General features: G+C 63.2%; 111 protein-coding genes, 1 tRNA gene and 6 pseudogenes (2 of these 118 running past the window's edge). 64 read left to right on the top strand and 54 right to left on the bottom strand.

Going from position 1 to position 111,943, the window contains the following annotated elements:
- The 5 genes from IHE30_RS01645 to argS form a co-directional block, all read right to left on the bottom strand.
- On the bottom strand, positions 1–531 hold the start of the coding sequence (locus IHE30_RS01645; protein ID WP_337688399.1) for an ABC transporter substrate-binding protein. Its footprint begins 1,029 nt before the window's first position; the window shows 531 of its 1,560 coding nt (coding positions 1–531); it begins with the start codon at positions 529–531; its stop codon lies beyond the left edge, outside the window.
- Positions 532–721: 190 nt separating this feature from the next.
- Positions 722–1,510 (bottom strand): SDR family oxidoreductase, encoded by a 789-nt coding sequence (locus tag IHE30_RS01640; protein ID WP_337688283.1) that lies wholly within the window; start codon positions 1,508–1,510, stop codon positions 722–724.
- Positions 1,511–1,545: 35 nt separating this feature from the next.
- Entirely contained in the window at positions 1,546–2,193 is a 648-nt protein-coding gene (locus IHE30_RS01635; protein WP_337688282.1) for a thiol:disulfide interchange protein DsbA/DsbL, read from the bottom strand.
- A gap of 122 nt (positions 2,194–2,315) precedes the next feature.
- Positions 2,316–3,068, bottom strand: coding sequence for an SPOR domain-containing protein (locus tag IHE30_RS01630; protein WP_337688280.1), 753 nt, complete (start codon positions 3,066–3,068; stop codon positions 2,316–2,318).
- A 128-nt stretch (positions 3,069–3,196) separates the two neighbouring features.
- On the bottom strand, positions 3,197–5,005 hold the full coding sequence (argS, locus tag IHE30_RS01625) for an arginine--tRNA ligase (RefSeq protein WP_337688278.1): 1,809 nt from the start codon (positions 5,003–5,005) through the stop codon (positions 3,197–3,199).
- A gap of 194 nt (positions 5,006–5,199) precedes the next feature.
- Between argS and IHE30_RS01620 the strand changes: the two genes are divergently transcribed.
- Entirely contained in the window at positions 5,200–5,520 is a 321-nt protein-coding gene (locus tag IHE30_RS01620; RefSeq protein ID WP_337688277.1) for a DUF1840 domain-containing protein, read from the top strand.
- Between the two features lie 97 nt (positions 5,521–5,617).
- On the opposite strand, the gene metH is transcribed toward IHE30_RS01620, so the two are convergent.
- From metH to IHE30_RS01595, 5 genes and pseudogenes are all read right to left on the bottom strand, one after another.
- Positions 5,618–8,335: a methionine synthase gene (metH, locus tag IHE30_RS01615; RefSeq protein WP_337688275.1), complete on the bottom strand. Its 2,718-nt coding sequence runs from the start codon at positions 8,333–8,335 to the stop codon at positions 5,618–5,620.
- The gene (locus IHE30_RS01610) at positions 8,332–9,381 is read right to left on the bottom strand and encodes a homocysteine S-methyltransferase family protein (RefSeq protein WP_337688273.1); all 1,050 of its coding nucleotides are present in this window, start codon (positions 9,379–9,381) and stop codon (positions 8,332–8,334) included. The genes metH and IHE30_RS01610 overlap by 4 nt, the downstream gene beginning before the upstream one ends.
- A gap of 165 nt (positions 9,382–9,546) precedes the next feature.
- Positions 9,547–9,804, bottom strand: coding sequence for a BTH_I0359 family protein (locus IHE30_RS01605; protein WP_076785985.1), 258 nt, complete (start codon positions 9,802–9,804; stop codon positions 9,547–9,549).
- Between the two features lie 221 nt (positions 9,805–10,025).
- Positions 10,026–11,441 carry a DUF3108 domain-containing protein gene (locus tag IHE30_RS01600; RefSeq protein ID WP_337688268.1) on the bottom strand — a complete coding sequence of 472 codons (1,416 nt, stop codon included), beginning with the start codon at positions 11,439–11,441 and terminating at the stop codon, positions 10,026–10,028.
- A gap of 65 nt (positions 11,442–11,506) precedes the next feature.
- Positions 11,507–11,706 (bottom strand): annotated as a pseudogene (locus IHE30_RS01595) (IclR family transcriptional regulator); the annotation flags it as partial.
- Between the two features lie 55 nt (positions 11,707–11,761).
- Between IHE30_RS01595 and IHE30_RS01590 the strand changes: the two are divergent.
- The 6 genes from IHE30_RS01590 (at position 11,762) to rfaE2 (ending at position 18,694) form a co-directional block, all read left to right on the top strand.
- On the top strand, positions 11,762–12,751 hold the full coding sequence (locus IHE30_RS01590; RefSeq protein WP_337688398.1) for a fumarylacetoacetate hydrolase family protein: 990 nt from the start codon (positions 11,762–11,764) through the stop codon (positions 12,749–12,751).
- A 183-nt stretch (positions 12,752–12,934) separates the two neighbouring features.
- Positions 12,935–13,771, top strand: a complete 837-nt coding sequence (locus tag IHE30_RS01585) for an enoyl-CoA hydratase/isomerase family protein (protein WP_337688266.1) — start codon at positions 12,935–12,937, stop codon at positions 13,769–13,771.
- Positions 13,772–13,820: 49 nt separating this feature from the next.
- Entirely contained in the window at positions 13,821–15,101 is a 1,281-nt protein-coding gene (locus tag IHE30_RS01580) for a PhaM family polyhydroxyalkanoate granule multifunctional regulatory protein (RefSeq protein WP_337688264.1), read from the top strand.
- A gap of 953 nt (positions 15,102–16,054) precedes the next feature.
- Positions 16,055–17,074, top strand: coding sequence for a MerR family transcriptional regulator (locus IHE30_RS01575; protein ID WP_337688263.1), 1,020 nt, complete (start codon positions 16,055–16,057; stop codon positions 17,072–17,074).
- A 257-nt stretch (positions 17,075–17,331) separates the two neighbouring features.
- Positions 17,332–18,210 (top strand): ferritin-like domain-containing protein, encoded by an 879-nt coding sequence (locus IHE30_RS01570; protein WP_337688262.1) that lies wholly within the window; start codon positions 17,332–17,334, stop codon positions 18,208–18,210.
- A gap of 4 nt (positions 18,211–18,214) precedes the next feature.
- On the top strand, positions 18,215–18,694 hold the full coding sequence (gene rfaE2, locus IHE30_RS01565; protein ID WP_337688260.1) for a D-glycero-beta-D-manno-heptose 1-phosphate adenylyltransferase: 480 nt from the start codon (positions 18,215–18,217) through the stop codon (positions 18,692–18,694).
- 332 nt (positions 18,695–19,026) lie between these two features.
- On the opposite strand, the gene IHE30_RS01560 is transcribed toward rfaE2, so the two are convergent.
- Together IHE30_RS01560 and IHE30_RS01555 are read right to left on the bottom strand one after the other, a co-directional pair.
- Positions 19,027–19,884 (bottom strand): type III pantothenate kinase, encoded by an 858-nt coding sequence (locus IHE30_RS01560; RefSeq protein WP_337688258.1) that lies wholly within the window; start codon positions 19,882–19,884, stop codon positions 19,027–19,029.
- Positions 19,885–20,145: 261 nt separating this feature from the next.
- A pseudogene (locus tag IHE30_RS01555) lies at positions 20,146–21,063 on the bottom strand (biotin--[acetyl-CoA-carboxylase] ligase); the annotation flags it as partial.
- A gap of 73 nt (positions 21,064–21,136) precedes the next feature.
- Here IHE30_RS01555 and IHE30_RS01550 point away from each other — a divergent pair.
- From IHE30_RS01550 to IHE30_RS01515, 8 genes are all read left to right on the top strand, one after another.
- Positions 21,137–22,300, top strand: a complete 1,164-nt coding sequence (locus tag IHE30_RS01550) for an MlaE family ABC transporter permease (RefSeq protein ID WP_337688396.1) — start codon at positions 21,137–21,139, stop codon at positions 22,298–22,300.
- Positions 22,301–22,307: 7 nt separating this feature from the next.
- Complete coding sequence (locus IHE30_RS01545) at positions 22,308–23,264, top strand: ABC transporter ATP-binding protein (RefSeq protein ID WP_443193568.1); 957 nt, start codon at positions 22,308–22,310, stop codon at positions 23,262–23,264.
- Between the two features lies 1 nt (position 23,265).
- On the top strand, positions 23,266–24,225 hold the full coding sequence (locus IHE30_RS01540; protein ID WP_337688254.1) for an MlaD family protein: 960 nt from the start codon (positions 23,266–23,268) through the stop codon (positions 24,223–24,225).
- Positions 24,226–24,278: 53 nt separating this feature from the next.
- Positions 24,279–24,974, top strand: a complete 696-nt coding sequence (locus IHE30_RS01535; RefSeq protein ID WP_337688253.1) for an ABC-type transport auxiliary lipoprotein family protein — start codon at positions 24,279–24,281, stop codon at positions 24,972–24,974.
- A 33-nt stretch (positions 24,975–25,007) separates the two neighbouring features.
- On the top strand, positions 25,008–25,343 hold the full coding sequence (locus tag IHE30_RS01530) for a (2Fe-2S) ferredoxin domain-containing protein (protein WP_337688252.1): 336 nt from the start codon (positions 25,008–25,010) through the stop codon (positions 25,341–25,343).
- Between the two features lie 4 nt (positions 25,344–25,347).
- Positions 25,348–25,992, top strand: a complete 645-nt coding sequence (locus IHE30_RS01525) for an alpha/beta hydrolase (RefSeq protein WP_337688250.1) — start codon at positions 25,348–25,350, stop codon at positions 25,990–25,992.
- A 189-nt stretch (positions 25,993–26,181) separates the two neighbouring features.
- Positions 26,182–27,393, top strand: coding sequence for a D-alanyl-D-alanine carboxypeptidase family protein (locus IHE30_RS01520; protein WP_337688249.1), 1,212 nt, complete (start codon positions 26,182–26,184; stop codon positions 27,391–27,393).
- 105 nt (positions 27,394–27,498) lie between these two features.
- Positions 27,499–27,768: an HP0495 family protein gene (locus tag IHE30_RS01515; protein ID WP_337688247.1), complete on the top strand. Its 270-nt coding sequence runs from the start codon at positions 27,499–27,501 to the stop codon at positions 27,766–27,768.
- A 122-nt stretch (positions 27,769–27,890) separates the two neighbouring features.
- Here the strand turns inward: IHE30_RS01515 and IHE30_RS01510 are convergent, their stop codons facing one another.
- Positions 27,891–28,832 (bottom strand): transcriptional regulator GcvA, encoded by a 942-nt coding sequence (locus IHE30_RS01510; protein WP_337688245.1) that lies wholly within the window; start codon positions 28,830–28,832, stop codon positions 27,891–27,893.
- A 154-nt stretch (positions 28,833–28,986) separates the two neighbouring features.
- On the opposite strand from IHE30_RS01510, the gene IHE30_RS01505 reads away from it, so the two are divergent.
- The 3 genes from IHE30_RS01505 (at position 28,987) to lipA (ending at position 31,185) form a co-directional block, all read left to right on the top strand.
- Positions 28,987–29,313: a DUF2917 domain-containing protein gene (locus IHE30_RS01505; RefSeq protein WP_337688244.1), complete on the top strand. Its 327-nt coding sequence runs from the start codon at positions 28,987–28,989 to the stop codon at positions 29,311–29,313.
- A 122-nt stretch (positions 29,314–29,435) separates the two neighbouring features.
- Positions 29,436–30,137, top strand: a complete 702-nt coding sequence (gene lipB / locus IHE30_RS01500; protein WP_337688243.1) for a lipoyl(octanoyl) transferase LipB — start codon at positions 29,436–29,438, stop codon at positions 30,135–30,137.
- Between the two features lie 34 nt (positions 30,138–30,171).
- The gene (gene lipA, locus IHE30_RS01495; RefSeq protein ID WP_337688241.1) at positions 30,172–31,185 is read left to right on the top strand and encodes a lipoyl synthase; all 1,014 of its coding nucleotides are present in this window, start codon (positions 30,172–30,174) and stop codon (positions 31,183–31,185) included.
- 148 nt (positions 31,186–31,333) lie between these two features.
- On the opposite strand, the gene IHE30_RS01490 is transcribed toward lipA, so the two are convergent.
- Entirely contained in the window at positions 31,334–31,849 is a 516-nt protein-coding gene (locus tag IHE30_RS01490) for a TlpA disulfide reductase family protein (protein ID WP_337688393.1), read from the bottom strand.
- Positions 31,850–32,089: 240 nt separating this feature from the next.
- On the opposite strand from IHE30_RS01490, the gene IHE30_RS01485 reads away from it, so the two are divergent.
- Positions 32,090–32,593, top strand: a complete 504-nt coding sequence (locus IHE30_RS01485) for a hypothetical protein (protein WP_337688240.1) — start codon at positions 32,090–32,092, stop codon at positions 32,591–32,593.
- 432 nt (positions 32,594–33,025) lie between these two features.
- Here the strand turns inward: IHE30_RS01485 and IHE30_RS01480 are convergent, their stop codons facing one another.
- Both IHE30_RS01480 and IHE30_RS01475 read right to left on the bottom strand, forming a co-directional pair.
- Complete coding sequence (locus tag IHE30_RS01480; protein ID WP_337688238.1) at positions 33,026–34,558, bottom strand: YifB family Mg chelatase-like AAA ATPase; 1,533 nt, start codon at positions 34,556–34,558, stop codon at positions 33,026–33,028.
- Positions 34,559–34,612: 54 nt separating this feature from the next.
- Complete coding sequence (locus tag IHE30_RS01475) at positions 34,613–34,870, bottom strand: accessory factor UbiK family protein (protein ID WP_337688236.1); 258 nt, start codon at positions 34,868–34,870, stop codon at positions 34,613–34,615.
- A gap of 388 nt (positions 34,871–35,258) precedes the next feature.
- On the opposite strand from IHE30_RS01475, the gene glnK reads away from it, so the two are divergent.
- From glnK to ptsP, 7 genes are all read left to right on the top strand, one after another.
- Positions 35,259–35,597 carry a P-II family nitrogen regulator gene (glnK, locus tag IHE30_RS01470; RefSeq protein WP_337688234.1) on the top strand — a complete coding sequence of 113 codons (339 nt, stop codon included), beginning with the start codon at positions 35,259–35,261 and terminating at the stop codon, positions 35,595–35,597.
- 71 nt (positions 35,598–35,668) lie between these two features.
- On the top strand, positions 35,669–37,171 hold the full coding sequence (locus tag IHE30_RS01465; protein ID WP_337688232.1) for an ammonium transporter: 1,503 nt from the start codon (positions 35,669–35,671) through the stop codon (positions 37,169–37,171).
- A gap of 141 nt (positions 37,172–37,312) precedes the next feature.
- Positions 37,313–38,602: a glutamate--cysteine ligase gene (gene gshA / locus IHE30_RS01460; RefSeq protein ID WP_337688231.1), complete on the top strand. Its 1,290-nt coding sequence runs from the start codon at positions 37,313–37,315 to the stop codon at positions 38,600–38,602.
- A gap of 71 nt (positions 38,603–38,673) precedes the next feature.
- Positions 38,674–39,624: a glutathione synthase gene (gshB, locus tag IHE30_RS01455; protein WP_337688228.1), complete on the top strand. Its 951-nt coding sequence runs from the start codon at positions 38,674–38,676 to the stop codon at positions 39,622–39,624.
- 71 nt (positions 39,625–39,695) lie between these two features.
- On the top strand, positions 39,696–40,214 hold the full coding sequence (locus IHE30_RS01450) for a PTS sugar transporter subunit IIA (protein ID WP_337688226.1): 519 nt from the start codon (positions 39,696–39,698) through the stop codon (positions 40,212–40,214).
- A gap of 72 nt (positions 40,215–40,286) precedes the next feature.
- On the top strand, positions 40,287–40,556 hold the full coding sequence (locus tag IHE30_RS01445) for an HPr family phosphocarrier protein (protein WP_337688224.1): 270 nt from the start codon (positions 40,287–40,289) through the stop codon (positions 40,554–40,556).
- A gap of 245 nt (positions 40,557–40,801) precedes the next feature.
- Positions 40,802–42,547, top strand: coding sequence for a phosphoenolpyruvate--protein phosphotransferase (gene ptsP / locus IHE30_RS01440; protein ID WP_337688223.1), 1,746 nt, complete (start codon positions 40,802–40,804; stop codon positions 42,545–42,547).
- Between the two features lie 12 nt (positions 42,548–42,559).
- Here ptsP and IHE30_RS01435 read toward each other — a convergent pair whose 3' ends face one another.
- From IHE30_RS01435 to gpmA, 3 genes are all read right to left on the bottom strand, one after another.
- Positions 42,560–43,333 carry a HesA/MoeB/ThiF family protein gene (locus tag IHE30_RS01435; RefSeq protein ID WP_337688221.1) on the bottom strand — a complete coding sequence of 258 codons (774 nt, stop codon included), beginning with the start codon at positions 43,331–43,333 and terminating at the stop codon, positions 42,560–42,562.
- 98 nt (positions 43,334–43,431) lie between these two features.
- The gene (locus IHE30_RS01430; protein WP_337688219.1) at positions 43,432–45,006 is read right to left on the bottom strand and encodes a S41 family peptidase; all 1,575 of its coding nucleotides are present in this window, start codon (positions 45,004–45,006) and stop codon (positions 43,432–43,434) included.
- Between the two features lie 115 nt (positions 45,007–45,121).
- A complete protein-coding gene (gene gpmA, locus IHE30_RS01425) occupies positions 45,122–45,868 on the bottom strand; it encodes a 2,3-diphosphoglycerate-dependent phosphoglycerate mutase (RefSeq protein WP_337688217.1) in 747 nt (248 codons plus the stop codon).
- Between the two features lie 123 nt (positions 45,869–45,991).
- Between gpmA and IHE30_RS01420 the strand changes: the two genes are divergently transcribed.
- From IHE30_RS01420 to IHE30_RS01400, 5 genes are all read left to right on the top strand, one after another.
- On the top strand, positions 45,992–46,414 hold the full coding sequence (locus IHE30_RS01420; RefSeq protein WP_337688215.1) for a rhodanese-like domain-containing protein: 423 nt from the start codon (positions 45,992–45,994) through the stop codon (positions 46,412–46,414).
- Positions 46,411–46,671, top strand: a complete 261-nt coding sequence (gene grxC, locus IHE30_RS01415; RefSeq protein WP_337688214.1) for a glutaredoxin 3 — start codon at positions 46,411–46,413, stop codon at positions 46,669–46,671. The genes IHE30_RS01420 and grxC overlap by 4 nt, the downstream gene beginning before the upstream one ends.
- Positions 46,672–46,820: 149 nt before the next feature.
- The gene (gene secB / locus IHE30_RS01410) at positions 46,821–47,306 is read left to right on the top strand and encodes a protein-export chaperone SecB (RefSeq protein ID WP_337688213.1); all 486 of its coding nucleotides are present in this window, start codon (positions 46,821–46,823) and stop codon (positions 47,304–47,306) included.
- 90 nt (positions 47,307–47,396) lie between these two features.
- Positions 47,397–48,401, top strand: a complete 1,005-nt coding sequence (locus IHE30_RS01405; protein WP_337688211.1) for an NAD(P)H-dependent glycerol-3-phosphate dehydrogenase — start codon at positions 47,397–47,399, stop codon at positions 48,399–48,401.
- A gap of 51 nt (positions 48,402–48,452) precedes the next feature.
- Positions 48,453–48,656, top strand: coding sequence for a hypothetical protein (locus tag IHE30_RS01400; protein ID WP_337688209.1), 204 nt, complete (start codon positions 48,453–48,455; stop codon positions 48,654–48,656).
- Positions 48,657–48,874: 218 nt separating this feature from the next.
- Here the strand turns inward: IHE30_RS01400 and trmL are convergent, their stop codons facing one another.
- Both trmL and IHE30_RS01390 read right to left on the bottom strand, forming a co-directional pair.
- Positions 48,875–49,345: a tRNA (uridine(34)/cytosine(34)/5-carboxymethylaminomethyluridine(34)-2'-O)-methyltransferase TrmL gene (gene trmL, locus IHE30_RS01395; RefSeq protein ID WP_337688208.1), complete on the bottom strand. Its 471-nt coding sequence runs from the start codon at positions 49,343–49,345 to the stop codon at positions 48,875–48,877.
- Between the two features lie 76 nt (positions 49,346–49,421).
- On the bottom strand, positions 49,422–50,324 hold the full coding sequence (locus IHE30_RS01390) for a ComF family protein (protein ID WP_443193567.1): 903 nt from the start codon (positions 50,322–50,324) through the stop codon (positions 49,422–49,424).
- 73 nt (positions 50,325–50,397) lie between these two features.
- Here IHE30_RS01390 and IHE30_RS01385 point away from each other — a divergent pair, with 73 nt between their 5' ends.
- From IHE30_RS01385 to IHE30_RS01360, 6 genes and pseudogenes are all read left to right on the top strand, one after another.
- Positions 50,398–51,450: a methyltransferase domain-containing protein gene (locus IHE30_RS01385; protein ID WP_337688205.1), complete on the top strand. Its 1,053-nt coding sequence runs from the start codon at positions 50,398–50,400 to the stop codon at positions 51,448–51,450.
- A 231-nt stretch (positions 51,451–51,681) separates the two neighbouring features.
- The gene (locus tag IHE30_RS01380) at positions 51,682–52,200 is read left to right on the top strand and encodes a DUF2244 domain-containing protein (RefSeq protein WP_337688203.1); all 519 of its coding nucleotides are present in this window, start codon (positions 51,682–51,684) and stop codon (positions 52,198–52,200) included.
- Positions 52,197–53,405: pseudogene (coxB, locus tag IHE30_RS01375) on the top strand (cytochrome c oxidase subunit II); the annotation flags it as partial. The gene IHE30_RS01380 and the pseudogene coxB, both read left to right, overlap by 4 nt.
- Positions 53,406–53,465: 60 nt before the next feature.
- Positions 53,466–55,076, top strand: coding sequence for a cytochrome c oxidase subunit I (gene ctaD, locus IHE30_RS01370; RefSeq protein WP_337688201.1), 1,611 nt, complete (start codon positions 53,466–53,468; stop codon positions 55,074–55,076).
- 223 nt (positions 55,077–55,299) lie between these two features.
- Positions 55,300–55,596 carry a DUF2970 domain-containing protein gene (locus IHE30_RS01365; RefSeq protein WP_443193566.1) on the top strand — a complete coding sequence of 99 codons (297 nt, stop codon included), beginning with the start codon at positions 55,300–55,302 and terminating at the stop codon, positions 55,594–55,596.
- Positions 55,597–55,611: 15 nt separating this feature from the next.
- Positions 55,612–56,469, top strand: coding sequence for a cytochrome c oxidase subunit 3 (locus IHE30_RS01360; protein ID WP_337688200.1), 858 nt, complete (start codon positions 55,612–55,614; stop codon positions 56,467–56,469).
- Between the two features lie 68 nt (positions 56,470–56,537).
- Here IHE30_RS01360 and IHE30_RS01355 read toward each other — a convergent pair whose 3' ends face one another.
- Positions 56,538–56,747 (bottom strand): twin transmembrane helix small protein, encoded by a 210-nt coding sequence (locus tag IHE30_RS01355; protein ID WP_337688198.1) that lies wholly within the window; start codon positions 56,745–56,747, stop codon positions 56,538–56,540.
- 72 nt (positions 56,748–56,819) lie between these two features.
- Between IHE30_RS01355 and IHE30_RS01350 the strand changes: the two genes are divergently transcribed.
- The 7 genes from IHE30_RS01350 (at position 56,820) to nagA (ending at position 63,692) form a co-directional block, all read left to right on the top strand.
- The gene (locus tag IHE30_RS01350; RefSeq protein WP_337688390.1) at positions 56,820–57,536 is read left to right on the top strand and encodes an SURF1 family protein; all 717 of its coding nucleotides are present in this window, start codon (positions 56,820–56,822) and stop codon (positions 57,534–57,536) included.
- Positions 57,537–57,767: 231 nt separating this feature from the next.
- Entirely contained in the window at positions 57,768–58,385 is a 618-nt protein-coding gene (locus IHE30_RS01345) for an SCO family protein (protein ID WP_337688388.1), read from the top strand.
- A gap of 41 nt (positions 58,386–58,426) precedes the next feature.
- A complete protein-coding gene (locus tag IHE30_RS01340) occupies positions 58,427–59,536 on the top strand; it encodes a COX15/CtaA family protein (protein ID WP_337688197.1) in 1,110 nt (369 codons plus the stop codon).
- A gap of 7 nt (positions 59,537–59,543) precedes the next feature.
- The gene (cyoE, locus tag IHE30_RS01335; RefSeq protein ID WP_337688195.1) at positions 59,544–60,449 is read left to right on the top strand and encodes a heme o synthase; all 906 of its coding nucleotides are present in this window, start codon (positions 59,544–59,546) and stop codon (positions 60,447–60,449) included.
- A 68-nt stretch (positions 60,450–60,517) separates the two neighbouring features.
- Positions 60,518–61,117, top strand: coding sequence for an SCO family protein (locus IHE30_RS01330; protein ID WP_337688386.1), 600 nt, complete (start codon positions 60,518–60,520; stop codon positions 61,115–61,117).
- Between the two features lie 166 nt (positions 61,118–61,283).
- Positions 61,284–62,045: a MetQ/NlpA family ABC transporter substrate-binding protein gene (locus tag IHE30_RS01325; RefSeq protein WP_443193574.1), complete on the top strand. Its 762-nt coding sequence runs from the start codon at positions 61,284–61,286 to the stop codon at positions 62,043–62,045.
- Between the two features lie 549 nt (positions 62,046–62,594).
- On the top strand, positions 62,595–63,692 hold the full coding sequence (nagA, locus tag IHE30_RS01320; protein ID WP_337688190.1) for an N-acetylglucosamine-6-phosphate deacetylase: 1,098 nt from the start codon (positions 62,595–62,597) through the stop codon (positions 63,690–63,692).
- A 435-nt stretch (positions 63,693–64,127) separates the two neighbouring features.
- On the opposite strand, the gene cydX is transcribed toward nagA, so the two are convergent.
- The 5 genes from cydX to rpoH all read right to left on the bottom strand — a co-directional run bounded on the left by cydX (position 64,128) and on the right by rpoH (position 68,483).
- Positions 64,128–64,250, bottom strand: coding sequence for a cytochrome bd-I oxidase subunit CydX (cydX, locus tag IHE30_RS01315; RefSeq protein WP_337688189.1), 123 nt, complete (start codon positions 64,248–64,250; stop codon positions 64,128–64,130).
- 40 nt (positions 64,251–64,290) lie between these two features.
- Positions 64,291–65,430: a cytochrome d ubiquinol oxidase subunit II gene (gene cydB, locus IHE30_RS01310; protein ID WP_337688188.1), complete on the bottom strand. Its 1,140-nt coding sequence runs from the start codon at positions 65,428–65,430 to the stop codon at positions 64,291–64,293.
- 39 nt (positions 65,431–65,469) lie between these two features.
- Positions 65,470–67,086: a cytochrome ubiquinol oxidase subunit I gene (locus IHE30_RS01305; RefSeq protein WP_337688186.1), complete on the bottom strand. Its 1,617-nt coding sequence runs from the start codon at positions 67,084–67,086 to the stop codon at positions 65,470–65,472.
- Positions 67,076–67,354, bottom strand: coding sequence for a cytochrome oxidase putative small subunit CydP (gene cydP / locus IHE30_RS01300; RefSeq protein ID WP_443193565.1), 279 nt, complete (start codon positions 67,352–67,354; stop codon positions 67,076–67,078). Before cydP ends, IHE30_RS01305 begins: the two co-directional genes overlap by 11 nt.
- Before the next feature lie 202 nt (positions 67,355–67,556).
- Positions 67,557–68,483, bottom strand: a complete 927-nt coding sequence (gene rpoH, locus IHE30_RS01295; protein WP_337688183.1) for an RNA polymerase sigma factor RpoH — start codon at positions 68,481–68,483, stop codon at positions 67,557–67,559.
- A gap of 315 nt (positions 68,484–68,798) precedes the next feature.
- On the opposite strand from rpoH, the gene IHE30_RS01290 reads away from it, so the two are divergent.
- Positions 68,799–69,377 (top strand): acyloxyacyl hydrolase, encoded by a 579-nt coding sequence (locus tag IHE30_RS01290; protein WP_337688181.1) that lies wholly within the window; start codon positions 68,799–68,801, stop codon positions 69,375–69,377.
- 455 nt (positions 69,378–69,832) lie between these two features.
- Here the strand turns inward: IHE30_RS01290 and ybiB are convergent, their stop codons facing one another.
- Together ybiB and IHE30_RS15030 are read right to left on the bottom strand one after the other, a co-directional pair.
- A complete protein-coding gene (gene ybiB / locus IHE30_RS01285; RefSeq protein ID WP_337688180.1) occupies positions 69,833–70,843 on the bottom strand; it encodes a DNA-binding protein YbiB in 1,011 nt (336 codons plus the stop codon).
- A gap of 24 nt (positions 70,844–70,867) precedes the next feature.
- A pseudogene (locus IHE30_RS15030) lies at positions 70,868–70,966 on the bottom strand ((2Fe-2S)-binding protein); the annotation flags it as partial.
- Between the two features lie 171 nt (positions 70,967–71,137).
- Here IHE30_RS15030 and IHE30_RS01280 point away from each other — a divergent pair.
- Positions 71,138–71,833: a fumarylacetoacetate hydrolase family protein gene (locus tag IHE30_RS01280; RefSeq protein ID WP_337688179.1), complete on the top strand. Its 696-nt coding sequence runs from the start codon at positions 71,138–71,140 to the stop codon at positions 71,831–71,833.
- A gap of 119 nt (positions 71,834–71,952) precedes the next feature.
- On the opposite strand, the gene ftsY is transcribed toward IHE30_RS01280, so the two are convergent.
- A complete protein-coding gene (gene ftsY / locus IHE30_RS01275) occupies positions 71,953–73,218 on the bottom strand; it encodes a signal recognition particle-docking protein FtsY (RefSeq protein ID WP_337688177.1) in 1,266 nt (421 codons plus the stop codon).
- 622 nt (positions 73,219–73,840) lie between these two features.
- Here ftsY and rsmD point away from each other — a divergent pair.
- The 3 genes from rsmD to IHE30_RS01260 all read left to right on the top strand — a co-directional run bounded on the left by rsmD (position 73,841) and on the right by IHE30_RS01260 (position 75,657).
- Positions 73,841–74,554, top strand: a complete 714-nt coding sequence (gene rsmD, locus IHE30_RS01270) for a 16S rRNA (guanine(966)-N(2))-methyltransferase RsmD (RefSeq protein ID WP_337688176.1) — start codon at positions 73,841–73,843, stop codon at positions 74,552–74,554.
- A gap of 153 nt (positions 74,555–74,707) precedes the next feature.
- Positions 74,708–75,223 carry a pantetheine-phosphate adenylyltransferase gene (gene coaD / locus IHE30_RS01265; RefSeq protein ID WP_337688174.1) on the top strand — a complete coding sequence of 172 codons (516 nt, stop codon included), beginning with the start codon at positions 74,708–74,710 and terminating at the stop codon, positions 75,221–75,223.
- A gap of 161 nt (positions 75,224–75,384) precedes the next feature.
- The gene (locus tag IHE30_RS01260; RefSeq protein WP_337688172.1) at positions 75,385–75,657 is read left to right on the top strand and encodes a YfhL family 4Fe-4S dicluster ferredoxin; all 273 of its coding nucleotides are present in this window, start codon (positions 75,385–75,387) and stop codon (positions 75,655–75,657) included.
- 61 nt (positions 75,658–75,718) lie between these two features.
- On the opposite strand, the gene pth is transcribed toward IHE30_RS01260, so the two are convergent.
- From pth to IHE30_RS01225, 7 genes are all read right to left on the bottom strand, one after another.
- Complete coding sequence (pth, locus tag IHE30_RS01255) at positions 75,719–76,318, bottom strand: aminoacyl-tRNA hydrolase (protein WP_337688171.1); 600 nt, start codon at positions 76,316–76,318, stop codon at positions 75,719–75,721.
- A gap of 173 nt (positions 76,319–76,491) precedes the next feature.
- A complete protein-coding gene (locus tag IHE30_RS01250; RefSeq protein ID WP_337688170.1) occupies positions 76,492–77,109 on the bottom strand; it encodes a 50S ribosomal protein L25/general stress protein Ctc in 618 nt (205 codons plus the stop codon).
- Positions 77,110–77,295: 186 nt separating this feature from the next.
- A complete protein-coding gene (locus tag IHE30_RS01245; RefSeq protein ID WP_337688168.1) occupies positions 77,296–78,249 on the bottom strand; it encodes a ribose-phosphate pyrophosphokinase in 954 nt (317 codons plus the stop codon).
- An 81-nt stretch (positions 78,250–78,330) separates the two neighbouring features.
- Positions 78,331–78,407: transfer RNA gene (locus tag IHE30_RS01240), tRNA-Gln, on the bottom strand.
- Positions 78,408–78,459: 52 nt separating this feature from the next.
- Positions 78,460–79,362, bottom strand: a complete 903-nt coding sequence (gene ispE, locus IHE30_RS01235) for a 4-(cytidine 5'-diphospho)-2-C-methyl-D-erythritol kinase (RefSeq protein ID WP_337688167.1) — start codon at positions 79,360–79,362, stop codon at positions 78,460–78,462.
- 35 nt (positions 79,363–79,397) lie between these two features.
- Positions 79,398–79,982 (bottom strand): lipoprotein insertase outer membrane protein LolB, encoded by a 585-nt coding sequence (gene lolB / locus IHE30_RS01230; protein WP_337688382.1) that lies wholly within the window; start codon positions 79,980–79,982, stop codon positions 79,398–79,400.
- Positions 79,983–80,092: 110 nt separating this feature from the next.
- A complete protein-coding gene (locus IHE30_RS01225; protein ID WP_337688165.1) occupies positions 80,093–81,883 on the bottom strand; it encodes a tetratricopeptide repeat protein in 1,791 nt (596 codons plus the stop codon).
- A gap of 91 nt (positions 81,884–81,974) precedes the next feature.
- Here IHE30_RS01225 and mutM point away from each other — a divergent pair, with 91 nt between their 5' ends.
- Both mutM and mutY read left to right on the top strand, forming a co-directional pair.
- Entirely contained in the window at positions 81,975–82,805 is an 831-nt protein-coding gene (gene mutM, locus IHE30_RS01220; RefSeq protein ID WP_337688163.1) for a bifunctional DNA-formamidopyrimidine glycosylase/DNA-(apurinic or apyrimidinic site) lyase, read from the top strand.
- On the top strand, positions 82,806–83,933 hold the full coding sequence (mutY, locus tag IHE30_RS01215) for an A/G-specific adenine glycosylase (RefSeq protein WP_443193573.1): 1,128 nt from the start codon (positions 82,806–82,808) through the stop codon (positions 83,931–83,933).
- A 6-nt stretch (positions 83,934–83,939) separates the two neighbouring features.
- On the opposite strand, the gene IHE30_RS01210 is transcribed toward mutY, so the two are convergent.
- From IHE30_RS01210 to IHE30_RS01160, 11 genes are all read right to left on the bottom strand, one after another.
- A complete protein-coding gene (locus tag IHE30_RS01210) occupies positions 83,940–84,578 on the bottom strand; it encodes an LON peptidase substrate-binding domain-containing protein (RefSeq protein WP_337688160.1) in 639 nt (212 codons plus the stop codon).
- A 24-nt stretch (positions 84,579–84,602) separates the two neighbouring features.
- Positions 84,603–85,517 carry an RNase adapter RapZ gene (rapZ, locus tag IHE30_RS01205; RefSeq protein WP_337688380.1) on the bottom strand — a complete coding sequence of 305 codons (915 nt, stop codon included), beginning with the start codon at positions 85,515–85,517 and terminating at the stop codon, positions 84,603–84,605.
- Positions 85,518–85,571: 54 nt separating this feature from the next.
- On the bottom strand, positions 85,572–86,540 hold the full coding sequence (gene hprK, locus IHE30_RS01200; protein WP_337688379.1) for an HPr(Ser) kinase/phosphatase: 969 nt from the start codon (positions 86,538–86,540) through the stop codon (positions 85,572–85,574).
- A gap of 97 nt (positions 86,541–86,637) precedes the next feature.
- Positions 86,638–87,093 carry a PTS sugar transporter subunit IIA gene (locus IHE30_RS01195; RefSeq protein WP_323072966.1) on the bottom strand — a complete coding sequence of 152 codons (456 nt, stop codon included), beginning with the start codon at positions 87,091–87,093 and terminating at the stop codon, positions 86,638–86,640.
- Positions 87,094–87,349: 256 nt separating this feature from the next.
- On the bottom strand, positions 87,350–87,700 hold the full coding sequence (gene hpf, locus IHE30_RS01190) for a ribosome hibernation-promoting factor, HPF/YfiA family (RefSeq protein ID WP_337688154.1): 351 nt from the start codon (positions 87,698–87,700) through the stop codon (positions 87,350–87,352).
- Positions 87,701–87,885: 185 nt separating this feature from the next.
- Positions 87,886–89,409 carry an RNA polymerase factor sigma-54 gene (locus tag IHE30_RS01185; protein WP_337688152.1) on the bottom strand — a complete coding sequence of 508 codons (1,524 nt, stop codon included), beginning with the start codon at positions 89,407–89,409 and terminating at the stop codon, positions 87,886–87,888.
- 171 nt (positions 89,410–89,580) lie between these two features.
- Complete coding sequence (gene lptB, locus IHE30_RS01180; protein WP_337688151.1) at positions 89,581–90,360, bottom strand: LPS export ABC transporter ATP-binding protein; 780 nt, start codon at positions 90,358–90,360, stop codon at positions 89,581–89,583.
- On the bottom strand, positions 90,357–91,061 hold the full coding sequence (gene lptA, locus IHE30_RS01175; protein WP_337688150.1) for a lipopolysaccharide transport periplasmic protein LptA: 705 nt from the start codon (positions 91,059–91,061) through the stop codon (positions 90,357–90,359). The genes lptB and lptA overlap by 4 nt, the downstream gene beginning before the upstream one ends.
- A gap of 27 nt (positions 91,062–91,088) precedes the next feature.
- Complete coding sequence (gene lptC, locus IHE30_RS01170) at positions 91,089–91,694, bottom strand: LPS export ABC transporter periplasmic protein LptC (RefSeq protein WP_337688149.1); 606 nt, start codon at positions 91,692–91,694, stop codon at positions 91,089–91,091.
- Positions 91,695–91,697: 3 nt separating this feature from the next.
- Positions 91,698–92,228 carry a KdsC family phosphatase gene (locus IHE30_RS01165; protein WP_337688147.1) on the bottom strand — a complete coding sequence of 177 codons (531 nt, stop codon included), beginning with the start codon at positions 92,226–92,228 and terminating at the stop codon, positions 91,698–91,700.
- 7 nt (positions 92,229–92,235) lie between these two features.
- Positions 92,236–93,219, bottom strand: a complete 984-nt coding sequence (locus tag IHE30_RS01160; RefSeq protein WP_337688146.1) for a KpsF/GutQ family sugar-phosphate isomerase — start codon at positions 93,217–93,219, stop codon at positions 92,236–92,238.
- 154 nt (positions 93,220–93,373) lie between these two features.
- On the opposite strand from IHE30_RS01160, the gene IHE30_RS01155 reads away from it, so the two are divergent.
- The 4 genes from IHE30_RS01155 to purU all read left to right on the top strand — a co-directional run bounded on the left by IHE30_RS01155 (position 93,374) and on the right by purU (position 98,110).
- Positions 93,374–95,377, top strand: coding sequence for a cation:proton antiporter domain-containing protein (locus IHE30_RS01155; RefSeq protein ID WP_337688143.1), 2,004 nt, complete (start codon positions 93,374–93,376; stop codon positions 95,375–95,377).
- 79 nt (positions 95,378–95,456) lie between these two features.
- A complete protein-coding gene (locus tag IHE30_RS01150; RefSeq protein ID WP_337688142.1) occupies positions 95,457–96,023 on the top strand; it encodes an adenine phosphoribosyltransferase in 567 nt (188 codons plus the stop codon).
- Positions 96,024–96,254: 231 nt separating this feature from the next.
- Positions 96,255–97,163 (top strand): NUDIX hydrolase, encoded by a 909-nt coding sequence (locus tag IHE30_RS01145; protein WP_337688140.1) that lies wholly within the window; start codon positions 96,255–96,257, stop codon positions 97,161–97,163.
- A gap of 77 nt (positions 97,164–97,240) precedes the next feature.
- Positions 97,241–98,110 carry a formyltetrahydrofolate deformylase gene (purU, locus tag IHE30_RS01140; protein ID WP_337688138.1) on the top strand — a complete coding sequence of 290 codons (870 nt, stop codon included), beginning with the start codon at positions 97,241–97,243 and terminating at the stop codon, positions 98,108–98,110.
- 129 nt (positions 98,111–98,239) lie between these two features.
- Here the strand turns inward: purU and IHE30_RS01135 are convergent, their stop codons facing one another.
- The 3 genes from IHE30_RS01135 to IHE30_RS01125 are packed head-to-tail and all read right to left on the bottom strand — an operon-like array spanning position 98,240 to position 102,537.
- Complete coding sequence (locus IHE30_RS01135; RefSeq protein WP_443193564.1) at positions 98,240–99,364, bottom strand: AI-2E family transporter; 1,125 nt, start codon at positions 99,362–99,364, stop codon at positions 98,240–98,242.
- 59 nt (positions 99,365–99,423) lie between these two features.
- Positions 99,424–102,297, bottom strand: coding sequence for an excinuclease ABC subunit UvrA (uvrA, locus tag IHE30_RS01130; RefSeq protein WP_337688137.1), 2,874 nt, complete (start codon positions 102,295–102,297; stop codon positions 99,424–99,426).
- 45 nt (positions 102,298–102,342) lie between these two features.
- A complete protein-coding gene (locus IHE30_RS01125) occupies positions 102,343–102,537 on the bottom strand; it encodes a hypothetical protein (protein WP_337688411.1) in 195 nt (64 codons plus the stop codon).
- Here IHE30_RS01125 and IHE30_RS01120 point away from each other — a divergent pair.
- The 3 genes from IHE30_RS01120 (at position 102,464) to IHE30_RS01110 (ending at position 104,584) form a co-directional block, all read left to right on the top strand.
- A complete protein-coding gene (locus IHE30_RS01120) occupies positions 102,464–103,639 on the top strand; it encodes an MFS transporter (RefSeq protein ID WP_337688377.1) in 1,176 nt (391 codons plus the stop codon). The genes IHE30_RS01125 and IHE30_RS01120 overlap by 74 nt on opposite strands.
- Positions 103,640–103,693: 54 nt before the next feature.
- Entirely contained in the window at positions 103,694–104,230 is a 537-nt protein-coding gene (locus IHE30_RS01115) for a single-stranded DNA-binding protein (protein WP_337688135.1), read from the top strand.
- 165 nt (positions 104,231–104,395) lie between these two features.
- Positions 104,396–104,584 (top strand): hypothetical protein, encoded by a 189-nt coding sequence (locus IHE30_RS01110; RefSeq protein ID WP_337688133.1) that lies wholly within the window; start codon positions 104,396–104,398, stop codon positions 104,582–104,584.
- Positions 104,585–104,792: 208 nt separating this feature from the next.
- Here IHE30_RS01110 and IHE30_RS01105 read toward each other — a convergent pair whose 3' ends face one another.
- Entirely contained in the window at positions 104,793–105,746 is a 954-nt protein-coding gene (locus IHE30_RS01105; RefSeq protein WP_337688131.1) for a 5'-nucleotidase, read from the bottom strand.
- Positions 105,747–105,776: 30 nt separating this feature from the next.
- On the opposite strand from IHE30_RS01105, the pseudogene IHE30_RS15025 reads away from it, so the two are divergent.
- The 4 genes and pseudogenes from IHE30_RS15025 to IHE30_RS01090 form a co-directional block, all read left to right on the top strand.
- Positions 105,777–105,907, top strand: a pseudogene (locus tag IHE30_RS15025) (aldehyde dehydrogenase); the annotation flags it as partial.
- A gap of 301 nt (positions 105,908–106,208) precedes the next feature.
- The gene (locus IHE30_RS01100; protein ID WP_337688128.1) at positions 106,209–106,619 is read left to right on the top strand and encodes a surface-adhesin E family protein; all 411 of its coding nucleotides are present in this window, start codon (positions 106,209–106,211) and stop codon (positions 106,617–106,619) included.
- A gap of 100 nt (positions 106,620–106,719) precedes the next feature.
- Positions 106,720–107,149, top strand: a pseudogene (locus tag IHE30_RS01095) (CHRD domain-containing protein).
- A gap of 104 nt (positions 107,150–107,253) precedes the next feature.
- On the top strand, positions 107,254–108,168 hold the full coding sequence (locus IHE30_RS01090) for an alpha/beta hydrolase (RefSeq protein ID WP_337688127.1): 915 nt from the start codon (positions 107,254–107,256) through the stop codon (positions 108,166–108,168).
- Positions 108,169–108,193: 25 nt separating this feature from the next.
- Here IHE30_RS01090 and IHE30_RS01085 read toward each other — a convergent pair whose 3' ends face one another.
- Complete coding sequence (locus tag IHE30_RS01085; RefSeq protein WP_337688125.1) at positions 108,194–109,111, bottom strand: EcsC family protein; 918 nt, start codon at positions 109,109–109,111, stop codon at positions 108,194–108,196.
- A gap of 127 nt (positions 109,112–109,238) precedes the next feature.
- Between IHE30_RS01085 and IHE30_RS01080 the strand changes: the two genes are divergently transcribed.
- Complete coding sequence (locus IHE30_RS01080) at positions 109,239–110,837, top strand: MDR family MFS transporter (protein ID WP_337688124.1); 1,599 nt, start codon at positions 109,239–109,241, stop codon at positions 110,835–110,837.
- 3 nt (positions 110,838–110,840) lie between these two features.
- Positions 110,841–111,368 (top strand): MarR family winged helix-turn-helix transcriptional regulator, encoded by a 528-nt coding sequence (locus IHE30_RS01075; RefSeq protein ID WP_337688122.1) that lies wholly within the window; start codon positions 110,841–110,843, stop codon positions 111,366–111,368.
- Here the strand turns inward: IHE30_RS01075 and IHE30_RS01070 are convergent, their stop codons facing one another.
- Positions 111,369–111,943: the 3' end of an amino acid deaminase gene (locus tag IHE30_RS01070; protein WP_337688120.1), read on the bottom strand. It continues 709 nt past the right edge of the window; only the last 575 of its 1,284 coding nucleotides appear in the window; its start codon lies beyond the right edge, outside the window — the gene reads right to left on this strand; it ends in the stop codon at positions 111,369–111,371.

The following is a 111,943-nucleotide window of genomic DNA, read 5'->3' as shown; positions in this document are numbered from 1 at the left end:
CTGGCTCGCGTACTCTGCCGAGTAGATTGACGCGAACGGCATCGTCAAGATCGACACAAACGCCGCGTTAGGCTCGGACAGTTCAAACTTCACCGTTAAGTCGTCCACTTTAGTGACCGATTTAATCAGCTTCGGCAGGTTCATCGACTGCGCATGCGGAAAGCCGCCGCTGCCTGCAATCTTGTGCCACGGATGATTCGGATCGAGCATCCGATTAAACGTGAACAACACGTCGTCGGCGTTCAGTGCGCGGGACGGCTTGAATTCTTCCGTAGTCTGGAACGATACGTTGGGGCGCAGGTGGAACGTGACGGCGAGCCCGTCCGGACTGACCTCCCATCGGTCGGCGAGCGACGGCGCGAGCTTGCCGGCCGCCTCGTCGTAGCGCACCAATTGATTGAAGACAACGTCGCCAGATGCGTTGGAGGTGGTCAGTGAGTTGTACTGCACGATGTCGAAGCCGTCCGGACTGGCCTCGGTGCACACGGTCAACGGCTTGGCCTGCAACCAGGTGGGCGCGGTTAGCAGCATGGTCGCCACGCCAAGCCACGCAGCTGCGCCGCGCGGTCCACGGGGAGCCTTAACGGGGTGTTTCACATGCATACGATCTCCCAAAGCTTGTTCTTCACGGTTCCTGATGGTGGCCTCAACTGCCCGGTGGCGGGGCCGAATCCGGCTATTCTGATACGTTTTTCGCCACCGTGCCGTCTGTCGCGTCGCTTTATCGCGCGGCGCGGGGCTTGCGCGGCGCCCGCTCGAGGGCAAAATCGTAAAGCCAGCGCGGCAGCACGTGCAGCAGCGCGGCAGCCACGCGCATGGGTCGCGGGAAGATGGCGAAACGTTTCTTGGCGGCGATGGCCGCCGCCGCGTTAGCGGCGAACCGGTCGGGATCCATCAAAAACGGCATCGGGTAGGGATTACCGTCGGTCATCGGCGTGCGGATGTAGCCGGGTGCGATCGTGACGACTGCCACGCCGGCGGGACGCATCTCGACCCGCAGCGCTTCTAGGTACTTTAGCGCGGCCGCCTTGGATGCACTGTAGGCGCCTGCGCCGGGTAAACCGCGCACGCCCGCCACGCTGGCAATGCCCACCAGCGTCCCGCGCCGGGCGGAGACCATCGCGGCGGCGAAGGGTTCGAAGGTCGCGACCATGCCAAAGTAGTTGGTGTCCATGATCGCGCGGAACGCCGGCAGGTCACCGTGGCCGGTGACGGCGCCGGCGCTGATGCCGGCGTTCGCGATCACGATATCCGGCAGGCCGTAGCGGTCGATGAATTGCTGTGCCGCGAGCGCCAGCGCGGCGGCATCGCGTACGTCTGCTACATGGATCGACACGCTCGCCTGCGGGAAGCGGCTGCGGCATGACTCGGCAAAGTCGGTCAAGACCTCGCCACGGCGTGCGACCAGCCCCAGGCTTGCCCCCGCTCGCGCGTAGTGGCGTGCAAACGCGAGCCCGATGCCGCTCGACGCACCGGTGATAAAGACTTTTAATGGCGCGGCTTCGCTCATTGCAGCATGGCGTGGCGGGGGATTCCACATATCCGCTACATCTTCTTCGCGGCCACTTGCCCGACCAGGTAGTCAAGCACTTGAATGGTACCTTCCAGGCTGTTGGTCGCCGCCGGGCCGGTCTCGTATTTGCCTTGCACGATGACGCTCGGTACGCCGTCGATCTTGTAGTCTTGCGCCATCTGCGACACGCGCTTCAGTTCGCTCGCGACGGTGAATGAATTGTACGCATCGAGGTACTTTTTCTTGTCCACGCCTTGCTTGGCAAGGAAGTTCGCTTGTGCATCCGGCGTCAGCAGGTAGTTCCGCTTGATATGGATCTCGTCAAAGATCACTGGTGCAAGTTTCTCGCTCAGGCCGAGCACGTCCAGCGCGAGCAGCATTTTCGAATGTGGAACGAACTGGTCGCGAAACGCAACCGGCACGCGCCGAAACACGATGTTTGCCCCTTGTTTGGCCTTCCACTTTTCAAGGTACGGATCGAACTCGCTGCAATGCGGGCAGCCGTACCACATGAATTCGGTTACTTCGACCTTGCCGGCCGGAGCCTTTACCGGCTGGGCTGGCGTGAGCACCGTATAGTCCTTGCCGGCGACCGGCGCGGACGGTGACGCTTGGGCGAACGGGGCTGTGCCGAGGGCGACAGCGACGGCGAGCAGGGCAGCGCTGAGGGTTTTCTTCATGGTGGACCGTGGCAAAAGCGTGGCAAGGAAAAAGCGGCACGAAACCTATTCAGACGGGTACGGATGCCGCCGGTTCAAGAGTGTGCGCCACGTGCGGTGCGCGCGTGGCGCGGGACACAAGGCTATGGCTTCGTAAAGCGGATCACGGCGGTGTCGACGCCGGCATCGGACAGCCGCTGCCGGACGCTGTTCATGTCCTCAAAGCGCGAGAACGGGCCGATGCGCACGCGGTAGTACACGACCCCACCGGCGTCGCGCTGCGTGACCTTGGACTCGAATCCCTGCAGTGCCAGCCGTGCGCGCTGCTGCTCCGCATCCTGTTCCGTGCGGTACGCGCCGACCTGCAGGAAATAGCCGGTGTTGACCTCGCCCGCGCCCGGCCTTTGCGGGGCGGCCAGCGTGCCGGTGCCTGGCTTGGCTGATGCGGGAGTAGACGCGCTGGCGCTGCCGCCGGACGGCGCGGAATGGGGCGCCAGCGTCGCGGACGGGCTCCAGGGCGTCGCGGGCGTGGCGCTGGCCGGGGACGGGACCTCGATGATCTGCGGCTCTTCCAGCACGCCCGTGGACTGCGATTGCTGCGAGCTTTGGCCTGGTGCCGTGTTCGGCGGCGGCTGGGTGGCCGACGGCGGCACCGGCTGACCGGGCGACTTGCCGGCCAGCGCCCGGTTCGGATCAAACGTCGTGCCGTTGCCTGCCGTGTCGGACATTGTCGCAGGTGCGTTGCCCTTGGACACGAATGGCGTTGGCGCTCCCCTGATGTACAGCGCCACCACGATCGCGACCGCCAGCCCGACGATCAATCCCAATACGATACCGAGAAACGTCCCTCCACGTTGCTTTGAATTCGGCGAGGAAGATCGTCGTGCTTTTGCCATCGTGTTTGATTACCTGTATCTCTGTGAAACCGCGCGGATGAAACCGTGGATGCCATGCCGCCGTCGCGCCCACGTCATCCGTGACCGGGAAGCGCCGATTATACGGTCCCCGCGCCGCATTCCGCTTCCTACATCTTCACGGGCGCCGACACCCCGATCGTCGCGAGCCCATTGGCCAGCACCTGGCGCGTCGCGGCCAGCAGTGCCGCGCGGGCCAGGCGCTCGCGCGCATCGTCCACGAGCACTCGCTCGGCGCGGTCGTTGTAGAACGAATGGAACTCGCCCGCCAGGTCGCGCAGATAGAATGCGACCGCATGAGGGGCCAGTTCGTTTGCTGCGTGCTCCAGCATCTGCGGATATTCCGCCAGTTTTTGCAGCAGCGCCTTGGACCGCTCGGTGCCGAGCGGCGCCAAGTCGACCTGCGACCAGTCCTCGGGATCGTGCGCATAGCGTGCGCGCCACTCCGATAGCACCGAGCAGATCCGCGCATGCGCATATTGCACATAATAGACCGGATTCTCGTCGTTTTGCTTCAGCGCAAGGTCGATGTCGAATGTGAATTCGGTATCGGCCTTGCGCGAGATCAGGAAGAAGCGGACCGCATCGCGGCCCTTGCGCAGCATGTCGCTGTCCAGTTGCTGAGGGCTCAGCGAGGCGGCGGACTCGTCCGGATTGCCGCCGCCGGACCATACAATCAGGTCTCGCACCGTCACGTAGCTGCCCGCTCGCTTGGAGATCTTGATCTCGTGGCCGTCGCGCATCACGGTGACCATCTTGTGCAGCACGTATTCTGGATAGCCGCTCGGCATGCCGATGGCCAACGCCTGCAGACCAGCGCGCACGCGCGCGATCGTGCCATGGTGATCCGAGCCCTGCACGTTGATCACTTTCGTGAAGCCGCGCTCCCACTTGGTGACGTGATAGGCGATGTCCGGCACGAAGTAGGTGTAGGTGCCGTCCTGCTTGCGCATCACCCGGTCTTTGTCGTCGCCATAGTCGGTGGTGCGCAGCCACAGCGCGCCATCGTTCTCGTACGTCTTGCCGGCGGCCACCAGCGCCTGGACTGCGCGCTCGACGCGGCCTTCGTCATACAGTGACGACTCCAGGTAGTATTGGTCGAACTTGACGCCGAAGGCCTTCAAGTCGATGTCCTGCTCACGGCGCAGGTAAGTCACGGCGAAGCGCCGGATTGCATCGAGATTGTCGACGTCACCGGCTCCTGTCACGGGCGCGCCATCGCTGGCCGACACCGTTTCGCCGGCCAAGTAGTCGCGCGCGATGTCCGCGATGTAGTCGCCGTTGTAGGCCGCTTCCGGCCACTGCGCATCGCCCGGCTTGAAGCCGCGTGCCCGCGCCTGCACCGATAGCGCAAGCGTGTTGATCTGCACGCCGGCGTCGTTGTAGTAGAACTCGCGGTGCACGGCCCAACCCTGTGTTTGCATCAGTGCGCCGAGGGCGTCGCCCAACGCCGCCTGCCGGCCGTGGCCCACGTGCAGCGGCCCGGTCGGATTGGCCGACACGAACTCGATCAGCACCTGCTTGCCATGGCCGCCGCGCCCCGGCGGCGCGAAGCCGAAGCGCTCGCGCTCTGCTAGTACCGCGTGCACGGTCTGCTGTTTCGCGGCGTCGGTCAGCCGCAGGTTCACAAAACCCGGGCCGGCGACTTCCGCGCCGGCAATCAGCCCGGCCGCGCGTGGGTGCGCGAGGGTGGCCTCGGCCAGTTGTTGCGCCAGCACGCGCGGGTTCGCGCGCAGCGGCTTGGCCAGTTGCATCGCCAGATTCGACGCGACATCGCCATGTGCGGCGAGCTTAGGCCGGTCCAGCGCGATGGTCGGCTGCACGAATGCTGCATCGCTGGCTGCCGGCGACGCCTGGACGACTCCGGCGACGGCATCTGCTAGGATCGATTCGATGATGTGTTTCTGTGCGGGCAGCATGGAATGACGGCAGTTATCGGAACAGGCACGGGCGCGGCGACCCATTGGCCGCTTGCCCCGCGAACACGCACAAAGCGGGAATGATGGATTTTAGCAGGTGCTAAACTGTCGAATACAGTCCAGGTCGGTGTGGTGCGCATGCGGCGCCAGCGACGCTGGCGCGACCGGACCGACGAAGCGAACAAGGAGCCGCCATGCTGATCACGTTCAAGTCTCGGGCCACCGTGGAGGTGACGATGCTCGAAAACCTCGCGCAATTCCTGCTGGCGATCATCGGCAAGCGCCTCGGGCAGCGTGGCGTCATCGCGCATGACGAGTTGCAGCCGGCGATCGCCAAGCTCGAGGCGGCTATTGCGCAGGACAAGCAGCGCTGTGCCGAGCACGATGGCCATGCCGATGAAGGGGATCATGAGGCGCACGAGATGCCGATCGGCTTGGCACAGCGAGCCTATCCGTTTCTCGACATGCTGCGGCAGGCACACAAGGCGAACGCGGACGTGATTTGGGGCGTTTGAGCGCGCCAATTGCCCGAGCAATGCGGGCGCGCCATCGCGCGCCCGTGTCGACGCCGGGCACGGCCGGTGAACGACTGGCTGCGTGTCAAGGCCGGGCTCACAGTTGCGGCGCCAGCGCGCGTCGCGCGTGCTCCAGTGACAGGTCCATGCGGCGCGCGTAGTCCTCGAGCTGATCGTCGCCGATCTTGCCGACGGTAAAATATCGGCTGTCCGGGTGGGACAGATAGAAGCCCGACACGCTGGCCGCTGGCCACATTGCCAGCGATTCGGTCAGGCTCATGCCGATCTCGTCTGCTTGCAGCGTCGCAAACAGGTCATGCTTGACCAGATGGTCCGGACATGCCGGATAGCCGGGCGCGGGCCGAATGCCGGCGTACTGCTCGGCAATCAACTGATCGTTGTTCAACGTCTCGTCGGCCGCGTAGCCCCACAAGTCGCGTCGCACGCGCTGATGCAGTTGTTCGGCGAACGCTTCGGCAAGCCGGTCCGCAAGCGCCTTCAGCATGATCGCGCTGTAGTCGTCGTGGTGTTGCTCGAACTGCTTCTCGCGCGCGTCCACGCCTAATCCCGCCGTGACCGCGAACAAGCCGATGTAGTCGGCGATGCCGCTGGCGCGCGGCGCAATGAAATCGGCCAGACAGCGGTTGGGCCGCATCACGCCGTCCACGACGGGCCGCACGCTTTGCTGGCGCAGGTTGCGCCACGTCAGCGCAACCTGCGTGCGGCTCTCGTCGGTATAGATCTCGATGTCGTCGTCGTTGACCGTGTTGGCGGGCAGCAGCGCGATCACGCCGTTCGCGCTCAGCCAGCGTCCCTGGATCAGCCGCGCGAGCATCGCCTTGCCATCGTCGAATACGCGCCGCGCCGATTCGCCGACTACCTCGTCGTCCAAGATCGCTGGGAAGCGTCCGGCCAGGTCCCAGGTTTGGAAGAACGGGCCCCAGTCGATGTAGCGCGCAAGCTCGGCCAGATCCTGGTTCTTGAACGTGCGCCGGCCGACGAACTTGGGCTTGGGGGGCACATAGCCGTCCCAGTCGATGCGGGTTTTGTTCTCGCGTGCCTGCGCTAGCGTGACCAGCGGCTGGGCCTTCTTGTTCGCGTGCTGCTCGCGGATCCGGTCGTAGTCGGCGCGCAACTCGTCGATGTAACGCGCCGCGCCCTCGTCGGACAGCAGGCTGGAGGCGACCGAGACCGAGCGCGACGCGTCGGGCACGTAGACGACCGGGCCATCGTAGTTCGGCGCGATCTTCACCGCGGTGTGCACGCGCGAGGTGGTCGCGCCGCCGATCAGCAGCGGGGTATTCTTGCCACGGAAATACTCGTCGCGTTGCATCTCGGCGGCAACGTAGGCCATTTCCTCCAGGCTCGGCGTGATCAGCCCGGACAGCCCGACGATGTCGGCGCCCTCGGCTTTGGCGGTCGCGAGGATGTCCGTGCACGGCACCATCACGCCCATGTTGACCACCTCGAAGTTATTGCACTGGAGCACCACGGACACGATGTTCTTGCCGATATCGTGCACGTCGCCCTTGACCGTGGCGATTACGATCTTGCCTTTGGGTTTCACGTCCGAGCCGGCGGCGGCCAATTGGCGCTTTTCCTCCTCGATGAACGGAATCAGGTGCGCGACCGCCTGCTTCATCACGCGCGCCGACTTCACCACCTGCGGCAAAAACATCTTGCCTTGCCCGAACAGGTCGCCGACGATGTTCATGCCGTCCATCAACGGTCCTTCGATCACGTTGATCGGCCGCCCGCCGGCTTGCGCGATTTTTACGCGCGCCTGCTCGGTGTCCTCGACGATGAAGGTTGTGATGCCGTGCACGAGCGCGTGGGCCAGCCGCTGCTCGACCGGCTGCTCCCGCCATTGGAGGTTGTCCTCTTTCTTGGTCGCACCGCTCTTGTACTTGTCCGCGATCTCCAGCAGCCGGTCCGTCGCGTCGGGCCGACGATTGAGCACGACGTCTTCGACGCGCTCGCGCAGCACCGGGTCCAACTCCTGGTACACGCCGAGCTGGCCGGCGTTGACAATGCCCATATCCATGCCGGCCTGGATCGCGTGATACAGGAACACCGTATGGATCGCCTCGCGCACTGAGTCGTTGCCGCGAAATGAGAACGACACGTTCGATACGCCGCCGCTCACCTTGGCATGCGGCAGGTTCTGCTTGATCCAGCGTGTCGCGTTAATGAAGTCGACCGCGTAGTTGTTGTGCTCCTCGATGCCGGTGGCGATCGCAAAGATGTTTGGATCAAAGACAATGTCTTCAGGCGGGAAGCCCACTTCGTTCACAAGGATGTCGTAGCTGCGCTGGCAAATCTGGCACTTGCGCTCGAAGGTGTCGGCTTGACCGTTTTCATCGAATGCCATCACAACGGCGGCTGCACCGTAGCGGCGGATCAGCTTCGCATGGTGGCGAAACGCTTGCTCGCCTTCCTTCAGCGAGATCGAGTTCACGATCGCCTTGCCTTGCACGCATTTCAGTCCCGCTTCAATCACGTCCCATTTGGACGAGTCGATCATGATCGGCACCCGTGCAATATCCGGCTCCGACGCGATCAGGTTGAGGAAGCGGACCATCGCGGCGAGCGAATCGAGCATCGCCTCGTCCATGTTCACGTCGATCACCTGTGCGCCGTTCTCGACCTGCTGGCGTGCGACGGCGAGCGCGTCGTCGAACTGGCTGTTCAGGATCATGCGCGCAAAGGCTTTGGAGCCGGTTACATTGGTGCGTTCGCCGACGTTGATGAACAGCGTCGTGTCCGTGACGTTGAACGCTTCAAGGCCGCAAAGGCGCATCGTATGGTCGGTCATGATTCGCTTTTTTCCTGATAATGTGACCATGCGCGCGGCTTGACGCCTGCCAGGCGCGCGGCGATCGCTGCAATGTGCTCGGGCGTCGTGCCGCAGCAGCCGCCGGCCAGATTGACGAGACCCGCGTCGGCGAATTCCTTGAGCAGTCCGGAGGTGACCTCCGGTGTCTCGTCAAAGCCGGTCTCGCTCATCGGATTCGGCAACCCGGCGTTCGGATAGCACGACACGTACGTGTCGCACAGCTTCGCCAGCTCGGCGATGTACGGCCGCATCAGCGCCGCTCCCAGCGCGCAGTTTAGCCCGAAGGTCAGCGGCCGAGCATGGCGCAGCGCGTTCCAGAATGCCTCGACGGTCTGTCCGGATAGGATGCGTCCGGACGCGTCGGTCACCGTGCCGGAAATCATGATCGGCAGCACTTCGCCGGTATCCTCAAACAATTGATCGAGCGCGAACAACGCGGCTTTCGCATTGAGCGTGTCGAAGATCGTCTCCACCAGGAACAGGTCCGCGCCGCCATCGAGCAGCGCTTGCGCTTGCTCGTAGTAGCTGTCGCGCAATTCGTCGAAGGTGACGTTGCGCGCGCCCGGATCGTTGACGTCCGGCGAGATGCTCGCGGTCTTCGGCGTGGGCCCAATCGCCCCGGCGACGAAACGCGGCTTGTCCGGCGTCGAATACTGGTCGCATGCGGCGCGCGCCAACCGTGCCGAGGCAATATTCATTTCGATGGCGAGCGTCTCCATTCGGTAATCGGCCTGGGCGATCCGGGTCGCACCGAACGTGTTTGTCTCGACGATATCTGCGCCGGCGGCCAGATACTGCTCGTGAATCTGGCCGATGATCTGCGGCTGCGTGATCGACAGCAACTCGTTGTTGCCCTTGACATCATGGTCCAGCGTGGCAAACCGCTCGCCCCGGTAATGGGCCTCGGTTAGCTTGTAGCGCTGGATCATCGTGCCCATTGCGCCGTCCAGTATCAGGATGCGGCGCGCGAGCAGCGCAGGCAATGCGCTGCCCCGGGTGTAGCGAAGGCTGTGTGCTTTTTGCATGGGATATATGCCCGAATCGCGGCTGACCGCGTCGCGTCATGTCGTGACGATCGGCGGCGGCGCGTGCCGAAGTACGCCGTAACCTGGCATTCTAAAAGAAAACCCCCGTCGGGCATCCGGCGGGGGTCTTGCTGTTTTGGATGGGAGTCCGCCAGCGATCAAAGATCAGTGCAGCACGACAGGTTGGTTCATCAGACTGTCGAATTGCCCGAGGAATTCGTCGACTTCTTCCAGCGACGGTTGCGCTTGGATCAGGCGTTGCACGTGCTCGCGAAAGCGTGCTGCCATCGAGCCGTCGATAAATATCTCGCGCTGCGCATTCTTGTCGACGATCTCGAATCCGCCGGATAGCATGGTGCCATGCTCGGCTTGGGGGGCGAATTCGACAACGCAGTAGTTCGGGCTGTTGTAGATCATTTGCATGGCGACACTCCTTAATTCTGTTGCTCTGCCACGGTTTGCACCGTAGATGGAGAGGTTAATCAGAAATTCAAGGGGCCGACCCGGAACGGATAGGCTTTGCGGTTACATTTTGTTACGTTGTCAAAATGGCTGCCGTTCCGAATCTACCGATTCGACCGCCGGTGCGCAAAAGGATTCCAGCGCCAGGCCGACGCGCTGAACGGCGAAGCGAAGCATCCGCACTACGGTTTCGCCGGCGCCTGCCATGGCCATGATTCAGCATGACCTATGCCCGGCACGGACGCGGGCGCCTCGGCGGGCGCGGGCGTCGAATGCTGCTGAGCGGGCTCGGCCGGGGTGGCGGTTACTTTTTCGGGCATGCCGGCCGCTCCGGATGGGGTGAGCCGGCCCGTCCCGCTGTTCGCCGGCAGCTTGCCGTGCCATAGCAATTCGACTTGCGTGCCGTTTGGCTCGGTTTGCACCAGCCTGACCGGCAGGTAATCGAGCATAGGACACAGCCATACGTCGATGCGCCGCCGATCGCCTTCGCGGCGCGGCAGGCGCATGAAATGCAAGGCATCGACGAATCCTTGCCGAGTCTGCACCGATTCGGTGCCGATCATCTCGATCGGCCAGGTTTCGCCGCTGTCGCTGTCGGCAACAAAAAACTGGCGTGTGACGCCCGGCGTATAGGCTGACGGGTCGCCGCGTACGAGGCTGGCCAACTGCATCACCATGCTGAAGCGGTCCTGCGCGCCGTCGGACAGTGGCACGGTTTGGGGCGAGCGCGAGAACGCGATGCGCCCCGGCTGCGTGTCGCGCTCGAAGCGCGTCGTATCGGTGCCGCGGCGCCCACGCTGTTCCACGTAGCGTTGCGGCGCGAGCCCGAATGTGCCGACGCGGCCCTCGCTGGTAAAACTGTACGTGCCCACAAACGGTAGCGTCATTGAGACGACCATCTGGTAATGCGAGCCGTCGGTGGTCCAACGCAGCGTGCCAGCCTGATTTTGCACGCCGTTGTAGAAAGTGTCGTACCGGATGTCCGTGCTCGGGGGCAGCGCGAATTTTTCGCCGCCGGGAACGACCGGCGCGGAGGCCGGCGACGACGCGCCGCTTGCCACTGCGTCGCGCGTGGCCGGCTGCGGTTGCCGGCCGGCGCCGTATTTGCCGGCGAGCGGGCCACGTGTGCTGGCAAAGGCCTGTGCGGCCGTGTCAGCCGGTAGAGGGTGTGCCGGCGCACGCGGGCGGGTGTCGTCGATTGCACGCGGTGTGCGGGCGGGCGGCGGGCCAGCGGTGCCGGCGCGGGACGCGTTCGGTTGTGGCACCACCGCTTGCAAGGCATCGCTGGACGGCGAGCGGGGCGAGGCCGCGCCTGGCGCATCACCGACCATCGTCGCGGCGCGCTCGTGCTGCGTCGCCGAGTCGATTGGCCGCGGTGTTAGCATGGCGACCAGCACGGGGATCTCGCTCGGCGTCGGCGCGGGGTTCAGCCCAGGCACGCGCTCCAGCCACACGCCAACTAGCGCGTGGGCAAGCAATACCAGCGCCAGGGCGATGACCCAGCGCGTGACTGGCCCGCGCGCATGCCGACGGCACGGGTGGCCGGCGACGATCGTGCGGGGCCGCCGCGGTGCGGCGCGTGAAGACAATTCCGCCATGGAATTCCAAGCAGGCGGGCACTACGCGTTGCATGCGCGGTCGTACCCCATTTCATATTCATAGGTTCATAGGACAGCCGTTGCGCGCAGTCGCGCAGTGCTACGTCGATTTGCCGCCCCAGCGGATATTGAAAGTGCCTTCCTGTCCGGGCGCGATCAGCGCGAGCGCCAGCGCTCCAGTTGCATCAAACACCGGCATGCAGAGCGCATGGATCGTCGGCAGCAGCATGCCCTGCACCCGTGCGGCACCGTGTTCGCGAATCTCGCCGTTAGAATTAACCATCGCAAAATACATTTCCTTATACGTCATGACAAGCCCGATGAAACTTGCCACGCTCAAGGACGGTTCACGCGACGGCCAACTTCTTGTCGTATCGCGCGACTTGCGGATGGCGACGAGCGCCGATGCGATCGCGCCAACGTTACAGCGTGTGCTGGACGACTGGACGTTTCATGCACCGCAACTGGCGCAACTGTACGATGCATTGAACCAGGGACGTGTGCGGCATGCGTTTGCGTTCGAGCCGGCCCAGTGCATGGCGCCGTTGCCCCGAGCGTTCCAATGGGCGGATGGCTCCGCCTACGTGAACCACGTCGAGCTCGCGTGGCGCGCGCGCGCAGCGGAAATGCCGCCGGAATGTTGGACCGATCCGTTGATGTACCAGGGCGGCAGCGACGATTTCATTGGCCCGACCGATGACATCGTATGCTCGAGCGAGGACTATGGGATTGATTTCGAGGCCAAGGTAGCGGTAATCACCGGGGATGTGCCGATGGGGGCGCCGCCGCAGGTCGCGCAGCGCGGCATCCGGCTGCTGACGCTGGTCAATGACGTGTCGCTGCGCAACCTGGTTCCCGTCGAACTTGCCAAGGGCTTCGGCCTGTGCCAGAGCAAGCCTGCGAGCGCATTCGCGCCAGTGGCCATTACGCCGGACGAGTTGGGCCAGGCGTGGCGCGACGCGCGCGTGCATCGGCCGATGATCGTCCATTGGAACGGGCGCAAGGTCGGGCAACCCGATGCCGGGGCTGACATGGTATTTAATTTTGGGCAATTGATTGCCCATCTTGCGAAGACACGCAACGTGCGAGCCGGCTCGATCATCGGCTCGGGCACGATTTCGAATAAGGATGCCCAGCGCGGCTATTGCTGCATTGCCGAGAAGCGCTGTCTCGAGACGATCGAATACGGCGCGCCACGTACGGCGTTTATGAAGTATGGCGACCGTGTCAGGATCGAGATGTTCGACGAGGAGGGCAAATCGATCTTCGGCGCGATCAACCAGGCCTTGGCGCCCGCGGCCAACGGCTGACGCCGTCCGGGGCGCTTGGGCGGCGAGCGCGATGAGGCGTGCCGCCCAAGCACCGGCGACGGGTCGCCAGCGACAACCCTAAGCAAGAAAAGCGGTATGGTCACCTCAATTTCCCCTCCCATTGCGGCAAGCGTCTGCTAGTGTTCAGACTATCGGGCGTGCCGCCCGCTTCCGGACAGGCCGATGAACGGTTTTTCGAACGATCCGCACTATGCTCGCTACGAAGCGCTGAAGCTGCGCCGACACGAGCACGGGATACTCGAAGTGATCATGAGTGGCGAAGGGGCCAACAAGAGCGCGTTGGCCACCGCCGATGAACGGATGCATCGCGAGCTGGCGGACATTTGGCGCGACATCGACACCGATCCGCGTACACGGGTGGTGATCATCCGTGGCGAGGGCAAGGGATTCTCCGGCGGTGGCGATGTGACGCTGGTCGAGCAGATCGCCAGCGACTTTCAGGCGCGCGCGCGAGTATGGCGCGAGGCGCGTGATCTCGTCTACAACCTGATCAATTGCAGCAAGCCGGTGGTCTCGGCGATGCACGGTCCGGCGGTGGGGGCTGGCCTGGTGGCTGGCTTGCTCGCCGATATTTCAATCGCCGCGAAAAGCGCGCGCATCATCGACGGTCATACGCGGCTGGGCGTGGCCGCCGGCGATCACGCGGCGATCGTCTGGCCGCTGCTATGTGGGATGGCTAAGGCCAAGTATCACCTGTTGCTGTGCGAACCGGTGTCCGGCGACGAAGCCGAGCGTATCGGCCTGGTGTCGCTGGCGGTCGACGATGTTGATCTGATGCCGAAGGCTTTTGAGTTGGCGCAGCGATTGGCAAACGGCTCGCAAAGCGCCATCCGGTGGACCAAGTACGCGTTGAACAACTGGCTGCGCAGTGCCGGCCCGACGTTCGATACATCGCTGGCGCTGGAATTCCTCGGCTTTGGCGGGCAGGACGTGCACGAAGGCATTTGTTCGCTGCGCGAGCGTCGCGCGCCACGGTTTCCAGACGGTGCGCCGTTCTGACCGGGCGATGCCCATCATGGGCCGGATCGCAGAGAGAGAGACAGGAGCAATGAGCGATTCAAGCGGCAATACCCCGTTTTCGTCATTCCCGCGGTTTTCACCGAATACCGGCGATGAGATGCTCGACAGCCTGCTCAAGCTAATGCGCGTCGAGGAACTCGATAAGCGCATCACCGATCTTCGGACAGTCGAACAGTGGCTCAAGCTCAACTTGTCGATGTTGCAGTCCACGATCCAGGCGCTGCAGGTGCAACGCTCGACACTTGCGACGCTGCACGCGTTCGGCGCATTTGCGCAGGCGTCGATGACGCCCACGCCGGGCGGCGCGTCCGGCGCAAGCCGTCCGTCGGGCGAGTCCGGCATCAGTGGCGATGTGCGCGGCGCACCATGGCCGCCGACGGCCGCAGCAGACGAAGCAGACGGAGCGGAAGGAGCGGAAGGAGCGGAAGGAGCGGACGATGCTCGGCGGACCGCCCCGCACGCGGCATCTGCGGCTGACGGTCCCCCGAAGCAAGCGGCGGCAGTGGATCCGTTTGCGTTCGCAAGGGCGTTCTACGATGTCGCGCGCGGTACGGTAACGGGTGCGCGGGAAGGCGCGGCCGGCGCCACCGGACCTGCCGATGCGGCCCAGTCCGCCGCTGGCGAGGCTTCGCCGCAATGGGACACGGCGGCGCACGGGACCCAGGCGGTGCAGGCAGGCGAACCGGTTGCCGGACAGCAAGGGGGGCCCGATGCGCAGGACGGCGCGCCAGCGGAGCGCCGTGCGCCGGATACGTCGTGGGGCGAAGCCGCCGCCGCTGCCCCAGCGGCCGATGCCGGCGAGTGCGCGGCCGCGTCTAGGGCCGACGAGCCGCTCGACGCGTCAGCCTGGTGGAGTTGGTTGCAGACGCAGTTCGAGCAGATTGCCCGGTTTGCGGTTGCGCCGCATACGATGCCCGGTGTATCGGTGCCCGCCGACGATATCGAGGAAGCGATGCGGCAGCGGGGCGACGCGGGGCTGGGGCGTTCGTCGCCGGACGCTTCGGTGGGGGTGGGCCGATCTGCTGCAAAGGCCCGATCCTCGACGGCGGCTCGTGCGCCGTCCAAGCGCGCAGCAGTTGCAAGCGGATCAGCGACCCAGGGCGAGGCCATGGCGGAAAGCGGGATGGCTTTAAGCGGCACGTTGTCAGGGAGCGGCACATCAACGTTGGCAGGCAAGGCGGCGAGGCACAGCGGCTCAGCTGAAGCACAGCGACCCGGCGAAGCACGGCCGGCCCGCTGCGAAGGACAAAGCTGCGACGCGCAGCAAGCTGGCGATGGCGACGGGTCGCAACGTCGTCACCCGTGGTAACGCCACGGGTGGCACGGCCGCGACAGGTAATAAGGCCGCGATAGTCAGTAGCGCCGACGCGGACAGCAGGCCGTCGGCGGCCCGCAAGTGCACCAAGGGGACGATGCCGGCGGCTGGCGTGCGCGAGCGCCGCGGCCGGACCGTCGAATAGCACCGGTCATCGAGGTCGGATGCTCCTGTGCCGCCGGCTACCCGAGCCTTGCGTAGATTGGCCGGCGGGTCATGGTCAGCGTGTTTCTCGACGCGCTCGGCACAGGCATCGAGCCGGTAGCGCACGTGAGCCGCCTGGTCATGCACCCGCTCGATTGCGGTGACCACGCGTAACGACTGGCGACGCGTAGATGTGAGACGTGCGCTCCCAGCGAGCTGATCATGCACGGCTATCGCGACGTGCTGCAACGGCACGATGCACGGGCCGCATTTTTGCCGTCGTTCCTGTAGACCGCCACCGTCGTGTCTCGTAACGTGGCCGTTGCCTGCCTGCCTGCCTGCCTGCCTACCTACCTATCTATCTACCTACCTACCTACCTACCTACTTACCTACCTACCTACCTACCTACCTACTTACCTACTTACCTACTTACCTACTTACCTACCTACCTACCTACTTACCTACCTACTTACCTACTTACCTACTTACCTACTTACCTACTTACCTACTTACCTACTTACCTACTTACCTACTTACCTACTTACCTACTTACCTACCTGCCTACCTGCCTACCTGCCTACCTGCCTACCTGCCTACCTGCCTACCTGCCTACCGACCGATCGATCGATCGATCGAATGGACCCATCTTGGCCTATTGTCCGGGATTTGTCCGCATATGGCGGCGAATTTATCGGTTACAAACGGCTTTCTTCTGTCCCCAAAAGCGTGAATTAAGGTTAGGATTGGTGGCCACGTTTGAACAGTAAGGGGCGCGCCGCACCGGCGAAGCTCCATGACACCTATGGCCAAGCACATTTCCGCCGATGGGCAAATGGCAGACGCAGCAGACTTTGGACCAGCGCAGGTCGATGGCACGGATGGCCGGATGCATGAGAACGATACCAGCGCGCCCGAGCCATCGCTATCGCCGGTCGGCATTGGTGCCCTCGCCCATGAAATCGGCTTGACGAGGGATACGTTGCGCGTCTGGGAGCGCCGATATGGTTTTCCGCGGCCGCTGCGCAACGCGGGAGGCGAGCGCCTGTATCCGGCCGAGCAGGTCCGCAAGCTGCGGCTCGTGAAGCAGTTGCTGGACGCCGGACATCGCCCAGGCAACGTGCTGCTGCATCCCGAGCCGGTTCTGCGTGCGATGGTGCGCCAGAGTGCGCCGGTGTCACCCCACGTGGACTTAGTACCGCTGCTCGAGCTGATCGACACTGAGCGTTGGACGGTGCTGCGCAATGAACTGATGTGGCGCCTGGTGCGCGTGGGCATCGAGCGCTTTATCGACGAAATCGCAATCCCGCTTGGCGCACGGGTGGGCCAGACGTCGATGGGCGGATCGTCGAGCGCCGCGCATGCGCCGGCGCTTGGACAGGTGCTGCAGGACGTTATCCGACGTGCGGTGCGGCTGCTCACGGATGGCGCGCACAGCGCGCGGGGCCGGCCCTGCGCATTGCTGGCGGCGGTCCCGGGCGCGGCGCATGATGTGCAACTGCCGATGATGGAAGTCTTGTTTGTGCTCGCTCGCTGCCGCTGCGCGGTGATGAGTGCTGGCGTATCGATCGATGAGATCGCCGACGCGGCGCGCGCCAGCGATATCGACATGGTCGTGTTGTCGATGGCGGCCGCACCGGACGCCGCGTCTGCCGCGCGTGCGGCCGACGAGCTGCAGACGCGACTGCCGCCGCAGGTGCAATTGTGGACCAGCGGCGGCAACGTCCCGCGCCGCCTCGCGCAACAGGGCGTCCAACACTTGGTGTCAATGACGCACATCGATGGCGCAGTCGCACAGTGGCGTCGACACCGCGTGCTATCATAATTGGCCTGGCTGGAACGCCGCACATAGGTGCCGTGTAACTGCCAAACACGATGGATAACAGATGCTGCGCGGCCGCATCACGGCAACGCGGATCCTCTCGAAAGACGCCGCCCGCTGCGGCATTTTTCCGCACCCGGGCGGGCCGTGCTCAACGTAAAATCTTGCGTTTGCCCGTCGGCCGGTCGAACTATGCGGCGCACGATATCGATGACGGGCGCGCACGCAGTCTACGCTTTTCAGGTTGATAGGGTGGCACCATGAACACCATGCTTTATCCGGAACTCTACCGCTCGCTCGAATCGGTTCGCTGGGATATGGAAAAGGACATCCCGTGGGACAAGTTCGATGGGTCGCTGCTGACTGACGAGCAGGCGAACACGATTAAGATGAACGCGATCACCGAGTGGTCCGCGTTGCCGGCAACGGAGATGTTCCTGCGCGATAACCATAGCGACAGTGACTTCTGCGCGTTTATGAGCGTTTGGTTCTTTGAAGAACAAAAGCATGCGCTGGTATTGATGGAATATCTGCGGCGCTTTCGCCCCGAGTTCGTGCCGACCGAGCAGGAGTTGCACGCGGTGCGCTTTCCGTTCGACCCGGCGCCGCCGCTGGAGACGCTGATGCTGCATTTCTGCGGCGAGATCCGGTTGAACCACTGGTATCGCCGTGCGGCCGAGTGGCATACGGAGCCGGTGATCAAGCACATCTACGAGACGATTTCACGCGACGAGGCGCGGCACGGCGGCGCCTACCTTCGGTATATGAAGAAGGCGCTGGCCACGGCCGGCGACTCCGCACGCGCCGCGTTTGCGAAGATTGGCGTGCTGATGGCGTCAGCCCGGCGTACCGAGAAGCCGCTGCACCCGACGAACCTGCACGTGAACCGGCAGTTGTTCCCGCGGGACACCGTGCAATCGCGACTGCCCGACCCGGAATGGCTCGAGCGCTGGCTGGACGAACAGATCCGATTCGACGACACGTGGGAAAAAAAGGTGATCGAGCGGATCCTGCACAACCTGTCGCTGCTGTTTGAGCGCACGTTCACGACGGCGCAGGAGTTGAACCGTTACCGCAAGGAGTTGACGGCGCGACTGCAGCGCGATACCGGCGTGGGCGGCACAGAACAGCCGGCGTAGACCGATGCCGGCTTCGTTCGAGCGCAAGATTGTCGAGTGGCAGACGCTGCTTGCGCGCCGGGCCTCGCTTGGCGCGCCGGTCGTGTTGACCAATGGTGTATTCGATATCCTGCATCGCGGGCATGTGACGTATCTGGACAACGCCCGCGCGTTGGGCGCATGCCTGGTGGTTGGCGTCAACAGCGACGCGTCGGTGCGGCAACTCGGCAAGGGCGACGATCGCCCGATCAATGCGCAAGCGGACCGCATGGCGTTGCTTGCCGCGCTGGAAAGCGTCGATTACGTCGTGATGTTCGACGAGTCGACGCCGGTCGAGTTGATTCGCGCGTTGCGCCCGGACATCCTGGTCAAGGGTGACGATTACGACATGGACAAGCTGCCGGAATCGGCACTGGTGCGCAGCTGGGGTGGTCGCGCGCTGGCAATTCCATTTGAGCACGACCGCTCGACGACGAAGCTGCTACAGCGCGTACGCGCCCGCTGATCACGCGGTTGAGCACGAAGGCGAACATCTTCGAATGTCGGACTGTCCCGCCGATCACTGGCTGTGACTGCACCCGTGACTGCGGCTGCGCCCGTGCCGGGTCAAGCGGCTGTACGTGCAGCGCATCCGAACGTACCTGGCTGCTCCGGTGAAACGGCTCCTGGGCTGCAGCCCAGGAGCGGGGCGAACGCGCCACCAAGCGTCACGAATCCGAGTGCCCGAGTGCATTCGTCACCCTCAATCCTGCCATCAATTAGCGCAGCATCTGCGATTCCCCGTGCAACCCACGTAGCATTTGCGATTCCCGTGCTTGCATAGGAAGGGTCGCTGTGTCAGACACCGTGCCTGAGCGCCGCCACCTCGTCCTGCGCAATTAGCGCGAGCCCAGACAGGATCAAATGATCGTGCCGCGTATGCGGCACGGTCAGCGCCGGCGCCAACGCGTCGGCCGCGCCACCGCCAAGCACCATGCGTACCGGCGCGCCGCCGAGTTCGGCACGCCATGTCAGGTAAGCATGTTCGATCAGGCCGGTTTGCGCGAGCGCGCATCCGGCGCACAGCGACGCGGACGTGTCAGTGCCGAACGTCAGTCCCGGCTTGCTGGCCAGCGCGGAGCGTGCGCCCGCCGGCGTCAGCGTCGGCAATTGCGCGGTATGCTCGCCGAGCGAGCGCATCATCAATGACCATCCCGGTGCAATCAAGCCGCCGACAAAGATGCCGTCGGCGCGCAGTGCCTCGATTGTCGTCGCCGTACCGAGCGTGACGATTAGCAGATGCTCACGCGGGTAGGCCGCCCGGGCCCCGATCATGCCGGCCCAGCGATCGGTGCCCAGTTGTGCCGGCTCGCCATATCCGTTTGTCACCCCGCACTGCGAGTGACGCGATACGATAGTCGTGCGCGCGATGCCGGGCCAGCGCGCATCGAGCATCGCTGACAGGCGCGCGGCGACGTGCTGGCCCGCAACGTTGGAGATCCAGATATCGGCTGGCGTCGGCAAGTCGTCCCACTGCAGTCCTGCCGCGCGTGCGGCGACGTCGCCCTGCGCGTCGTCCAGCGGGTTTTCGTGCGAGAACGCGCCGAGTTGCCGCAAACTGCCATCGGCGCGCACCAACGCCCATTTGGTGCGGCTGTTGCCCGCGTCGATCACCAGGCGGTGGCCGGCCGTGCCGGCAAGGTCAGGATCGATCATGGCGGCTTATGCGTCGTCGTTATGCGGCTGCTCACGCGCGCGTTCGGTGGCGGGCGGCCTGTCGGCGCCCAGGAGCGCGGCGACAGGGGCGTCGGGCTTGGGCTCGCCGTCGGTGGATAGTCCGGACGGCGACAGTCTAGATTGGGGCAGTTCGGAGGAAGACGTTCCCCCATTAGATTTGGCAGCCATCGGCAGTCTATCCGTGCGCGCACCGCAAACAGACGAACCGGGCGCCGGCCGCGCCGGCGCATCGACGCTTGCGGCCAGCCGCAGCGACACGTCGCCCGTGGCGATCGCCCGGATTGCTTGTGGCGTGCGTATCAGCAGTTGTCCTTGTTCGTCAACACCGTACGCGATGCCGCGTGCCATCTCGTCACCTTGCTCCAGGACTACGACTTCCTGGCCCATATACGCATGCTCGGCGACCCACGTGTTTCGGAACGGCTCGAAGCCATGCCGGCCGAAGCGCTCCAGCCCGACTGCCAGCGCATTGAGCACCGCGCCGAGCACGGGGGTGAGCGCAGCGTGCGGCCACGCGCGGGATAGTGCGCCAGGCACGGTCGGCAGCGTGGTGTGCAGCGTTTCATGCAACGACGCGATTTGCTGCGCTAACTCATCGGTGCTACTGACGTTCAGGCCCACGCCGATCACCAGCGCGGTGGCGTCGCGCGTACTCCATACGGTTTCCACGAGCACGCCAGCCAGCTTCGCGCCGTCCAACAGAATGTCGTTTGGCCACTTGAGCGAGAGCCGTCCGTTGTCATCCAGCGGCAGGGTGCGCAGCCCCTCCACGATCGTTGCGCCGAGCGCCAGACTCAGCCCGGCGAGTTGATTTGGCGCGCGCGGCATCCAGTAGCTAAGCGAGAACAGCAGCGCATTGCCCGGGGTGGCCAACCACGGCCGGCCACGCCGTCCTCGTCCCGCCGTTTGCGAATAGGCAACGCGCACGCTCGGCTCGAACGGCACGCCGCGTGCTTCCTTCAGCCGCGCGACGAGATCCGCGTTGGTCGAACCGGTCTCGTAGACCACCTCAAGCGTCCAGCACGAAGGCCGTGGGTCGAGCAACTTGAGGAGCCGCTCGCGTTCGATGCGGCGGGCCGCCGCCGGCCGCGGATCGCCGCCGGCGGCGGCCTTGCCCGGGATGCCGGGCGGATCAAGGGGGAAAGAATGATCGGACATCCTGCTATTGTAGCGAGGCCGTGCTGCGCCTTTCGATACAATGGCGCTACGTTGACCCTATGCCGTGCCCGCTTTGGATTTCGAGACGCCGCCGCTGCTCACTGTCGATGCCGTGAAAACGAGTCAGGACCGGTCCGCGTCGTCGGGTACGGCGATTCGCCTGGGCGGCCAATGGACCGCGTTCTCGCTGGCGCTGGACCAGCGGCGCGGTGGCATCGCGGCCAAGCTGCGCACGATGCGCGACGCGGCGGCCCGGGCCGACACGCTGTGGGACTTGTCGCCAATCCAGCGGCTGGACCATGTCGGCGCACAGGCGCTGTGGCAGATCTGGGGGCGGCGCTTGCCGTCCAGCCTCAGCCTGACCGATACGCAGCGCGAGATCTTCGAGCGGATCGCGCTGCTTGATGCAACGCGCGAGCCTGCTGAGCCGGCGGCGGCAATCGATCCCATCACGCGGCTTGGTCTCGCGGTGTTCGATTTCGCCGGGCACTTGCGCGACGGCATCGCACTGCTCGGTGGTCTGGTGATTGACTGCGGCAGATTGCTGCGCGACCCACGTCGGATCCCGTGGCGCGAGATTTGCGCGAACGTCTACGCGGCCGGCGCGCAGGCGCTGCCGATCACCGCGCTGGTTGCTTTCCTGATCGGCATCGTACTGTCGTATCTATCCGCGCAGCAACTGAGGTTGTTCGGCGCGAATGCATACATCGTCAACATCCTCGGGCTGTCGATTATCCGAGAGCTTGGCCCGGTGCTCGCGGCGATTCTCGTGGCCGGCCGCTCCGGCTCGGCGATCACCGCGCAATTGGGCATGATGCGCGTGACCGAGGAACTGGACGCGATGCGCGTCATGGGGATCTCCCATGGGCTGCGGTTGATTGTGCCGCGGGTGATCGCGTTGGGTGTTGCAATGCCGCTGCTCGTGATGTGGACCGACGCCATCGCGCTGACCGGTGGCATGCTGGCCGCACAACTGGTGCTCAATATTGATATGAGCTTTTTTATCCGTTCGTTGCCGAGCGCGGTGCCGGTGGCGAACCTGTACCTCGGCCTGGGCAAGGGCGTGGCGTTCGGCATGCTAATCGCGCTGGTTGGCTGCCACTTCGGCTTGCGCATTAAGCCCAATTCGCAAAGCTTGGGCGAAGGAACGACCACGTCGGTAGTGTCCTCCATCACGGTCGTGATGCTGGCCGACGCGGTGTTTGCGATCCTGTTCCAGCGGATCGGATTGTTGTGAGGCGCCGATGACCCAACCGCACGCGCTGACCTCGATGGCCCTCGCCCACGGTGCGCCGCCGGTGGCCGAGCCTGTCATCGAGGTAGCCGATCTGACCAAGCGCTATGGCCGCACGGTGATCCACGAGCATCTGGATCTGGACGTGCGGCGCGGCGAGATCGTATCGCTGGTCGGGGGCTCCGGCTCCGGCAAGACGACGCTGATCCGGCAGATTCTCGGCCTTGAGGCGCCCAGCTCAGGCACGATCCGCATCTTCGGCGAGGATACCGCGACGATGAGCGCGCGCGCGGCCCAATTGCTGCGCAACCGCTCGGGCATGTTATTCCAGCATGGCGCGCTGTTTTCCGCGATGACGGTATTCGATAACATCGCGCAGCCATTGCGCGAACTGGGCAAGATCCCGCCGGCGTTATTGTCGGATATCGTCATGCTGAAGCTCGAAATGGTCGGGCTGTCGGGCCGGCACGCGACCAAGATGCCGGCTGCGCTGTCCGGTGGGATGGTTAAGCGTGTGGGTATCGCGCGCGCGTTGGCGTTGGAGCCGGAGCTGCTGTTCCTGGATGAGCCGACTGCCGGCTTGGATCCTCAGGCGTCGGAGGAGTTCGTCGAGCTAATTGCGACGCTGCATCGCGCACTCGGCCTGACAGTGGTGATGGTCACGCACGACCTAGATACGATGGTGTCATTGTCCACGCGCGTGGCGGTGCTGGCTGATCGCAAGGTGATCGTCGCGGCGCCGCTCGAGCAGGTCGCCGGCGTCGATCACCCGTTCGTCCGCGAGTATTTTTTGGGCATGCGCGGCCGCCGCGCACTGCAGGCGCTGTCAGCGTCGCGCCGTGCCAAGCTGCCGGCGGCCGCGCTCGAGCCGATACCCGACGACGCATTGCTCGAAGTCGAGCACGCGGCCCGGCGCGGGCATCGCGGCGAGCATCGCCGACCGGGCGTCGGCGTTGAGGGAAGCTGAGATGGAAAACAAGTCACATGCATTCTGGGCCGGGCTCTTTACAATCGTGCTGCTGGTGGCGATCGCGCTGACAATCGCGTGGTTCAGCATGGATCGCACCGAGCGCGTCCCGTACGACCTGGTCGCCACGACGAATGTAACCGGTCTGCGCGCCGACGCGGCGGTGCGCTATCGCGGACTGGCGGTCGGCAAGGTGCAGAACATTCACTTCGACACGCACCGCCCCGGCCGGATCGTGATCCGGATCCTCGTGGACAAGCGCGTGCCGATGACCCACTCGAGCTTCGCGGCGCTCGGCTTGCAGGGCGTGACCGGGCTGGGCTTTATCCAACTGGATGATACCGGCGACGATCCGCACCCGCTGATCTCGTCCGACGAGAACGTTGCGCAGATCCCGATGCGGCCTGGCTTGTTCGACGACTTGCAGCGGCGTAGCGTGGCGCTGCTCAATCAGATGGAGACAATCGCAGTCAACCTGCAGCAGATGACCGACGAGCCGAACCGCCGGCAATACTTGGCCACCGTGCGCAGCATCCAAGATGCGGCCAGCGGCGTGGCCGCGCTTACGCAGCACCTTGAGCCAGTGACACGCAAGTTGCCGGACACGATCGATGAGTTGAACCGGACGATGGGCTCAGTCAACGTGCTGGCGACCAGCCTGTCCCATCCCAATGGGCCAGTCGCAGCCAATCTGAACCGGGTGGGCCAGGCGGCCGAGCAGGCGGGTGTGGCATTGGCGCAGTTTAATACGTCGATGCAGGAGCTGACCGCGCGAGTCGGCTACGAGACATTGCCCCGCGTGAATTCGCTAGCCGACGACGTCAGGCAGGCCATGCGGTCGGTCCACAGCGCGGCAGGCGCGATCAACGCGAATCCGCGTGCGCTGCTGTTCGGTGCACCGTCGCCCGAGCCGGGGCCAGGCGAGCCAGGCTTCTCGTGGTCGTGCGGCTCCCCGCGCTGACGCGCGCACGTTGCCGCCCTGCATGGCGGGCGTCTATTCGACGAGGATTATCGATGTCATCACGTATTATGAGTTTGCTTGCGGTGTTGCTGGGCGCGTTCATGTTCGGCGGATGCGAGACGGCCGGACACCACGCGTCGCCGGTGGCCCAGCGCTACGATCTCGGCGCGCCGGCCATTGCGGTGCGCGCCGGTGCTATGAGTCCGCACAGAGTGACACCTCGCGCCGGCGCCGCGGCGCCGGCGTTCGGTCCGTTTAAGCTGGTCGACATGGGCGCGCCGGCGAGCCTGGATTCGGACGGCATCGTCTACCGGCTCGCCTATGCGCACGCGCAGCAGCCGCGCACTTACGCGTCCAGCCGCTGGGTCGCGACGCCGGCACAGTTGCTGACCCAGCGTTTGCGCGCGCTGCTCGGCGCACGCGGCGCGGTCGTCTCGCCCGGCGACCCGGTGTCGGCACTGGTGTTGAAAGTCGAGTTACTAGACTTCGAGCAGATCTTCGACAAGCCCGGCGCAAGCCGCGGCGTCGTCGCGTTGCGTGCGACGTTGCTGCGGCGGGGCGGACAGTTCATGCAGGCGACGTTCTGCGCCGATGCGCCGGCGTCGTCCGCCGATGCGAGCGGCGGCGTGCGTGCTCTCGCGCAGGCCAGTGACGTTGCGCTGTCGCAACTGACTGACTGGCTGGCCAGTCAGCCGGCGCTCGCGCTGAGCGACAAGGCGCACGGCGTGCCGGCTGCTCCGTCGTTATAATCGACTGAGTGTCGATGGCGGGACTGCTTTCTAATGACTTCTTTTTATCAGCACCACGTTTTCTTCTGCTTGAATCAGCGCGATTCCGGCGACCGCCCGAGTTGCGCAAGCTGCGGTGCGCAAGCGATGCAAGAATACGCGAAACGGCGTATCAAGGCGCTGGGTTTGGCCGGCGAGGGCAGGGTGCGCATTAACAAGGCCGGGTGTCTGGACCGCTGCGAGCTGGGTCCCGTGCTGGTCGTGTATCCCGATGCGACGTGGTACACCTATGTTGACGAAGCGGATATCGACGAGATCATCGACTCGCATCTGGTCGGCGGCCGGATCGTCGAGCGCCTGCTGATCGACGATCCGCGCGGCGAAGTGTGACCGGATGAACGCGCAAACGGAAAAATCTCGGATCGACGGTCCGGTCGGCAAGATCGAGATTGCGATCGATCGTCCGGAGCCTGGCGGCGCGGGGAGCGCGCCACGCGGGCTAGCGTTGGTCGCGCATCCGCATCCGCTGTTCGGCGGCTCGTTGGACAATAAGGTCGCGCAGACGCTGGCGCGCACGTTGGTGCAACTCGGCTACGTAGCGGTGCGATCAAACTTTCGCGGCGTCGGTGCCACCGAAGGCGAGCATGATGATGGGCGCGGCGAGCAGGATGACCTGATTGCGGTGATCGACCACGCGCGCACGTTGCCGGGGCTGGCCGGTGCGCCGCTGGTGCTGGCGGGTTTCTCGTTCGGCACATTCGTGCTATCACACGTGGCGCGGCGGCTGCGCGAACGCGGTGACGCGATCGAGCGCATGGTATTCGTCGGAACCGCAGCGAGCCGCTGGCAGGTTGCCGACGTGCCGCTTGACACCCTCGTGATTCACGGTGAACTCGACGATACGGTGCCGATTGCGTCGGTCTACGACTGGGCGCGGCCGCAGGAGCTGCCGGTCGTGGTGATCCCGGGGGCCGAGCATTTTTTCCATCGCAAGCTGCATATCCTAAAGCGGGTGATCGCCGAGCGCTGGCGCGTATAATGGGTGCCGCGCCGCTGCCGCTGCCGCTGCCGCTGCACAGGCGGTTCGCGCATGACCCGTGCCGAGCCGTGCTGGTCCGCCGCGTGGACACGAACGCTTGGCTCGCTCGCCAGTCCAATCGGCTTGCGCCGCGGGCCGCCGTAGCGGGCCGCTTCCCGAACTCCCCCGTTTAACGTCGATTCGATTGCTATGCGTTTGACCTTTGTCCCAAGCGTTGCCGCCCGCGCGGCAACGCTCGCGTGCGTGCTGCCTGCCGCACTCGCCGCCTCCGCTCTCATCGTTCCCGCCGACGCGCTCGCACAAGTGCCGCCTCCGGCCGTCAATGCACGCTCTTGGGTGCTCGTCGATGCCAGCAGCGCGCAGACGCTTGCGTCAGCCAACGCCGACGAGCGGGTCGAGCCCGCGTCGCTGACCAAGTTGATGACCGCGTATCTGGTGTTCGATGCGTTAAAGACCAAGAAGATCTCGATGGACCAGACCGTGGTGCCGGGCGAGGCGGTGCGTCGCGTGTGCACGGATGAGTCGCGCATGTTTATCGAGGCGAACAAGCCGGTGACCGTGCACGACCTGGTGTACGGGATGATCGTGCAGTCGGGTAACGACGCGGCGATCGCGCTGGCCGAGCTTGTGGGCGGCAGCGAAGCGTACTTCGTGCAGATGATGAACGAGGCGGCGCGCAAGCTGGGCATGAAAAATACGCATTACGCCGACGTGAATGGCATGCCCAATCCCCAGCACTACACGAGCGCGGCCGATCTGGCCGTGCTGTCGGCGCACTTGATTCGCGACTACCCTGAATATTATTCGATCTTCGCGGTCAAGGATTTCACGTACAACAAGATCAAGCAGCCGAACCGCAACCGGCTGCTGTGGATCGACCCGACTGTGGACGGGCTCAAGACCGGCCATACGAAGGCGGCCGGCTACTGCCTGATCGCCACCGCGAAACGGCCGCTGCCGGGGGTGCCGGATGCGTCGCGCCGGCTGGTGAGCGTGATGATGGGCGAGCCTAAGGAGCACGATCGCACGCAGGACAGCCTGAAAATGCTGAACTACGGCTACACGGCGTATGAGACGCTGCGCCTATACAAGGCCAACCAGGTCATCGATTCGCCGCGCGTGTACAAGGGTCAGCAGAGCGCGGTACCGGTTGGCGTCAAGCGCGACCAGTACATCACGGTTCCAAAGGGGGTGGGCGACAAGATCAAGCCGGTGCTCGAGCGCCATGATCCGCTGGTCGGCCCGATCGCCGACGGGCAGGTGGTGGGCACGGTGAAGGTCGTCGCCGACGGCAAGGTACTGACACAGTTCCCGGCTGTGGCGCTGCAGGCCGTGCCGCAAGCCGGCATCTTCGGGCGTCTGTGGGACTCGTCGCTGCTGATGCTGGCCAACAAGAAGTAAGCTGAGGGTCGGGTGATCGGCCGCCGAGGCCGGCGCGTCCCGCGTGGGTGCGCTACATGAAACCGAGGATCGAGGGAACGCTATCATGATCGAAGGAAGGCTGTCATGAACTCATCCAACGAATCGCTGCTACAGTTTCCGTGCGACTTCCCGATCAAGGTGATGGGCAAGGCGCACCCGCAGTTCCAGCAGGCCATCGTCGAGGTGGTGCGGCAATTCGATATCGAATTCGACGACAGCCGGGTTCAGAGCCGGCCGTCCAACGGCGGTAACTACGTCGGCCTTACGGTGACGGTGCGTGCGACCAGCCGGGCGCAACTCGATGACCTCTACCGTGCGCTGACCGGGCACCCGATGGTGAAGGTCGTGCTATGACGACCGGCGAGCGTCGTGCGCGGATAATCGCCGCGCGTGGTGCGTCGCCGCCATGCAGCGCGTCGCCCCGTGCAGCCGTCGCGCGGCTGCACGGGGCGTGTCGCGTGGCACGGCTGTAGCGCCTACGCGGCGGCCGTGGAAATGGGTACGCCGCTCGGGCATTGCGCGTACAGGGCGCGAAAGCGCCCGGCCTCCTCGCGCAGCCATTCAAGCAACACTGTGACCCGGCGTGTCTCCAGCAGCGGTGGTGGACAGACGAACCAATACGTCCCCGGGCTGGGGCCGTCTATGTCGAATAGCCGCACGAGCCGGCCGTTGATCACCTCTTGCATCGCGAGCGAGCGGCGCACCAACGCAATGCCCTGGCCCTCCAGCGCGGCTTGCAGCAGCATCGACGAGTCCTGGTATAGTACCCCGCGCCGCGGCTCGCTCCAGCCGCTCAGACCCGCTGCTTGGAACCATGGGCCCCACATTTCGTCGTCGCTGCGCAGCAGTGTCAAGCCGGCCAGGTCGGCTGGCGTTTTGGGCAGCCGGCCGCCGTTGAAGTCGGGCGTGCATACCGGGAAAAATACCTCATCGAGCAACGGCTCGACGAACAACCCCGGATAGTTGCCGCCGCCAAAGCGCAGCGCAACGTCAACATCGTCGCGGTTGAAGTGCGTAATCGCGTTGGTGGACAACAGCTCGACATCGATTTCCGGGTGCCGTTCGATGAAACGTCCGATCCGCGGTGTCATCCAGCGGGCGGCAAACGGCGGCAGCACGCTGATCACAAGCCGGCGTTCCCGGTCACCGGCGCGAACCGCATCGGTGGCTGCGGCAATGTCGAACAGTGCGGCGCGCACCTGGGCCGCATAGCGGCGCCCGCAGCCGGTCAACGCGATCCGCTTGCCATCACGCTTGAACAGCGGCATGCCGAGTTCGGCCTCCAGCGCACGGATTTGGTGACTGATCGCGCTGTGCGTCACGAACAGCTCCTGGGCGGCGCGCGAAAAGCTCTCTAGCCGGGCTGCGGCTTCGAAAGCTTTCAACGTGCCTAGGTTGGGCAAGTGACGCAAGTCCATGGCGCTTCCCCCGGTGCGTGGCGTGCGTCGCGGTGCCGCGGCGCTTGTTAATTATGCTCACAAGACGGCGAAAAAACATCGTTTTGCGCCGTGGCCGGCCATCGCTACGATTTTAGTTGTTCTGGCGCATTCCGGGCGTGGGCAGGAGCGTACGATGAAACCCCGTTATTCAAGCATCACGTTCGAGGTTCAACCCGGGCAGACTGTGCCGTTGCGCGTGAGCCGGGGCGTGGCGCTCACCATCGAAGGCGAGCGCGTTTGGATCACCCGCAGCGCGGACGAGCACGACTATTGGGTGGCCCCGGGCGAATCGCTGTCGCTGCGGCCCGGCGAGTTGATGTGGCTCGGCACCGAAGGCACGCGCACCGCGCGGGTGACCGTGGCCCTGCGCCTTCACTATACCCAACGTATTGCGTTATGGTGGTCGCGACGGCTGTCCGCTAGCCGGCTCGGCTGGCATACCGGATGGTTATCAGTCTGAGATACCGGATGGCTGTGCGTTTGATCGTCACCGGGACGGGCGGGTCCGCTTTTCGGTAAACTGACGGGATCATGCCCGCGCCGTCATTTAAATCTAGCACTGAGCCTGTCGCGTTCGCGGCGATGTCTAACGACGTCGCCGTGCGCTGGCGTGGCCTCGAGCCCTACGAAGCGAGCTTCGACGCGATGCGCGCGTTCACTGCCGCACGCACGCCGATCACTACGGATGAAATCTGGCTGGTCGAGCACCCACCGGTCTACACGCTGGGCCAAGCCGGCGATCCGGCCCATCTGCTGGCCGCGCATAGCGGTATCGCGCTGGTCCAGGTCGATCGCGGCGGGCAGATCACCTACCACGGGCCGGGCCAGGTCGTCGCGTACTTGCTGATTGACTTGCGGCGCCGCCGGCTATGGGTGCGTGACCTAGTGACGCGCATCGAGCAGGCGGTGATCGACACGCTGGCAGCGTATAATCTAGTCGGTGAGCGTCGGGCCGGCGCACCGGGCATCTATGTCGCCGCGGGTTCCGCCGTGCATCGCCATGCCGGTGCGAAGATCGCAGCGCTTGGCCTGAAAATCCGCAATGGCTGTTCGTACCATGGCGTGAGTCTTAACGTACGGATGGATCTGCAGCCGTTTCGCGACATCAACCCATGTGGCTACGTCGGTCTTGAAACAATCGACATGGCTTCGCTCGGCGTGTCGGCGCATTGGCACAACGTGGCGCAAACACTCGCCGAGCGGCTGACTGGCAACCTGCCGCCGATCGCCGTTGCCGCATCGCCCGATGCGGCACGCGAAAGGGGCAACTCCGTGGTCGGCTGAGCAGGATGCGGCCGCCACTGCACTGGATTTCGACATGACGACTGCTGTTCCTGACCCATCCGCCACCATCGCCGCGTCTGCGGCGCACGGCTCTTCCGCCCCCTACGATCCGAGCGCGAAGCAGAAGGCTCAGGCCAAGACCTCGCGGATCCCGATTAAGGTCGTGCCGATCGAAAAGCTGAAGAAGCCGGATTGGATCCGCGTGAAGACCGCGACCGGCAACTCCCGTTTTTACGAGATCAAGCAGATTCTGCGCGAGCACAACTTGCATACGGTTTGCGAGGAAGCGAGTTGCCCGAATATCGGCGAATGCTTCGGCAAGGGGACGGCGACGTTCATGATTATGGGCGACAAGTGCACGCGCCGTTGCCCGTTCTGCGACGTCGGGCACGGGCGACCGGATCCGCTGGACGCCGAAGAGCCGGTGAACTTGGCGCGTACCATCGCCGCGCTCAAGCTGCGCTACGTCGTGATCACGAGCGTGGACCGCGACGACTTGCGCGACGGCGGCGCCGGACACTTTGTCGAGTGTATCCGGCAGGTGCGGGAGCGATCGCCGCAAACCCAGATCGAGATCCTGACACCGGATTTCCGAGGCCGGTTGGACCGCGCGCTGGCCATTCTTAACGCCGCGCCGCCGGACGTGATGAACCACAATCTCGAAACAGTGCCGCGACTATACAAAGAAGCGCGTCCAGGCTCCGACTACGCACATTCATTGAAACTGTTGAAGGACTTCAAAGCGCTACATCCGGACGTCGCAACCAAGTCGGGGCTGATGGTCGGGCTCGGCGAAACCGAGGAGGAGATCCTGCAGGTCATGCGCGACTTGCGGGCGCACGATGTCGACATGCTGACGATCGGCCAGTACCTCCAACCCTCGGCGCACCATCTGCCGGTGCGTGCCTACGTGCATCCGGACACCTTCAAGATGTATGAGCGAGAAGCCTATGCGATGGGTTTCACGCACGCGGCCGTCGGCGCGATGGTGCGCTCCAGCTATCACGCGGACGTACAGGCGCAGGGCGCAGGCGTTGTCGCGAGCTGAGGAGGCGGGCGCCCGTAGCGGGCTAAAAGGGGCCGGGTGTGTCGTCTCAGGCAGCGCCAGTCGGTCTCGTCTGGTTGCCCACGCCGGCTTTGCTGTCTGATCTCACCAGCGTTGGTCAGTTCACTGAGTTGCCAGCGCTGGCCTATCATCAGGCTGCCAGTGCTTTTTCCAGCAACTGGTCAAGCTCTGCGAATTGCGGCGGACCCACATAACGTTTCAGGATCCGGCCGTCGCGGCCGATCACGAACGTGGTCGGTGTCAACTGGACGTTGCCAAACTGTTTGGCGGCGGAACCATCGTCCATCGCCACCTTGAACGGCAGTTGCCGCGTTTGCGCATAATTGGCCACGTACATCGGCGGATCATATTGCATCGCGACGGCAACGAATTCGAGACCCTTGTCCTTGAACCGGTTGTACGTGTCAACCATCTGCGGCATTTCCTTCACGCACGTGTCGCAGCTGGTTGCCCAGAAATTGACCAGATAGACCTTGCCCTTCAGGTCCGCAGTGCTCAGCTTCTGACCGGACAGCAGCGTGAAGCTTGCAACGGGTGCCTGCTTGTGCGTGTTAAAAGCGAGATACGCACCTACGGCGAGCGCAACGACAACGAGCGCGGCTGCAATCCATGAGCGGGACGGGCGGGAAGTGGCGGACTGGCGCATCGGCGTTTTTTCGGCTGACGCGACGCCGGTGGCGTCGCCGGATAGCATGACAACGATAGCTGACATTCTATCGCTGATTCGTGGTACCCGTGAGGCGGGCGTGCCCGCTGCGGCCTGATCGGCGCGTCGGCGATAATCGTGGTTTTTGCGCTATGCCGCGCCGATCTCCGGTCGTGGCCGTGCAATGGGGCGGATTTAATGTTAAATCGACGTTTTTGCTGGGTAATCTGGACTATTTTGTTGCTGATTACCGCTTGTTCGCCGCAATTCGACTGGCGCACAGTGCGCAACGACGAGGGCCGCTATACGGTGATGCTGCCGGCTAAGCCGTTGCTTGACGCGCGAGTGCTCACGATCGCCGGGCACGCGCTGAAGATGCAGATGCAAACGGCGACGGCCGGCGACGCGATGTTCGCCGTTGGCGTCGTGGCGCTTCCCGTCGATGATCCCACGCTTCGTGCGCAAGTGCTCACGTACCTGCAAAGCGGTCTGGCGCGCAACGTCGGGGCGCAGCCCGTGTTGCACGTGGTCCGAATTCCGGGCAGCCATGACGCTGGGGATGAATCGCGCATCGCGATGGATGTGGCCGGTCCGGTAGCCCATAGTCAAACCCAGAAGCAGCGCACGATCCACGCGCAGTTTATTGTGCGCGATCGGCGCGTGTACCAGGCGGCGGTCGTGTCTACGCGTGAGCCTGACCCGGTGCAACTGGAACAGTTCTTTGCGTCGTTGAAGGTGGATTGAGGCCCTGCTTTTTTCAATAGCCGGGAATCCTCGCGGTTGTGCTGCGCACCGCTGTTGATGTTTCAAACGAGCTATGGGCACTAACCATGCGATTTTTATTGAGTTTTCATACTGTCCACATGCCCTGTGGATAACTTTGTTGAAAAGTACCCAGGTCGCGGATCAGGAGCACGCTGCGACGCCGCCGTGTCGGGGTGGACGTGATTCTAGGCAGTGGATGCATTTCCTTTATTTTCATGGGTTTGCGATAAACCGTCGGAGATCTGCCGGATTCGGCCCAGAAGCGGCGCCGCTATCCAAACAGATGTGTATAAGCCAAGGCTTGTTTGCGCTCGGTGTTTCACTTTCGGGCTGAATTCCCGCATGTCGGCGCGCTCAGGGTGGGTTATGGCTCGCACGCGAGCGGCGTGTGGCTGTGAGTCGCGGGCAGGCTCAGACCGTGATCGACGCGCGCCGGTATTGCACCGCCTCGCCGACGTGAGCAGCGCGCACGTCATCGCTTAGATCAAGGTCGGCGATGGTGCGCGCAACGCGGCGCACCTTATCGAAGGCACGCCCCGACCACCCCAGGCGTTCGCCGCAGGTCTGCAGTAACGCTTCGCTGTGCGGATCGAGCGGACACCAGCGATTGAGGTCCTCGGTATTCAACGCGCAATTGGCCTTATGCTGGCGAGCTAATTGACGTTCGCGCGCGTGCCGCACACGCGCCGCGACCGCGTGGCTCGCTTCGCCGCGCGTGCCGGTGCGGCGGGCGAGTTCGGCGGCCGACAGCGAAGGCACGTCGATGACGATGTCGATCCGGTCAAGCAGTGGCCCGGACAGCCTGCCGACATAGCGGACGATCTGGTCGGGCGTGCACCGGCACCGTCCTAGCGGATCGCCACGCAAGCCGCAAGGGCACGGGTTCATCGCGGCAACCAGTTGACATGCGGCGGGAAAGTCGGTTTGTGCAGCAGCCCGAGAAATCGTGATCCTGCCTGTTTCGAGCGGCTCGCGAAGGGTCTCCAGCACCGCGCGGCTAAACTCGGGCAGTTCATCGAGGAACAGTACGCCCAGGTGCGCCAGCGTGATTTCGCCGGGCCGCGGCGGGTTGTAGCCGCCGACCAGCGCGGCGGCGCTCGCGCTGTGATGTGGCGCGCGAAATGGACGCCGCCCCCAGTCTGCCACCGTGAAGCCACGGCCGCTGGCGGACAGCAGCATCGCACAGGCCAGCGCGTCGTCGTCCGACATCGGCGGCAGTATGCCCGGCAGGCGTTGCGCCAGCATCGACTTGCCGGCGCCAGGCGGTCCCACCATCAGCATGTGATGCGAGCCGGCGGCGGCGATCTCCAGCGCCCGGCGCGCGGCAGGCTGGCCGATTACATCGGCCATATCTGGTGCGCGTTGCGCGGGCACGGCGGCGCCGCACGGCTGTGCGCGCTCGATGCGCGCCTCGGGCTCGCCCTTCAGATGCGCGACGAGCGCGGCCAAGTCGGCGGCCCCGAACACGGCCACGCCTGGCGCTAGCGCGGCTTCCGCCGCATTGTCCAACGGCACGTACAGTTCCGGGCACGCTGCGTCGGGGCCAGCCTGTCTCGCGGTGCCGCACGCCATCGCGAACGCGCCTCGGACCGGCCGCAGCGTGCCGCTGAGCGACAATTCGCCGGCGAACTCGCGGCCGGCCAGGGCATCACCCGGCAATTGCCCGCTCGCGGCCAGGATGCCCAGTGCAATCGGCAAATCGAAGCGCCCGGACTCCTTCGGCAAGTCCGCCGGGGCCAGGTTGACAGTGATTCGCCGCACGGGCACGTCAAAACCGCAATGGGTCAAGGCGGCCCGAACCCGCTCACGGCTCTCCCGCACTTCCAGGTCAGGCAGCCCGACAATCGCAAACGACGGCAGACCGTTCGCCAAATGGACTTCGACAGTGACTTCGGGCGCGAGCGCGTGCAACGGCGCGCGGCTGCGGACCACGGCTAGCGACATGGCTCTTCCTTGCGGCATGTCGCCGCCGATTGGGATGCCTGGGAGCTTGCGCGCCTACACGCTGTCTGCGCGCGCGGCCAGCTTCTGCTCTAGCTCGGCCACACGCCGCTCCAGTTCCTCGAGCCTGAGCCGGGTGCGGGCCAGCACCTGAGCCTGGGTGTCGAACTCCTCGCGCGTGACCAGGTCCAGCTTGGAGAAGCCTTGCGACAGCATCGCCTTGACGTTGCGCTCGACATCCTTCGCCGGCGAGTTTTTCAGCATTTCGCTGAAGCGGGCCTGCAAGTCGTTGAACATGTCGTTTGGCTGTTTCATCGTCATTCCTCAATCTAAAATGTTGCACAAAGCCTGTGCTTTAACCTGGCTGCCGCCATCGCGGCGCGATGCACGGCGCGCATGGTCGCACGAATGCGCGGTTTGGGTGCGAAACTGGCCAGGCGCCTGTTTTTGGTGCAGTTCACCGCGGGCGATTTGGGGGACGCCAGCCGATCGCGCAGCCGATGGAAAGACTCTAGCACGTCCGCCACGCCGCGCTGCCAAGGTAAGTGTGGCGTTGGCCATCCGGTCGAGTCTCGCTTGGCGCCGTGTTCGTGACGTGCCACGTTGACACGCTCAGGTCGCTTACGGCCCGCGGGCGCAGCATGCGGCATGATAATTGCTTTACCTCGCCCCAGCGCAAGAAGCCAACCGCTGAGAGGATTCCATGAAACTTATTACCGCAATCATCAAGCCGTTCAAGCTGGATGAAGCTCGTGAGGCACTGTCGGCAATCGGTGTCTCGGGTATCACGGTGACCGAAATCAAGGGCTTTGGCCGCCAAAAGGGGCATACCGAGTTGTATCGCGGCGCCGAGTATGTCGTTGACTTTCTGCCTAAAGTCAAGATCGAAGTCGCCGTGGCCGACGACGTTGTCGAGCAGGCGATCGAGGCGATCGAGCGTGCGGCGCGTACCGGCAAGATTGGCGACGGCAAGATTTTTGTCATGCCGCTCGAGCAGGTGATCCGCATCCGTACCGGGGAGACGGGCGCCGACGCGCTTTGACGCACGATACCGGGGCCGCGCAGCGCCTGCAAGCGAATGCGAACTCAGGGCCAGGAACAAGAGGGGGCACTATGCGTAAGACTTTAAGAATGTTTCTGATGGTCGTGTCGCTGTTGGCGGCCGGCATCGGGCGCTGGGCGCCGGCGTTGGCCGACGACGCGTCGGGTGCTGTTGCGGCGTCCGTGCCCGCGTCTAGCGCAACGAATACGGCCCATGCTGCCAGCGCGGCACCGGTCTTTGCCGCCGTGGCGTCCGCTGTCGAAGCGTCGGGCGCGGCGCCAGCCATTGGCGTCAGTGCCAAACAAGCGGCCAGCGCGCCCGCCGCGCCGACGGCACCGGTGGTTCTTGACGCATCGAAGATCAACTCCGGCGACACCGCATGGATGCTGACCTCCACGGCGCTCGTGCTATTCATGACGATCCCAGGGCTCGCATTGTTCTATGGCGGCATGGTGCGCAAGAAGAACGTACTCGCGACCCTGATGCAGAGCTTTGCGATCACCTGTGTGGTGACAATCATTTGGGTGGTGCTTGGCTACAGCCTGGCCTTCACGCCTGGTAACGCGTTCATCGGCGGGTTCTCACGCGTGCTGCTGTCGGGCATGAGCTTCATCAAGGGGGATAAGGGCGTCATGCTGACGGTGAGCCACTTGGCCGTGACGATCCCCGAATCGGTCTACATGACTTACCAGATGACTTTCGCGATCATCACGCCGGCATTGATTTGTGGCGCATTCGCCGACCGGATGAAATTTTCGGCAATGCTAATGTTCATGGCCCTGTGGTCGCTTATGGTGTACTCGCCGATCGCGCATATGGTGTGGGAGCCGACCGGCTGGCTGTCCGCGGCAGGCATCCTTGACTTTGCCGGCGGCACGGTCGTGCATATCAACGCGGGGATAGCCGGGTTGGTCTGCGCGCTGGTGTTGGGCAAGCGCGTCGGCTACGGCCGCGAGGCGATGGCGCCGCACAATCTGGTGCTGACGCTGGTTGGTGCGGCAATGTTGTGGGTGGGCTGGTTTGGCTTCAACGCGGGCTCGGCGCTCGCCGCCGACGGCCGCGCCGGTTTCGCGATGGTGACCACGCAGGTCGCCACGGCGGCCGCGGCGCTCGCGTGGATGTTTGCGGAATGGATCGGCAAAGGCAAGCCGTCCGTGCTGGGCATTGCTTCCGGGGCGGTGGCAGGTCTGGTCGCGGTGACACCCGCATCCGGCTTCGTCGGCGTATCGGGCGCGCTGAGCATCGGCATCGTGGCCGGCGTGCTGTGTTTTCTGTCGGCGACGTGGCTCAAGAATAAGCTTGGCTATGACGATTCGCTCGACGCATTCGGCGTACACGGTATCGGCGGAATCATCGGCGCGATTCTCACCGGCGTGTTCGCGCTCAAGGATATCGGCGGCGCCGACGGCAGTGTGATCCTGCAACTCAAGGGCGTGGCCACCACGCTGATCTACAGCGGCCTCGTGTCGTTCATTCTGCTCAAGATCATCGACGCGGTCATCGGCCTGCGCGTGAGCGAAGAGGAAGAACGCGAGGGGCTGGATGTGGCGCTCCACGGCGAGCACGTCGAATGAACCTGCGACGTGCCGGCGAGCAGAGGGCATGGGCGGTGTGCGGCGATGCTGACGCGCACCTTGCAACATGACAAAACACCCCCAACTAAACAGTACAACCTTTTACAATCGCTTTTTTGAGCCTGTAAGCCGCCAGTTTCCATGGTTCCGCACCTTGTCACCGCGCTCAATGGTCCGTTGCTCGACCTGGAGCGGCGGATTCTAGACGCCACGCCCGCGATCGAGCGCTGGTTCCGCCTCGAATGGCAGGAGCACACGCCACCATTCTATTGCTCGGTGGACCTGCGCAATGCCGGCTTTAAGCTCGCGCCGGTGGATACAAACCTATTTCCGGGCGGTTTTAACAACCTACCCCTTGAAGTGCTGCCGCTTGCTGTGCAAGCTGCCATGGCGGCCATCGAGAAGATCTGCCCGGATGCGAAAAACCTGCTGCTGATCCCGGAGCGCCATACGCGCAACGCGTTCTACCTGGACAACCTGGCACGGCTTGCCACGATCATGCGCCAAGCGGGGCTGAACGTGCGGCTGGGCACGCTGGATGAAACTGTCACCGAGCCTGTCGCGCTGCCGCTGCCCGACGGCCAGGGCCTGGTAGTTGAGCCGCTGGAGCGCTCGGCGCGCCGTCTTGGACTGAAGAACTTCGATCCCTGCTCGATCTTGTTGAACAATGACCTGTCGGCTGGTGTTCCGCCTGTGCTGGAGAACCTGCACGAGCAGTTTCTGTTGCCACCGTTGCATGCCGGATGGGCGGTGCGGCGCAAATCGAACCACTTCAGCTGCTACGACGAGGTAGCCAAGAAGTTTTCTAAGTTCATCGGCGTCGACCTGTGGATGCTCAATCCCTACTTCACGCGTGTCTCGGATATCGATTTCACCGAGCGCTCGCATGAAGAGGCGCTGGCCGACGCGGTTGACGCGGTGCTGAAGAAGGTGGCGAAGAAGTACCGCGAGTACGGGATCGAGGATCGGCCGTATGTGGTGATCAAGGCCGATGCCGGCACCTATGGGATGGGTGTGATGACCGTGCACGACGCATCGGAGCTTGCCGGGCTGAACAAGCGCGAGCGCAACCGAATGGCGGTCGTCAAGGAAGGGCTGCAGGTGCACGACGTCATTGTTCAGGAAGGCGTGCAGACGTTCGAGCACGTCAACGAAGCGGTGGCCGAGCCGGTCGTCTACATGATCGACCGCTACGTGGTTGGCGGCTTTTACCGCGTCCATGCGAATCGTGCGCCGAATCAGAATCTAAACGCGCCGGGCATGCACTTCGTGCCGCTGGCCTTCGAGCATACGGCGCTGCCGGATGTGCATGCCAAGCCTGGCGCCGCGCCGCCGAACCGCTTCTACATGTACGGCGTGGTTGCACGGCTGGCACTGCTGGCTGCATCGGTCGAATTGGAGAAGACCGACCCTGAGGCGATCCTGGTGTGACTTGTTGGCGCACGCGGGTAGGCGCTGCGCGATAATGCACGCTGGATAGCCGCTCTGTGCCGGAACAACCCATGGACATTCTCTTTATTGCCGACCCGCTGCCGCAGTTCAAGATTTATAAGGACACGACGTACGCGATGATGGCCGAAGCCGCGCGCCGCGGCCATGTGCTTTATGCGTGCGAGCCGCGGCACCTCGCGTATGCGGGTGGCGGCGTCGAGGCCACGGTACGGCGTTTCTCGATCGTTGGCGATTACACGAATCCGGGCCAATGGTACGACGCGGAACTCGCGGAGAATCGCGGCCTGGGTACGTTCGGTGCGGTGCTGATGCGCAAGGACCCACCGTTCGATATGGAGTATGTGACATCGACTTGGCTGCTGGAGATCGCCGAGCGGCACGGCGCGCGCATCTTCAACAAGCCGCGCGCGATTCGCGACCACTCCGAGAAGATGGCGATTGGCGAGTTCGCGCGCTTCACCGCGCCCACACTGGTCACGCGCGACGCGGCACGGCTGCGGGCATTCCACGGCGAGCACCACGACGTGATCTTCAAGCCGTTGGATGGCATGGGTGGGCTGGGCGTGTTCCGGATACGCGAGGACGGCATGAACCTCGGCTCGACGATCGAGATGCTCAGCGACAATGGCGCGCGCACCGTGATGGCGCAGCGGTATATCCCGCAGATCAAGGACGGCGACAAGCGGATCTTGCTGATCGGCGGGGAGCCGGTGCCTTATTCGCTGGCGCGGATCCCGCAAGGCACCGAGATCCGCGGCAACTTGGCCGCTGGTGGGGTAGGCCGCGCCCAGCCGCTGGCGCCACGTGACCGCGAGATTGCCGCCGCGCTCGGCCCGGTGCTGGCCGAGCGCGGCCTGCTGCTGGTCGGCTTAGATGCGATCGGCGATTGGCTCACGGAGGTTAACGTGACGAGCCCGACATGTTTTCGCGAGATCACCGAGCAAACGGGGTTCGATGTCGCGGCGATGTTCGTCAACGCGCTGGAGCGCGCGGTTGGCTGACACGGGCTCGGGATGATCTGCGCCAGCCTGATACACTATTAAAGTTCATGGCGATTTGGACGCAGGCTGACATGGCTGGCATCTTAATCATTGCCCACGCGCCATTGGCATCGGCGTTGCGGGATTGTGTCGCGCATTTCTATGGCAGTCTGCCGCCGCGCATCGACGTGCTGGACGTGACACCGGACTGCGATCCGGTCGCGGTGCTAGCCGACGCGCACGTGCAACTGCAGCAGGTGACCGAGCACAATGGTGCACTGGTATTGACTGACATGTTCGGGGCGACACCGGCCAACATTGCGGCCCAGCTAGCGGCATTGCCGCATGTGCGGGTGGTGGCGGGTGTCAATCTGCCGATGTTGGCGCGCGCAGTGTGCTATCGGACGCTACCGATCGATACGTTGGCGGATAAAGCGCTGCAAGGCGGTGCGAAGGGCATCCACGGCGTCGTGCCGGGCACGCCTGCCACAGCAGCGTGCCTGCCGTGCGCCGAAATGGCATCGGCCGCCCACGGGGCCGCGTTGCCGCCGTGCAGCGCTGATCTGCCCGCGGATCCCGCGACGAGTGTGCCGTGCGGCCCGACGGGCTGAGCGGCCGGTGCGCTGCACCGAGCCTGCGCCTGCTCGACGCGGGCTCTTCATCGTTTCAATTCCAACCAAAACATGATTCAAAGAGAAGCAACGATTGTCAATAAATTAGGGCTCCATGCACGGGCGTCGGCCAAGCTGACGCAACTGGCTGGCAGCTTTCGGTGCGAGATTTGGATGGCGCGCAACGGCCGACGGATCAATGCAAAGAGCATCATGGGGGTGATGATGCTCGCGGCGGGGATCGGCAGCACGATCACCATCGAGACCGAGGGTCCCGACGAGCAGGCGGCGATGGATGCGATCCTCGCGCTGATCGCGGACAAGTTCGGCGAAGGTCAGTAACACCAAACAATTGGCGCTGCGGCCAAGCAGTGCCGACGCATGTCGCGATTCTGCGCTGCGACATCGAGACGCATTGCTCGATGCTGCATTGCGGGCTGCGGCCAAACAGGACAGAACCTATAATGGGTGCGCCGGTCTGAGTCTGCGTCAGACATTTGCCGGGCAGGCGTGATGGCGCCCAGCGCAAGCTTGCCACGCGCGTCCGATGCTTCCCCATTGCCCAAGCACAACTAGAGGAGGTGCGCGTGTCGTTCACGCTGCATGGAATCCCTGTATCTCGAGGCATCGCGATTGGCCGCGCGTATCTGATTGCGCCTGCCGCGCTGGACGTTGCCCATTATCTAGTCGAGCCCGACCATGTCGAGGCCGAGGTGGCCCGCTTCGTCGCGGCGCAGCAGGCTGTGCACGATGAGCTCGATACGTTGCGTGCCGAGCTGCCGGCGGATGCGCCCAGCGAGATGGGCGCATTCCTCAACGTCCACACGCTGATTTTGCACGACGAGATGCTGGTCGAGGCGGTAATCGAATTGATCCGCGTGCGGCGCTACAACGCCGAATGGGCGCTCACCGAGCAACTGGAGCGCCTGGCCAAGCACTTTGATGATATCGATGATGAGTACCTGCGTGAGCGCAAGGCGGACCTGGAGCAGGTCGTCGAGCGCGTGCTCAAGGCGTTGGCCGGATCACCGGCGGCCGCCGTGGCGGCCAACGGCGCGCGGCGTGGCACCGATGAGATGATTGTGGTCGCGCACGATATCGCGCCGGCTGACATGCTGCAATTCAAGACGCAGACGTTTCACGGGTTTGTCACGGACCTGGGCGGGCGCACGTCGCATACGGCGATCGTCGCGCGCAGCCTGGGGATCCCGGCGGCGGTAGGCATGCAGCAGGCTAGCTCGCTGATCCGGCAGGACGACATGATCATCGTCGACGGCGACCGTGGCGTGGTGATCGTCGACCCAGCGCCGATCGTGTTGGAGGAGTATGCGTATCGACAAAGCGAAAAGCTGCTTGAGCAACGCAAGCTGCAGCGACTGAAGTTTTCACCGACGCAGACCGTGTGCGGCACGAAGATCGATTTGCTGGCGAATATCGAATTGCCGGACGATGCACGCGCCGCGCTGGACGCCGGCGCAGTCGGCGTCGGGCTGTTCCGCACTGAATTCTTGTTCATGAACCCGCGTGGCGCGTTGCCGGAAGAGGAGCAGCAATTCGACGCGTATCGACGCGTCGTGCAGACGATGAACGGCTTGCCGGTGACGATCCGCACGATCGATGTGGGCGCCGACAAACCGCTCGATTCGCGCGACGAGTTCGAGACGGCGTCCAACCCGGCGCTCGGGTTGCGTGCGATCCGCTGGAGCCTGTCTGAGCCGCAGATGTTTCTTACGCAGCTGCGGGCCATCCTGCGTGCCTCGGCGTTCGGGCCCGTGAAGATTCTCGTGCCGATGCTCGCCCATGCGCGCGAGATCGACCAGATGCTGGACCTGATCGCGCAGGCCAAGCACCAGCTCGACGATGCGGGCCTAGCATACGATCCGAACGTGCGGATCGGCGCGATGATCGAGATCCCGGCGGCCGTGATCGCGCTGCCTCTGTTTCTGAAGCGCCTCGACTTCTTGTCGATTGGCACCAACGACCTGATTCAATACACGTTGGCGATTGATCGCGCGGACAACGCGGTCGCGCATTTGTATGATCCGCTGCATCCCGCAGTACTGCAACTGATCGGCATGACACTGCGCGAAGCCAGGCGGGCCGGCGTGCCGGTGTCGGTGTGCGGGGAAATGGCCGGTGATCCGGCGCTCACGCGGCTGCTGCTCGGGATGGGGCTAACTGAGTTCTCGATGCATCCGAGCCAGTTGCTGCTGGTCAAGCAGGAGGTGCTGCGTGCACAGTTGAAGAGTCTGGAAAAGCCGGTCGAGGACGTCCTGGCGTCATACGAGCCGGAGGAGATCCAGGCAGCGCTTGACCGGTTGCTGCAGGCGTAGCGCGGTGGCGCGCTACGGCACGGCGTCAGTGTCGCGATGCGGCGCGCCGCAAACCAAGCAATCGGCTTGGCGGCCGATACGCATCGTCTGCCAGTCCATCGTCATCGCGTCGAGCATCATCAGCCGCCCCGCCAGCGTGCGCCCGATTCCGGCGATTACGCGCAGCGCCTCGGCCGCTTGCATCGCGCCGATGATGCCCACCAATGGGGAGAACACGCCCATCGTCGAGCACGCGACTTCATCGAACGGCTGGTCTGGCGCGAACACGCACGCATAGCAGGGTGAGGCCGGATCGCGCGCATCGAATGTACTGATCTGCCCGTCAAAGCGCAATGCCGCACCGGATACCAGCGGCACGCGATGCCGGACGCATGCGCGGTTCACCGCATGACGGGTCGCGAAATTGTCGCTGCAATCGAGCACGACGTCGGCGTGCTGCACCCATTGTTGCAGCAGCGCCTCGTCCGCGCGCGCGTGGATCGCGTTCACGCGTACGTCGGGATTGAGGCGGGCGAGCGTTGCACGTGCCGACGCGACCTTGGCCTGTCCGATAGTGTCGCTCGAATGCAGAATTTGTCGCTGCAGGTTGGTCAGATCGACGGTGTCGGCATCGACCAGCGTCAGCGTGCCGACGCCCGCTGCACCGAGGTACATCGCGGCCGGCGAACCGAGGCCGCCGGCCCCGATAATCAACACGTGCGCGTCCAGAAAGCGCTGCTGTGCCTCAATACCGATTTCGTCGAGCAGGATGTGGCGCGAATAGCGCAGCAATTGGTCGTCGTTCATTGCAGCATTTGTCGGAGTTGACGCGCGGCGTGTCGGCGACATCACCGCCGACACGCCGCCGGCGCGCGCGATGCCGGCCGACAACGCGCGCTCGGTGCCTAGCGTGGCGCGCACGGGCCGGCGGGTGCCAATGCCGGGGCCTTGTCGGTACCCGGCACCGCGGGTAGCGCGGGCTTCACCGCGATCGGCGCGGACGCGGAGCGGGGCGGCTTGTTCTCGGCCATCTTGCGCTCCGTCAGTGACTGGGAGACTTGCACCGGTTCCCCCTTGAGTTGATGCATCGCCTGCTGCAGCATGAAGTCCTCGCTGCTGCCAAATTCGATCGGTGGACGGCTGCGCTCCTTCTCGCGCTGTTCCTGCGTCTTCTTCGAATTCTGCTCCTCGAGCTGACGCAATTGGTTGAGCCGGTTCTGCTCGCGCTTTTCCTGCTCGGCCTTCTCGTTCGGGTCTTGCGTATTGGCCAGGTGATTCGAATAATCGACCTCGCGCGTGACCAGGGCATCGTCCGGATCACCGTCTGCGAACTGGTCCACCGGAATGTCGGGACGGATACCCTTATTCTGGATCGAACGGCCGCTCGGCGTGTAGTAGTACGCGGTCGTCAGGCGCAGGGCGGTGTCAGCGGTCATTGGACGCACCGTCTGCACTGACCCCTTGCCGAACGTGGTCTTGCCCATGATCAGCGCGCGATGCTGGTCCTGCAGTGCGCCGGAGACAATTTCGGAGGCCGACGCCGAGTACGCGTTGACCAGTACCACCATCGGCACCGTCTTGTAGATCGCGGGCAGGTTCTTTAGCGGGTCGCTGTCGAAGGTCGACAACCGATAGTTGTCGAACGTGTCGCGATAGGTCTGCTTGGCATCGGCGATCTGGCCATTGGTTGACACGACCACTGAATCTGGCGGCAGGAACGCGCCGGCCACGCCGACCGCGCTTTGCAGTAGGCCACCCCCATTGTTACGCAAGTCTAGGACCAGGCCCTTGAGTTGCGGTTGCTGGCGTGCGATATCGGTGAGCTTAGCCGCCAAGTCCGGCACCGTGCGCTCCTGGAAGCTTGTGATCCGCACCCACGCATAGCCTGGCTGCACCATCTTTGCCTTCACGCTCTGGACTTTGATTACCGCGCGGGTGACGGTGACCGGGAACGTGCGCTCGTCGCTCTTGCGATAGATGGTCAATGTGACTTTGGTCCCCGGCTCGCCGCGCATCTGCTTGACCGCCCGGTCCAGCGTCATGCCGCGCACCGGCTTGTCGTTGACCCGCGTAATCAGGTCGCCCGGGCGGATGCCGGCGCGAAACGCCGGCGTATCCTCAATCGGCGAGATGACCTTTACCAGGCCGTCCTCTTGCGAGATTTCGATGCCTAGCCCCGCGAAGCGCCCCTTGGTCTGTTCCTGCAGCTCTTGGTAATCAGTCTTGTCCAGGTACGATGAGTGCGGATCCAGGCTCGACACCATGCCTTTGATCGCCGCGGTCAACAGCTTCTTGTCGTCAACCGACTCGACGTACTCGTGCTTAATCTGGCCGAATACCTCGGCGAACAGCCGCAACTGGTCTAGCGGCAGTGGCGCGGTCGTGCTGGTCGCGGCGGACGCCGAGAATTGGAGCGTGGCAAACATGCCGGTCGCGAGGCCGGCGGCAATCAGACCTGCGTTCTTCAGAGTCTTGCGCATAAAGTGAACAGTGGCGGTGGCGTGTTATGGCGCGCGGCGGCGCCCGGCGGGCGCGCTAATCGGAGAGCAAGTATAACCGCCCTTGGACAGGCCACTGGCGGCACGGTTCGGAAAATTAGGCAGCCTTACCCTGGTTCGCGACCGCGGCCTGAGCGTTGGCGATCGCCTCTGCGTCACCTAGATAATAGTGCTTGATGGGTTTGAGCGCTTCGTCCAGCTCGTAGACGAGCGGCACACCGTTCGGGATATTCAGCCCGACGATATCGATGTCCGAGATGTCGTCCAGGTATTTGACCAGCGCGCGGATCGAGTTGCCATGCGCGGCGATCAGCACGTTGCGGCCCGACTTGATGGCTGGCGCGATCGATTCGTTCCAGATCGGCAGCACGCGTGCGACCGTGTCCTTTAGGCACTCCGTGAGTGGCAGCAACTCGCGCGCCACCTTGGCGTAGCGCGGGTCATCGTACGACGTGCGCGGATCGGACGGCTCGAGCGCCGGCGGTGGCGTATCGTAGCTGCGCCGCCATATCAGCACCTGTTCGTCACCGTACTGGGCTGCCGTTTCAGCCTTGTTCAGCCCGGACAGCGCGCCGTAGTGCCGCTCGTTCAGGCGCCATGAGTGCACGACGGGGATATACATTAGATCCATTTCATCCTGCACGTGCCACAGCGTGCGGATGGCGCGCTTGAGCATGGACGTATACGCGATGTCGAACGTATAGCCGGCCTGCTTGAGCAGCACGCCGGCTTGCCGCGCTTCGGCCGCGCCTTTGTCGGTGAGGTCGACATCGACCCAGCCAGTAAAGCGGTTTTCCTTGTTCCACGTCGATTCGCCGTGGCGGATGAGGACGAGCTTGTACATGTCAATGTAAACGGTAGTCAGGAAGCGGTAAGCCGCCGGCGCACGCCGATCCAACGGCGCACGTCAGTGCATCGGACGGATATTTTATAATGCTGAATTGTCTACTTTGTGCGAATTCCATCCGTGAAGTTTTTCACCGAGCCAGCCAACCTTGTATTGATCGCCATCGCCCTCATCTCCGGGGGGCTGCTGCTATGGCCGGTCATCACGCGGCGCGACCGCGGCCTGTCCGCCGCGGATGCCACGCAACTGATCAACCGCCGCAATGCGGTCGTCATCGACTTGCGCGGCGCCGATGAATTTGCGCAGGGCCATCTGCCGCAGGCGCGTCATCTGCCGTTTGACGAGTTGAAGAGTAAAGTGGCACAGGTGGCCAAGAACAAGAGCACGCCAGTGCTGCTAGTCTGCCAAAATGGCGGGCATTCAGCCAGGGCGCAGAATGTGCTGAAGGAGGCCGGCTACGCGCACGTGTTCACGTTGCAAGGCGGTGTCAACGCGTGGCGGCAGTCCGGCATGCCGGTCGTCAAGCAAGGAGCGGCGAAATGAGCAAGGTGGTCATGTACAGCACGCAGGTCTGTCCGTATTGCCAGATGGCCGAGCGTCTGTTGAGGTCCCGCGGCGTCGAGCACATCGAGAAAGTGCTGATCGATCGTGATCCTGAGCGTCGAGCGGAAATGATGGAGCGCACCGGCCGGCGTACAGTGCCGCAAGTCTTCATCGGCCAGACCCACGTCGGCGGCTACGATGACCTGTCCGCGCTCGACCGTGCCGGCGGGCTGATGCCGCTGCTCGAGGCAGTCTGACACCTGTCTGACCACGAGGCCTTTGCCGACGCCTTGCGGCGACGGCAGGCTAGTATACGCGCGCGCCCCGTTCGCTGGGCCGCGCCATTCGGGCGACGTGCGGCGGCTCGATGCCGTGCGCACCTGCCCCTTTCACCGAAGGAAAGTTCATGTCTGACCCGCAGAACAACCAGCCGTTCTTCAACATCCAGCGCATTTATTTGAAGGATTTGTCGCTCGAGCAGCCGAATTCGCCGGCAATCTTCCTGGAGCAGGAGATGCCCGGTGTTGAAGTCGAAGTCGACGTCAAGGCAGAGCGGCTGGCTGACGGTGTGTTCGAGGTGATCGTGACGGGCACCGTGACGGCGAAGGTCGCCACCAAGGTCGCCTTCCTGATCGAGGCCAAGCAAGCCGGTATCTTTGACATACGCAACATTCCGAACGAACAGATCGATCCGCTGATCGGCATCGCATGCCCGACGATTATTTTTCCGTATCTGCGCTCAAACATCGCCGATGCCATTACCCGTGCCGGCTTCCCGCCAATCCATCTGGCTGAAATCAACTTTCAGGCGCTGTACGAGCAGCGCCTGGCGCAGGCCAATGGCCAGCCAGGCAACGGCGCGGCCAACGAAGGCGCCACGACTACACACTGATGCGGTGCAGATGATCGACGCACGGCCGATCGCCGGGGAACCGAGTCTCTGGACGGACTGCAACGATGTGGCTGCTGCGAGGTGCTGGCAATGAAAGTTGCCGTACTCGGCGCCGGTGCGTGGGGCACCGCGCTGGCCAGTCACCTCGCGCAGCGTCATGACACGCTGTTGTGGGCGCGCGATCCAGCCCTCGTGGCTGACCTTGCCGCCGCGCGCGAGAATCGCCGCTACCTACCAGGCATCGCGTTGGACCCCGCGCTGGGCTACGAGTCCGACCTGGGCGTCGCGCTACGGCATGCGCTTGCCCACGATGCGCTGTGCGTGCTGGGTACGCCGGTCGCGGGACTAGCCGCCATCTGCATTGCGATGCGCGAGGCAGGCCACGTACCGGCACACCTTGTTTGGTTGTGTAAGGGTTTCGATGGGGACACGATGCATCTGCCGCATCAACTTGTTGTCGATGTGCTAGGCGCGCACCCAAGTTACGGCGCGTTGTCCGGCCCAAGCTTCGCGCAAGAAGTGGCCCAGGGCCTGCCCGTCGCGCTGACTATCGCCAGCGCGAGCGCCGAATGCCAGCAGCGCACCGTCGATGCATTCCATCATGGCTCGATGCGTGTCTATATTGGAGATGATGTCGTCGGCGTCGAGGTAGGCGGCGCGGTGAAGAACGTGCTGGCGATCGCCACCGGCATTGCCGACGGGCTCGGGCTCGGCCTGAACGCGCGTGCTGCGTTGATCACGCGCGGACTGGCGGAAATGACGCGATTCGGCGTCGCGCTCGGTGGACGGTACGATACCTTTACCGGTCTGACCGGGCTGGGTGATCTGATCTTGACCGCGACCGGTGATCTGTCGCGCAACCGCACTGTGGGTTTCCAATTGGCGGCTGGACGCACGCTGGGCGAGATCCTAGCCGCGTTGGGGCATGTCGCCGAAGGGGTGCGATGCGCGCGCGCGGTATTGGCCATCGCGCGGCAGCATGGGATCGAGATGCCGATTACCGAAGCCGTCTGCGGCGTGCTGTTTGACGGCGTGGCGCCTCGCGCCGCGGTCGACGCGCTGTTGCGGCGAGAGGTGAAGAGCGAGACGAGCTGAACGGCGGTGGTCAAGGTGTTCGCTTGCCGGCACGGCATGCTGGAGGCCAGCATGCCGTCAGCACAATCGCCGATCGGCGGTGGCGTGTGCCAAGCACGGCAAGCTGACATGACGACGCTGATGGTTGACGCGCTCGCCAACGCGGCCACTACGCTGCTGTTGTCCCCATGCCATCGCATCGCGTTTCCAACAGTCAATTGTGGAGCCTACCTAATCCGTTGCGGGGTCTACCATTTCCGCCGCTGCGGGCCGTAGAGAGTGCCGTATCGACCGTAATCGACCCGCTGCGCGACGTTCCGGCACTCGCGTACTCGATTTGCGCGTCCTTTGACTTTTGCGTCCTTTGACGCGGCCATGCTGCGGCTTGACGAAGCGTCACTCGCGCTTTACCGGCGTATGCGGCGTGCCATGCATTCATGGACTACGAGGTTCTAGGCGAGCAGCCGGGACAACGACGCGGACCATCGTGCCGTTCAGACGCCACCCTCGAAGCCATGCTGCCGCCACGCCTCGAACACCACAACGGCCACCGTATTGGACAGGTTCAAGCTGCGGTTGCCTGCACGCATCGGCAGGCGTACACGCTGGTCGGTGGCAAAGTGCTGTAGCACTGTGTCGCACAGGCCTCGCGTTTCGGCGCCGAAGACAAACCAATCGCCGGGTTGGAACGCGCGGCCTCCAAACATCGACGAGCCACGCGTCGTGAAGGCGAACATTCGGGTCGGGTCGGGCCGCTGCGTGGCGAGCAGTGCGCTCCAATCCCGGTGCACGCGCATCTGCGCGTATTCGTGATAATCAAGGCCCGCGCGGCGCATCCTCGCGTCGTCCAGTGGAAAGCCCAGCGGCTCGACCAAGTGCAGCGTGGCGCCAGTATTCGCGCATAGGCGAATGATGTTGCCGGTGTTCGGCGGAATCTCGGGTTCGACTAGAACGACGTTGAACATGGAATGGGTCAATGAGGTGGCTGGCGTGGGCGTCGATGGACGAGCGTCGGTCGTGGTGGTGGCCGCCTGGGGTCGATTACGCGCGCGGTGTGCGTAGCGCGACGAAATTGGTGACGCGTCGTGCGCCGGCATCCTTGAGCATTCGCGCGAGCGTATCGAGTGTTGTGCCGGATGTCATCACGTCGTCGACGATGCCCACGTGCTGGCCGCGGACCGTCTTGCGCAGCGCGAACGCGCCAGCCAGGTTCGCGTGCCGGGCGGTTGCGCCGAGCAGCGCTTGTTGCCCGGTGTCGCGCACACGTACGACGGCGCGCGGATCGGCGCGCACGCCAAGGCGCCGGGCGAGTGCGCGTGCGATCACCCAAGCCTGGTTGTAGCCGCGCGATGCGAGCCTCGACGCTGAAAGTGGCACGGCAATCAACGCGTCGGGCAACTCGGGCAGGTCTTGCGACGCGAGTGCCAGCCGGCGCGCGAAATCGCGTCCAAGCTCGATACGAGAGCGAAATTTCAAGTCGGCCACTAACTGGTCAAGCGGCGGCGCATAGTTGGCAAGCGTCACGGTGGCGTCGAACGCCGGTCGTGTCTGGACGCAAAACGAGCAATGCGTTGCAACGTGGCGTGGCAGTGGCAGTGGCAGTGGCAGTGGCAGTGGCAGCGCACAGCGCGGGCAGCGCAGCCGTGCTTCATTCCAATAAATTGCATCGCAAGCGTCGCACAGTACATCATGCGACAAATTGCCACAGAGTGCGCACTGCGTCGGCAATGCATGGCGCCAAGCGCTGTGGCATAAGCTGCGCAGCTTGGCTACCCAGCGGCGCTGCCCGCGGCCGGTGTGCGCCGCGCCGGGAGCATGGCTTGGGTGGACGAGGCGCACCGTCGCCGCGGCGGGCCACGCGTGGCCGCGCCGTTGGTCACGGCTGTGATCGTTGACGGATGTACGGTCGCGGGCCGGCGTGGGCAATGGGGTAGACTGCTTCATCAGAAACGGAAACGGATACTGGCTCAGGGCGGTCGAACGAGTATACTGCGGCCCTTCCCGCAAGCCTATGCTCATGCCAACCGACCACGACCGTCCGGCGGACCAAGACACTGATGCGGATGCGCAGCGCGCTTCCGGGTTGCGCCAGCTCAGGCAGATCTTCGATCGTCGTGCCGCGCAATTTCACGACGTGGCGTTCTTGCCGCGCGAGATCGCGCAGCGCATGCATGAGCGATTGCAGTACATCAAGCTGCAGCCGGCGCGGGTGCTCGACGCGGGGTGCGGCGCGGGCGAGGACATCGATGCGCTGCGCGCGCGCTTCACGCAGGCCAGCGTCTATGGCACAGACCTATCACGCGCGATGCTCGGCGCCGCGCACGCGCCGGGTGGCGGTGGCGCCCACGCGGTGTCCGGGCAGGCTGCCCCAGCGGGTGGCTGGCGTCGCCTGCTGCCGGCCGCACTGCGCCATCTCGCATCGCGCCCCATCCCACCGCGCGACCGGGTGCAGGCCGATTTTGGCGCGCTACCGTTTGCGTCGGAGTGCTTTGACTTGCTATGGTCAAATTTGGCGCTGCAGTGGCATGCGCGTCCGGACCGGGTGTTTCCCGAGTGGCAGCGGGTACTGAAAACTGGCGGGCTGCTGATGTTCTCCACGCTTGGTCCTGATACGCTGCGCGAGCTGCGTGGTGCGTGGGCGGCCGCAGATGGCGGCGCGGCGCAGCACGTGCTCGACTTTGTCGATATGCATGACTGCGGCGACATGCTGGTTGCCAGCGGCTTTGAGATTCCAGTGATGGACATGGAGACGCTTACAATCACGTACGCGTCCCCGCAATCGCTGCTGGCCGACGTGCACCGCTGGGGCGCAATGCCGCCGCAAGCTGTGCGGCGTGGCGACGCGCGCGCCGATGTGTCGCGCGGCCTGATTTCGCGCGGCACGTATCATCGCCTGCTCGACGCGCTGGAAGCGCAACGGCAGCCCGACGGCACGATACCGCTCACCTTTGAGGTGGTCTACGGTCATGCGTGGAAGGCCATGGCTCGCGTGACGCCTGAAGGGCATGGCATCGTGCGCCTCGACGAGATCGGCCATATGTCGCGCGGTGCGCGCAGGGCATCTTTCTGATGCATCGGCATGCGCGCGTGGGCGGCGGGACCGGTACTTCGTTATCCCGGAAATCGCTGCTTAAAATGACTGTCGCAAACTGCGTCAAAATGGCGCAGAGGCTTATCGGACAAAGGTTCGAGCCGGTTTGGCGTTGCTTGTGGATGACCATGAACCCGCCTATAATGCGTCAGTTTGTCGCTTGGGGGTCCGCACTATGGGGGCGATGGGCACGTAGCACGAGGAGTGGCGATGGAGGCAATCACATGGCCAACCGATTCCGGTCCGGTGTTGAAGGACTGGATGCAGCGGCGCAACTGTTCGGCGTCTCCGCGTCAGTTCGTTTGCTTCTACTTGCTGCTCGCGCTGGTATCGTGCTCGATTGGACTGGCCGTCGCGCTCAGCGGCGCGTGGCTGGTGCTGCCTTTTACGGGCATCGAACTCCTCGCGGTAGGCGTCGCGTTCATCATTTACGCGCGCCATGCGGTCGATTACGAATACATCCGTCTGTGCCCGGACCATCTTTTGATCCGACGGGTGAGCGCCGGCAGCGTCACGCAGTTCGAGTTCAACCCGTGCTGGGTCCGGATCGAGCCGGGGCGCGAGCCGCGCCAATGCGTGACCGTGGCATCGGGTCGGGTGGCGGTATCGGTTGGGCGGCATCTTGCGTTCGACCGTCGCGCCGAGTTTGCGCGCGAATTGCGCGCGTGGCTCAAGCAATGTGCGTCGTGCGGACACCAGAGCAGTAGGGCGGAAGGCGAGTCTGAATAGTAATTTTGGGTAAGGAAGCTATGAAAACAATCAAGCGAGCCTTCGCGGGCATGCTTGCCGCGAGTACGTGGCTCGTCGCAGGCACGGCCCAGGCGATCAATGACGCACCGGGTGGCCCGGCGGTCAATCAACTGAATTTCCAGCCGCCCGTCACCAAGATCGCCGAGGAGCTTTACGGCTTGCATACGATGATGCTGATCATCTGTGCGGTGATCTTTGTCGGCGTGTTTGGCGTGATGTGCTATTCGATCATCGTGCATCGCAAATCGAAAGGCTTCAAACCCGCTCACTTTCACGAAAGCACCACCGTCGAAATCATTTGGACCGTCGTGCCGTTCTTGATCGTCGTGTTGATGGCACTGCCTGCGACGAAGGCGGTTGTCGCGATGAAAGACACCTCTAACGCGGACTTGACGATCAAGGTCACCGGCTACCAATGGAAATGGGGCTATGACTATGTGAAGGGGCCGGGTGAGGGCATTAGCTTTCTGTCGACGCTGACGACGCCACGCTCGATGATCAACGGCAAGGAGCCGATTTCTGATACCTATCTGCAGGAAGTCGATCATCCGCTCGTGGTGCCGGTGGGCCAGAAAATCCGAATCATCACGACTGCCGCAGATGTCGTGCACTCGTGGTACGTGCCCGCGTTCGGTGTCAAGCAAGACGCGATTCCCGGCTTTACGCGCGAAACGTGGTTCAAGGCCGAAAAGGTCGGAACGTACCGGGGTTTCTGCACCGAGCTGTGCGGTAAAGAGCACGCGTACATGCCGGTGGTTGTCGAAGTTAAGAGCGCAGACGACTATGCGAAATGGGTCGCTGATGAGCAAAAGAAAATGAGCGCGTCAGCCAATGAGCCGAACAAAATGTACACGATGGATGAACTGAAGGAGCAAGGCGCAAAAGTGTATGCGGCTAACTGCGCAGTTTGCCATCAACCGACCGGCAAGGGCACGGGACCGTTCCCGGCGCTTGACGGCAGCGCGGTCGTCAAAGGCCCGATTGCCGGACACTTGAACCTCGTGCTGAACGGGAGGGGACAAATGCCGGCATGGGGCCCGACGTTAAGCGATGTAGAAATTGCGTCAGTCATCACGTTTGTAAGCAATACGTGGGACAACCATGACGGTGTGGTATTACAACCCCGGCAGGTCGCAGACGCGCGCAACGGCAAGATGCCTGCCGTCGCGGTAGCTGGCAATGGCGCCTGATGTCCCGTATGCAACCGTTGATTCGGCCCCGGAATTTGTTTTAGGAGAAGTGTTATGCCAACGATCGGACACGACGTCGCGGCAGGTCACGATCACGCACACGACCATGCGCACGATTATCCGCATGGCTGGCGGCGCTGGTTGTTCGCAACCAACCACAAGGACATTGGCACGCTGTATCTGATTTTCTCGTTCGTGATGTTTTTGTCGGGCGGGGTGATGGCGCTGCTGATCCGCGCGGAGTTGTTTGAACCCGGCCTGCAGATCATGCGGCCCGAGTTCTTCAACCAACTCACGACGATGCACGGGCTGATCATGGTGTTCGGCGCGATCATGCCGGCGTTTGTCGGCTTTGCGAACTGGATGGTGCCGTTGCAGATCGGCGCGGCCGACATGGCGTTTGCGCGGATGAATAACTTCAGCTTCTGGCTGCTGCCGGTTGCCGCGGTACTGCTGGTCGGCTCGTTTTTCTCGCCGGGCGGCGCGACCGCCGCGGGCTGGACGCTGTATGCGCCGCTGTCAGTGCAAATGGGGCCGGGCATGGACCTGGGCATCTTTGCGGTGCACATCATGGGTGCGTCGTCGATCATGGGCGCGATCAACATCATCGTGACGATCTTGAACATGCGCGCGCCTGGCATGACGATGATGAAAATGCCGATGTTCTGCTGGACCTGGTTGATCACTGCATTCCTGTTGATTGCGGTGATGCCGGTACTGGCCGGTGCGATCACGATGTTGTTGTTTGATCGGCATTTCGGCACGGCGTTTTTCAATCCGGCCGGCGGCGGTGATCCGGTGCTATATCAGCATATCTTCTGGTTCTTCGGTCATCCGGAAGTCTATATCATGATTCTGCCAGCGTTCGGGATCATCTCGCAGGTTGTACCGGCCTTCTCGCGCAAGCCGCTGTTCGGCTATAGCTCGATGGTGTATGCAACGGCGTCGATTGCGATTCTGTCGTTCATGGTATGGGCGCACCACATGTTTGTGACCGGCATGCCGGTCACCGGCCAGCTATTCTTCATGTACGCGACGATGCTCATTGCGGTGCCTACTGGCGTCAAAGTGTTCAACTGGGTCGCGACGATGTGGCGTGGCGCGCTCTCGTTTGAGACGCCGATGCTGTTCGCAATCGGCTTCATCTTCGTGTTCACGATGGGCGGCTTTACCGGATTGATCCTATCGATGGCGCCGCTCGATGTCCCGCTTCACGGCACGTATTACGTGGTCGCGCACTTCCATTACGTACTTGTTGCTGGCTCACTGTTCGCGTTGTTTGCCGGATGGTATTACTGGTCGCCAAAGTGGACTGGCTGGATGTATAACGAAACACGCGGAAAGATCCACTTTTGGGCGTCGATGATCTTCTTCAACCTCACGTTCTTCCCGATGCACTTTCTCGGGCTGGCCGGTATGCCGCGTCGCTACGCTGACTATCCGGCTCAGTTCACCGATTTCAACCAAATTGCGACGATCGGTGCGTTTGGCTTTGGGCTTGCACAGGTGTACTTCCTGCTGGCGGTTGCGTTGCCTACATACCGTGGTCATGGCGAACACGTGAAAGCGGACGACAAGCCATGGGATGGTGCAACAGGGCTTGAGTGGACAGTGCCGAGTCCGGCGCCATTCCATACGTTCGACATGCCGCCGACGGTCAAATGAGCATCGGCCGGTAATCGAGGCTAGCGTGCTGTTATTGTGATAGGAGGCCCTGGCGTGCGCCAGGGTCGTCAAATGATGCCAACGGATTTACAAAAAAGACGAACGCCAGTCCAGCAACGTGCGGCCAACTTCCGATTGCTGGCGATTTTGATCGGGATTGTTGCCGTCTTCTTTGTGAGTGTCGTGCTCAAGCATCTAGTCCCATGAAAGCGGGAGGACGGTCATGCCTGATCAACCCAAGGATTTGAGCGCCATCGCGCGTGTCATTATCCGATCGATGCGGGCAGTGCTATGGTCGTTTTTTGGCGTACGCAAGGGCACGGAGCATGAACGCGATCTCGCGAGCCTGCACCCGCTACATGTGATCATTGCAGGCTTTGTTTGCGCTGCGGTGTTCATCGGGATCTTGCTGGTGGTCGTTCACTTCGTGACGCAGCCGAGCGTTGAATCGCGCCAGCCGGTGTCGGTTGTAGACGATTGCGGACAAGACAGGACCTGCATCAAGAAAGAACTGGACTGAAGTGGAGAATCAATCATGAGCGGACAAAACGAGAGCCCGTATTACTTCATACCGAATCCGTCGCAGCATCCGATAGCTGCGGCGATGGGCTTGTTGGCCATGCTCGGCTCGCTCGCCGGCTGGATCAACGGCGTGCCGTTCGCGTCACTGACGTTTGCACTCGGTCTCGCTGGGTTGTTATTTGTATTGTGGCACTGGTTCGGCGACTCGATTGGCGAGTCCGAGACCGGCATGTACGGCAAGCGCGTCGACACCTCGTATCGGTGGAGCATGAGTTGGTTCATCTTTTCCGAGGTGATGTTCTTTGGCGCATTCTTTGGTGCGTTGTTTTATGCCCGGCAGTTCGCGCTGCAAGACCTCGGTAACCTTGATGCCAAGTTGATATGGCCCGATTTTTCGGCGGTGTGGCCGAACAATGGGCCGTCCAACCTGGTTGCGCATTTTAAGTCGATGCAGCCGTGGCCCATTCCGACGATCAATACCGCGTTGCTGCTGACGTCCGGCGCGACGTTGACGGTCGCGCACCATGCGCTGCGCGACGATCATCGGAACAAGGCAATCGTGTGGCTGGCCGCGACAGTGCTGCTCGGTGTGATCTTCTTGTTCATGCAAGGCTATGAGTATTTTCACGCGTACAACGAGTTGAACCTGAAGTTGACCTCTGGTGTCTACGGCTCGACGTTTTTTCTGCTGACCGGGTTTCACGGTTTTCACGTGACGATGGGCGCGTTGATGTTGGCCGTTGTGTTGGTACGACTGATCCGCGGACACTTCAAGCCCGATCATCATTTCGCGTTTGAAGGCGCCGCGTGGTACTGGCACTTCGTTGATGTCGTTTGGCTCGGACTGTATGTGGTGGTCTACTGGATGTAGTGGCTACTGCGACAAAACGCCGCCCTCGCCGAGGGCGGCGTTTTGCTTTGTGCGGGAAATGACAAAATTTAGCGTCCGTATGGAATGCCAGTAGCCTGTATCCAGCCCATCCAATGCGCGAAAAGGATGAACAGGAATAACGTGATGGATAGACCGACGCGTGTGACGAGCGACCATACCATCCGCTTGGTCTTGCCGCGATCGTGCATCATGAAGTATAGGGCTGACGCCATGCTGGCGATAATCAGTGCGAACGCGATGGCAACGAGGATAGGCATGAAGAAGGCCGGAAAAGACTGTTCCTCTATTATCTCACCACGTTCTGTGTTCGGCGGAGCTGAGCCCGCATGCTGAAAATCCGCTTTTGGCCCGCGTTGGCCGTGCTAATCGTCGTCGCGGTCACGGTGCGACTCGGTTTCTGGCAGCGCGACCGCGCGCACCAGAAAGAAGCGCTGCAGGCGCGTATCGAGCGGTTCGAGCATGCGAGTCCGATACCGCTAAACGATCGCAGGCCAGCCGTGGCGGAGGTTGAGTTCCACCGCGTCGTGGCGCGCGGCTGGTTTGTGCCGGACTTGACGATTTATCTGGACAATCGGCTGCATCACGACCAGCCTGGCTTTTATGTCGTCACGCCGTTGAAGCTGGAGACAGGCGGCTATGTGCTGGTCAATCGAGGGTGGCTGCCTCGCAACGTGCAGCAGCGCAGCGCGATCGCGCCCTATCACACGCCAACCGGTGTGGTGACGATCGAAGGCGTCGCTCGGGCAGACGCGTCGCGCGCGTTTGAACTCGGGCAAGGTGGATCGGCGCCGCACCAGTCGATCCGTCAAAACCTGAATGTGGCATCGTACGCAGCGGAGACTGGCTTGCCGCTGGAGCCATTCGTGCTACAACAGACCAACGACACGGCGGACGGGCTGGTGCGTGACTGGCCGGCGCCGGACACCGGCGTCGAGCGCAACTACGGCTATATGGTGCAGTGGTGGGGCATGGCGTTGGCGGCGCTCGCCTTTGGGCTCTATGCGGCGCGTCGTGCCGCTCGGGGCGGCAACGACGCCCAGGCTTGATCCCACGTTGGTGCGTATTGTGCATGCGTATGCATGTGCATGACTATGGCAATGGCAATGGCAATGGCAATGGCAATGGCAATGGCAATGGCAATGGCAATGGTGGCGCACGCAACGCGTAATCGCGTGCCAATCGATGTCGTGAACGCAGTGTGAAGGAGTGTAGTGTTGACGGATTCTTCTCGATCGAAACCCGATCTCGACGTACCGAGTACGCGCCATGCCGGCCCGATGGCCACCGGCGTGCCCGCGTCCCGCCGCGGCAGGCAGCGCGCGCGGTGGATGCTGCTGCTGTTGGCCGCGGTTTGTGCCGCGCCCGTCATCGCGTCGTACTTGATGTACTACGTGTTTAAGCCCACTGGCGGCGCGGTTAGCTACGGCCAATTGATCCAGCCGCAGCGGCCGATTCCGGACAATCTCGTCGGGCGCGACGAAACCGGTCATCCAATGCGGCTCGATTCGCTGAAAGGTAAGTGGCTGTTGATTTCGGTCGATCCGAGCGCCTGCGATGACGCCTGTGCGAAGAAACTGTACTTTATGCGGCAGGTGCGCGCGACGCAGGGCGCTGAACGTGAGCGCGTCCTGACTGTATGGCTGCGGACCGACGACGGCGTGATACCGGAGCGTGTCGCCAACGCGTATCCAGACACGCGCACGCTCATCGTGCCGCCGGCGCAAGTTGCCGCGTGGCTGCCGCCCGATCCGGATCGGGCCAGTGATTCGATCGCCTCGCATATTTACTTGGTCGACCCGAATGGGAACTTGATGATGCGCTTTCCGCGTGATCCGGATCCGTCGCGGATCAAGCATGACCTAACCAAACTGCTCAAATGGTCGAGAATCGGCTAAACGGGCGGGCCGCCTTTCTATGAAGTCCATACAGAATTGCCATGTTTGTCGTTGAACTTGCGCTCATCGGTGCGGCGCTCGCGCTGCTGCCCCTCGGCTGGATCCTGTGGCGGGTGCGCTCAGACCGTTATCGCAAACTTGCCTGGCTAACGATGTTCTTGACGCTGGATCTGGTGATGTTCGGCGCCTTTACGCGTTTGACCGACTCGGGCCTGGGTTGTCCTGACTGGCCTGGCTGCTATGCAAGTTCGTCGCCGTTTGCCGCGCATGCGTCAATCGCTGCCGCCTATGCGGCGATGCCAAGCGGACCGGTTAGCCTGATAAAGGCCTGGATTGAGATGCTTCACCGCTATTTTGCGATGGCCATCGGGCTGTTGATCGTACTGATGACCGGGATCGCATGGATTCGACGCTGGCGTGGCCAGCCTTTGCCGGCTTCGCCGTGGTGGCCGACCGCATTGCTGGCGCTGGTGCTGGTGCAGGGGGCATTTGGCGCGTGGACCGTGACGTTGAAGCTACAGCCGGTAATCGTGACTACGCACTTGCTGCTGGGCCTTGGATTACTGGCGGCGCTCGGCTTGTTCGCCGTGCGTATGACGCCGGCACCCCAGCAGGAGCCGACCACCGGCCGCGGCTTCGCGGCCGCGCTTGTCGCGCTTGCATTGTTGATCGTGCAAATTGCGCTCGGTGGCTGGGTGAGCACGAATTATGCGGTGCTCGCGTGCACTGACTTTCCAACCTGCAACGGGCAATGGGTGCCGCCAATGGACTTCGCAGAGGGATTCCACTTGTGGCGGGCCCTCGGCATGAATGCCAATGGCGAGGTGATCACCCAGGACGCGCTCGTGGCGATTCACTGGACGCATCGCACATTCGCGATGGTCGTGATTGCCTATCTGCTCGGATGGGCGTGGTGCATACGGCGCTTGAAGAAACTGACACGGCTTGCCGACGCCGTGCTGGTGGTCGTCGTGCTGCAGTGCTTGACCGGCTTGTCCAACATCGTGCTGCAATGGCCGCTGCCCGTTGCCGTCGCGCACAACGGCGGCGCGGCGATCCTGCTGTTGCTCGTTGTCATGTTAAACTGGCGCATTGCCTCCAGCCGCGCCGTTGTCGCCTCGTCGGCATCTTCGAGCGCCGTCACCGCGTGATTCACGAATGGACAGTACCACGCTTCATCACTCGTCCGGCAGCCGCATCGCACAGTATCTTGCGTTGACCAAGCCGCGTGTCACCCAACTCGCCGTGTTCTGCGCGGTGATCGGCATGTTCCTATCTACACCCGGCATGGTGCCGTGGCAGAAGCTGGTCGGCGGCACGATTGGCATCTGGCTGTTCGCTGGGGCGGCGTTTGCGATCAATTGCCTAGTCGAGCAGCGTATCGACGCGCGGATGCGGCGTACCGCATGGCGCCCTTCGGCGCGCGGTGAGATCACGCCGGCACAAATCCTGACCTTTTCCGCGGTGCTGGGCGGGCTGGGCATGTGGACGCTATACACGTTCACGAACGCGTTGACGATGTGGCTGACGTTCGCGACGTTCATCGGCTACGCAGTCATCTATACGATGCTGCTGAAGCCCGCCACGCCGCAAAACATCGTGATCGGCGGCGCCTCGGGTGCGATGCCGCCCGCGCTGGGCTGGGCGGCGGTGCAGGGCGCGGTGCCGGGCGACGCATGGATCCTTGTGCTGATCATCTTTGTCTGGACACCGCCGCATTTCTGGGCGCTAGCGCTGTATCGTCGCCAGGACTACGAGAGCGCGAAGTTGCCGATGCTGCCCGTCACCCATGGCGTGCACTTCACTGCGCTGCATATCCTGCTGTACACGCTTGTGCTGTTCGCCGTCACGCTGATGCCGTTCGTCTCCGATATGAGCGGGGTGCTATACCTCGCCAGCGCGGTCGTGCTCGGCGTACTGTTCCTGAGCTACGCGTGGAAAATGTATCGCGACTATTCGGATGAGATCGCGCGCAAGACATTTCGTTATTCAATCGTCTATTTGTCGCTGTTGTTCGTCGCGTTGCTGATTGATCACTACGTGCGCGGTTGGATCGGTTTCTGATGTTGGCGCGCGCTTTTTTCCATCTGGTGGCGGCCCGGGCGGTATCCGGTCCACGCGAAGCGGCTCGCATGAGCCACGGCGGGTGGCGGCGCGCGGTGGCCGCAGTAGTGGCCGGCACGGCGCTCGCCTTGGGGGGCTGCGGCGACAAGCCGGTGTTCAAGAACGTTGACATCACCGGCGCGAGCCAGTTTGGCACCGACTTCGCGCTTGCCGATACCAACGGCCATGTACGCACGCTGGCCGATTTCAAAGGCAAGGTGGTGGTGCTGTTCTTTGGCTACCTGCACTGTCCGGACGTGTGCCCGATGACGATGGCCGAACTCGCCCAAGCGATGCAGCAATTGGGCGACCAGGCAAAACGTGTGCAGGTGCTGTTCGTCACGCTCGACCCGCAGCGCGACAGTGCGCCGCTGCTCGCACAGTACGTCGCGGCGTTTCATCCGTCGTTCATCGGCCTGCGTCCTGCCAACGAGACGCAGTTGTCAAAAGTGACCAAGTCGTTTCGCGTGTACTACGCAAAAGAGCCGGGCAAGGACGGGGCCGATTACACGGTAGACCACATCGCCGCGAGCTACGTATTCGATCCTGCCGGCAAGCTACGCCTATTCGCGCGAGATGGCCAAGGGCCCGGGCCGTGGGTGCACGATATTAAGCTGTTGCTCGACTAGAGTAGCCTCCCGGGTGACGCTTCGGTGACTTCTCCGTAAAAGCATAAGCGTATGCGTATTCGATAGTTCACTTTATCGGTGCAGCCATGCGACCATCGCGTTTTCAAAATAAGGGGGAGTATCTATGCTACGCAGAACACTACTGAAAACGCTGACTATCGTCGCGATGACAGCTGCATTGTCGAACGTTGCGCGAGCCGATCCGGTGCTGCGCGTGGGCACGATGAGCGGCCCGGACGGGCAGATCTGGGCGGAGGTCGCGAAAGTGGCGGCGAAGCGCGGCTTGAAAATCAAGGTCATCGAATTCAATGACTACGTGCAGTTGAATGCTGCGCTCGATGCCGGCGACCTGGACGCGAACGGCTTCCAGCACCAGCCGTTCCTGGACAGCCAGGTCAAGCAGCGCGGCTACAAGATTGTGAACGTGGGCCTGACCTATGTGTCGCCGATGGGCTTCTACTCGAAGAAGTTCAAGTCGTTGAAGGACCTGCCGAAAGGCGCCAAAGTGGGTATCCAGAACGATCCGTCCAACGGCAACCGCGCGCTGTTGCTGCTGCAGAAATACGGGATCATCAAGCTGAAGGCCGGCGCGGGCGTGGGCAGCGCCAACGCGACGCCGCTGGATGTGATCGAGAATCCAAAGAAGATCAAGCTGGTCGAGTTAGATGCCGCGCAGATGCCGCGTTCGCTCGATGACCTAGCTGCTGCATCGATCAATAACAACTACGCGGTGAGCGCCGGCTTCTCGCCGATCAGAGATGCGATCGCGCTTGAAGACCTGAAGGGACCGTATGCGAACCTGATTGCCGTGCGCCTGCAGGACAAGGACAAGCCGTGGGTGAAGAAGCTGGTGGCCGCGTACGAGTCCGACGACATTCGCAAGTTCCTCGAGACGCAATTTAAGGGCGCGATCCTGCCCGCGTTCTAAGGCGCTACGCTTGCGGCTAGTGTCCTGCAAGCGCGCAAAGTTTGCGGCCCGTTGCTCGATCAACGCGTCGGCCCGTTGCGCCATCTGCTTTGTCCGTCTGCAGCAGCGGCCCCGTGCCGGTACATGATCCAGCCTAGATCGCTGGGTTGCGGGTCGCTGTGTGACGCCTGCGCCGCGTCAGTCCTTCGTGCAGTATGCCGATAGGCTTGGAGTAGAAGCGATTGAACTGGCGTATACCGCTTTCAGCTTGTGCATTGCGTCACGCACTGTTTATGCTCTGCCGATCGCCAAGGCCGTAAAATCGCAAAATAGTAGTTAAAGCAAGAGGGAAGCGGTGTCCAGGCTATTTGCGATGGACCGCGACGTGACGATTGCTTGAGTATTATTTGGGTTAGATAACGGGTCCGACGGAGCGCTCATCCGGTGGTGTGTGGGCATCGCTGCCGCAACGATGGCGACGTGCTCGCCCTGCACGGTACCTACGCTATCCACCCGCCGCAAACTCCCGGTTGTTGCCTTCCCCGCCTCTCTCGCCCGGACAGGACTTTCATGCTCGCTGGAAACATCTTGACCCCTGACGGCTGGCTGCTCGGCCGCTTGGAGATCACTGACGGACGCATCGCGACGATCGATGGAGAACGCACGGATCCCGCCTGCAATGACGAGCCGTATATCCTGCCCGGCTTCATTGACCTGCATGTGCACGGCGGCGGCGGGGCGGACGTGATGGATGGCGGCACGGCGCTCAACACGATTGCCCGCGCCCATGCGCGCCATGGGACGACCAGCCTGCTGGCCACGACGATGACCGCGCCGCGAGCGCAGCTGAAGTCCGTGATTGCCGGTCTGGGCGCCTTAGCGCGAGAGCGGCAGGCGGGCGCCGCGCGATTGCTGGGCGTGCATCTGGAGGGGCCGTACATCAATCCCGGCAAGCTCGGTGCCCAGCCGGCAGCAGCCACGGTCGCGGTGCTCGACGAAGTTATGGAGTACTTGACGCTGGGCCCCGTCCGCGTCGTCACGCTGGCACCGGAAATCGCCGGCCACATGGACATCGTACGCGAACTCGCCACGCGCGGCGTGCGCGTTCAGCTCGGCCATTCACTCGGCTCGTATGACGACGCAGTGGCCGCGCTCAAGCAGGGCGCCACGGGCTTCACGCACTTGTTCAATGCGATGTCACCGATGCATCACCGCGATCCGGGCATGGTCGGGGCCGCACTGGCTCATGCTGCGTATGCGGAGATCATCCCCGATCTGCTGCATGTGCATCCCGGTGCCATCCGAGCCGCGTTGCGTGCGATCCCGCGCTTATACGTGGTAACCGACAGCACGTCGGCTGCTGGGATGCCGGACGGCGAGTATCACCTGGGCAGCCAGCGTGTCACGAAGTGTCTAGGCGGCGTGCGGCTGGCCGACGGTACGCTGGCGGGCAGCACCTTGACGATGGACCAGGCGCTGCGCAATCTCGTCTCGATCGGTTTGCCGATCGCCGACGTGTCGGCACGTTTGTCGCGTCATGCGGCGGACTACCTGGGGCTGGTTGACCGTGGTCGCATCGAGCGGGGCGCATGGGCCGACCTGGTGGTGATCGATCGCGAACTGGCACTCGCTGCCACGTACGTCGAAGGAGAAGCCGTTGTCGAATAGGCTTAACGAGGCGTTGGCCTCGCCCGAAGTCGTGGCCGCGTAACTGGCCTTCGGGAGGCGTCCAGCGCTATATTACCGCGCGCGGTGGCGCGGCCAACCTGTCGAATGTCGACACGCCTGCACGACGCGCTTGTGCCTGTCCTGACTCGTGCGTGGCCCTTTTGCCGTGGACCGACAACGGCTCGCAAACCTGGACGTCGCATGGGTTTGCCGTCGACACGTTCCACCTCACATACGGCAATGCGGCCGAGCGCTACGTGAAGACGATGGCGGCGCCGTTGCCAGCCGTCGGACGTTCGGCCGTGTCTGTGCCGATGGTCTCGGTGGGGAGCCGACAGCCCGCACGCCGACGCTTCATGCGGCGGCGATTTGGGCAAGATCAAGGTGCGCGGGATCGGTAAAAAACCGTCGGCCGGCACCGGCCATTTCAGTGCGTTACTTCTCCGTGCTAGGCCCTGCAACTCTTTGTGCGTCGCGATGTGACTCGAGCCACATCGCGTTGATGACGCCGAACGCGAGTGCGACGCCAATCCCCAATATCCAGCTGAAATACCACATGCTCTGCTCCGTCAGATTGGTCAATTAAAGTAAGCGCCGTTCAGTACATCGAGTGCGTGTTGCTTTGCACGCCTTGCTCGGTGACCTTACCGCGCATCACGCGATAGACCCAGCTGGTGTACAGCATGATCAACGGCACAAACACAATCACCACGATCAGCATGATGCCCAGCGTGCGATGGCTCGACGTCGAGTCCCACAGCGTCAGGCTGCTGGTCGGGTCCAGCGACGATGGCATGATGAATGGGAACATCGAAAAGCCTGCGGTCAGGATCACGCCGGTCACCAGCAGCCCCGTCATGATGAAGCTCAGCTTGGTGAAGCGCGACGAGGCAAACGCCAGTGCGAGCACGCCGGCCACGATGCCCAACGCCGGCGCGAGCATCATCCATGGGTAGGCGACGTAATTGGCCATCCACAGGCCGGGCCCGGCGGCCACGCGCTTAAGCAGCGGGTTGGCCAGCGCGTCCAGCGGCGCCGCGTGGGTAATCTCGAAGCCGGTGATGCGGGTGGCCACGAAGATGCCGGCCATGATGAACAGTACGACCGTGATCAGCGACGCGATGCGCAACACGTGCGAGGCACGGCGTGCTATTGCTCCCTCGGTCTTGATGCGCAGGAACGCGGCGCCATGCGCGACCAGCATGCCGACGCTGACTGCGCCGCACAGCACTGCGAACGGGTTCAGCAGCGCGAAGAAGCCGCCATGGTAGCTCACGCGCAGCTCGTCGTCGAAGCGGAACGGCACGCCTTGCAGCAGGTTGCCAAACGCGACGCCGAACACCAGTGCCGGAATTGCGCTGCCGGCAAACAACGCCCAGTCCCAGCTCGCGCGCCACCGCGGATCGTCGCGCTTGGCACGGTACTCGAAGCCGACCGGTCGCATGAACAACGCGAACAACACCAGCAGCATCGCGAAATAGAAGCCGGAAAAGGAAGCGGCGTAGACCAGCGGCCACGCGGCGAACATTGCGCCGCCGGCCGTGATCAGCCATACCTGGTTGCCTTCCCAGGTGGGGCCAATCGCGTTGATGATCACGCGACGTTCGGTGTCGGTCTTGCCGATGAACGGCAGCAGTGCACCGACACCCATGTCGAAGCCGTCAGTGAGCGCGAAGCCGAGCAGCAAGACGCCGATCAGCACCCACCAAATGACCTTCAAAGTTGGATAGTCAAACATAGTGATTTAGTCCAGTAACAAAGGCTTCGATCCACGGCATCAGGCTGGCCCTGCGTGAGATAGCTGCTGAGCTTCGTAAGCTGTTGCATCGTCATGCTGCTGCGGTTGCTCGTGGTGGTAGCGGCCGGTATGCAGCGACGACGGCCCGAGCCTTGCATACTTGAACATCAGCGTGATCTCGACGATGAATAGCACCGTGTAGAACAAGATGAACCCGCCGATGCTCAGATACAGATCCGATGGCGCCAGGCTGGAAGCTGACGAGAATGTCGGCAGCACACCGGCGATCGTCCACGGCTGGCGGCCCACTTCGGCGACAATCCAGCCAAACTCGGCGGCGAGCCACGGCAATGGGATCGCCCAGACGCACCAGCGCAGGAACCAGCGCCGGCTCTCATGCGCTAGGCTGCGCGTGGCGCAGAACCAGAAGGCGAGCACGAATGTCACGAGGAACAGGATGCCCAGACCGACCATCAGCCGGAACGACCAGAATACCGGCGCCACGGGGGGAATCGAGTGCTTGGCCGCCTCGGCGATTTGCGTGTCAGTCGCATTCAGCACGTCCGGTGCATAGCGCTTGACGAGCAGTCCATAGCCGAGGCTGTTCTTGTGGGCATCAAACACCGCGCGCGTTGCATCGGACGTGTCGCCCTGCTTCATCTTTTGCAGCGCCCCGTACGCGACGATACCGTTGCGGATACGCTGCTCGTTCTGAGAGATGAGATCGCGCAGCCCGACCACGGGCTCGTCGATCGAGCGCGTGGCGATCAGCCCTAGCGCGTAGGGGACGCGCAGTGCGTAGTCGGTGCGTTGCTCGTCCTGATTCGGCAAGCCGAATAGGGTGAATGCCGCGGGTGCCGGTTCGGTGTTCCATTCCGATTCGATCGCGGCGAGCTTGGCTTGCTGAACTTCGCCGGTCGTGTAGCCCGACTCGTCACCGAGCACGATCACGCACAGCGTTGAGGCCAGCCCAAAGCCGGCCGCGACGGCAAATGAGCGCAATGCGAAGTCGACGTCGCGCTTCTTCAACAGGTACCACGAGGATACGCCGAGCACGAACATCGCCGCCGTCACATAGCCTGCCGACACGGTATGGACGAATTTGACCTGTGCGACCGGATTGAATACCACGTCGAACAAGTTGGTCAATTCCATGCGCATCGTCTCGTAATTGAACTCGGCACCAACCGGATTGTTCATCCAGCCGTTGGCGATCAGGATCCACAACGCCGACAGGTTCGAGCCGAGTGCGACGAGGAACGTGACGATCAGATGCCCGACGCGCGACAGCCGGTCCCAGCCGAAGAACATGAGTCCAACGAACGTCGATTCGAGGAAGAACGCCATTAGGCCTTCCACCGCGAGCGGCACGCCGAAAATATCGCCGACGTAGTGCGAGTAGTACGACCAGTTCGTGCCGAATTGGAACTCCAGCGTGATGCCGGTCACCACGCCCATCGCAAAGTTAATGCCAAACAGCTTGGCCCAGAATTGGGTCATGTCCTTGTAGACCTGCTTGCGGGTCATCACGTAGACGGCTTCCATGATGACCAACAGCCAGGACAGACCCAGCGTCAGTGGGACGAAAAGAAAGTGGTACAGCGCAGTAATGGCGAACTGCAGCCGCGAAAGGTCGACGACTTCGCTACTTATCATGATGATCACCTAAAGCGGGCGGATGTGATGCGGGCACCGACAACAGCGCTTGCGCGACTTGGGCCGGCGGCAGTTCCATGTGCGGTGCCTGGGGATGACTGAATAACGTGTACTTGAAGACGAGCAGGATCGCGACCTTGGCCATCACGACCAGTGTCAACTCGCGAGCTAGTCCAGGGCGGCGCAGGAGCGCGGCCAGCATACCGGGGCGCTGCGCAGGGCCGGCATGGCCCGTATCGGTGCTGGGGCGAACGTCATGGCTGAGCATAGTGTTTCGTGTGCTGCGCGACAGGCGCGACTTGAACGAAACCCATTTTATAGGTAGGGTGTAACGAGGGGCAGTTATTGCGACGCGTCAAACCGCCGCATTTTCACCGTGAAGCGGCCCCGCGCATACGTATTGTGGCGATTTGTCGCGGTGCAAACAAAAACCCGGCCGAAGCCGGGTTCGATGCGTGCAGGCGAAACACTCACGCGTACTGTTGCAGCGCGCCGCGCATCTTCTTCATCGCGCTCGCCTCGATTTGGCGGATGCGCTCGGCGGATACGCCGAACTCGTCGGCCAACTCGTGCAGTGTCGCGCCGCCCGAGCCGTCGTCCTGCACCTGCAGCCAGCGCGCCTCGATGATGCGGCGGCTGCGCGCGTCGAGCGATTCAAGCGCCTCGGCCAAGCCTTCAGTCTGCAGCAGGTCGCGCTGGCGTGAAGCAAGCACCGTGGTCGGCTCGGTACGCGAGTCGGCCAGGTAGGCGATCGGCGCGAACGATTCCTCACCGTCCTCAAACTGCCCCTCGAGCGCGATATCACTGCCGGCTAACCGCGTCTCCATCTCGGTCACTTCTTCGCGCTTGACGTTCAGCTCCTTCGCAAGCCCTGCGATCTCGTCCGGTGTGAAGGCCTGCATGCCCTGCTTGTGGCTGCGCAGGTTGAAGAACAGCTTGCGCTGCGCCTTCGTCGTCGCGACTTTCACCATGCGCCAGTTGCGCAGGATGTATTCGTGAATCTCGGCCTTGATCCAATGGATCGCATACGACACCAGCCGTACGTTCTGGCGCGGATCGAAGCGCTTGACGGCCTTCATCAGGCCGATGTTGCCTTCCTGAATCAGGTCCGCGTGAGGCAGGCCATAACCCAGATAGTTGCGCGCGATCGACACTACCAGCCGCAGGTGTGACAGCACCAACTGACGCGCGGCATCCAATTTGTTCTGCTCGCGGTATTCGATTGCAAGACGCGTTTCGTCGGCCTGCGACAAGAGCGGGATGCGGTTAACCGCCTGAATGTAAGCGTCGAGATTACCCAACGTACCCGGCAGCATCGACTTTGAGGCGAGCGCCAGCGCACCTGCGCCAGCCGGCGCCAGGCTTGCAGGGGTCGATAGGGGCATTGCGTTGCTCACTCGTATTACTCCTTTATGGGCAGCTCCATGCACTACCGCGCAAACGGCGTTCCACGCTATCTTAGCACTCAACTTCATCGAGTGCTAAGCCATTTGCTGGCCAATGGCGCCGCAGGTTCCTTTTAACTATTAATATCTCCATTCCAATAGCTATCTAAATTGACATGCCGGTGCGCAGAGAAGTTTCCTCCGGTGCGCGGGCCGGGCATCAAGCCAAAGAGGGCGGCAAAGGGGCGTATTGAGCAGCGATCCGCGCGACGGCCTAAAATGGCGGCCCAACCACGTTGTCAGTGCCTGCTTAATATTTGGAAAGCCATGAATACGTTCACGAGGAAGCGTGGCCCAACGGCGCCAGCGCAGCGTGTAGCGCGTGCCGCGCTGGCGGCGCTGGCGCTAGCTGCCAGTGCGGCAGCCCACGCAGACCGGTTTGGCGTTCAACTCGGTGGCGGGCTCGGAGACCGCCATATCAAGAAGGGCGATCTGGCGCTAATATGGGATCCGGGCCTGACGGGGTGGGAGACGGGATCCTGGCACCTTACGCTGGTCGGCGAGGCCCATGTGTCCTATTGGCACGCGGACAAAGGCGACATACATTCTAAAATCAGCGAGTTTGGCGTGACGCCGGTCGTACGTTTCATCAAGAACAGTGGCCAGATTCGCCCATTTGTCGAGGCCGGCGTGGGCGTGCGGTTGTTGACGCACCCGCGCATTTCCGAGCGCTTTACCGTCTCCTCGGCGTTCCAGTTTGCGGACATGGTCGGCGTCGGCGCTCAGTTCAGTGAGCGTCAGCAGTGCCAGGCGGGATTTCGCTTCCAACATGTGTCTAATGGCGGTATCAAGCGACCGAATCCTGGTATCAATTTCACCCAGCTTTACCTGCAGTACAACTTTTAAAGCGGGGGCCGCGCACGGCCCGTTTCGCGTTCGAAGCGAGGCACAGATGGCGGCCAAGGTTATTGAGACGATCCGGGGCTAAATCGCGTACAAAAAGTATGTTATCCAAAATAATAGGAGATTGATCTAAAATCCAAAGTAACGAAGGGGGTGATGGCGATTGCGCTGACCGTATCAGCCGTGACGGGTATTGCTGTGGCAACGAGCCAAAGCAGCTATGCGTGCGGTAACTACAACCGTCCCTGCAACTGTCTTGCGGTGCGATAGAACCATTTGTAGCAAAGCAGCAAAACCTATATTGCTGTGGCATCCGACGCTGTCGCGGCGATACGCCAGTGCAACGTAGCGAGCGAATCACAGACATGTCGCCGCGCGTTGAGTCGTTGCATAGGACATATTGTGCGCTGGCAGCGTAGGCGCACAGCATTGCTGATCGGCCGCAACGGCCGAGGCGCTCACGCACACGGCACCTGCCTCGATTCCTTGCGTCGAGCAACGCGCTCGATGAGTTCGACTTGCCTCACTATGGCCTCGGGCGCCCTTGCGTAGCCATCCAGTACGTCCGTTATCCATCGCGCAGTCGTTGCGGCATCCAACGCGTTGGGCAGGTCGACCACGGGTGCTTCCGGCGATGCACGTTCAGCATTGATCAGTGTCTCGCATACCTGATCATGTAGCCAGTCGACTTGCACCTGGCGCCGGGTATCGGCTGCGGCCTCCCCTTCGGTTCCACGCGCCAGCAGTACACCGCCGGCAGCCGCCTGTGGGAAATCGCGGAACAACGCTGACAAGCTGTCACGGTAAGCCGGATGGGTATAGTTGACCAGCCGCAGACCTGGTTCGGCGAACGGCTGCAGCAGCTTGACCAGCGTATGGGTCGTATTGCGCACGCCGAGTATCGCGCGTAGCTCGAGCAAGCGGGACATCTTCGGCGCGAGCACGTCGATCGGCGCGAATGCGATTTGCGCGTGAGCGAGTGCCGGGTCGATTTCGTCAATCGAGCGCGCTGCCGGCAGGTCCAATCCGGCAAAGATTTCGGCGCTGGTCACCTGTCCTGGGTCCATTGTCACGCTGTGCACGAGTACCGGCACGCCGCGACGCGCCAGCAATAAGGCGAGCAGCGGTGTGAGGTTGGGCTGCTTGCGCGCGCCGTTGTAGCTCGGTATCGACACGGGGCGATAGCGATCGCCGCGCGTGGCCAGTAGCCGGAGCGACGCGTGCGCCGCAGCGAGCATCGCCGCAAGCTCCTGCGGCGTCTCGCCCTTAATTCTGTACGCGAGCACCACTGCGCCCAGTTCGACATCGGAGACGCGCCCGTCGAGCATCGCCGCATAGAGTGCCTGGGCTTCATCGTGCGAAAGCGCGCGTGCACCGCGCGCGCCACGCCCGATCTGCTTGATCAACGGCGCACAACAAAAACTTGTGCCGTCGGGTGGATGCTCGGACAAAGGGGGCGATTCGGTCATGGCATCGGACAACCGGTGCACCGGCTACGCAAGCGCGTGTGCCGACGTGATCAGTCGCTTCACTTCGGGAATACAGGAACCACATTGAGTACCGCATCCGAGGATTTCTTGCAAGCGCGCAAGGCATGCCGCGCCGCAAGCCGCGCGAGGGTGGCAGCACGCCGAGAACCGCGTCACTGCCGAAGTGACCCGTCCCAGTTTAAACTTGGGTGGTTCCGTCCAATGTGTGCGCCGTGCCGGTCATGTCGCGGCGGCATATCAATGTAGCGCTCACCATTGTTAAGAGAGCATGCGATGGCTTATTTATTCGAGGTGCCGACCCCCGTGGTGCCGGTGGTGCAATCGTCCGATGTGTTTCCAGTGAGACGTATCTATTGCGTCGGCCGCAACTACGAAGCGCACGCGCGCGAGATGGGCCACGATCCGCAACGCGAGCCGCCCTTTTTCTTCAGCAAGCCCGCCGACGCGGTGCTGTATGTGGCGCCCGGAACCGTAGGCGAATTTCCGTATCCGCCTGAGTCGGGCGAGGTCCATCACGAGATGGAGTTGGTCGTGGCGATCGGATGCGGGGGGCGCGACCTCCCGGTGGAGCACGCGCTGGAGCACGTGTACGGCTACGCGCTCGGGCTAGACATGACGCGCCGAGATTTGCAGGCGCAGGCTAAGAGGCTGGGCCGTCCCTGGGACTTGGCCAAGGGTTTTGACCTGTCCGCGCCGATTGGGCCGATCCATCCAGTATCGCAGGTCGGGCACGTCGCCGCTGGCCAATTGTGGCTGACGGTCAATGGCGCACCACGACAGCGCGCGGACGTGTCGACGATGCTCTGGCCGGTGCCAGAGACGATTGCCTACTTATCGCGGTTTGTTGCGTTGGCGCCGGGCGACCTGATCTACACCGGAACGCCGGAAGGGGTGGCGGCGGTCGCGAAGGGCGATGTGCTCGAAGGCGGCCTGGACGGATTCGACATACTGACATTGTGTGTGGTCTGACACGCGCGTTGTACATCGTGCCGCCGGTCTTTAACGTGCAGCGCTTCAACATCAATCTGGCGCCCTTTGCCGCGATCCAGTGTGGCTAACCAGAGTGGGGCACGCGTTGCGCCGCGTGCCTAACCGAGCAGCGCGTCGGCGAATTCAGCGGCGACGAACGGTTGCAGGTCCTCGACCTTCTCGCCAACGCCGATGAAATATACCGGCACTGGACGTTGGCGCGCGATTGCGGCCAAGATGCCGCCCTTGGCAGTACCGTCTAGCTTCGTGACGATGAGTCCTGTCAATCCCAGCGCCTCGTCGAACGCCTTCACTTGGGCCAGCGCGTTTTGGCCGGTATTGGCATCGAGCACTAGCAGTATTTCGTGCGGGGCGCCGTCCATCGCCTTGCCGATCACCCGCTTGACCTTGCGCAACTCCTCCATCAGATGCAACTGGGTTGGCAAGCGTCCGGCGGTGTCCGCCATCAGCACGTCGATGCCGCGCGCACGCGCGGCGCCGACCGCGTCGAAGATCACCGCGGCCGGGTCACCGCTTTCCTGCTGGATCACAGCGACGTTGTTGCGCTGGCCCCAGATCACCAACTGTTCGCGCGCGGCAGCGCGGAACGTGTCGCCGGCGGCCAGCATCACCGACTGGTTAAACGACTGCAGGTGCTTGGCGAGCTTACCGATGCTCGTCGTCTTGCCGGCCCCATTGACGCCGGCAATCATCATCACTAGCGGTTGTGCGCGGCCCAGCACCATCGATTGCTCAAGCGGCTCCAGCAACTCGATCAACAGCGTGCGCAGCGCCGCCTTGACCTGCTGTGCATCAGTCAGTCGTTCACTGCGGACCTTCTGGCGCAACGCATCGAGCAGGTAAGTGGTGGCGTCCACACCGGCATCAGCCATCAATAATGCGGTCTCGAGTTCCTCGAACAGCGCCTCGTCGACCTTCACGCCAATGAAAATGCCGGTCAGGCTCGAGCTGGTCTTGGTCAGCCCCGATTTCAGCCGGCTGAGCCACGAGCGCTTGGCGGCCGGCTCGGGCGCAGGGGGCGGCACAATCTCGACGATCTCTTCGCCTGCGTCGCCGACGGGCTGCTGCGTGGCGGTTCCGGCGGGCTTGGCGGGTACGGGTGGCGATGCCATGCTGGACGCGGATCGGGCCGAGACTCCCGCAAAGGGTGCCGGGGCTGCAGACGGGGTGGTGTTGGGTGAGACGACGGGTGCTGCAGGGGCCGTGACGGCTGGCGGGGGGGATGACGCTGGCGCAGCGGCCGCAGTTGGCGAATTAACGGGCACTGGTGAAGCCGCGGGCGCGTCAGCGCCAGCACGCGTGGATGGCGCCGCAGATGCCGGCGAAAGCGCCGGTGCTGGCGAAGCCACGGGTGAGGATGACATCCCAGATGCTGATGAGGTTGCCGGTTGGACTGATCCTGCCGGCTGCGCTGGTCCGACAGAGGAGGGCACGGGCCCTGGCGCGCCGATCGCACCCAGCGTGCCGTTTGGCGCCGCGTTAGAGGCCGATGCCGGTGGCGGTGGTGCGGCAGGTGCAGTGAATGCGGCAGGTGCAGCGGGTGCAGCAGATGCGGCAGGTGCAGCGGGTGCGGCAGGTGCGGCAGGTGCGGCAGGTGCGACAGATGCAGTCGGCGCGACAGGCGCACTACACGTTTCGGACGCGTCCGGAGCGGCTGGCGTGCCGGACGGGGTGGTTTGTGAGGCGGAATCCGCTACGGGCGTGTCTTGCTTCTGGCTGGACGAATCGCCCTTCCTGAATCGTTTGAAAAAGCTGAACATGGTTCGCAATGTGGGCGGTGCGTGCGCCGCGGGCGGGCGACGTCGGGGCCGGCAACGGGGCACCGGCGGCAGATTGGACATTCTAGCAGAGCGCCGCATGTGCTTCTAAGCTTGCGCGCCGGCTATGGTAAGGTGGCCTTTTCCCAACCTCGGCGCGGGAGGATGGCTGGCTGCGCGCGGCGACGGCGGCTGTTCCCGCGTCATGACAGCCTAATGGAATGAATCGATGAGCCATTCGTCCCGCACGCGCGCCCGTACCTCGTTTGCCGCCCCCGCGGGTCCGCAAACGCGTGCCGCCGGTGCCGCAGCATCGCGCCGCGTTGCCGCGACGCGTCACGCGCCGCACCAGGTCCGCCTCATCGGCGGCATCTGGAAACGTACGCCGCTGCCAGTCCTCGATCTGGCGGGGCTCAGACCGACGCCAGACCGTGTGCGCGAAACCTTGTTTAACTGGCTGGGTCAGCAGCTCGATGGCCTGGTGTGCCTAGACCTATTCGCCGGCACCGGGGCGCTCGGCTTCGAAGCCGCGTCGCGCGGCGCGCAACGTGTGGTGATGGTCGAGCGCGATGCGCGCGCGGCTGCGCAACTAGGCGCGATTCGGCAAAAATTGGATGCGCAGGCGATCGACATCGTGCAGGCCGATGCGTTGCGGCTGGCGGCCGGCCTCGCGCCGGCGGGGTTCGATATCGTGTTTCTCGACCCGCCGTTCGATGCCGACCTGCTTGGACGTGTGCTGACGCTTGTGTTGCCGCTGGTGGCGCCCGGCGGTGCAATCTATGTCGAATCTGGTGCGCCATTGGCTGCGGTGCTGGACGCTCAAGCGCAGCAGGGCGTCGCCGCCACGCCCGGCTGGCCGTCGCTGCAGGGATGGCGCATCGTACGCCACGCGCGCGCCGGCGCGGTGCATTATCATTTGCTGCGGCGCGAAAATAGTGAATAATGCGCGTTCCCAAAACGAGCTGGCGGCGTTTTCCCGCGACGTCACGCCGGCCACCGCTGTACTGGTCCTGCTTGCCGCCGGGCATGGTGGAGGCGAGTGCCGGCGCTACCGCGCATTGTGCCGCCGGCTTGTTAAGCGAGAGGAGAATATGTCATGGTAGTCGCGGTCTATCCCGGTACATTCGATCCGCTTACCCGCGGTCATGAAGATCTTGTGCGCCGTGCCTCCAGCATTTTTGACACGCTGGTGGTCGGGGTGGCTGACAGTCGCAACAAAAAGCCGTTTTTCTCGTTGCAAGAGCGCTTGGACATTGCGCAGGAGGTGTTGAGTCACTATCCCAACGTGAAAGTGATGAGTTTCTCGGGGCTGCTCAAGGACTTTGTCCGTGCCAACAATGCCCGGGTCATCGTGCGCGGCCTGCGTGCTGTGTCGGACTTCGAATATGAGTTCCAGATGGCGGGCATGAACCGCTACCTGCTGCCGGACGTCGAAACAATGTTCATGACGCCGTCGGATCAATACCAGTTCATTTCTGGCACGATCGTGCGGGAAATTGCGCAATTAGGCGGTGATGTCAGCAAGTTCGTGTTTCCTTCAGTGGAAAGGTGGCTCAAGGACAAGGTCGCTAGCATGGAGGCTGGGACACCGCGAGCTGCGGTTGGCGGTTGAGGACCGCCGACGCCAATTGGCGCCGCGGCAGCAGCGAGAGTGTCGAAGAAGCACGGCTTATCGCGTCTGGCTCGGACGCTACGTCGCAACGATGCCGACCCGAGGAGCAGGCCGGAAAAAGTTATAATATATTGTTTTTTCTCGGAAAGTTGGTGGGTCGTATGGCTTTGATGATTACCGACGAGTGCATCAATTGCGACGTCTGCGAGCCCGAGTGCCCGAACGGCGCGATTTCGATGGGGCCGGAAATTTATCTGATCGATCCGAATCACTGCACCGAGTGCGTCGGTCATTTCGACGAGCCGCAGTGCGTCCAGGTGTGTCCCGTCGAGTGCATCCCGGTGAACCCTGAGCGGGTTGAGACCCGTGAGCAGCTTATGGACAAGTATCGCGCGCTGATGGCGGCCGATCAGCGCGCCGACGGCGAATGCTGAGCCACTCCGCGCCAGTCCCATCACCCTGTGCCGCCGTTGCGGCCACGCCACTCTAGCGTGCTTAAGCGCGGTGCAGTTGCATCATCGCGCGTTCCATCTCCCCACTGACGATCAACGGCATCACCGCGAGACTTTTGTCGGTGGCTGTGTCAATGAGTTGCTGTTCCTCCTTGCGCGGCGGTTTCAGCACAAAATTGACCACGTCGGGTTTGGCGCCCACGCGCGCGCCCTCCGAAATCAGGTCCCGCGGATGGCCGATGCCGATACGCAGACGCCAATATTGCTGCGTCGACAGATGAGCGGAAATATCCTTCAAGCCGTTGTGTCCGCCACTGCCACCGCCCAGCTTGAGTTTCGCGACGCCCGGCGGCAAATCCAACTCATCATGAACGACAAGGATGGATTGGGGCAGGATCCTGAAGAACTGTGCCACGGCCACCACGGACAACCCGGACCGGTTCATGAACGTTTGGGGTTGCAGCAAGTGAATTTCCCCGCCGTGCAGACGCGTTTTCGCATAGGCGCCGTGAAAGCGCCGTTCGTCGCGCAGCGTGGCGCCTGCTTCGTGGGCGAGCTGGTCGATGAACCAGAATCCTGCGTTGTGCCGCGTGGCCGCATATTCGGCGCCTGGATTGCCAAGTCCGACGATCAACTTGATCATGACGGTCGTGCCGCTCGTGAATTCGGTTAAAAAACCCGCCGGGCATGGCCTCGGCGGGTTACTTCGTCCCGCTGATCCGACTTCGTCGCATCGTACCAGCGGATCGAGAGGATCGATTCTATGATGTGACGGGCACGCAGTGCTGCGTCCCCGTATGCAGTGTCTGTACCGCGTTATGCGGCCGACGTCCCGCCTTCCGACGATTCACCTGCTTCGTCCGCGACCGCGCCCGCAGGCAGCGTCGCTGATACGATCACCGGGTTTTCCTGCTCGACGTGCGGCGTCAGTTCAACACCGGCCGGCAGCTTGACATCCTTCGCGTGCAACGACTGGTTCAACTCGAAGTTGGCCAGATCGACTTCGATGAACTCGGGCAGGTTGCCCGGCAGGCACGATACTTCGATTTCGTTCAGCACGTGCGTGATCACGCCGCCACCGAGCTTCACCGCCGGTGAGCCTTCCTGGTTCATATAGTGCAGCGGAACTTTCACCGTGATCTTCGTCTTTGCGTCGACACGCTGGAAGTCCACGTGCAACACCAGCCGACGGAACGGGTGGTACTGCACGTCGCGCAGCAGCACTTGTTCGGTCGCACCGGCGATCTCGAGATCGAGAATCGACGAATGGAACGCTTCCTTGTTCAGCGCGTGGTACAGCGCATTATGGTCCAACTCGATCAACTTCGGTTCGGTGCCAGCGCCGTACACGATTCCCGGCGTCTTGCCGGCATTGCGCAGGCGGCGGCTCGCACCCGTTCCCTGCTGGCTACGTTCGAAAGCGACTACTTTCATATTGTCTCTCCAATGACTGCCCGCGACCAGGCAGTGGGTCCGGGCAAACTGCCCGGGTCATCAAAACGGGGCCGTCGAATCCGGCACGGATCCAGTCGGCCCCGAAATACGCGGCGCGCGTTCGTGGCTGCGCACCGCGGGCCGGCAGCGCCACTCGAGGGCGGCCTTGCCGGAATACAGCCAGGCTCAATGCTCGGCGAACAGCGACATCACCGAGTCGCCGCGACGAATCCGCGAGAACGTTTCAGCCAGCAGGCCGGCGCATGACAATGCACGAATCCGCGAGCATTCCAGTGCGTCCTTGCCTAGCGGAATCGTGTCCGTCACGACCAGCTCGTCGAGCGCCGAGTCCGCGATGCGCTGGATTGCGCCACCGGACAGCACTGGGTGCGTTGCATACGCGAACACTTTCTTCGCGCCGCGCTCCTTCAGCACTTGTGCGGCCTTGCATAGCGTGCCGGCGGTGTCGACCATGTCGTCCATGATCACGCAAGTGCGACCCTCGACTTCGCCGATGATGTTCATTACCTCGGCGACGTTTGCCTTCGGGCGGCGTTTGTCGATGATCGCCAAATCGGTGTTCAGCTGCTTTGCCAGCGCGCGCGCGCGTACCACGCCGCCGACGTCCGGCGACACGACCAGCAGGTCATCGTACGCTTGCTTGCGCAGGTCGCCGAGCAGCACCGGCGTCGCGTAGATGTTGTCAACCGGAATATCGAAGAAGCCTTGGATCTGATCGGCGTGCAGATCCATCGTGATGATCCGTTCGACACCGGCGATTTCCAGCATGTTGGCGACGACCTTCGCAGAGATCGCGACGCGCGCCGAACGCGGGCGGCGGTCCTGCCGCGCATAGCCGAAGTATGGGATGGCCGCCGTGATCCGTCCGGCCGATGCGCGCTTGAGCGCGTCGACCATAATCATCAACTCCATCAGGTTGTCGTTCGTCGGCGCGCAGGTCGACTGCAAGACGAACACATCCTTGCCCCGGACGTTCTCCTGGATCTCGACCTGGATTTCTCCGTCCGAGAAGCGGCTGACCATCGCTTTGCCAAGAGGGATACCCAGGGTTTTGACGACTTCCTGCGCAAGCGAAGGATTCGCATTGCCAGTAAATACCATCAGGCCGTCACTGTTCATCGTGCACCTGCTACTCGGGGGGCGTGGCATGGGATGGAGCGTGTGGCGCCAGGGCAAGATCATGCCCGCGCTATGGGTAACTGGCAGGGGAGGAAGGACTCGAACCCTCGAATGCCGGAATCAAAATCCGGTGCCTTAACCAACTTGGCGACTCCCCTACACGAACCGTCTGCCTGGCCGGGACTCTCGTACCCGACGCGGCGAAACCTTTTATGACGCGAAAGTGTACAGTGGATGGCGGTCCAGGCTTGATGCTATCGCACTTTGCCAGCCGACGGGGAGCTTTGCTTGCGCCAACTCCGCTTCCGCCCTGCTGGGAAATGCTGCGAATACACTCGCACCCGATCCCGTCATACGTGCGTGCGCGATTGTCGAAAACCAATCCAACACTTGCGCCACTTCTGCGTATTTTCCTGCGACAACCGGCTGCATGTCGTTTCGGCCAAAATGATCTGGCCAACCCGCTTCGCTTGCCGTATTGTCCTCGGCGATGTTTTGCCGTGCAAGAAAGTCCATAATTGTGATGCGTTTGGTGTCTCTTGTCAATGCATCAGAGCGGAAAATTTCAGCAGTTGGCACATGCACCGCGGGTTTAACCACCAGGAACGTGCGCGCCGGCAGTTGAACCGGTTGCAGTTGCTCGCCCACGCCTTGCGCAAATGCATTGCGCCCGAACACGAAGAACGGCACGTCGGCGCCCAGTTCTAGTGCCAGGGCTTGCAGCGTCGCACGCGGCAGATGTAGCCGCCACAGCCGGTTCAACGCGAGCAGTGTAGTTGCCGCATCCGAGCTGCCGCCGCCAATGCCGGCCCCCATTGGCAAGCGCTTGTCGATGTCGATCTCCACACCGTAGCGGCAACCGCTGTGCTGCTGCAGCAGCTTCGCCGCTCGAACGCTTAGATCGGCCTGCTCGGGGACCCCGTCCAGTGGCCGCAGGTGGCGCACCATGCCATCGTCGCGGCGCCGGAAATGCAGCATGTCGCTCCAGTCCAGCAACTGGAACACCGTCTGCAGTTCGTGGTACCCGTCCTCGCGGCGGCCGGTCACATGTAGGAAAAGATTCAGCTTCGCAGGGGCTGCGCAGTCGCGCAGCATGTCTTCGGTTTCAGTCATGGGAGCTCATCGCGCCGTGCAGGCCCGTGCGCGGCTTATTGGTCCAGTACGAGCTTGACCGACAGCGGTGGCGTTTGCCGCGTCAGGTTCACGCGCTTGACGCGGCTTGCCGGCGCGTCGGCGTACGCCAGGTATTCAATCGTCCAGCCGTCCTGCTCGACGCGGCTCAGGCGGCCGGCGCTGTCAGTCGAAGTCGACGCGCGCGCGTCTGGCGACACGGACGACTGCAACCAGTAGCGTAGCCCTTCGACCGGCAGTGAGAAGCCCAGCGTGCCCTGCATTAGCTCGGATACGCTCGGTGCCGTCTGTAGCGCCTTGTTGGGCAACTCGAGGGTGGCCAATCCTGGGGCCGACGCGATGATGGCCAGCGTCTGACCGAGCGGGCTGAGCAATTGCAGCTTGACGGTCTGGCCGGTTTCCTGCCAATCGAAATTGCCATACGCGTTGCGCGGCTGCCCATTCTGGTCCTCGTAGCTGACCGCGAAGCGTCCATAGTATGCGTGCACAGTTTGCCTGGCCTGCGCGTCGCCTGTGCCGACACCGGGCGCAGTGGGCCGCTGTGGCGTCGCGCAGGCGGCCAGCAGTGCAGCGAGCCCGAGTGCGCCACACCAGTGGCGCATGGCGCGCGGCTGCCGCGGGCCGCTAGCGGCGCCGCGCAACACGCGGCGAACAGACGAGACACGACGAGCAGACCGGGCGCGCACGCCGGCCAGTAGCGCAATTCGGTTCATCACAGGTCGTCGATCTGGAAACGTTTCAGCGTCTTGACCAGCGTGTCGTTGTGCGGTTCCAGTTTCCGTGCGTCGCGCCACGCCGCGCGGGCCTGGTCGCGATCGCCGTTTTCCCACAGCACCTCGCCCAGATGCGCGCCGATCTCCGCGTTCGGCTGCAAGTCGTACGCGCGACGCAGCACCTTCACCGCATCAGCCTTGTCGCCGAGCCGATACTTGATCCAGCCGACGCTGTCCATGATGAACGCATCGTTCGGTGCCAACGACAATGCTTTCTCGATCAGCTTATAGGCTTCGTCCAGCCGCTGGTTGCGGTCCGCGAGCGAATAGCCGAGTGCGTTATAAGCCTGTGGGTTCTCCGGTTGCAGCCGGATCAAATCGCGCAATTGCTTTTCCATTACGTCGTAGTGACCGCTGCGCTCGGCTGCCATCGCGTAGTCGTAGACCAGGTCCGGATCGTCCGGGAACGCCTTGGCCGCTTGCGCGAGCCGCGCCTCGGCCTCGGCATAGCGCTTGGCGTCGAACAGGATCGCGCTGTCGATACGCGCGAGCAGCGCCGCTTCGCGTGGCGCCGTCGGCTTGAGTCCGGCGAGCAGGTTGCGCGCGTCGTCGAGCTTGCCGTCGCGGGCGATGATCTGCGCGCGTGTGATCTGCCCCGCCAGATGTTGCGTACTGCCGGGGGAGATCTTGTCCAGCCATTGCGACGCAGCCTGGTTGTCCTTTTGCTCAAGCGCGATTTGCGCCAGATAGATGTATGCCTGGCCCGGATCGGCGTTTGGCTGGCTTTGTGCGGCCGCGACGTAGCGTTGCAAATATTGCTTCGCGCTTGGCCAGTGCCGCTGCTGGATCTCAATCAGCGCAAGCGCCATCAACGGCAGCAGGTCGTGGCTGTCGTCATTGGCCAATCGCGTGAACTCGACCTTCGCGTCGTCCAGCTGGTCGCCGGCCAGATATAACTGGGCGAGCGACATCCGCGCCTCGCGCGCCTGCGGATTCTTCCGCACGTATTGCGACAGCCGCTGCGTGGCCTCCGCGCGATCCTGCGGGCCGAGTTGCGCGAGCAGCAGCACCGCGGGCAGGAAGTCGGGCTTTTCCTTCAGCGCGACTTGCAGCGACTGGCGCGCGCCATCGCGGTCCTGCGCAAGCGCCTGCTGCCGGGCGATCGCGTAGTTCGCCTCTGGCTTATCCATGTCGTGACGCAACAAATTCTGCAGCACATGCAGGCCCGAGGTACGGTTCGGGCCGCGCGCCAGCAGCATTTGCAGCCCGATCAGCGCATTGGCGCGATTATCCGGCGCGACCTTCGCCAATTGCTGTTCCAGCAGCGGCTTAGCTTCCTCGGGTTTGCCAGCCAGCACCAGCAGCGAGGCATCAATTTGCGCGGCACGGTCCGACTGGGGCGCGTACTGTTGCCACAGGTGTGCCGCGTTCATCGCGTCGACCGGGCTTTGCGCAAGCAGCGCGATTTCTGTGGCGCGCTGCGCGAAGCGCGGATCCGTCGTGTCGCGGGCCAATGCCAGATAAGTTTGGTAGGCCGGCGCGGGCTGGTTGCGCTGCAGGGCGATCTCGGCGGCTAGCACCTGGTAAACCACCTGACTCGTCAGCGGCAGGCGCGGCAGCGCCTTCTGCTCATCGGGCGTTGGCGTGCTGATGATATCGGTCAACTCCGGCGAGTCGTTGTCCTGCGCGGTGGCGGGCCGTGCGAGCACGAGCGAGACGGCGAGCAACACGGCCGCCGCCGCCGGGCGCGCCGGGCCCCGGTGGAGCAGCTTGGCAAGAAGCAGGTTCATGGAAATCCAGTCAATGTTTCGATGGATTGTAACGCGGTGGCTACAATAGCGGGCGTGGACCACGGTGTGTCCACCCGCCTGCCTGTTAGACATGCCAGAACTGCCGGAAGTTGAAGTGACGCGACGCGGAATCGAACCGTATGTCGCTGGACGACGCGTGCAGCGCGTCGAGGTGCGCAATTTCGCGCTGCGCTGGCCGGTGCCAGCCACGCTGGCGCGCGAGCTTGAGCAACGTGTGATCCACAAAGTGGAACGGCGTGGCAAGTACTTGCTGTTCGAGCTGGACGACGGATGGCTCATCGTGCACCTGGGGATGACCGGCACGCTGCGCGTGCTGCGCAACCTGCCCGCGTTGCCGCCCGCCGCTCAGCACGATCATATCGACTGGGTCTTCGATGAGTTCGTGATGCGCTTTCGTGACCCGCGCCGCTTCGGTGCGGTGTTGTGGCACCCGCGCGCGTCGGGCGGCGTGCTCGAGCATCCTTTACTAGCCAGCCTTGGAGTCGAGCCCTTTTCGAGCGCGTTTTCGGGCACGCTGCTGCATCGCCGCACGCGCGGGCGTACGGTGTCGATCAAGCAGGCGCTGATGGCTGGCGACATTGTCGTCGGTGTGGGCAACATCTATGCATCCGAGAGCCTGTTTCGTGCCGGCATTCGGCCGAGTACGCCGGCGGGACGCGTGTCGCTGCCGCGCTATGAACGGCTGGCCGACGCCATTCGCGCGACACTGGCGGCGGCAATCGACAAAGGTGGCAGTACGTTGCGCGACTTTGTCGGCAGCCACGGCGAGAGCGGTTATTTCCAGCTCGACTATTTCGTCTATGATCGGGCCGGCCTGCCTTGTCATGCCTGCGGCGTGCCGATCCGGCACATCGTGCAAGGGCAGCGCTCGACCTATTACTGCACGCGCTGCCAGCGCTAAATCGATCCCTTGGAGGCCAACATAGAACCCGCTGATTTCGCGCCGCGCCTGATTGCATGGCAGCGCACGCATGGGCGGCATGAGCTGCCGTGGCAGCGCAGCCGGGACCCGTATCGAGTCTGGCTGTCGGAGATCATGCTGCAGCAGACGCAGGTCTCGACGGTGATTCCGTATTATTCGAGGTTCCTCGCACGCTTTCCGCACGTTCACGCATTGGCAGCTGCCGCGGCTGACGACGTGATGGCGCTATGGAGTGGACTGGGGTACTACACTCGCGCGCGCAACCTGCACCGGTGCGCGCAGGTCGTCGTCCAGCAGTATGGCGGCGTGTTCCCGCAGACCGTGGAGCAACTTGCGGCACTGCCGGGGATTGGCCGCTCGACGGCGGCGGCAATTGCTGCATTCTCGTTTGGTGTGCGCTCGCCAATCCTAGACGGCAATGTCAAGCGCGTGCTCGCGAGGATTTTCGGGATTGACGGCTTTCCGGGCGACAAGCGCGTGGAGAAAGCGATGTGGGCGCTGGCCGAGTCGTTGCTGCCGGCGTCCGGCGAGGCGTCCGAGGGCATACGCCAGTACGAGGGTGCGCCGGTCGAGCCAATCGTGGCGTATACGCAAGGACTGATGGACTTGGGGGCGACGCTGTGCGTACGGGGCCGGCCCGATTGCGGCCGCTGCCCGTTTGCGCACGCGTGCGTGGCCCATCTGACGGGCCGGCAGCGCGAACTGCCGGCCGCTAGGCCCAGAAAGGCCGTGCCGACGCGCCGCACGATGATGCTGGTGCTGCGCAGTGCCGATCAGGTGTTGCTCGAAAAACGCCCGCCGTTGGGCATCTGGGGCGGGCTCTGGAGCCTGCCCGAGGCGCCGGACACGGACGCGCTTGCCGCGCGCGCGGCGCAACTCGGCGGTGTGCCGGTCGTGCTGACGCCGCTTGCCTCGCTGGCACACACGTTCACGCATTTTCGCCTTGAAATCGAGCCGCGGCTTGCGCAACTGGTGGGCGAGCCGCGGGCCGCCGTGCGCGACGCACAGGCGGACACGGCATGGGTGCGGCTGGATGCCATCGGCGACTATGGCCTGCCCGCGCCGGTGCGCAAGCTGCTCAATGCGCTGGACGGAACGTTGTTGTAGTCTGGGCTACAGCAGTTGGTGCTGCAGCATGTAGTGATGCACGACGTCGATCCGCGCGCCGGCATCGAGGACTTCCATCAGTTTTTGCCGCGCGCGCACGGAGATCGGCAGGACTTCGGCAAGCCGGTTGGATACCCAGCTCGGATCGTCGAACGCGTACGGCTCGATGAAGGGCAAATTGCCCAGATCACGCTCGGACAGCGTGGCGACGATCCGCTCAAGCACCTCTGCGCACGCGCCGAACTTCGCGATGCGCTCGTCGCCGCTCAGCGAGCGGTCTTCGGGCAGCAACTGCACCTGGCCGCGCAGCAAGCCGTCGGGCTCGGTCCGATGCGACAACAACCGGAAGCGGCGCGTGCCTCGGGCGCGGATATGCATCAAGCCGAAACGCTCCACGTCACAATCGACGATTTCGGCCAGGCAGCCGATCGATTCGGGCACCGGCGGATCATCCGGCTGGATCACCTCGCTGCCGCTCTTGAGTAGGCATACGCCAAACGGCGCATGATTGCGCAGGCAGTCGCGGGTCATGTCCTGGTAGCGGGCCTCGAACACCTTCAACGGCAGCAGGCCACCAGGAAACAGCACCGTGCGCAACGGGAACAGAGGCAGCTCGGCAGGGGTATCGGATGAGACGGTTGGCATACGTTTCGTGCTCGGTTGGCGCGGCTAGCCGGGCGCTCGGGCCGATGTGCTGGCAAACGGCGCGCTACCACCGTGCGCGCTGGCGATCTCGCGATGCCGCACCAGCACGTTTGCATCGCTCGCGAAGCGCGCGGCGAGTGCTTCGGCAATGTAGACGGAGCGATGCTGCCCGCCGGTGCAGCCGATCGCCACGGTTAGGTACGCGCGATTGTCGTCGCGGAAATGCGGCAGCCACTTGGACAGGTACTCGGCGATATCGTCGATCATCGCGCCGACCAGCGGCGTGGCGGCAAGAAAGTCGATCACAGGCGGATCGAGCCCCGTCAGCGGCCGCAGATCCTGATCGTAATAGGGGTTGGGCAGGGTCCGCACGTCGAATACCAGATCGGCGTCCAGCGGAATGCCACGCTTGAAGCCGAACGACTGGAACATCAGCGCGAGACCGGTCTGGTCGTGTTCGATGAACTGCTTGACCCAGGCGCGCAGCGTGTTGGCGCGCAGGCTGCTGGTGTCGATCTGGTGTCCGAATTCCGCTAGATTGGCCACTAGCTCTCGTTCGTGCTCGATCGCATCGGCCAGCGAAGCCTGCGTGCCATCGAGCGCGTCGTTCGCCATTGACGCGGACAGCGGGTGCTTGCGGCGCGTCTCGGAGAACCGCTGGATCAGTGCTTGCGTGCTCGCATTCAAGAACAGCACGCGAACATCGTGGGTGCGGCCGAGTGCACGGATGATTTCCGGCATTTCGTCCAGCGAGCGGGCCGAGCGCGCGTCGATCGCGACGCCGAGCCGCGCCTGGCCCTCCCGGGACAGGAATGCCACGAGTTCCGGCAGAAACCGTGGCGGCAGATTGTCGACGCAGTAGTAGCCGGCATCCTCGAGCGCCGCGAGTGCCACCGATTTGCCAGACCCGGACATGCCGGTGATCAGGATGATTCGCATCGAGTCAGGGTTCATGCGTTTCATCATAGCAGCGCCGCAGCGCTTCGGGCCGCTTCAGATCAGCTTGCCTGGAAATTGTCCGTCCGGATCCTGCATGGCGAGCCGCTGGCGCTCCATAAAATCACGTAACGTATCGATGCCGCGCAATTGCAGAATCGTATTGCGCACGGCAGCTTCGACCAGCACGGCGAGGTTGCGGCCGGCCGCAACCTGGATCGTGACTTTGGTGATCGGCAAGCCTAGTACGTCAACCGTCTGACTTTCTAGCGGCAGGCGTTGGAATTCACCGTCGGGGCGGCGCACCAGTTGCACGATCAGCTTGAGCTTCATTTTTCGACGCACCGCGGTTTCGCCGAAAATCGTCTTGATGTCGAGTAGCCCGAGGCCACGCACCTCCAGCAGGTTCTGCAGCAGCGGCGGGCAGCGGCCTTCGACGAAATCTGGGCCGAGCCGCACGAAGTCGACCGCATCGTCCGCAACTAGTCCATGGCCGCGGCTGATTAACTCCAGCCCCAACTCGCTCTTGCCTAGCCCCGAGTCGCCGGTCAGCAGTACCCCCATGCCGAGGATGTCGAGGAACACGCCGTGCAGCGTTGCGCGCGGTGCCAGGATACGCGACATATACAGCCGTAAGCTGTCGATCACGGCGGCGGCGGACATCGGCGTAGTGAACAGCGGCGTCGAGGAGCGCGTGCAGCGAAGCACCAACTCCGGCGGCGCTGCCACGCCGCCGGCCACAACCAGGAACGGCGGTTCAAGGGCGATCAGCTCGGCCATGTTGCGCGAGCGATCCTCATCGCTTTGCCGCTGGTAGTAGTTGACCTCGGCTTCGCCCAGCACCTGAATCCGGTTCGGATGGATCAGGTTCAAGTGGCCGACCAGATCGGCGCTGGAGGTCGCATTGGCGACGGTTTCCGTCGAGAAACCGCGGTCCCAGCCTTCATGACCCGTCAGCCAGCTCAGCTTCAGCGAAGCGGCGTTGTCGTCGAAGATGCTTTGCGCGTTGATGCTGGACGTATCCATGGTGGCCTTCTCGGGTTGCGTCGCGCGGCGCGGCTCATCGCGGTGCGGTGCGCCTGCGCTGGAGTCCATTGTGTTGGAAGCGCACGCGTCGCGGGGATCAGGGTTGCCACTGAGTCAGCAGTTGGTGCAGCGCGCCACGGTCCGGCTCGGTGGACAGGCTCGCGCGCGCGTGCCGGTCTGATAGCAGTTGTGCGATCTCGGATAAGATTTCGAGATGTTGCTGCGTCGCCTGTTCTGGCACAAGCAGGAAGATCAGCAATTGAACCGGCTGCCCGTCCGGTGACTCGAACGGAATCGGTTCGGCAAGCCGCACGAATGCCGCCAGCGGCTGCTTCAGCCCCTTGATGCGCCCATGCGGGATCGCCACGCCTTCGCCCAGACCGGTCGAGCCGAGCCGTTCGCGCGCAAACAAGTTATCGGTGACGACGCTGCGGGCAATGCCGTTTTGATTTTCGAAGATCAGGCCGGCTTGCTCGAAAACCCGCTTCTTGCTGGTAACGGACAGACCCAGCACAACATTCTCAATTGGCAGGATTTTAGCTAAACGATTCATATAGACAGGCGAAAAGCAGTTATATCGCGCACGGGCTGTCGGCCAGCACCGAGGGCCGCGCGACGACTCACGGCAGACGCTTTCCGGCTGATGATTTTATAGGGGTCAACTATGGTAACCAAAACATTATAGATCAGGCGAGTTGCGCATGGTGCAACGCGCAAACGCAGGTTCGGCCAGCGCGATACAACGCGTGCGGGTAACGAAAAAGCCGCCCAGCGGCGGGCGGCTTTGCTAACGCGGATCGGCGCCGCGCTCAGGGTGCCGGTTGCTCGGGAACAGGCACATACTTGATCGCCTCATGCTGGTGACCTTGCAGCCGGTCCTTGTATCGCAATACCTGACGGTCGAGTTTGTCGATCAGCATGTCGATCGCCGCGTACAGATCGCCATTCGCGCTCTCGACAAAGATGTCCTTGCCCTTTAGGTGCAGGTTGACCTCCACCCTTTGCCGTTTTTCCTTTTCCTTGTGATTGTCCACGGCCAGTAGCACAGTGCCATCAATCACCTGGTCAAAATGCCTGAGCACTCGTTCAAGCTTCGCGACCACATATTCGCGCAGGGCGGGCGTGACTTCCAGGTGATGTCCACTGATCTTCAGGTTCATAGCTGCCTCTCCGTGCTCAATAGCCGCTGGCGCAAAGGCATGATCCGGCGCCGCTCGAGCCTCGTCCCGCTTGTGACGTGCCCCCGTCGTGACAAAAAGGCGTGGCGGGTCGATATCGGCCGGCTCCTGACCCTAGCTTATCTAAGCGCCGCGGCCGGTAAACGCCCACCGCAACATGCAGTAGGCTATAACGACTTACGCATGCTAACAGCTGGGATCTTCAGCGCTTCGCGATATTTCGCCACAGTTCGGCGTGCGACCACGAAGCCCTGTTCGGCCAGCAGTTCAGCGATGCGGCTATCTGAAAGAGGTGATTTTGGGTCTTCGGCTCCTATCAGTTGCTTGATAAGCGCGCGGATCGCGGTCGATGACGCGGCGCCCCCCGTGTCGGTCGACACATGTGAGCCAAAGAAGTACTTGAACTCAAGCGTCCCAAAGGGCGTCAGCATGTACTTCCCAGTCGTGACCCGCGATACAGTCGACTCATGCAGGCCTAGCGTATCAGCAATTTCTCGTAAAACCAAGGGGCGCATCGCGATCTCGCCATGCGCAAAAAAATTGCGCTGACGCTCGACGATCGCTTGTGCGACGCGCAAAATTGTGTCGAATCGTTGCTGGATGTTCTTGATCAGCCAGCGCGCTTCCTGCAGTTGCTGGCGCAACGAACCGCTGCTTGGGTCGCCTCGGTTGCTGCGCAGGATGTTAGCGTATAAGTGGTTGACCCGCAGCCGCGGCACAACTTCGGGGTTCAATTCCGCTTGCCACCCCTGCGAGGTTTTCTTCACGATGATGTCTGGCATCACGTAGTCGGCCTCGGCCTTGCCGTACGCGGCGCCGGGGAACGGCTCGAGCGAGCGGATCAGCGCGTGCGCGTCGCGCAGCGCGTCGTCGCTGGCCTTCAGATGCTTGCGCAGACGCGTGAAGTCGCGCGCCGCCAACAACTCCAGATAGTTCGACACGATTTCCAGCGCCAGCGTGCGCGTGGCGCTCGGCTCCAGCCGCAGCAATTGCAGCTTCAGGCACTCGGACGCCGAGCGCGCCCCGACTCCCGCCGGATCGAAGCTGTGCAGCAGCGCGAGCGCCGCGTTCAGCTCATCGGCGTCGACCTCAAGCTCGGCCGGCAAATCGGCGAGGATTTCGTCGCAACTCGCGCTCAGGTAGCCATCGTCGTCCAGCGACTCGATCAGAAACGTGACCAGCGCGCGGTCGCGCGGGCTAGCCTGGGTCAGGCGCAACTGCGTGCCCAAATGCTCACGCAGGCTGACCGTGGATTCGTGCAGCTGCAGCGGCGGCATGTCATCCTCGTCGGAGGCGCCACCGGGACGCACATAGTCGTCCAGGTTCCACGCCGCCGTGTCGGTGCCGCTGTCGCTGCTCATGCCGTTGTATTCGTCGACGGCGGCCGGCTCCGCGCTTTGCGCACGCTCGCCGTTCACGCCGCTGGCGCCGCCGGACACCGGGGCTGGCGCCTCGGCCATGCCAATGGGCAGCGCGCTGCTTTGCGACGGCACCAGTGAGCCGTCCGCGGCGACCCGCAACGGGCTCGCGATCCAGTCGTTCTCGTTTTCCAGCAAGGGATTCTGCGCGATCGCCGTGGCGACCTCCTGCTGCAATTCGAGCGTCGACAGCTGTAGTAGCCGGATCGACTGCTGCAACTGCGGAGTCAGCGCCAGATGCTGTGATAGACGGAGTTGGAGGCTTGCTTTCATGGCAAATTGCTTTTCATTGTAGCCAGTTTGCCACGTTGGCGGAACCTTGAGGGAACACGTTGGCCCGTTTTGTGCATGGGTGGACGAGTCGGCACGCGGGAGCCCACCGCTGGTGCAGTGGCGTCGCCAGCTCGGCGCTGGCTGGGGCGGGAGCCCGCCCCAGCGAAGGCATTACATACGAAAATGTTCGCCCAGGTACACGCGGCGCACGCTCTCGTTCGCGATGATTTCCTTGGGCGCGCCGGCCGCGAGCACGCTGCCATCGCTAATGATGTACGCGTGGTCGCAGATGCCGAGTGTCTCGCGCACGTTATGATCCGTGATCAACACGCCGATGCCGCGCTCCTTCAAAAAGCGCACGATCTTCTGGATTTCCAGCACGGCGATTGGGTCCACGCCGGCAAACGGCTCGTCCAGCAAGATAAAGCTGGGGCGGGTGGCAAGCGCGCGCGCGATTTCGACACGGCGCCGCTCACCGCCGGACAGCGACATCGCCGGATTGTCGCGCAGGTGCGCGATCTGCAGTTCCTCGAGCAACGCGTCGGCACGCGCCGATACCGCTTGTTTGGACAGCGGCTTGCCGCGCTCGTCCAGTTGCAGCTCCAGCACCGCGCGGATGTTCTCGTTGACGGACAGCTTGCGAAATACCGACGCCTCCTGTGGCAGATAGGACAACCCCATCCGGGCGCGCTTGTGGATCGGCAGCAGGCTGATCGACGTGTCGTCGAGCATAATCTCGCCGGCATCGAGCGGCACCAGTCCGACGATCATGTAGAACGAGGTCGTCTTGCCGGCGCCGTTCGGACCGAGCAGCCCGACGACTTCGCCGCTTTTCACGTCGAGCGACACGTCCTTGACGACGGTGCGCGCGCCGTAACGCTTGCGCAAATTGCGCACCGACAGCGTGCTGGTCGCAGCCGGGGCGGACACGGGCAAAGCCGATGCGCTCATGGCTGCGACGTTCCTTGCAGCGTCGTGGAGGGGGACAGCGTCACGTCGCTGGCCGGTTGGGGCAGCGCGCCGCCCCCCGTGCTGGGCGTGAGCATCGCGCGCACGCGGCCGCTCGGATTGCCCGGTCCCGCAACATCCTTGCCCGACTGCGCGGTGTAAAAGTCCTTCTGGCCATCGTAGGTGATCACACTGCCGCGCACTTCATCGACGAGCTTGGATAACCCCTGCAGGCGCCGCACGACGGCGCGCGTGGTCAACGTCGTCAGGTCCTGTTTGCCGTTGTAGTCGATGCGCACCGCGTTGCCTTCGATGTATTCGTTCATGCCGTCGCGCTTCTGCCGGAAATACGATGGCGTGTTGCCGTTGCTGGTGCCGGTGGCGTGCTGGTAGCCTTGCGGATCTTGCTTGACCTCTACGCGGTCCGCACGGATCAGGATCGTGCCCTTGGTTGCGACGACGTGGCCGGTGAAGACCGTCAGCTGCTTCAGGTCGTCGTACGTCATGTTGTCCGCTTCGATGTTGAGCGGCTTGTCGCGATCCGCGCGCTCGGCGTGCGCGACGGGCAGTGACAGCGCAAGCGGCAGCGCGACGGCCAGCGTCGACACGATCCGCCCGCCCGCTGTGCGGGCACGGCTTGCCCCGGCGCAGCGCTTTGGATGCAGCGTGCGCGCAGACACGGGGCGGTCATACATTGGGTTCATGCGCGTTGTGCGAGAAAGAGGTACCCGTCATTGACCGAACGGTCCGCCTGCCGCCGTGTCGGACGCGGCAATGATGCCGCGTACCTGGCCGAGCAGACGCATTTCACGGGTCACGTTATTGTAGATCATCCCATTGGCCGTCATCTGGGACAGGCCGCGCAGCAGTTTAACCGGCTTTTCGGTTTGGATGATGTCGTCGTTGGTCAGCACGCGGAAGTGCTCGGAGTCGGCTTGCATCCGCGGATCGGCCGGACCTGCGTCGCGCACAATGCGCGCGTCATCGTACAGGTCCACGATCGAGCCGTCCGCATTAATGACAGCACGCTTGCCGGTGGCGGTGACGACCGGCTGGCTCGGCGCGAACACACGGATTGCCGGCAGCGTCGCATGCGTCGCCGCATCGTCCTCGTAGTGGACCATCGACGCAGCCGCGATCCGGTACTGCGTCACGCCACTTTCGTCCAGCATTGAAATCGAGAAGTGGTCGGCGAAATAGTCCGGCGTATGCGCCTTGTCCGCCGATCTCCCCTGCGACGGGCGCGGTAGCGTATTCTGCAGCAGCCAGTACGTGCCGGCGGCGAGCACCGCCATGATCACGAGCGGCAACCAGGCGGACACGCGCATCTCGCGCATCGCTTAGCCTGCGCACGCCGCCGCGAGCAGGCCGTCATACCGGCCCTGCGCGCGCAGCAGTGTATCGATGACCTCGCGAGCGGCGCCGTGACCGCCGCGTGCGGTGGCGATCCAGTGCGCGCGACTGCGTACCTCACAGTGCGCGCTCGCCGGTGCGGCGGCGAAGCCCACGCGCAGCATGACCGCCAGATCGGGCCAGTCGTCGCCCATATACCCGCATTCATCCGCGGTGACGCCGGCGGCATTCAGCAGCTTGTCGAACGCGACAAGCTTGTCGCTGATCCCCTGGTATAAATATGATACGTGGATCTCGCGCGCGCGCAATTCGACGATCCTTGAATTGCGCGCGGTGATGATCGCGGTCGCGATGCCGGCCTGCTCGAGCAGCTTCAACCCATGGCCGTCCATCGAGTTGAAGCCCTTCATTGCATCGCCATCCGGCGTGAAGTACAACGTGCCGTCGGTTAGCACGCCATCCACGTCGAAGATCATCAGCTTGACGCGCGCGGCACGTTCGATTGCGGTCAGGGCCATGGTCGGATCAGATGACTTTGGCAGAAAAAAGGTCGTGTGTGTTCAGCGCGCCGATCAGCATGCCATCGGCGTCGACGACCAACATCTGGCTGATGCGGAATCGCTCCATCAGTGCCACGGCCTCGACCGCTAGCTGTGCGGCACTGATCGTGCGTGGCTTGTGTGTCATCACGTCGGTGATCGGCAGGCCCAGGATGTCGCCGTTGTGCTCCAGCACGCGGCGCAAATCACCATCGGTGAAGATGCCCTCCACGCGCGAATTCCCGTCCACGATCGCGGTCATGCCTAGCCGTTTCGCGGTGATCTCAAACAACGCGTCTCGCACCGTCGCGCGCAGTGTCACGCGCGGCACCTCGTCGCCGGTGCGCATCACATCGCGCACATAGGTCAGCAGGCGCCGGCCCAATGTACCACCCGGATGCGAGCGCGCAAAATCGTCGGCGGAAAAGCCGCGCGCGTCGAGCACCGCCACCGCCAGTGCGTCGCCCAGCGCGAGCGCGGCTGTGGTGCTGGCCGTGGGCGCGAGATTCAACGGGCACGCCTCCTTCTGCACGCGCGCATTCAAGTGCACGTCGGCCAGCTTGGCCAGGCTCGATTCCGGCCGGCCGGTCACCGCGATCAATTTTGCGCCGAGTCGCTTAATTAGCGGCAGGATCTCAATCAATTCCTCCGATTCGCCGGAGTTGGACAAACCGATGAACACGTCGTCGGCGGTGACCATGCCTAGGTCGCCGTGGCTCGCCTCGGCCGGATGGACAAAGAACGCGGGTGTGCCGGTGCTCGCCAGCGTGGCCGCCAGCTTGCGCGCAATATGGCCTGACTTGCCGATGCCTGAGACCACCACGCGCCCCTTGCAGGCCAGCAACATGTCCACCGCGACAACAAACTCGCCGTCCAGGCGCGTACTTAGGCCCCGGATGGCCTCTGCCTCGATGTCGAGCACGTGCTGCGCCAACTGCAATGCCCGGGCGCCATTGATTTTCGCTATCATGCGCGGAGTATAGCAAACGCGCCTTTAGCTCGCGGCGTACCCGGCGGCGCGGCGCCCAAAGCGTTGAGGGCGCTGCCGTGTGTGCGCCGGCCGCTACCGCCCGGCTTTGCGTACGTCGATGCTGACCACTGAAAGGACCGACGCAAGGGCCCGCATGACATCGCCGCTTCAACTCACGCTTTTTCTATTGCTGGCCGCGGTGGCCGGGGTCGTGATCTTTCGCATGCTGAACCTGCCGCCCATGCTCGGCTACTTGAGCGTGGGCATGCTCGTCGGCCCTCATGCGCTGGGCATGGTGAGCGATTCGGCGCGGGTACAGTACCTAGCTGAATTCGGCGTAGTGTTCCTGATGTTCTCGATTGGGCTGGAGTTCTCGATCGCCAAGCTGCGCTCGATGCGCACGATCGTGTTCGGGCTGGGCTTGTCGCAGGTATTGGCCACCATTGCGTTGGCCGTGCTCGCCGGCCTGGCCACGCGCGCCTGGCTGCACATCAGTTGGCAGGCGAGCGTCGCGCTCGGCGGCACACTGGCGATGTCCTCGACTGCGATCGTCAGCAAACTGCTCGCCGAACGGCTCGAGCTTGAGTCCGCGCACGGGCGCAACATCTTCGGCATCCTATTGTTCCAGGACCTGGCCGTGGTGCCGCTGCTGCTCGTGATCGGCGCGCTCGGGGCTGATCCAAAGAGATTGGCGATCGCGCTCGGCTTGGCTGCGATCAAGACCGCCGTGGTACTGACGATTTTGTTGCTGGTCGGACATCGGTTCATGACTCGCTGGTTCAACGTGGTGGTCCGGCGGCGCTCGCAGGAGCTGTTCATGCTGAACGTGTTGTTGATGACGCTGGGCGCCGCGTTCATCACTGAGACGTTCGGGTTGTCGCAGGTGCTCGGCGCGTTTATTGCCGGCATGCTGATTTCCGAGACGCCCTATCGACATCAGGTCGAGGAGGGCATCAAGCCGTTTCGCGACGTGCTGCTGGGCTTGTTTTTCATCACCACCGGCATGTTGTTCGACCCGCGGGTGCTATGGCAGCACCCGCTGATGGTGCTGTTGTTCTTGGTCGGTGCGCTGCTGCTGAAGGCGGCGCTGGTCACCGGCCTAGCTCGCCTGTTCGGCGCGATGCCCGGCGTGGCGATGCGCACCGGACTCGCGCTCGCGCAGGCCGGCGAGTTCGGTTTCGTGCTGCTGAACCTGATTCGCGAGCAACGCCTGATTTCGGACGAATTGATGCAAATGATCCTGGCGGCGATGTTGCTGTCGATGCTGGCGGCACCGTTCGTTATCCATGCGATGGACCGGATCGTGCTGCGCCTGTCCTCGACCGAATGGACAACGCAGTCACTGCAGATGACGCGCATCGTGACGCAGAGCATCAAGCAGCAGGGGCACGTGATCATCTGCGGCTATGGACGCAGCGGGCAGAACCTGGCGCGGATGCTCGAGCATGAGGGCCTGTCGTATGTCGCGCTGGATCTGGATCCAGACCGCGTGAGCGCCGCGGCAACGGCCGGCGAGCAGGTCGTGTTCGGCGACGCGGGGCGCCGGGAATCGCTGCTGGCCGCCGGTATCCATCGAGCGGCGGCGCTCGCGATCACCTATGCGAATACGTCTTCGGCGCTGAAGGTGCTGCATAATGTACATGAGCTGGAGCCAACCCTGCCGGTGATCGTGCGCACGGTGGACGACGCCGACCTGGACAGGTTACTGGCCGCGGGCGCGACCGAGGTGATCCCAGAAATTGTGGAAGGCAGCCTGATGCTCGCATCGCATACGCTGGTGCTGGTTGGCGTGCCGATGCGCCGCGTGCTGCGGCGCGTCGAGGCATTGCGCGACAAGCGCTACAGCCTGTTGCGCGGCTATTTCCACGGCGCGGACGACCTGAATGAGGACGGCATCGAGCAGGTGAGGCTACAATCGGTGTCGATCGACGAAAGTGCCGACGCAGTTGGCCAGAGCCTGGACAAGCTCGGGTTGTTCGAAATGGGTATCGAGGTCACCGCGATCCGCCGGCATGGTATACGGGGTGTCGAGCCCGATCGCGATACGAAACTGCGCGCGCGCGACATCGTCGTGCTGCGTGGCTTGCCCGACGCGCTCGCGCTGGCCGAGGAGCGGCTGCTGCGCGCGCGGCGTGGTGCGGCAACGCAGCCGACCTAGCACGGCACGCAGCCGAATGACGTCCGAATGAACCCGGCGCGGGTTTCACACCCGGCGCCCAATCCGCAAGGAAGACACCATGCAAGCGCGCGCTGCGCCGCCACCGGCGGTGCTGACTGACCCTGCCGCCTATATCCGCCAGCATATCCGTACTGTGCCCGACTGGCCGCAGCCTGGCGTGCAATTTCGCGATATCACGCCGCTGCTGCAGGACGCGAAATGCCTGCGAGTGCTGGTCGACCTGTTCGTGCAGCGCTATATCGACCAGCGGCTAGACTACATCGCAGGGCTGGATGCGCGGGGATTTATCGTCGGACCGATCCTCGCCTATGAGCTGAATGTGGGCTTCATTCCGATCCGCAAGAAAGGTAAACTGCCGTTCACGACCGTGTCAGCGTCCTACTCGCTCGAGTATGGGGAGGCGACGGTCGAAGTTCACGCGGATGCATGCCGCCCAGGTGAGCGCATCGTGCTCATCGACGACTTGATTGCCACGGGCGGCACGATGATGGCCGGGCGCGCGCTGCTGGAGCGGCTCGGCGCAGGCGTCGTCGAGTGCGCGGCGATCATCGATCTGCCCGAGCTGGGAGGCTCAACGCTGCTGCGCAATGCTGGGGCGCCGCTCTATACCGTGTGCACGTTTTGAGCCGCTGTGGCCATCATTGGCTGGAGCGAGGCGATGCCTGAATTGTCGCTGCTCGTCGCCACGTCCGTGGCGATCACCGTCGCGCCGGGTCTGGCCTGGACCACCTATCAGTACTCGCGCGGAACGTCTTGTAGAGGCGCGCGGCCTTCATCGCGCTGGCGCCCGGGTTGCCGCGTTGTGCAGTGGAAGACGCGGTAAAATCATCGGTTTTACGCGTAAAGGGCATCGGCGATGACTTGGGGCTGCATTGACGCCGCGCGCCGTTTCCGGCGCGACCAGCATCTGCGATTCGTGATCGGCGAGCAGCCGGTTGGCTGGATTCGTGCGGACGACGTGCGTTGGCTCACGCGCTGGCCGGACGTGTTCACCATCAGCGAGCGCTGCGTCGTGCTGGCCGATGCATTCGATACCGTCCAGGCGCGCAGCGCCGCACTGGGCTCGGTCATTGGTGCGCTGGCCGCGCACGGCCGGATTCGCGCATGGCGCAATGAGACCTATGCGATTCGCAATGCATTTGACGACCCGCCACTCGCATTCATTGAACGCGCAGCGTCGCGGTTCTTTGGCACGACGACATACGCCGTTCATCTGAACGGCGTGGTGGGGGGCTTCGACCGCGACGTGCCGCCGCTACGCCTCGGCGGCGGCGCTTCGCCGGTTGCGCCGCGCGGCGCGGACGGTGAGCCGTACTTCTGGATCGCGCGCCGCAGCGACACGAAGCCGACCGATCCCGGCATGCTCGACAACCTGGTTGGCGGCGGAATCGGCTGGGGGCTGCCGGTGTTTGACACGTTGGTGAAGGAAGCGTACGAAGAATCCGGCATCGACGCGTTGCTCGTGCGCATGGCCAGCGCGGGGCGCACGCTTCACATTTTGCAGGAAATTGATGAGGGTACGCAGGCCGAGCAACTGTTCGTCTACGATCTGCTGCTGCCCGATGATTTTGCGCCGCGCAGTATCGACGGGGAAGTTGCCGAGCACCAGCTGGTGTCGCGCACGCAATTGCTCGACGTGGTTCGCGCTGGTCGGATGACCGTCGATGCGAGCCTGGCGACGCTCGATTGCCTGTTGCGCCGTGGCTGGCTCGATTCCGCCGAATGCGGCGCTTTCGACATACTGCTGCAGGCGCCCGGCGATTGAACGCCGCTGCGTCGGCTGGCACCGGCAGACTTATCCAACCGTATTACCCGGTGACGAATTAAACAAGGGGTGATGGCATGGCCACCGAACACAGCTTCATTCTCAAACTCGCCTGCGCCGACCGGCCGGGCATCGTGCATGCGGTGTCCGGATTCCTGTTCGAGCGAGGCAGCAATATTCTGGATTCCGCACAGTTCGGCGACAGTCGCACCGGCGAGTTCTTCATGCGTGTGCATTTTCAGCAGGTGGGCGGTGATCCCGGCCTACACGCGCTGCGTGCCAGTTTCGCGACGCTGGCCGAGCAATTCGGCATGCGCTGGGAATTGCACGATGCGAACGTCAAGTCGCGCGTGATGATCATGGTGTCCAAGATCGGACATTGTCTGAATGACTTGTTGTTCCGTTACCGCACCGGTCAGCTTGCGATCGAGATCCCGGCGATCGTATCGAACCACCAGGACTTCTACCAACTCGCGGCGAGCTACAACATCCCGTTTCACTATTTACCGCTGGCCGACGGCACGCCGCGGGCCAAGGCGGCACAGGAATCCCGCGTTCTGGAGTTGGTCGAGCACCACGGCGTGGACCTCGTCGTGCTGGCGCGTTATATGCAAATTCTATCGGGCGAGCTGTGCGAGAAGCTGGCCGGCCGGGCCATCAATATCCATCATTCGTTTTTGCCCAGCTTTAAGGGAGCGAAACCGTACTACCAGGCGTTCGACCGCGGTGTGAAGCTGATCGGCGCCACCGCGCACTACGTGACCACGGATCTGGATGAAGGTCCGATCATTGAGCAGGAAGTCGAACGCGTCGACCATAGCATGACGCCCGACGAACTGACGGCCGTGGGCCGGGACGTCGAGTGCGTGACCCTTGCGCGGGCGGTGAAGTGGCACGTTGAGCACCGCATCGTGCTCAACGACACGAAGACCGTGGTATTTCGCTGACTCAGTGCATCGCCCACGGACACGCTTAGCACATCGGTGCTGGCGAGGCGCGGGCGCTGACGGGCGCAGGCGTTGGCCAAGGCATCGTGCACTGCGGGCGGGCGGCGCGGTGGCGTGTGCCGCGCGTGCTCAGATCAGCTTAGAGAGCACCAACTCACGCTTGATGTAAGCATAGAAGATCGGCGCCGCGATGACGCCAAGCAGCCCAAACGCCGCTTCCATCACCAGCATCGCGATCAATAGTTCCCACGCCTTGGCCTCGATCTCGCCGCCGACGATACGCGCGTTCAAAAAGTACTCGAGCTTGTGGATCACCACCAGGAACGCGAGTGACGAAATCGCGACGCCGATCCCGGAAGCCAGCGAGATCAGCACGATCACGGTGTTCGAGATCAGGTTGCCGACCACCGGCAACAGGCCAACCACGAACGTGAAGATCACCAGCGTCTTGGACAGCGGCAGCCGCGAATGAAACAGCGGCAGGGCGACAAGCAAGTAGAGGCCGGTGAAGAACGCATTGACCGCTGAAATCTTGATCTGCGCGAACACGATCCGCCGAAACGCGTCGGCGAAGCGCGATACCCGCGTGACCAGCGCCGCGGACAGCGGTGCGCGAGTCGCGTGATGCTGCGCGCCGACGGCCACGATCGCGCCGAGGATCATGCCGAGCAGCACGTGCGTGATGCCGCGCATCGCCGTCTTGCCCCCCTCCTGCAGCTGCGTCGCGTGCGAGTGCAGCAAGACAGTAATTTTTGATTCGATCTCAGCGGCGTTGCTCGGCAGATACGTCAACGCCCAAGCCGGAAGCCGCGCACGTTCCTGATCGAAAAATCGCATTACCTGCTCGAACAGCGCTTGCACGCTGGTGACGTGCTTTTCTAGATGCTGTGCGATGCCCAGCGAGATGCCGGTGAAGACGGCGACCACCGTGCAGGCGACGAACACGACCGCGAACCACCGCGCGCGCTGGCTGGACAGATGACGCTCCAGGCGCGGCGAGATTTGGTGCACGACCTGATAAACGAGTAGCCCTGCCAGCAGCGCGCCGAGCAGTTTCAGCTCGATGACTAGCACCATCGCGGCGACCATGAATAGGTAGCTGGCGATATCCACCGGCGCGAGCCGGGGCAACGACGCAGGGCCCGGTGGATTCACGTTGCGCGCCGGAAGCGGCTGCACTGGACGCGGCCCCTGCGCCGAGCCACGTCCGTCGTCGCCATCGCTCGGGCGCGCCGCTTCATATTCTGTTGCCATCCCCAATCCTCGTTACGACTATTTGTTCGCACGGGCGTTGGCGCAGCGTAGCGCATGCGTCAGGCCCGCGTCTGGCGTGCGCCGAGCAGGGGCGCTAGATACTTGCCGGTGAAGCTTGCCTTTGATTGTGCCACGTGTTCCGGCGTGCCCTGCGCGATGATTTGACCACCGCCGGCGCCCCCCTCCGGTCCGAGGTCGATGACCCAATCCGCCGTCTTGATCACGTCAAGATTATGCTCGATGATGACAACCGTATTGCCATGATCGCGCAATCGGTGAATGACTTCCAGCAGCAGCGCGATATCGTGGAAGTGCAAGCCCGTCGTCGGCTCATCCAGGATATAAAGCGTGCGACCGGTGTCGCGCTTGCTCAGTTCCAGTGAAAGCTTGATTCGTTGTGCTTCGCCGCCGGACAATGTGGTCGCGGACTGGCCCAGCCGGATGTAGCCGAGACCCACGTCGAGCAGCGTCTTGAGCTTGCGCGCCACCACCGGCACCGCGCGGAAAAACTCATACGCGTGTTCGACCGTCATGTCGAGCACTTCGCTGATGCTGCAGCCCTTGTACTGGATTTCGAGCGTCTCCCGGTTGTATCGCTTGCCGTGGCACACGTCGCATGGCACGTAGACATCGGGCAAAAAGTGCATCTCCACTTTCAGCACGCCGTCGCCCTGGCACGACTCGCAGCGTCCACCCTTGACGTTGAACGAAAATCGTCCTGGATCATAGCCGCGCTCCTTGGCCGCCGGCACGCCGGCGAATAACTCCCGGATCGGCGTAAACAGGCCGGTATAGGTGGCCGGGTTCGAGCGTGGCGTACGGCCAATCGGCGACTGATCGACGTTGATTACCTTGTCGAAATGCTCCAGTCCGTCGATGGCCTCGTGCGGGGCGGGCTCGGCCGCCGAGCCGTACAGATGGTGCGCGACCGCATGGTACAGCGTATCGTTGATTAATGTGGATTTGCCCGAGCCCGATACACCGGTCACGCAGGTGAGCAGGCCCACCGGCAGGTCCAGCGTCACGTGCTTCAGGTTGTTGCCGTAGGCCTGTACGATTTGCAGCCGGCGCTCGTCCGGTGCGCGCCGCTGCTGCGGCACCGCGATCTGTCGCGCGCCACAAAGATACTGGCCGGTGACCGAGGCGGCGTCGCTCTCGATTTGCTGCGGCGTGCCGCGTGCGACCACCATGCCGCCGTGCTCGCCGGCGCCCGGGCCCATGTCCACCACGTAATCGGCCATCCGGATCATGTCCTCGTCGTGCTCCACGACGATGACCGAGTTGCCTAGGTCGCGTAGGTGCTTCAATGTCCCGATCAACCGGTCGTTGTCGCGCTGATGCAGCCCGATCGACGGCTCGTCGAGCACATACATCACGCCGGTCAGGCCCGAGCCAATCTGCGACGCGAGGCGGATGCGCTGCGCCTCACCGCCGGACAGCGTGTCCGCGCTGCGCTCCAGCGACAGGTAATCGAGCCCGACGTTGTTCAGGAACCTTAGGCGCGCGACGATTTCTTTGACCACCTTGTCGGCGATTTCGCGCTTGGCGCCGTCCAGCTTCAGTGTCTGAAAGTAACCTAGCGCGTCGCGCAGCGGCCAGCCGCTCACCTCGAAGATTGCCCGCGCGTCGCTGTCGGGGCCGATCTTCACATGGCGTGCCTCACGCCGCAGCCGGGTGCCCTCGCATGCGGGGCACGCCTGGTTGTTCTGGTATTTGGCCAGTTCCTCGCGCACCGCCGCCGAATCGGTTTCCCGGTAGCGGCGCTCTAAATTGCGGATAATGCCTTCGAACGGATGCTCGCGTACCGACGCGCGGCCGCGCTCGTTCATGTACGAGAAGGGGATGAGCTGTTCGCCGGAACCGTACAGCACGGACTGGCGCACCGCCTCGGGCAGGTCCTCGAACGCTGTTTCGATGTCGAACTCGTAGAATGCCGCCAGGCTTTGCAGCATCTGAAAATAGAACTGGTTGCGCCGGTCCCAACCCTTCACTGCGCCGGCGGCCAGCGACAGCGACGGATGCGCGACCACCCGCTTCGGGTCGAAAAAGGTGATTTGCCCTAGGCCGTCGCATTCCGGGCAGGCACCCATTGGGTTGTTGAATGAGAACAGCCGCGGCTCAAGTTCCTGCAGTGAGTAGGAGCAGACCGGGCACGCGAACTTTGAGCTAAATAGATGCTCGGTGCTGCTGTCCATCTCCAGCGCGATCGCGCGACCGTCGGCGAGCCGCAGCGCGGTCTCAAATGACTCCGCGAGCCGCTGCTTCATGTCGGGGCGCACTTTGAGTCGGTCCACGACGACGTCGATCGTATGTTTGTCGTTCTTTTTCAGCTTGGGCAGCGCGTCGACGTCATAGATTTGCGCGGCGCCTTCGTGCGCAGTGCCGCCGCCGGAGCGCACGCGAAAGCGGATGAAGCCCTGCGCCTGCATCTGCTCGAACAGCTCGGCGTGCTCGCCCTTGCGGTTAACCACGACCGGCGCGAGAATCATCAGTTTCGTGTCCTCGGGCAGGGCCAGCGCGGCGTCGACCATCTGCGACACGCTTTGTGCCTGCAGGGCGATGCTGTGATCCGGGCAGTACGGCGTGCCCACCCGTGCGTACAATAGTCGCAGGTAATCGTGGATCTCGGTGACGGTGCCAACCGTGGAGCGCGGGTTGTGCGACGTTGCCTTTTGCTCGATCGAGATGGCCGGCGATAGACCCTCAATCAGGTCGACATCCGGCTTCTCCATCAACTGCAGGAATTGCCGCGCATACGCGGACAGGCTCTCGACGTAGCGTCGCTGCCCCTCTGCGTACAGCGTGTCGAAGGCGAGCGACGACTTGCCGGAACCCGACAACCCCGTGACCACGATCAGCTTGTGGCGCGGCAGATCAAGGTTGACGTTTTTTAGGTTGTGGGTGCGGGCCCCACGGATGCGGATCTCTTCCATTGAGCGATGGTGCCGGCTTCACTGGCGTTGCTGCCAAACCTGCTACTATAACGACTTTTCTTCACCGCCGTACCAGCGCCCAACGGGCAGGTCTGACACCCGGTCAGGGTGCATGAATGGACGGGAATTCATCTCGATGTCCACGTCGTCCGCTTCTTCTTCCCGAATGAGCGCGCCGGAGTTGCGCGCGACCGTCTCACTCGCATCAGTTTTCGCGTTGCGCATGCTCGGTTTGTTCATGATCATGCCGGTGTTCTCCGTCTACGCCCATACGATCCCGGGCGGCGACGACACGGTGCTCGTCGGTATCGCGCTGGGCGTCTACGGCGTGACGCAGGCGGCGCTGTATATTTTCTACGGATGGTTGTCCGACCGTATCGGGCGCAAGCCGGTGATCGTCGCCGGGTTGGTGATCTTCGCGCTCGGGGCCGCGGTGGCCGCGCTTGCCGACACTATCCACTGGATCATCGTCGGCCGCGCACTGCAAGGCGCGGGTGCGATTTCGTCGGCCGTGCTCGCGCTGATCGCCGATCTGACTCGCGAGCATCACCGCACGAAGGCGATGGCGATGGTCGGCGGCAGCATTGGCGTCTCGTTTGCGGTGGCCATTGTCGGCGCGCCGGTGCTGTATGCGGTGATCGGCATGAGTGGGCTGTTCGCGGCAATCGGCGTACTATCGGTGTTAGCGATTGCAGTGGTGCTGTGGATCGTGCCCGATCCAGCGTCACCGCCGGTCCACGTTAAGGCGCCGTTCGCTGAGGTGCTGCATCACCGCGAATTGTTGCGGATGAACTTCGGCGTGTTCGCACTACACGCGACGCAGACCGCGCTGTTCGTCGTCGTGCCGCGGATCCTGGTCGGCGCTGGGCTGCCGGTCGCGTCGCACTGGAAGGTCTATCTGCCGGTCATGGCACTGGCGTTCGTGCTGATGGTGCCGGCGATTATCGCGGCCGAGAAGCGGGGCCAGATGAAGGCCGTGATGCTCTTGGGCATCGTCGCTATTCTGATCGGCCAGCTTGCGCTGTCCCAGGTCGGCCATGCGATGATGGCGGTAGCCGCCATCCTGCTCGTTTACTTTACCGGGTTCAACGTGCTGGAAGCGTCGCAGCCGTCGATGGTATCGAAGCTCGCGCCGGGCACGCGCAAGGGCGCCGCGATGGGCGTCTATAACACGACGCAGGCGCTTGGGCTCGCGCTGGGTGGCGTAATGGGCGGCTGGCTGCTCAAGCTGCATGGCGAGGCGTCGGTATTCCTGGCCTGTTCCGTGCTGGTGTTGGCTTGGCTTATAATCGCGGCCCCAATGAGGGTGCCGTCGCCAGCGGGCAGCCGCGGCGCGCATTGACTGCGCATCCGACGCCTCGTGTAACGCGTATCGAATCAAACTGGAGAAAGGCATATGGCATCCGTCAACAAAGTGATCCTTGTCGGCAATCTCGGCGCCGACCCGGAAACGCGCTACCTGCCAAGCGGCGATGCGGTGACCAACATTCGTCTGGCAACGACGGACCGATACAAGGACAAGGCATCGGGCGAATTCAAGGAACTGACCGAATGGCACCGCGTGGTGTTCTTCGGCCGCTTGGCGGAGATCGCCGCCGAATACTTGAAGAAGGGCTCGCCGGTGTACGTCGAAGGGCGTATCCGCACCCGTAAATGGCAGGATCAGAGCGGCCAGGACCGTTACTCGACCGAAATCGTCGCGGATAGCATGCAGTTGCTGGGCGGCCGTGGCGGCTCAGGTGGTGGGGGTGGCGGCGGTGGCGATGACTTCGGCGGTGGCGCGTCGGGCGGGTATTCGCGGGGCGAAGGCGGCGGTGCTGGTGGCGGGCGCGCGTCGGGTGGCGCACGCCAGGGTGCGGGCGGCGGTGCGAGCCGGCCCAGCGCGCCTGCCGGCGGTGGCTTCGACGAGATGGACGATGATATTCCGTTCTGAAAATTAACTTTTTCCTGTGTAAATTCTGTGTAAACAAAAGCCTGCAATCATGAAGGTTGCAGGCTTTTTTCTTGGTTACCCTTTTTGCGCCGGGCCGCCTCGGCAAGCTCAGCCGAGTACCAGTCAAGCTGTAACAAGCGCGAAGAACGGTGTGGGGCATAAGAAGTGATCGAGACCATCCGCCAAAAACTTAAAGAAAAAGGCATCACCGTCTCGATTTCGCAGCCGTGCCGCTGGTTCGAGGTGCCGCGCCGCACGGTGTATTACCGATCGGTCAAGTTCGAGCCGAAGGTGCAAGCTTGTTTTGCTGAGCCGATCAAGGCATGGATTGAGGAATTGCCATCGTTCGCCTAACGGGCGATGGCGCATCTGCTGGGAGTCGACAAGCACCCCGTGCAGCGGATCTTTCGACTGATGAGTTAGCAGGTTGGGTGACATTGGCACAGTGATCGACTGCCATATCTGGGAACTGCTCAGCTGGCGTCTGTCACGCGACGGGTAAGGCCAGCACGGCGTCGAGCGCATTGATGTATGCACTGATCGTTGCAGCACGCTAGCCGCGTTAGCTACTTAACGGTGTGTATGCCCCTTTTTGATTTCTAACCCCGAACGGTATATGAACGCAAGGGAGCACTCTTGCAGCGGCATCCAGATGCAATCGTTGATCGTCGAAAAAGATATGGGGTTGTAAAAATTCAAGAACTAGTCGCTTTTCGACGCCGCCCAAGAAGAAAGCTTCATCGATCGATATGCCCCATGCTCGCATTGTAGTGATAACCCTTTCGTGCGATGGGGCATTTCGCGCGGTAACGATTGAGATTCTTAGCTTTTGCTTGTACTGAGGATCACTCGACAGCCGTTTTTGCTCAATTTTCTGGATGACAGAAAGCTTTTTTAGAAATGTAGCCAGTGGTCCTGGACTGTGCGGAACGTCGATAAGTTTTTGCTCGTACTGGTGAAACTCATCAAGTTGCCCATTAGCATGATAAATTGCCTCGGCCGCATCATCGGCAATCACGCCGTCGAAGTCGAATGCGATGCGCAGTTCACCAGAATCTGTGTCACCAGGAACGACGCCCGCCAAAACCTGTCCGGCTGGGTGCCCGGCGAGTATGGCTTGCTGTACATCGGCCTGGTTTGCCGACAGAAATAAGGCAATGTTGAGTGGAGCGATGTACCGTTGCGGAGCGCCGCCCTGCAAGAAAAGCGCGCGACTAATGTCTAGGTTGTATTTCTTAATCGAGTCCATGACCCTCATCCCGGTGTCCGGATCATTCCTTGACAACAGAATCACCTCTACCAACGGATCGTCGGGACTCAATTCGTTCAAGGACAGCAGGCGACGGATAAAGGCGAAAGCCACTCCAGGCTTGAGCAGCACGCGTTGCTTTTCCCGTTGGTATGCTCTATAAGCATCTTCGCCTTCCGTGCGAAAAACCTCGTCTGATTCAGTCAGGTCAAACAGTGCACTAGAGGCAAGTCCGATTACAAGACGACTAGTGAGTTCGTAAGGCATTGGCGGGTGGGTAAGGATGAGTTTAAAAGCAGCGATTGTGGCATCGTGAACGTGAGCATTGGCTCGAGCGGGGCGGAAATTGGCGGGGCATCGGCGGCGAGAAACAGATCAATGGTGGTCGCAAATCGGGACCAGCACGGTGGACGTTGCCGTGCCGGCGATGCATGGCAGCAATGTGCTGAGCCCCGTGGCCGCCAGTCCGAGTTTGCGTGAAGCAGCATAGAGAACGGATCGGCATGCTGTCATTGCACAATCGAATGGCGCAGCATGGATGAGCGGTGGCGTTGGCCGCGGACTCGCACTAAATTACAACATGCGCCCGCGCAGAATCGGGCGGCCGGGCCCACTATTCAGCATAGCGCCCGTTGATGGTTCGGGGGACAGCGTCGATGCTACTACATACGTTGAATCATATCGTGTCGGCCCGGGGCCGGCTGGCTGCAGTTATTGTGGAGAACAATAATGCGTGAGGCCTGGAGACTCGCACTTGCGTGCGGCGCGGGGATTGGAATGGGCATTGGGATAGCGGGCAGCCCGGCGCAAGCGGTCCAGTGGATGACCCTGTCGAGCGCGCGCGACCTGTCATATGAATTGGACGCCGACAGCGCACGCAAGGACCCGGACGGCTACCTCGCCTATTCGACACGGACCACGTGGCGGGACGCGGCGCAGCCGCCGGGCGCGATCGCCGCGGTGGCGGTATCGATCAGTCGCTATCAGATGAACTGCCAAGCCAAGCAATGGCGACTGGTCGAATCCAGCTACGAGAGTGCCGACGGATCGCCCGCCGGCGTCTACAAGCCGACAAGCGATGCCTGGATCGATATCGGGCCGGGCACCGTGATGGACAAGATTCACGCGAGGCTTTGCTGATGAGCCGGACGGGGCGATTTCCATTAGTATGGGCGCGCGGCCTGCGTGTCCATATAGTGTGGGCCCGAGCAGGAGCGCGCAACCCGTTTCGGAGGCAAGCATGACAACGACCCGTTTGTTCGCCACCGTGGCCACCTTGCTGGGCGTTGCCGGCTCCAGCCTCGTGTATGCTGGCACCGTGACCTTCAAGGCCGATCTTCAGCCATCGAGTGAGGTGCCGCCGAAGACAAGCCGGGGGCACGGCACGCTCGACGCGACGTATGATACGTCGTCGCGGATCCTGCAATGGACTGCCGCCTATGCCAACTTGTCCAGTCCGGTCAGTGCCGCGCACTTCCATGGGCCCGCACCGGTCGGCCAAAATGCCGGCGCCGATCGACAAGCATGCGCTGGCCAGCCCCATTCATGGGCATGCGACGCTGAACGACGACCAGGCGGGCCAATTGCTGGCCGGTAAATGGTACTTCAACGTCCATACCGCGCAGAATCCCGGCGGCGAGATTCGCGGACAAGTGCTGCGGACTAACTGACCCCGAGTCCATGCAGATTTTGCGGAAGTGCGCTAGAGTCGTTTGCCCATGCGTTGATGCTGCAACGCCGTTATGATGAAGCCGGCATGTAACGGGAGGCCGCGGTGAGTTGGCAACGCGTCGTCGTGTCGTGGGGACTGCGCCGGTATTTCCGGCCGTATACCGAACTGCCGGATATCAGCGTGAGCCGCGTGCGCGCGCAGGCCGACAAGCGTTGGTGGACGCCCAGGGCGCCGGCCGGATTCCGGCTGCGTGAGTGCTATGGCAGTGCGTGTGCGCCGCTCGCCGGCGAATGGCTCGAATCCGAGCCGCCGGTGCCAGACCGCGGGCGCCCGGTGGTCCTCTATCTGCATGGCGGCGGCTACTACTTCTGTTCGCCGCGCACGCATCGCACGATCACGTTCGAGCTGGCGGCACGGGCAAGGGCTGCGTTGTTCGCGCTGGACTACCGGCTCGCACCCGAACACCCGTTTCCGGCCGCGCTGCACGACGCGCTCGCGGCTTACCGCGCGTTGCTTGCGTGGCACGCGCCCGGCTCCATTGTGATCGCCGGCGATTCAGCGGGGGGCGGCCTCGCATTGGCCACGCTGGTTGCGCTGCGCGATGCGGGTGAGCCGTTGCCGGCCGGGGCCGTGCTGTTCTCGCCGTGGACCGATCTGGCCGCATCTGGCGCGTCGATCGTCTCTAATCATGGACAAGATCCGATGTTTGCCGGACCGGTGATTAGCCGCGCGGCGAAGCTGTACTTGGACGACGCATCGTCGACCCATCCGCTAGCCTCGCCGGTCTACGCAGATTTGCATGGGTTGCCGCCGCTGTTCATTCAGGTGGGTAGCACCGAGGTGCTGCTCGATGACTCGGTGCGCGTCGCGCACAATGCGCGCCAGGTCGGCGTGTCGACGCAGTGCCGGATATGGCCGGACATGCCGCACGTGTGGCAGATCTATGCGCCGTTTCTTCCTGAGGCGCGACGCGCGCTGCGGGAGGCAGCACAGTTCATAACGCGCGTTGCGACGTGACGCGATGCGACGCGCGTTGTTCTCATCATGGCGCATGCCGCGCAATCGCCTCATACGCGGCCCGCACTGCCGGCTCGCCATAGCGTCGCTCCAGCCGGCGCACTGTGAAATGCGCGTGGGCCATGTTCTGGAAATGCTCGATGAATGCCGCGTTGACCAGCGCGCCCAGCACCGCGCCGAGCGCCGGCACGGATTTGGCGGCGAGTTGCTCGCCGACCTGGACCGAAAAGCGCGCGGCGACGGCATTGATCAACCGGGCCAATGCAGAGGACGCCTGGGCAGCCATGCCATGTGCGAAGCCTTTGGCCGCGACGTCGGAGGAGGCCTTCGATACCGCTTGCGCCAGCGCGCCTCGAACGAAGAAGTAGCCCATCTCCGCGCGGCCTGGCCCAATTGCGGTGTGGCCCATGGCAAGCACCGACAAGCATTCGAGCTGCACGTCGAGTGTGGACAGATCCTCGCCCTCGCTCCGAGCGATGTCGCAGATCGAACGAAACATCAAGGTCGTCGTGACGGGCAGCTCGATCGGCAGGGCGACGAGCCCGAATGCGCCGCCGGCCGCACCCGTGGTGGCCACCGCGACCTTATGCAGCCAGTTGCGCGGCCGCGGGGCCGCAATCGCTTCGAGCGTGGCGGGTCGTGCTCCCGCATCGGCCATCATCGGATCGTATTCGGTGGACAGCGGCAACGCGCTGTCGCGGTGGCCCAGGCTGTGCAGCGCGGCGCGTAGGCAGCGGCGCAGCGCGATATGGGTCGCATCGAGCACTTTATCGTTGGCACCAGCCGGCAGGCGCGACAGCAATGCCTCGAACGGCGCGCCGAGCACGCTGGTCAGCTTGATCGCTAGGCCAGGGCGCTCCAACAGTTGCCTGGCGCGGTGCAACGCCTTCAGGTCGGCATCCCGCAGGGTCGCATTCGATGGGGCAGTGAGCGCATTTGACATCGCATTAAACTCCGGAACACAAAAAAACGATTCGAGGACAGCCGTGGCCGTCCGTGCGAATGCGTTAGAGCGTCTTTCCTTGCTATAATTTCAATCAATTGATAAGGCAATTATTGTATACGCAAAGATGCCATTCAACTCTTCCGCTCAACATTCGAGCGGGCAGGTACTGCCGTTTCGCGAATCGCTGCTTGCGATGCTGGGCCTGTCGTTTGTGACGATGCTTGTCGCGCTCGACCAGACCGTGGTGGGCACTGCGCTGCCCACCATCGTGGCAGACCTCAAAGACTTTGACCTGTACGCGTGGGTCGCTACCGTGTACTTGTTAGCGTCGGTGATTACCGTGCCGATTTTCGGGCGGTTGGGTGACTACTACGGCCGTAAGCCATTTGTCATTGCATCCATCATTCTGTTTACGGCGGCCTCGGCGCTGTGTGGGCTTGCGCACGACATGCTGTTTCTCGTGCTCGCGCGCGCCTTGCAGGGGGTGGGCGGTGGCATGCTAGTTGGCACGGCGTTCGCCTGTGTTCCGGATTTGTTCCCCGATGCGCACGTCCGGCTGCGCTGGCAAGTCATGATGAGTTCGGCGGTCGGCATCGCCAATGCGGTCGGCCCGTCGCTCGGTGGCGTCCTAACGCAGTATTGCGGATGGCGCTCGGTGTTCTACGTGAATCTGCCAATCGGATTATTGTCGCTGTGCTTTGTCTGGCGTTGCTTGCCGCATTTGCGGCAGGCGCAGCACCAGGGTCGGATGCGGCTGGATTGGCTTGGGGCGGTGTTGATCGCGGCCTCGCTATGTGGCTTGCAACTATTCGTCGAGTTGTTGCCTAAGCACGGGTTGACGTACCGCACTGGCGCGCTGCTCGTGGTCAGCGCGCTATGCGCGGTGGGACTATGGAAGTGGGAGCGGCGCGTAGCGCAGCCGATGCTGCCCATCGACATGTTCGGGCAGCGAAGCTTGTCCGTGCTCTTTGCGTTGTCGCTGTTGGTGGGCTTCTCGATGTTCTCGCTGCTGTTCTATGTACCGTTGCTGCTCCAGGGCGGTTTCGGCCTGTCGCCTCGCGATGCGGGTCTCGTCGTCACGCCGCTGGTGGTCTGCATCACGCTGGGCAGCATCCTGAACGGGCGCATCGTGACGCGGATCCGTCATCCCAATGCGCTGCTGCACGTTGGCTTTGCGCTGCTCGCATTGTCGTGCGCGGGCGTGGTGGTGTCCACGCGAGCGATGCCGCAGGCGTTGCTAATGGTGTTCATGGCGCTCGGCGGACTCGGGCTGGGCTTCGTGATGCCGAATCTGACAGTCTTCGCGCAGCAAAGCGCCGGTCGCGAGCATCTGGGGATTGCCACGGCGTTGCTGCAGTCATTGCGCATGATCGGCGGCATGCTCGGCACCGCAGTGACCGGAACATGGGTGTCCTATTGGTATGCGAGCGCAGTGCGCGATACGCTTGCGCGCAGCCATGCCGGCGCCTGGTTTGACGCGTTCGGCGATCCACAAGTGCTGATCGACCGGCGAGCCCAGCAGCAACTGATCCAGCAGGTCGGCGCGGCCGGGCACGATGGTGCTGTACTCCTGGAGGGCGTGCGCGAGGCATTGGTGGGAGCGATTCACCTAGGCATCGCGCTTGCCGCGCTTGTCGCGGTATGGGGGGTGTGGCACGCCCGGCGCGTGCCGCCCATCCAACTGGCGCGCTCCGCCAAGCATGAGCCGACAATGACGGAGTAGGCCGTGGAACTGCAAGAGCAAATCGCGATATTTCAACAATTTGGCCGGGCCTACCGGGCATTCATGAGCGCATTCGAATCGCGTGTCGGTTTGCCGTTGCCTCGCTGGCGGATCCTACTCGCACTCTACGACCACGCACGGCTTGTCGAGCAGAGCACGGGGGCGGCGAGCCGTGACGGTGCGTCGCACGGCGGACTGAGTCTGTCGCAAAAGCGGCTCGTGGAACGGCTCAGCATCGACCCGGGCGCGTTGACCCGGCAGTTGAAGCAACTCGAAAGCCTCGGCTGGATCGCTCGCAGTACGGACGAGCGGGACAACCGGTTGACCAATGTCGTGCTGACGGACGCGGGGCGTCAGGCAGTCGAGCACGGGCTGCCGCGCCGCAACGCGTTTCTTGCGAGTGCGCTCGGGGCACTGTCCGACGATGCGCTGCATGCGCTCGAGGAAGCGCTCAAGGACATCGAGCGTTGCGTGACGCATGGCAAGCCGCCAGTTCCGGCCGAGCGCGGCGACATGCCAGCCATCGAATGACTAGAAGAACGTCTCGATGACTTCGACCACGTTATACGCGTCATCGACCATCAGCAGGTTGCGCCACTTGTCGAATGTTAGGCACGGATGCGAAATATCGAACCCAATCATATCGCCGACGCGGATGTTCGACCCGGGCTTAATCCGCAGATAGGCATGCTGGTCCATCATCCCGGTGACTTCCCAGCCGTCCTCGGCGCTTACCTCGCGCGGCTGGCGCGTGCCGTCGGCCGGTCGGTAGTGGCGTGCCGGCACCGGCAGGCCGGCGTCAAACGCCGCGTCGCGCTTGCCGAGCGCGACGATCGCGCAGTCCGTCTCGGGCACTGATTGCACATACGCCCATAGCTGCAGCGCTGGCAGCAACCCCTCGCCCATGCGCCGGGCAATCGGGTTGCGCGCGAGGATCTGCGCCTGCGCTTTTTTGTAAAGGCCTGCGTCATGCGTCAAATAGCAACCGGGACGCAGTATCACTTCGACGTGTGCCGCGTCGCCCGCGTGGGAGAGTTCGTCGGCGACCACGTCGTACCATGCAGATCCGGCGCCGGAAAGTAATGCCGGCATGCGCGCGAAGCGAC

Source organism: Mycetohabitans sp. B46 (assembly GCF_037389205.1).
GTDB lineage: Bacteria > Pseudomonadota > Gammaproteobacteria > Burkholderiales > Burkholderiaceae > Mycetohabitans.
This window is presented reverse-complemented; position numbering and strand designations above follow the sequence as displayed.

Excerpts from the sequence above, each read along its gene's own strand:
- IHE30_RS01640 (WP_337688283.1), bottom strand. The coding sequence starts at position 1,510 with ATGAGCGAAGCCGCGCCATTAAAAGTCTTTATCACCGGTGCGTCGAGC.
- IHE30_RS01635 (WP_337688282.1), bottom strand. The coding sequence starts at position 2,193 with ATGAAGAAAACCCTCAGCGCTGCCCTGCTCGCCGTCGCTGTCGCCCTC.
- IHE30_RS01630 (WP_337688280.1), bottom strand. The coding sequence starts at position 3,068 with ATGGCAAAAGCACGACGATCTTCCTCGCCGAATTCAAAGCAACGTGGA.
- argS (WP_337688278.1), bottom strand. The coding sequence starts at position 5,005 with ATGCTGCCCGCACAGAAACACATCATCGAATCGATCCTAGCAGATGCC.
- IHE30_RS01620 (WP_337688277.1), top strand. The coding sequence starts at position 5,200 with ATGCTGATCACGTTCAAGTCTCGGGCCACCGTGGAGGTGACGATGCTC.
- metH (WP_337688275.1), bottom strand. The coding sequence starts at position 8,335 with ATGACCGACCATACGATGCGCCTTTGCGGCCTTGAAGCGTTCAACGTC.
- IHE30_RS01610 (WP_337688273.1), bottom strand. The coding sequence starts at position 9,381 with ATGCAAAAAGCACACAGCCTTCGCTACACCCGGGGCAGCGCATTGCCT.
- IHE30_RS01605 (WP_076785985.1), bottom strand. The coding sequence starts at position 9,804 with ATGCAAATGATCTACAACAGCCCGAACTACTGCGTTGTCGAATTCGCC.
- IHE30_RS01600 (WP_337688268.1), bottom strand. The coding sequence starts at position 11,441 with ATGGCGGAATTGTCTTCACGCGCCGCACCGCGGCGGCCCCGCACGATC.
- IHE30_RS01590 (WP_337688398.1), top strand. The coding sequence starts at position 11,762 with ATGAAACTTGCCACGCTCAAGGACGGTTCACGCGACGGCCAACTTCTT.
- IHE30_RS01585 (WP_337688266.1), top strand. The coding sequence starts at position 12,935 with ATGAACGGTTTTTCGAACGATCCGCACTATGCTCGCTACGAAGCGCTG.
- IHE30_RS01580 (WP_337688264.1), top strand. The coding sequence starts at position 13,821 with ATGAGCGATTCAAGCGGCAATACCCCGTTTTCGTCATTCCCGCGGTTT.
- IHE30_RS01575 (WP_337688263.1), top strand. The coding sequence starts at position 16,055 with ATGGCCAAGCACATTTCCGCCGATGGGCAAATGGCAGACGCAGCAGAC.
- IHE30_RS01570 (WP_337688262.1), top strand. The coding sequence starts at position 17,332 with ATGAACACCATGCTTTATCCGGAACTCTACCGCTCGCTCGAATCGGTT.
- rfaE2 (WP_337688260.1), top strand. The coding sequence starts at position 18,215 with ATGCCGGCTTCGTTCGAGCGCAAGATTGTCGAGTGGCAGACGCTGCTT.
- IHE30_RS01560 (WP_337688258.1), bottom strand. The coding sequence starts at position 19,884 with ATGATCGATCCTGACCTTGCCGGCACGGCCGGCCACCGCCTGGTGATC.
- IHE30_RS01545 (WP_443193568.1), top strand. The coding sequence starts at position 22,308 with ATGACCCAACCGCACGCGCTGACCTCGATGGCCCTCGCCCACGGTGCG.
- IHE30_RS01540 (WP_337688254.1), top strand. The coding sequence starts at position 23,266 with ATGGAAAACAAGTCACATGCATTCTGGGCCGGGCTCTTTACAATCGTG.
- IHE30_RS01535 (WP_337688253.1), top strand. The coding sequence starts at position 24,279 with ATGTCATCACGTATTATGAGTTTGCTTGCGGTGTTGCTGGGCGCGTTC.
- IHE30_RS01530 (WP_337688252.1), top strand. The coding sequence starts at position 25,008 with ATGACTTCTTTTTATCAGCACCACGTTTTCTTCTGCTTGAATCAGCGC.
- IHE30_RS01525 (WP_337688250.1), top strand. The coding sequence starts at position 25,348 with ATGAACGCGCAAACGGAAAAATCTCGGATCGACGGTCCGGTCGGCAAG.
- IHE30_RS01520 (WP_337688249.1), top strand. The coding sequence starts at position 26,182 with ATGCGTTTGACCTTTGTCCCAAGCGTTGCCGCCCGCGCGGCAACGCTC.
- IHE30_RS01515 (WP_337688247.1), top strand. The coding sequence starts at position 27,499 with ATGAACTCATCCAACGAATCGCTGCTACAGTTTCCGTGCGACTTCCCG.
- IHE30_RS01510 (WP_337688245.1), bottom strand. The coding sequence starts at position 28,832 with ATGGACTTGCGTCACTTGCCCAACCTAGGCACGTTGAAAGCTTTCGAA.
- IHE30_RS01505 (WP_337688244.1), top strand. The coding sequence starts at position 28,987 with ATGAAACCCCGTTATTCAAGCATCACGTTCGAGGTTCAACCCGGGCAG.
- lipB (WP_337688243.1), top strand. The coding sequence starts at position 29,436 with ATGTCTAACGACGTCGCCGTGCGCTGGCGTGGCCTCGAGCCCTACGAA.
- lipA (WP_337688241.1), top strand. The coding sequence starts at position 30,172 with ATGACGACTGCTGTTCCTGACCCATCCGCCACCATCGCCGCGTCTGCG.
- IHE30_RS01490 (WP_337688393.1), bottom strand. The coding sequence starts at position 31,849 with ATGCGCCAGTCCGCCACTTCCCGCCCGTCCCGCTCATGGATTGCAGCC.
- IHE30_RS01480 (WP_337688238.1), bottom strand. The coding sequence starts at position 34,558 with ATGTCGCTAGCCGTGGTCCGCAGCCGCGCGCCGTTGCACGCGCTCGCG.
- IHE30_RS01475 (WP_337688236.1), bottom strand. The coding sequence starts at position 34,870 with ATGAAACAGCCAAACGACATGTTCAACGACTTGCAGGCCCGCTTCAGC.
- glnK (WP_337688234.1), top strand. The coding sequence starts at position 35,259 with ATGAAACTTATTACCGCAATCATCAAGCCGTTCAAGCTGGATGAAGCT.
- IHE30_RS01465 (WP_337688232.1), top strand. The coding sequence starts at position 35,669 with ATGCGTAAGACTTTAAGAATGTTTCTGATGGTCGTGTCGCTGTTGGCG.
- gshA (WP_337688231.1), top strand. The coding sequence starts at position 37,313 with ATGGTTCCGCACCTTGTCACCGCGCTCAATGGTCCGTTGCTCGACCTG.
- gshB (WP_337688228.1), top strand. The coding sequence starts at position 38,674 with ATGGACATTCTCTTTATTGCCGACCCGCTGCCGCAGTTCAAGATTTAT.
- IHE30_RS01450 (WP_337688226.1), top strand. The coding sequence starts at position 39,696 with ATGGCTGGCATCTTAATCATTGCCCACGCGCCATTGGCATCGGCGTTG.
- IHE30_RS01445 (WP_337688224.1), top strand. The coding sequence starts at position 40,287 with ATGATTCAAAGAGAAGCAACGATTGTCAATAAATTAGGGCTCCATGCA.
- IHE30_RS01435 (WP_337688221.1), bottom strand. The coding sequence starts at position 43,333 with ATGAACGACGACCAATTGCTGCGCTATTCGCGCCACATCCTGCTCGAC.
- IHE30_RS01430 (WP_337688219.1), bottom strand. The coding sequence starts at position 45,006 with ATGCGCAAGACTCTGAAGAACGCAGGTCTGATTGCCGCCGGCCTCGCG.
- gpmA (WP_337688217.1), bottom strand. The coding sequence starts at position 45,868 with ATGTACAAGCTCGTCCTCATCCGCCACGGCGAATCGACGTGGAACAAG.
- grxC (WP_337688214.1), top strand. The coding sequence starts at position 46,411 with ATGAGCAAGGTGGTCATGTACAGCACGCAGGTCTGTCCGTATTGCCAG.
- secB (WP_337688213.1), top strand. The coding sequence starts at position 46,821 with ATGTCTGACCCGCAGAACAACCAGCCGTTCTTCAACATCCAGCGCATT.
- IHE30_RS01405 (WP_337688211.1), top strand. The coding sequence starts at position 47,397 with ATGAAAGTTGCCGTACTCGGCGCCGGTGCGTGGGGCACCGCGCTGGCC.
- IHE30_RS01400 (WP_337688209.1), top strand. The coding sequence starts at position 48,453 with ATGCCGTCAGCACAATCGCCGATCGGCGGTGGCGTGTGCCAAGCACGG.
- trmL (WP_337688208.1), bottom strand. The coding sequence starts at position 49,345 with ATGTTCAACGTCGTTCTAGTCGAACCCGAGATTCCGCCGAACACCGGC.
- IHE30_RS01390 (WP_443193567.1), bottom strand. The coding sequence starts at position 50,324 with ATGAAGCAGTCTACCCCATTGCCCACGCCGGCCCGCGACCGTACATCC.
- IHE30_RS01385 (WP_337688205.1), top strand. The coding sequence starts at position 50,398 with ATGCCAACCGACCACGACCGTCCGGCGGACCAAGACACTGATGCGGAT.
- IHE30_RS01380 (WP_337688203.1), top strand. The coding sequence starts at position 51,682 with ATGGAGGCAATCACATGGCCAACCGATTCCGGTCCGGTGTTGAAGGAC.
- ctaD (WP_337688201.1), top strand. The coding sequence starts at position 53,466 with ATGCCAACGATCGGACACGACGTCGCGGCAGGTCACGATCACGCACAC.
- IHE30_RS01365 (WP_443193566.1), top strand. The coding sequence starts at position 55,300 with ATGCCTGATCAACCCAAGGATTTGAGCGCCATCGCGCGTGTCATTATC.
- IHE30_RS01360 (WP_337688200.1), top strand. The coding sequence starts at position 55,612 with ATGAGCGGACAAAACGAGAGCCCGTATTACTTCATACCGAATCCGTCG.
- IHE30_RS01355 (WP_337688198.1), bottom strand. The coding sequence starts at position 56,747 with ATGCCTATCCTCGTTGCCATCGCGTTCGCACTGATTATCGCCAGCATG.
- IHE30_RS01345 (WP_337688388.1), top strand. The coding sequence starts at position 57,768 with ATGGCCACCGGCGTGCCCGCGTCCCGCCGCGGCAGGCAGCGCGCGCGG.
- IHE30_RS01340 (WP_337688197.1), top strand. The coding sequence starts at position 58,427 with ATGTTTGTCGTTGAACTTGCGCTCATCGGTGCGGCGCTCGCGCTGCTG.
- cyoE (WP_337688195.1), top strand. The coding sequence starts at position 59,544 with ATGGACAGTACCACGCTTCATCACTCGTCCGGCAGCCGCATCGCACAG.
- IHE30_RS01330 (WP_337688386.1), top strand. The coding sequence starts at position 60,518 with ATGAGCCACGGCGGGTGGCGGCGCGCGGTGGCCGCAGTAGTGGCCGGC.
- IHE30_RS01325 (WP_443193574.1), top strand. The coding sequence starts at position 61,284 with ATGACAGCTGCATTGTCGAACGTTGCGCGAGCCGATCCGGTGCTGCGC.
- nagA (WP_337688190.1), top strand. The coding sequence starts at position 62,595 with ATGCTCGCTGGAAACATCTTGACCCCTGACGGCTGGCTGCTCGGCCGC.
- cydX (WP_337688189.1), bottom strand. The coding sequence starts at position 64,250 with ATGTGGTATTTCAGCTGGATATTGGGGATTGGCGTCGCACTCGCGTTC.
- cydB (WP_337688188.1), bottom strand. The coding sequence starts at position 65,430 with ATGTTTGACTATCCAACTTTGAAGGTCATTTGGTGGGTGCTGATCGGC.
- IHE30_RS01305 (WP_337688186.1), bottom strand. The coding sequence starts at position 67,086 with ATGATAAGTAGCGAAGTCGTCGACCTTTCGCGGCTGCAGTTCGCCATT.
- cydP (WP_443193565.1), bottom strand. The coding sequence starts at position 67,354 with ATGCTCAGCCATGACGTTCGCCCCAGCACCGATACGGGCCATGCCGGC.
- IHE30_RS01290 (WP_337688181.1), top strand. The coding sequence starts at position 68,799 with ATGAATACGTTCACGAGGAAGCGTGGCCCAACGGCGCCAGCGCAGCGT.
- ybiB (WP_337688180.1), bottom strand. The coding sequence starts at position 70,843 with ATGACCGAATCGCCCCCTTTGTCCGAGCATCCACCCGACGGCACAAGT.
- IHE30_RS01280 (WP_337688179.1), top strand. The coding sequence starts at position 71,138 with ATGGCTTATTTATTCGAGGTGCCGACCCCCGTGGTGCCGGTGGTGCAA.
- ftsY (WP_337688177.1), bottom strand. The coding sequence starts at position 73,218 with ATGTCATCCTCACCCGTGGCTTCGCCAGCACCGGCGCTTTCGCCGGCA.
- rsmD (WP_337688176.1), top strand. The coding sequence starts at position 73,841 with ATGAGCCATTCGTCCCGCACGCGCGCCCGTACCTCGTTTGCCGCCCCC.
- coaD (WP_337688174.1), top strand. The coding sequence starts at position 74,708 with ATGGTAGTCGCGGTCTATCCCGGTACATTCGATCCGCTTACCCGCGGT.
- IHE30_RS01260 (WP_337688172.1), top strand. The coding sequence starts at position 75,385 with ATGGCTTTGATGATTACCGACGAGTGCATCAATTGCGACGTCTGCGAG.
- pth (WP_337688171.1), bottom strand. The coding sequence starts at position 76,318 with ATGATCAAGTTGATCGTCGGACTTGGCAATCCAGGCGCCGAATATGCG.
- IHE30_RS01250 (WP_337688170.1), bottom strand. The coding sequence starts at position 77,109 with ATGAAAGTAGTCGCTTTCGAACGTAGCCAGCAGGGAACGGGTGCGAGC.
- IHE30_RS01245 (WP_337688168.1), bottom strand. The coding sequence starts at position 78,249 with ATGAACAGTGACGGCCTGATGGTATTTACTGGCAATGCGAATCCTTCG.
- ispE (WP_337688167.1), bottom strand. The coding sequence starts at position 79,362 with ATGACTGAAACCGAAGACATGCTGCGCGACTGCGCAGCCCCTGCGAAG.
- lolB (WP_337688382.1), bottom strand. The coding sequence starts at position 79,982 with ATGCGCCACTGGTGTGGCGCACTCGGGCTCGCTGCACTGCTGGCCGCC.
- IHE30_RS01225 (WP_337688165.1), bottom strand. The coding sequence starts at position 81,883 with ATGAACCTGCTTCTTGCCAAGCTGCTCCACCGGGGCCCGGCGCGCCCG.
- mutM (WP_337688163.1), top strand. The coding sequence starts at position 81,975 with ATGCCAGAACTGCCGGAAGTTGAAGTGACGCGACGCGGAATCGAACCG.
- IHE30_RS01210 (WP_337688160.1), bottom strand. The coding sequence starts at position 84,578 with ATGCCAACCGTCTCATCCGATACCCCTGCCGAGCTGCCTCTGTTCCCG.
- rapZ (WP_337688380.1), bottom strand. The coding sequence starts at position 85,517 with ATGCGAATCATCCTGATCACCGGCATGTCCGGGTCTGGCAAATCGGTG.
- hprK (WP_337688379.1), bottom strand. The coding sequence starts at position 86,540 with ATGGATACGTCCAGCATCAACGCGCAAAGCATCTTCGACGACAACGCC.
- IHE30_RS01195 (WP_323072966.1), bottom strand. The coding sequence starts at position 87,093 with ATGAATCGTTTAGCTAAAATCCTGCCAATTGAGAATGTTGTGCTGGGT.
- hpf (WP_337688154.1), bottom strand. The coding sequence starts at position 87,700 with ATGAACCTGAAGATCAGTGGACATCACCTGGAAGTCACGCCCGCCCTG.
- IHE30_RS01185 (WP_337688152.1), bottom strand. The coding sequence starts at position 89,409 with ATGAAAGCAAGCCTCCAACTCCGTCTATCACAGCATCTGGCGCTGACT.
- lptB (WP_337688151.1), bottom strand. The coding sequence starts at position 90,360 with ATGAGCGCATCGGCTTTGCCCGTGTCCGCCCCGGCTGCGACCAGCACG.
- lptA (WP_337688150.1), bottom strand. The coding sequence starts at position 91,061 with ATGAACCCAATGTATGACCGCCCCGTGTCTGCGCGCACGCTGCATCCA.
- lptC (WP_337688149.1), bottom strand. The coding sequence starts at position 91,694 with ATGCGCGAGATGCGCGTGTCCGCCTGGTTGCCGCTCGTGATCATGGCG.
- IHE30_RS01165 (WP_337688147.1), bottom strand. The coding sequence starts at position 92,228 with ATGGCCCTGACCGCAATCGAACGTGCCGCGCGCGTCAAGCTGATGATC.
- IHE30_RS01160 (WP_337688146.1), bottom strand. The coding sequence starts at position 93,219 with ATGATAGCGAAAATCAATGGCGCCCGGGCATTGCAGTTGGCGCAGCAC.
- IHE30_RS01155 (WP_337688143.1), top strand. The coding sequence starts at position 93,374 with ATGACATCGCCGCTTCAACTCACGCTTTTTCTATTGCTGGCCGCGGTG.
- IHE30_RS01150 (WP_337688142.1), top strand. The coding sequence starts at position 95,457 with ATGCAAGCGCGCGCTGCGCCGCCACCGGCGGTGCTGACTGACCCTGCC.
- IHE30_RS01145 (WP_337688140.1), top strand. The coding sequence starts at position 96,255 with ATGACTTGGGGCTGCATTGACGCCGCGCGCCGTTTCCGGCGCGACCAG.
- purU (WP_337688138.1), top strand. The coding sequence starts at position 97,241 with ATGGCCACCGAACACAGCTTCATTCTCAAACTCGCCTGCGCCGACCGG.
- IHE30_RS01135 (WP_443193564.1), bottom strand. The coding sequence starts at position 99,364 with ATGGCAACAGAATATGAAGCGGCGCGCCCGAGCGATGGCGACGACGGA.
- uvrA (WP_337688137.1), bottom strand. The coding sequence starts at position 102,297 with ATGGAAGAGATCCGCATCCGTGGGGCCCGCACCCACAACCTAAAAAAC.
- IHE30_RS01120 (WP_337688377.1), top strand. The coding sequence starts at position 102,464 with ATGAGCGCGCCGGAGTTGCGCGCGACCGTCTCACTCGCATCAGTTTTC.
- IHE30_RS01125 (WP_337688411.1), bottom strand. The coding sequence starts at position 102,537 with ATGAACAAACCGAGCATGCGCAACGCGAAAACTGATGCGAGTGAGACG.
- IHE30_RS01115 (WP_337688135.1), top strand. The coding sequence starts at position 103,694 with ATGGCATCCGTCAACAAAGTGATCCTTGTCGGCAATCTCGGCGCCGAC.
- IHE30_RS01105 (WP_337688131.1), bottom strand. The coding sequence starts at position 105,746 with ATGCCTTACGAACTCACTAGTCGTCTTGTAATCGGACTTGCCTCTAGT.
- IHE30_RS01100 (WP_337688128.1), top strand. The coding sequence starts at position 106,209 with ATGCGTGAGGCCTGGAGACTCGCACTTGCGTGCGGCGCGGGGATTGGA.
- IHE30_RS01085 (WP_337688125.1), bottom strand. The coding sequence starts at position 109,111 with ATGTCAAATGCGCTCACTGCCCCATCGAATGCGACCCTGCGGGATGCC.
- IHE30_RS01080 (WP_337688124.1), top strand. The coding sequence starts at position 109,239 with ATGCCATTCAACTCTTCCGCTCAACATTCGAGCGGGCAGGTACTGCCG.